This window comes from Rhodoferax sp. OV413 (assembly GCF_900104385.1).
GTDB lineage: Bacteria > Pseudomonadota > Gammaproteobacteria > Burkholderiales > Burkholderiaceae_C > Rhodoferax_B.
Genome location: NZ_FNJA01000005.1, coordinates 167,645 through 280,428, shown reverse-complemented (window position 1 = coordinate 280,428; position 112,784 = coordinate 167,645). Strand labels below are relative to the sequence as shown.

Annotated in this window: 104 protein-coding genes and 1 tRNA gene (2 of these 105 running past the window's edge); 60 read left to right on the top strand and 45 right to left on the bottom strand. The window is 63.0% G+C overall.

The annotated features are described in order from the left end of the window. Nucleotides 1–1,976 carry the 5' portion of a penicillin-binding protein 1A gene (locus tag BLT66_RS18095; protein WP_092759679.1) on the bottom strand. It extends 415 nt beyond the left edge of the window, so 1,976 of the gene's 2,391 nt are visible here — the first part of the coding sequence; its start codon is at nt 1,974–1,976; its stop codon lies off the left edge, out of view. Between the two features lie 268 nt (nt 1,977–2,244). On the opposite strand from BLT66_RS18095, the gene BLT66_RS18090 reads away from it, so the two are divergent. The 12 genes from BLT66_RS18090 to BLT66_RS18035 all read left to right on the top strand — a co-directional run bounded on the left by BLT66_RS18090 (nt 2,245) and on the right by BLT66_RS18035 (nt 13,873). Continuing rightward, nucleotides 2,245–3,324: a pilus assembly protein PilM gene (locus BLT66_RS18090; RefSeq protein WP_092759677.1), complete on the top strand. Its 1,080-nt coding sequence runs from the start codon at nt 2,245–2,247 to the stop codon at nt 3,322–3,324. Then, nucleotides 3,321–3,935 carry a PilN domain-containing protein gene (locus BLT66_RS18085; RefSeq protein ID WP_092759675.1) on the top strand — a complete coding sequence of 205 codons (615 nt, stop codon included), beginning with the start codon at nt 3,321–3,323 and terminating at the stop codon, nt 3,933–3,935. Before BLT66_RS18090 ends, BLT66_RS18085 begins: the two co-directional genes overlap by 4 nt. 10 nt (nt 3,936–3,945) lie before the next feature. After that, a complete protein-coding gene (locus tag BLT66_RS18080) occupies nt 3,946–4,605 on the top strand; it encodes a type IV pilus inner membrane component PilO (RefSeq protein WP_092759927.1) in 660 nt (219 codons plus the stop codon). Beyond that, on the top strand, nt 4,602–5,144 hold the full coding sequence (locus tag BLT66_RS18075; protein WP_092759673.1) for a pilus assembly protein PilP: 543 nt from the start codon (nt 4,602–4,604) through the stop codon (nt 5,142–5,144). Before BLT66_RS18080 ends, BLT66_RS18075 begins: the two co-directional genes overlap by 4 nt. Beyond that, nucleotides 5,141–7,282 carry a type IV pilus secretin PilQ gene (gene pilQ / locus BLT66_RS18070; RefSeq protein ID WP_092759671.1) on the top strand — a complete coding sequence of 714 codons (2,142 nt, stop codon included), beginning with the start codon at nt 5,141–5,143 and terminating at the stop codon, nt 7,280–7,282. The genes BLT66_RS18075 and pilQ overlap by 4 nt, the downstream gene beginning before the upstream one ends. A gap of 156 nt (nt 7,283–7,438) precedes the next feature. Then, entirely contained in the window at nt 7,439–8,845 is a 1,407-nt protein-coding gene (locus BLT66_RS26510) for an Ig-like domain-containing protein (RefSeq protein WP_176955089.1), read from the top strand. A 2-nt stretch (nt 8,846–8,847) separates the two neighbouring features. Then, nucleotides 8,848–9,387, top strand: a complete 540-nt coding sequence (locus tag BLT66_RS27225; RefSeq protein ID WP_092759667.1) for a shikimate kinase — start codon at nt 8,848–8,850, stop codon at nt 9,385–9,387. A gap of 45 nt (nt 9,388–9,432) precedes the next feature. Further along, on the top strand, nt 9,433–10,530 hold the full coding sequence (gene aroB / locus BLT66_RS18055) for a 3-dehydroquinate synthase (protein ID WP_092759665.1): 1,098 nt from the start codon (nt 9,433–9,435) through the stop codon (nt 10,528–10,530). A gap of 80 nt (nt 10,531–10,610) precedes the next feature. Next, entirely contained in the window at nt 10,611–11,765 is a 1,155-nt protein-coding gene (locus BLT66_RS18050; protein ID WP_092759663.1) for a deoxyguanosinetriphosphate triphosphohydrolase, read from the top strand. Between the two features lie 21 nt (nt 11,766–11,786). Next, on the top strand, nt 11,787–12,437 hold the full coding sequence (locus tag BLT66_RS18045; protein WP_092759661.1) for a hypothetical protein: 651 nt from the start codon (nt 11,787–11,789) through the stop codon (nt 12,435–12,437). A gap of 4 nt (nt 12,438–12,441) precedes the next feature. After that, entirely contained in the window at nt 12,442–13,014 is a 573-nt protein-coding gene (locus BLT66_RS18040; RefSeq protein ID WP_092759659.1) for a DUF1415 domain-containing protein, read from the top strand. Beyond that, nucleotides 12,995–13,873, top strand: coding sequence for a class I SAM-dependent methyltransferase (locus BLT66_RS18035; RefSeq protein WP_092759657.1), 879 nt, complete (start codon nt 12,995–12,997; stop codon nt 13,871–13,873). The genes BLT66_RS18040 and BLT66_RS18035 overlap by 20 nt, the downstream gene beginning before the upstream one ends. Before the next feature lie 16 nt (nt 13,874–13,889). On the opposite strand, the gene BLT66_RS18030 is transcribed toward BLT66_RS18035, so the two are convergent. Together BLT66_RS18030 and BLT66_RS18025 are read right to left on the bottom strand one after the other, a co-directional pair. Continuing rightward, nucleotides 13,890–14,102, bottom strand: coding sequence for a DUF1059 domain-containing protein (locus tag BLT66_RS18030; RefSeq protein WP_092759655.1), 213 nt, complete (start codon nt 14,100–14,102; stop codon nt 13,890–13,892). A 26-nt stretch (nt 14,103–14,128) separates the two neighbouring features. Continuing rightward, nucleotides 14,129–15,184, bottom strand: coding sequence for a class I SAM-dependent methyltransferase (locus BLT66_RS18025; protein WP_092759653.1), 1,056 nt, complete (start codon nt 15,182–15,184; stop codon nt 14,129–14,131). A 212-nt stretch (nt 15,185–15,396) separates the two neighbouring features. Here BLT66_RS18025 and BLT66_RS18020 point away from each other — a divergent pair, with 212 nt between their 5' ends. The 16 genes from BLT66_RS18020 to hisD all read left to right on the top strand — a co-directional run bounded on the left by BLT66_RS18020 (nt 15,397) and on the right by hisD (nt 33,273). After that, nucleotides 15,397–16,092, top strand: coding sequence for a transposase (locus BLT66_RS18020; protein ID WP_092759925.1), 696 nt, complete (start codon nt 15,397–15,399; stop codon nt 16,090–16,092). Between the two features lie 182 nt (nt 16,093–16,274). Further along, nucleotides 16,275–21,005 carry a glutamate synthase-related protein gene (locus tag BLT66_RS18015; protein ID WP_092759651.1) on the top strand — a complete coding sequence of 1,577 codons (4,731 nt, stop codon included), beginning with the start codon at nt 16,275–16,277 and terminating at the stop codon, nt 21,003–21,005. A gap of 17 nt (nt 21,006–21,022) precedes the next feature. Continuing rightward, nucleotides 21,023–22,501, top strand: coding sequence for a glutamate synthase subunit beta (locus tag BLT66_RS18010; protein WP_092759649.1), 1,479 nt, complete (start codon nt 21,023–21,025; stop codon nt 22,499–22,501). A gap of 102 nt (nt 22,502–22,603) precedes the next feature. After that, nucleotides 22,604–23,446, top strand: coding sequence for an ABC transporter ATP-binding protein (locus BLT66_RS18005; RefSeq protein WP_176955088.1), 843 nt, complete (start codon nt 22,604–22,606; stop codon nt 23,444–23,446). Next, nucleotides 23,443–24,225, top strand: a complete 783-nt coding sequence (mlaE, locus tag BLT66_RS18000; protein WP_092759645.1) for a lipid asymmetry maintenance ABC transporter permease subunit MlaE — start codon at nt 23,443–23,445, stop codon at nt 24,223–24,225. The genes BLT66_RS18005 and mlaE overlap by 4 nt, the downstream gene beginning before the upstream one ends. A 9-nt stretch (nt 24,226–24,234) precedes the next feature. Next, entirely contained in the window at nt 24,235–24,741 is a 507-nt protein-coding gene (gene mlaD, locus BLT66_RS17995; RefSeq protein WP_092759643.1) for an outer membrane lipid asymmetry maintenance protein MlaD, read from the top strand. Between the two features lie 27 nt (nt 24,742–24,768). Beyond that, the gene (locus BLT66_RS17990) at nt 24,769–25,491 is read left to right on the top strand and encodes an MlaA family lipoprotein (protein ID WP_092759641.1); all 723 of its coding nucleotides are present in this window, start codon (nt 24,769–24,771) and stop codon (nt 25,489–25,491) included. Between the two features lie 115 nt (nt 25,492–25,606). Further along, nucleotides 25,607–26,248, top strand: coding sequence for an MlaC/ttg2D family ABC transporter substrate-binding protein (locus BLT66_RS17985; RefSeq protein ID WP_092759639.1), 642 nt, complete (start codon nt 25,607–25,609; stop codon nt 26,246–26,248). 3 nt (nt 26,249–26,251) lie between these two features. After that, nucleotides 26,252–26,524, top strand: coding sequence for an STAS domain-containing protein (locus BLT66_RS17980; protein ID WP_092759637.1), 273 nt, complete (start codon nt 26,252–26,254; stop codon nt 26,522–26,524). Nucleotides 26,525–26,598: 74 nt separating this feature from the next. Next, on the top strand, nt 26,599–27,723 hold the full coding sequence (locus BLT66_RS17975) for an aminotransferase class V-fold PLP-dependent enzyme (protein WP_092759635.1): 1,125 nt from the start codon (nt 26,599–26,601) through the stop codon (nt 27,721–27,723). A gap of 325 nt (nt 27,724–28,048) precedes the next feature. Continuing rightward, nucleotides 28,049–28,987: an ABC transporter ATP-binding protein gene (locus BLT66_RS17970; protein WP_092759633.1), complete on the top strand. Its 939-nt coding sequence runs from the start codon at nt 28,049–28,051 to the stop codon at nt 28,985–28,987. Next, nucleotides 28,984–29,739, top strand: a complete 756-nt coding sequence (locus BLT66_RS17965) for an ABC transporter permease (protein WP_092759631.1) — start codon at nt 28,984–28,986, stop codon at nt 29,737–29,739. Before BLT66_RS17970 ends, BLT66_RS17965 begins: the two co-directional genes overlap by 4 nt. A 16-nt stretch (nt 29,740–29,755) precedes the next feature. Continuing rightward, nucleotides 29,756–29,998, top strand: coding sequence for a BolA family protein (locus BLT66_RS17960; protein WP_092759629.1), 243 nt, complete (start codon nt 29,756–29,758; stop codon nt 29,996–29,998). Between the two features lie 19 nt (nt 29,999–30,017). Further along, entirely contained in the window at nt 30,018–31,298 is a 1,281-nt protein-coding gene (gene murA, locus BLT66_RS17955) for a UDP-N-acetylglucosamine 1-carboxyvinyltransferase (protein ID WP_092759627.1), read from the top strand. Next, nucleotides 31,295–31,945 carry an ATP phosphoribosyltransferase gene (hisG, locus tag BLT66_RS17950; RefSeq protein WP_092759625.1) on the top strand — a complete coding sequence of 217 codons (651 nt, stop codon included), beginning with the start codon at nt 31,295–31,297 and terminating at the stop codon, nt 31,943–31,945. The genes murA and hisG overlap by 4 nt, the downstream gene beginning before the upstream one ends. A 5-nt stretch (nt 31,946–31,950) precedes the next feature. Beyond that, nucleotides 31,951–33,273, top strand: a complete 1,323-nt coding sequence (gene hisD / locus BLT66_RS17945; protein ID WP_092759623.1) for a histidinol dehydrogenase — start codon at nt 31,951–31,953, stop codon at nt 33,271–33,273. A 118-nt stretch (nt 33,274–33,391) separates the two neighbouring features. On the opposite strand, the gene BLT66_RS17940 is transcribed toward hisD, so the two are convergent. Then, nucleotides 33,392–35,080 carry an asparagine synthetase B family protein gene (locus BLT66_RS17940; RefSeq protein WP_092759923.1) on the bottom strand — a complete coding sequence of 563 codons (1,689 nt, stop codon included), beginning with the start codon at nt 35,078–35,080 and terminating at the stop codon, nt 33,392–33,394. Nucleotides 35,081–35,125: 45 nt separating this feature from the next. Next, nucleotides 35,126–36,301: a right-handed parallel beta-helix repeat-containing protein gene (locus BLT66_RS17935; RefSeq protein WP_092759621.1), complete on the bottom strand. Its 1,176-nt coding sequence runs from the start codon at nt 36,299–36,301 to the stop codon at nt 35,126–35,128. A gap of 79 nt (nt 36,302–36,380) precedes the next feature. On the opposite strand from BLT66_RS17935, the gene BLT66_RS17930 reads away from it, so the two are divergent. Together BLT66_RS17930 and BLT66_RS17925 are read left to right on the top strand one after the other, a co-directional pair. Continuing rightward, nucleotides 36,381–37,625: a glycosyltransferase gene (locus BLT66_RS17930; RefSeq protein ID WP_255406981.1), complete on the top strand. Its 1,245-nt coding sequence runs from the start codon at nt 36,381–36,383 to the stop codon at nt 37,623–37,625. 135 nt (nt 37,626–37,760) lie between these two features. Beyond that, a complete protein-coding gene (locus BLT66_RS17925; protein ID WP_176955087.1) occupies nt 37,761–38,555 on the top strand; it encodes a class I SAM-dependent methyltransferase in 795 nt (264 codons plus the stop codon). A gap of 3 nt (nt 38,556–38,558) precedes the next feature. Here the strand turns inward: BLT66_RS17925 and BLT66_RS17920 are convergent, their stop codons facing one another. The 4 genes from BLT66_RS17920 to argH form a co-directional block, all read right to left on the bottom strand. Beyond that, nucleotides 38,559–39,866, bottom strand: coding sequence for an ATP-binding protein (locus BLT66_RS17920; RefSeq protein ID WP_092759615.1), 1,308 nt, complete (start codon nt 39,864–39,866; stop codon nt 38,559–38,561). Next, nucleotides 39,863–40,522, bottom strand: a complete 660-nt coding sequence (locus BLT66_RS17915) for a response regulator (RefSeq protein ID WP_092759613.1) — start codon at nt 40,520–40,522, stop codon at nt 39,863–39,865. Before BLT66_RS17915 ends, BLT66_RS17920 begins: the two co-directional genes overlap by 4 nt. Nucleotides 40,523–40,594: 72 nt before the next feature. Next, nucleotides 40,595–41,032: a universal stress protein gene (locus BLT66_RS17910; protein WP_092759611.1), complete on the bottom strand. Its 438-nt coding sequence runs from the start codon at nt 41,030–41,032 to the stop codon at nt 40,595–40,597. A 194-nt stretch (nt 41,033–41,226) separates the two neighbouring features. Further along, on the bottom strand, nt 41,227–42,630 hold the full coding sequence (gene argH / locus BLT66_RS17905) for an argininosuccinate lyase (protein ID WP_092759921.1): 1,404 nt from the start codon (nt 42,628–42,630) through the stop codon (nt 41,227–41,229). 67 nt (nt 42,631–42,697) lie between these two features. Between argH and BLT66_RS17900 the strand changes: the two genes are divergently transcribed. Genes BLT66_RS17900 through BLT66_RS17885 form a run of 4 tightly spaced genes read left to right on the top strand, consistent with a single transcriptional unit; the run spans nt 42,698 to nt 45,421 of the window. Continuing rightward, nucleotides 42,698–43,732, top strand: coding sequence for a sensor histidine kinase (locus BLT66_RS17900; protein WP_092759609.1), 1,035 nt, complete (start codon nt 42,698–42,700; stop codon nt 43,730–43,732). A gap of 5 nt (nt 43,733–43,737) precedes the next feature. Further along, nucleotides 43,738–44,472: a LytR/AlgR family response regulator transcription factor gene (locus BLT66_RS17895; protein WP_092759919.1), complete on the top strand. Its 735-nt coding sequence runs from the start codon at nt 43,738–43,740 to the stop codon at nt 44,470–44,472. An 11-nt stretch (nt 44,473–44,483) separates the two neighbouring features. Next, nucleotides 44,484–44,876 carry an SMU1112c/YaeR family gloxylase I-like metalloprotein gene (locus tag BLT66_RS17890; protein ID WP_092759607.1) on the top strand — a complete coding sequence of 131 codons (393 nt, stop codon included), beginning with the start codon at nt 44,484–44,486 and terminating at the stop codon, nt 44,874–44,876. A 5-nt stretch (nt 44,877–44,881) separates the two neighbouring features. Then, complete coding sequence (locus BLT66_RS17885) at nt 44,882–45,421, top strand: NYN domain-containing protein (RefSeq protein ID WP_092759605.1); 540 nt, start codon at nt 44,882–44,884, stop codon at nt 45,419–45,421. A 57-nt stretch (nt 45,422–45,478) separates the two neighbouring features. Here the strand turns inward: BLT66_RS17885 and BLT66_RS17880 are convergent, their stop codons facing one another. Further along, nucleotides 45,479–45,964, bottom strand: a complete 486-nt coding sequence (locus BLT66_RS17880) for an acyl-CoA thioesterase (RefSeq protein WP_092759603.1) — start codon at nt 45,962–45,964, stop codon at nt 45,479–45,481. Between the two features lie 30 nt (nt 45,965–45,994). Further along, a complete protein-coding gene (norR, locus tag BLT66_RS17875; protein WP_218922626.1) occupies nt 45,995–47,554 on the bottom strand; it encodes a nitric oxide reductase transcriptional regulator NorR in 1,560 nt (519 codons plus the stop codon). 126 nt (nt 47,555–47,680) lie between these two features. On the opposite strand from norR, the gene hmpA reads away from it, so the two are divergent. The 3 genes from hmpA to BLT66_RS17860 all read left to right on the top strand — a co-directional run bounded on the left by hmpA (nt 47,681) and on the right by BLT66_RS17860 (nt 52,173). After that, the gene (gene hmpA / locus BLT66_RS17870; protein ID WP_092759599.1) at nt 47,681–48,862 is read left to right on the top strand and encodes an NO-inducible flavohemoprotein; all 1,182 of its coding nucleotides are present in this window, start codon (nt 47,681–47,683) and stop codon (nt 48,860–48,862) included. Nucleotides 48,863–48,897: 35 nt separating this feature from the next. Then, on the top strand, nt 48,898–50,232 hold the full coding sequence (locus BLT66_RS17865; RefSeq protein WP_092759598.1) for an NAD(P)/FAD-dependent oxidoreductase: 1,335 nt from the start codon (nt 48,898–48,900) through the stop codon (nt 50,230–50,232). Nucleotides 50,233–50,358: 126 nt separating this feature from the next. After that, nucleotides 50,359–52,173 (top strand): methyl-accepting chemotaxis protein, encoded by a 1,815-nt coding sequence (locus BLT66_RS17860; RefSeq protein ID WP_092759596.1) that lies wholly within the window; start codon nt 50,359–50,361, stop codon nt 52,171–52,173. A 132-nt stretch (nt 52,174–52,305) separates the two neighbouring features. Here BLT66_RS17860 and rfbC read toward each other — a convergent pair whose 3' ends face one another. The 4 genes from rfbC to rfbB are packed head-to-tail and all read right to left on the bottom strand — an operon-like array spanning nt 52,306 to nt 55,710. Then, nucleotides 52,306–52,854: a dTDP-4-dehydrorhamnose 3,5-epimerase gene (rfbC, locus tag BLT66_RS17855; RefSeq protein WP_092759594.1), complete on the bottom strand. Its 549-nt coding sequence runs from the start codon at nt 52,852–52,854 to the stop codon at nt 52,306–52,308. After that, complete coding sequence (gene rfbA, locus BLT66_RS17850; RefSeq protein WP_092759592.1) at nt 52,851–53,738, bottom strand: glucose-1-phosphate thymidylyltransferase RfbA; 888 nt, start codon at nt 53,736–53,738, stop codon at nt 52,851–52,853. Before rfbA ends, rfbC begins: the two co-directional genes overlap by 4 nt. Then, nucleotides 53,735–54,634, bottom strand: a complete 900-nt coding sequence (gene rfbD / locus BLT66_RS17845) for a dTDP-4-dehydrorhamnose reductase (protein WP_092759590.1) — start codon at nt 54,632–54,634, stop codon at nt 53,735–53,737. Before rfbD ends, rfbA begins: the two co-directional genes overlap by 4 nt. 8 nt (nt 54,635–54,642) lie before the next feature. After that, entirely contained in the window at nt 54,643–55,710 is a 1,068-nt protein-coding gene (rfbB, locus tag BLT66_RS17840; RefSeq protein ID WP_092759588.1) for a dTDP-glucose 4,6-dehydratase, read from the bottom strand. Between the two features lie 231 nt (nt 55,711–55,941). Here rfbB and BLT66_RS17835 point away from each other — a divergent pair, with 231 nt between their 5' ends. The 3 genes from BLT66_RS17835 to BLT66_RS17825 all read left to right on the top strand — a co-directional run bounded on the left by BLT66_RS17835 (nt 55,942) and on the right by BLT66_RS17825 (nt 57,986). Then, the gene (locus BLT66_RS17835) at nt 55,942–56,409 is read left to right on the top strand and encodes a phasin family protein (RefSeq protein WP_092759586.1); all 468 of its coding nucleotides are present in this window, start codon (nt 55,942–55,944) and stop codon (nt 56,407–56,409) included. A 99-nt stretch (nt 56,410–56,508) separates the two neighbouring features. Continuing rightward, nucleotides 56,509–57,183 (top strand): TetR/AcrR family transcriptional regulator, encoded by a 675-nt coding sequence (locus tag BLT66_RS17830; protein ID WP_092759584.1) that lies wholly within the window; start codon nt 56,509–56,511, stop codon nt 57,181–57,183. Between the two features lie 29 nt (nt 57,184–57,212). Continuing rightward, nucleotides 57,213–57,986 (top strand): tetratricopeptide repeat protein, encoded by a 774-nt coding sequence (locus BLT66_RS17825; protein ID WP_092759582.1) that lies wholly within the window; start codon nt 57,213–57,215, stop codon nt 57,984–57,986. Here the strand turns inward: BLT66_RS17825 and miaB are convergent. From miaB to BLT66_RS17795, 6 genes are all read right to left on the bottom strand, one after another. After that, nucleotides 57,983–59,335: a tRNA (N6-isopentenyl adenosine(37)-C2)-methylthiotransferase MiaB gene (gene miaB / locus BLT66_RS17820; protein WP_092759580.1), complete on the bottom strand. Its 1,353-nt coding sequence runs from the start codon at nt 59,333–59,335 to the stop codon at nt 57,983–57,985. The genes BLT66_RS17825 and miaB overlap by 4 nt on opposite strands. Before the next feature lie 41 nt (nt 59,336–59,376). Beyond that, nucleotides 59,377–59,613 (bottom strand): hypothetical protein, encoded by a 237-nt coding sequence (locus BLT66_RS17815; protein ID WP_255406979.1) that lies wholly within the window; start codon nt 59,611–59,613, stop codon nt 59,377–59,379. A gap of 195 nt (nt 59,614–59,808) precedes the next feature. Further along, complete coding sequence (locus tag BLT66_RS17810) at nt 59,809–60,717, bottom strand: DUF6999 family protein (RefSeq protein ID WP_092759578.1); 909 nt, start codon at nt 60,715–60,717, stop codon at nt 59,809–59,811. A 3-nt stretch (nt 60,718–60,720) separates the two neighbouring features. Further along, the gene (locus BLT66_RS17805) at nt 60,721–62,613 is read right to left on the bottom strand and encodes a StlD/DarB family beta-ketosynthase (RefSeq protein ID WP_092759576.1); all 1,893 of its coding nucleotides are present in this window, start codon (nt 62,611–62,613) and stop codon (nt 60,721–60,723) included. Further along, on the bottom strand, nt 62,613–63,470 hold the full coding sequence (locus BLT66_RS17800) for a fatty acid desaturase (RefSeq protein WP_092759574.1): 858 nt from the start codon (nt 63,468–63,470) through the stop codon (nt 62,613–62,615). The genes BLT66_RS17805 and BLT66_RS17800 overlap by 1 nt, the downstream gene beginning before the upstream one ends. 2 nt (nt 63,471–63,472) lie before the next feature. Beyond that, entirely contained in the window at nt 63,473–64,234 is a 762-nt protein-coding gene (locus BLT66_RS17795) for a sterol desaturase family protein (protein WP_092759572.1), read from the bottom strand. A gap of 397 nt (nt 64,235–64,631) precedes the next feature. Here BLT66_RS17795 and BLT66_RS17790 point away from each other — a divergent pair, with 397 nt between their 5' ends. The 5 genes from BLT66_RS17790 to BLT66_RS17770 all read left to right on the top strand — a co-directional run bounded on the left by BLT66_RS17790 (nt 64,632) and on the right by BLT66_RS17770 (nt 69,805). Then, on the top strand, nt 64,632–65,738 hold the full coding sequence (locus tag BLT66_RS17790) for an ABC transporter substrate-binding protein (protein ID WP_092759570.1): 1,107 nt from the start codon (nt 64,632–64,634) through the stop codon (nt 65,736–65,738). Nucleotides 65,739–65,847: 109 nt separating this feature from the next. Continuing rightward, on the top strand, nt 65,848–66,732 hold the full coding sequence (locus BLT66_RS17785) for an ABC transporter permease (RefSeq protein ID WP_255406978.1): 885 nt from the start codon (nt 65,848–65,850) through the stop codon (nt 66,730–66,732). Next, nucleotides 66,729–67,514 carry an ABC transporter permease gene (locus BLT66_RS17780; protein ID WP_092759568.1) on the top strand — a complete coding sequence of 262 codons (786 nt, stop codon included), beginning with the start codon at nt 66,729–66,731 and terminating at the stop codon, nt 67,512–67,514. The genes BLT66_RS17785 and BLT66_RS17780 overlap by 4 nt, the downstream gene beginning before the upstream one ends. Nucleotides 67,515–67,538: 24 nt before the next feature. Next, entirely contained in the window at nt 67,539–68,606 is a 1,068-nt protein-coding gene (locus BLT66_RS17775; protein WP_092759566.1) for an ABC transporter ATP-binding protein, read from the top strand. Nucleotides 68,607–68,608: 2 nt separating this feature from the next. Next, nucleotides 68,609–69,805: a haloacid dehalogenase-like hydrolase gene (locus BLT66_RS17770; RefSeq protein ID WP_092759564.1), complete on the top strand. Its 1,197-nt coding sequence runs from the start codon at nt 68,609–68,611 to the stop codon at nt 69,803–69,805. A gap of 2 nt (nt 69,806–69,807) precedes the next feature. On the opposite strand, the gene BLT66_RS17765 is transcribed toward BLT66_RS17770, so the two are convergent. The 7 genes from BLT66_RS17765 to BLT66_RS17735 all read right to left on the bottom strand — a co-directional run bounded on the left by BLT66_RS17765 (nt 69,808) and on the right by BLT66_RS17735 (nt 76,322). Further along, a complete protein-coding gene (locus BLT66_RS17765; RefSeq protein ID WP_092759562.1) occupies nt 69,808–71,016 on the bottom strand; it encodes a multidrug effflux MFS transporter in 1,209 nt (402 codons plus the stop codon). Between the two features lie 75 nt (nt 71,017–71,091). Further along, nucleotides 71,092–71,168 (bottom strand) — tRNA-Met (locus BLT66_RS17760). Between the two features lie 38 nt (nt 71,169–71,206). Continuing rightward, complete coding sequence (locus BLT66_RS17755; RefSeq protein WP_092759560.1) at nt 71,207–71,986, bottom strand: enoyl-CoA hydratase; 780 nt, start codon at nt 71,984–71,986, stop codon at nt 71,207–71,209. A 92-nt stretch (nt 71,987–72,078) separates the two neighbouring features. Further along, nucleotides 72,079–73,884, bottom strand: coding sequence for a M61 family metallopeptidase (locus BLT66_RS17750; protein WP_092759558.1), 1,806 nt, complete (start codon nt 73,882–73,884; stop codon nt 72,079–72,081). A gap of 41 nt (nt 73,885–73,925) precedes the next feature. Then, complete coding sequence (locus tag BLT66_RS17745; protein WP_092759556.1) at nt 73,926–74,360, bottom strand: DUF3429 domain-containing protein; 435 nt, start codon at nt 74,358–74,360, stop codon at nt 73,926–73,928. Between the two features lie 98 nt (nt 74,361–74,458). After that, entirely contained in the window at nt 74,459–75,178 is a 720-nt protein-coding gene (locus tag BLT66_RS17740; protein ID WP_092759554.1) for a DsbC family protein, read from the bottom strand. A gap of 19 nt (nt 75,179–75,197) precedes the next feature. Then, nucleotides 75,198–76,322 carry an FAD-dependent monooxygenase gene (locus BLT66_RS17735; protein ID WP_092759552.1) on the bottom strand — a complete coding sequence of 375 codons (1,125 nt, stop codon included), beginning with the start codon at nt 76,320–76,322 and terminating at the stop codon, nt 75,198–75,200. 103 nt (nt 76,323–76,425) lie between these two features. Between BLT66_RS17735 and BLT66_RS17730 the strand changes: the two genes are divergently transcribed. The 3 genes from BLT66_RS17730 (at nt 76,426) to BLT66_RS17720 (ending at nt 79,321) form a co-directional block, all read left to right on the top strand. Further along, complete coding sequence (locus tag BLT66_RS17730) at nt 76,426–77,277, top strand: MOSC domain-containing protein (RefSeq protein ID WP_092759550.1); 852 nt, start codon at nt 76,426–76,428, stop codon at nt 77,275–77,277. A gap of 120 nt (nt 77,278–77,397) precedes the next feature. Next, a complete protein-coding gene (gene ychF / locus BLT66_RS17725) occupies nt 77,398–78,489 on the top strand; it encodes a redox-regulated ATPase YchF (RefSeq protein WP_092759548.1) in 1,092 nt (363 codons plus the stop codon). Between the two features lie 73 nt (nt 78,490–78,562). Further along, on the top strand, nt 78,563–79,321 hold the full coding sequence (locus BLT66_RS17720; protein ID WP_092759546.1) for an RNA pseudouridine synthase: 759 nt from the start codon (nt 78,563–78,565) through the stop codon (nt 79,319–79,321). Between the two features lie 9 nt (nt 79,322–79,330). Here the strand turns inward: BLT66_RS17720 and BLT66_RS17715 are convergent, their stop codons facing one another. Next, the gene (locus BLT66_RS17715; RefSeq protein ID WP_092759544.1) at nt 79,331–79,795 is read right to left on the bottom strand and encodes a YqaA family protein; all 465 of its coding nucleotides are present in this window, start codon (nt 79,793–79,795) and stop codon (nt 79,331–79,333) included. A 307-nt stretch (nt 79,796–80,102) separates the two neighbouring features. Between BLT66_RS17715 and aceA the strand changes: the two genes are divergently transcribed. Then, nucleotides 80,103–81,422 (top strand): isocitrate lyase, encoded by a 1,320-nt coding sequence (gene aceA / locus BLT66_RS17710; RefSeq protein ID WP_092759542.1) that lies wholly within the window; start codon nt 80,103–80,105, stop codon nt 81,420–81,422. A 94-nt stretch (nt 81,423–81,516) separates the two neighbouring features. Here aceA and BLT66_RS17705 read toward each other — a convergent pair whose 3' ends face one another. Beyond that, nucleotides 81,517–82,023 (bottom strand): septal ring lytic transglycosylase RlpA family protein, encoded by a 507-nt coding sequence (locus BLT66_RS17705; protein ID WP_092759540.1) that lies wholly within the window; start codon nt 82,021–82,023, stop codon nt 81,517–81,519. 145 nt (nt 82,024–82,168) lie between these two features. Between BLT66_RS17705 and dusB the strand changes: the two genes are divergently transcribed. From dusB to BLT66_RS17680, 5 genes are read left to right on the top strand one after another with little or no spacing between them, the layout of a single operon-like run. Then, nucleotides 82,169–83,218 (top strand): tRNA dihydrouridine synthase DusB, encoded by a 1,050-nt coding sequence (gene dusB / locus BLT66_RS17700; protein WP_092759538.1) that lies wholly within the window; start codon nt 82,169–82,171, stop codon nt 83,216–83,218. After that, on the top strand, nt 83,215–83,451 hold the full coding sequence (locus BLT66_RS17695; protein WP_092759536.1) for a helix-turn-helix domain-containing protein: 237 nt from the start codon (nt 83,215–83,217) through the stop codon (nt 83,449–83,451). Before dusB ends, BLT66_RS17695 begins: the two co-directional genes overlap by 4 nt. A 49-nt stretch (nt 83,452–83,500) precedes the next feature. Then, entirely contained in the window at nt 83,501–85,072 is a 1,572-nt protein-coding gene (purH, locus tag BLT66_RS17690; protein ID WP_092759534.1) for a bifunctional phosphoribosylaminoimidazolecarboxamide formyltransferase/IMP cyclohydrolase, read from the top strand. 22 nt (nt 85,073–85,094) lie between these two features. Beyond that, nucleotides 85,095–85,391, top strand: coding sequence for a c-type cytochrome (locus tag BLT66_RS17685; protein WP_255406977.1), 297 nt, complete (start codon nt 85,095–85,097; stop codon nt 85,389–85,391). Nucleotides 85,392–85,429: 38 nt separating this feature from the next. Next, complete coding sequence (locus BLT66_RS17680; protein ID WP_092759530.1) at nt 85,430–85,720, top strand: putative quinol monooxygenase; 291 nt, start codon at nt 85,430–85,432, stop codon at nt 85,718–85,720. Between the two features lie 115 nt (nt 85,721–85,835). Here the strand turns inward: BLT66_RS17680 and BLT66_RS17675 are convergent, their stop codons facing one another. The 3 genes from BLT66_RS17675 to BLT66_RS17665 all read right to left on the bottom strand — a co-directional run bounded on the left by BLT66_RS17675 (nt 85,836) and on the right by BLT66_RS17665 (nt 88,900). Further along, a complete protein-coding gene (locus BLT66_RS17675; RefSeq protein WP_092759529.1) occupies nt 85,836–86,492 on the bottom strand; it encodes a glycine zipper 2TM domain-containing protein in 657 nt (218 codons plus the stop codon). A 121-nt stretch (nt 86,493–86,613) separates the two neighbouring features. Further along, on the bottom strand, nt 86,614–87,927 hold the full coding sequence (gene hemL / locus BLT66_RS17670) for a glutamate-1-semialdehyde 2,1-aminomutase (protein ID WP_092759527.1): 1,314 nt from the start codon (nt 87,925–87,927) through the stop codon (nt 86,614–86,616). Continuing rightward, nucleotides 87,911–88,900, bottom strand: a complete 990-nt coding sequence (locus BLT66_RS17665) for a bifunctional hydroxymethylpyrimidine kinase/phosphomethylpyrimidine kinase (RefSeq protein ID WP_092759525.1) — start codon at nt 88,898–88,900, stop codon at nt 87,911–87,913. Before BLT66_RS17665 ends, hemL begins: the two co-directional genes overlap by 17 nt. Before the next feature lie 94 nt (nt 88,901–88,994). On the opposite strand from BLT66_RS17665, the gene BLT66_RS17660 reads away from it, so the two are divergent. The 6 genes from BLT66_RS17660 to BLT66_RS17635 are packed head-to-tail and all read left to right on the top strand — an operon-like array spanning nt 88,995 to nt 98,650. After that, the gene (locus BLT66_RS17660) at nt 88,995–89,168 is read left to right on the top strand and encodes a rubredoxin (protein WP_092759523.1); all 174 of its coding nucleotides are present in this window, start codon (nt 88,995–88,997) and stop codon (nt 89,166–89,168) included. Nucleotides 89,169–89,217: 49 nt separating this feature from the next. Then, nucleotides 89,218–89,619, top strand: coding sequence for a response regulator (locus tag BLT66_RS17655; RefSeq protein WP_092759521.1), 402 nt, complete (start codon nt 89,218–89,220; stop codon nt 89,617–89,619). Then, on the top strand, nt 89,616–89,981 hold the full coding sequence (locus BLT66_RS17650; RefSeq protein ID WP_092759519.1) for a response regulator: 366 nt from the start codon (nt 89,616–89,618) through the stop codon (nt 89,979–89,981). The genes BLT66_RS17655 and BLT66_RS17650 overlap by 4 nt, the downstream gene beginning before the upstream one ends. A gap of 13 nt (nt 89,982–89,994) precedes the next feature. Next, nucleotides 89,995–90,525, top strand: coding sequence for a chemotaxis protein CheW (locus BLT66_RS17645; protein WP_092759517.1), 531 nt, complete (start codon nt 89,995–89,997; stop codon nt 90,523–90,525). 58 nt (nt 90,526–90,583) lie between these two features. Next, nucleotides 90,584–92,782: a methyl-accepting chemotaxis protein gene (locus tag BLT66_RS17640; protein ID WP_092759515.1), complete on the top strand. Its 2,199-nt coding sequence runs from the start codon at nt 90,584–90,586 to the stop codon at nt 92,780–92,782. Nucleotides 92,783–92,824: 42 nt separating this feature from the next. Further along, nucleotides 92,825–98,650, top strand: a complete 5,826-nt coding sequence (locus BLT66_RS17635) for a hybrid sensor histidine kinase/response regulator (protein ID WP_092759913.1) — start codon at nt 92,825–92,827, stop codon at nt 98,648–98,650. Nucleotides 98,651–98,691: 41 nt separating this feature from the next. Here the strand turns inward: BLT66_RS17635 and BLT66_RS17630 are convergent, their stop codons facing one another. The 12 genes from BLT66_RS17630 to BLT66_RS17575 all read right to left on the bottom strand — a co-directional run. Further along, complete coding sequence (locus BLT66_RS17630; RefSeq protein ID WP_092759513.1) at nt 98,692–100,188, bottom strand: cryptochrome/photolyase family protein; 1,497 nt, start codon at nt 100,186–100,188, stop codon at nt 98,692–98,694. Continuing rightward, the gene (locus BLT66_RS17625) at nt 100,182–101,573 is read right to left on the bottom strand and encodes an L-serine ammonia-lyase (protein WP_092759511.1); all 1,392 of its coding nucleotides are present in this window, start codon (nt 101,571–101,573) and stop codon (nt 100,182–100,184) included. The genes BLT66_RS17630 and BLT66_RS17625 overlap by 7 nt, the downstream gene beginning before the upstream one ends. Nucleotides 101,574–101,592: 19 nt before the next feature. Beyond that, complete coding sequence (gene betA, locus BLT66_RS17620) at nt 101,593–103,263, bottom strand: choline dehydrogenase (protein WP_092759509.1); 1,671 nt, start codon at nt 103,261–103,263, stop codon at nt 101,593–101,595. Nucleotides 103,264–103,266: 3 nt separating this feature from the next. Continuing rightward, nucleotides 103,267–104,727: a betaine-aldehyde dehydrogenase gene (gene betB, locus BLT66_RS17615; protein WP_092759507.1), complete on the bottom strand. Its 1,461-nt coding sequence runs from the start codon at nt 104,725–104,727 to the stop codon at nt 103,267–103,269. 25 nt (nt 104,728–104,752) lie between these two features. Further along, nucleotides 104,753–105,613 carry a formyltetrahydrofolate deformylase gene (gene purU, locus BLT66_RS17610; RefSeq protein ID WP_092759505.1) on the bottom strand — a complete coding sequence of 287 codons (861 nt, stop codon included), beginning with the start codon at nt 105,611–105,613 and terminating at the stop codon, nt 104,753–104,755. A gap of 91 nt (nt 105,614–105,704) precedes the next feature. Next, nucleotides 105,705–106,649, bottom strand: coding sequence for a choline ABC transporter substrate-binding protein (locus BLT66_RS17605; RefSeq protein ID WP_092759503.1), 945 nt, complete (start codon nt 106,647–106,649; stop codon nt 105,705–105,707). A gap of 259 nt (nt 106,650–106,908) precedes the next feature. Continuing rightward, nucleotides 106,909–108,015 (bottom strand): GlxA family transcriptional regulator, encoded by a 1,107-nt coding sequence (locus BLT66_RS17600; RefSeq protein ID WP_255406975.1) that lies wholly within the window; start codon nt 108,013–108,015, stop codon nt 106,909–106,911. Nucleotides 108,016–108,044: 29 nt separating this feature from the next. Beyond that, nucleotides 108,045–108,875, bottom strand: a complete 831-nt coding sequence (locus tag BLT66_RS17595) for an ABC transporter permease (RefSeq protein ID WP_369821616.1) — start codon at nt 108,873–108,875, stop codon at nt 108,045–108,047. 34 nt (nt 108,876–108,909) lie between these two features. Beyond that, nucleotides 108,910–109,947 (bottom strand): quaternary amine ABC transporter ATP-binding protein, encoded by a 1,038-nt coding sequence (locus BLT66_RS17590; protein WP_092759499.1) that lies wholly within the window; start codon nt 109,945–109,947, stop codon nt 108,910–108,912. Nucleotides 109,948–110,164: 217 nt separating this feature from the next. Then, nucleotides 110,165–111,271 carry an FAD-binding oxidoreductase gene (locus BLT66_RS17585; RefSeq protein ID WP_092759497.1) on the bottom strand — a complete coding sequence of 369 codons (1,107 nt, stop codon included), beginning with the start codon at nt 111,269–111,271 and terminating at the stop codon, nt 110,165–110,167. 43 nt (nt 111,272–111,314) lie between these two features. Next, the gene (locus BLT66_RS17580) at nt 111,315–112,571 is read right to left on the bottom strand and encodes an aromatic ring-hydroxylating oxygenase subunit alpha (protein WP_092759495.1); all 1,257 of its coding nucleotides are present in this window, start codon (nt 112,569–112,571) and stop codon (nt 111,315–111,317) included. Between the two features lie 20 nt (nt 112,572–112,591). Continuing rightward, a protein-coding gene (locus BLT66_RS17575; RefSeq protein ID WP_092759493.1) for an adenine nucleotide alpha hydrolase family protein crosses the window boundary here: on the bottom strand, nt 112,592–112,784 show its 3' portion. It continues 560 nt past the right edge of the window; the window shows 193 of its 753 coding nt (coding positions 561–753); its start codon lies beyond the right edge, outside the window; its stop codon occupies nt 112,592–112,594.

Here is a 112,784-nt window from a genome sequence, read left to right as displayed (position 1 = left end):
GCTGCCGTGCCGCGCAAAGTAACTTCGCCCAGTAGGTTGGTCATCATGAAGGCGTTGCGGGCGCTGATGGTGCGCATCGATTCGTCCAGCACCGGCACCTTGGTTTCGACCAGCACCCGGCCCTTTTGGTCGGTGACTTTGGACACCAGCCAGGGGTTGACGCGGTAGCCACCATTGGCGAAGACCGAATAGGCCGAGGCCATCTGCATCGGCGTTACCGAGCCTGCGCCCAGAGCCATGGTGAGGTAGGCCGGATGCTTTTCGGCCTCGAAGCCGAAGTGGGTGATCCACTCCTGGGCTTTTTGCGGCCCGACTGCCTGCAGCAGGCGGATGGAGACCATGTTCTTGGATTTGGCCAGCGCGGTGCGCATGGTCATCGGGCCTTCGAATTTGCCGTCGTAGTTTTTCGGTTCCCAGGGTTGGCCGCCGGTGACCCCCGCATCAAAGAATAGGGGGGCGTCGTTGACGATGGTGGCCGGGGTGAAGCCATGCTCCAGCGCGGCAGAATAAATGAATGGCTTGAAGCTGGAGCCCGGCTGGCGCCAGGCTTGGGTCACGTGGTTGAACTTGTTCTTTTGGAAGTCGAAGCCGCCCACCAGGGCCTTGATGGCGCCGTCGCGCGGGTCTAGCGCCACAAAAGCGCCTTCCACCTCGGGCAGCTGGGTGATTTCCCAGGTGTTCTTGGGCGTCTTGGTGACGCGGATGATGGCGCCGCGCCGAATCTTGATGTTGGGCGGGGCCTTTTCTGCCAGACCCGATTGTGCTGGCTTCAGGCCGTCGCCAATGATCTCCACCGGGTCGCCATTGCCGCGAACGGCGGTGATCTTCTTCGGGTTGGCATCCAGCACCACGGCCGACATGACATCGCCGTTGTCGGGGTGGTCGACCAGGGCGTCGTCAATCGCGTCGTCGAGTTCAGCCGCTTCCTTGGGCAGGGTGACGAACTTCTCGGGGCCGCGGTAGATCTGGCGCCGTTCAAAGTCCATTAGCCCTTTGCGCAGGGCTTTGTAGGCAGCGTCCTGGTCGTCGGCCTTGAGGGTGGTGTAGACGTTCAAACCCCGGGTATAGGTTTCTTCGCCGTACTGGGCGAACATCAGTTGGCGTACGGTTTCGGTCACGTATTCGGCGTGAACGCGGCTATTGCTGGCGCCCGAACGCACTTTGAGTTCTTCCTTGCGCGCGGCGGTGGCCTGGTCTTCGGTGATGAAGCCGTTCTCTTCCATGCGGGTAATGATGTACAGCTGGCGTACCCGGGCACGCGTGGGGTTGGTGATCGGGTTATAGGCCGATGGCGCTTTGGGTAGGCCGGCCAGCATGGCGGCTTCGGCAATGCTGATGTTTTTCAGCGGCTTGCCAAAATAGGTTTCCGCGGCTGCCGCAAAACCATAGGCGCGGTTGCCCAGGAAAATCTGGTTCATATAGATTTCCAGAATCTGGTCTTTGCTCAGCGCGTGTTCCAGCTTAAAGGTCAGCAGGATTTCATAGATCTTGCGGGTATAGCTTTTTTCTGCCGACAGATAGACATTGCGCGCGACCTGCATGGTGATGGTAGATGCGCCCTGGCTCTTCATGCGGCCCAGGTTGGCCAGTGCGGCACGCACCATGCCTTTGTAGTCCACCCCACCGTGCTGGTAGAAGCGCGAGTCTTCGATCGCCAGCACCGCATCTTTCATGACCTGCGGGATTTGTTTGATGGGTGTGAGGCTGCGGCGTTCCTCGCCGAACTCGCCCAGCAGTATTCCTTCTGCCGAGAAAACCCGGAGTGGCAACTTGGGGCGGTAATCGGAGAGTTCGGAGATATCGGGCAGGTTCGGATACGCCACCGCCAGTGCCAGTCCGATGACGAGTGCCAGTGCGAGCGCTCCAGCCAGAGCCAAACCAGCACACCAGGTCAGCAAACGAAGTAACCAGGCGAGCGGGCCGGTGCGCGGCTTCTCGGCGGCTTTAGGGGCGGTGGAAGAAGGTTTTGAAGACATAGAAAACAGCGAACCCGTTGGCAAATAAGTGGGGGAAGGCAAATGCGTTGGCCCATTTTGCCTTTACGCTACGCGCTATCGGTGAACTCGGGCTCGCAGTGGCTCAACGGGTACGATAGTTCGCTATGTGATTGCTGCCGCGTGTACTTTTGGCAACGGTCTGTAGATTTACCGATGGAAATATGCTTTGCTGGGGGGTAGTCTTGCTGATAGCATGCCCAGGAATTGTTAAATTTTGTAGCATCTTGCTCAGCACCGGGAGAAAGATTTGGTCTCATTGGGATCGTTGTTCAGTCGTAAACCCCAGCCTTTGTTGGGTTTAGACATCAGCTCATCCAGTCTCAAGTTGGTAGAGCTCGACCATGACGCCATCGGAAACCTGGTGCTCAAACGCTGTGCTATTGAGCCTTTGGAGCGCGGGTGGATCACCGACGGAAACATTGAAAAGTTCGATGAAGTCGCGGAAGCTATGCGCCGTCTGGTTAAGAAGAGCGGTACCCGTACCAAGAATGTCGCCATGGCCTTGCCGCCTTCTGCGGTCATTACCAAGCGAATCATTTTGCCGGGTGGACTCTCGGATATGGAGTTGGAGGTGCAGGTCGAATCCGAAGCCAACCAGTACATCCCTTTTTCTTTGGACGAAGTGAGCCTGGATTTTTGCGTAGTCGGGCCCAGCGCCAGTTCGGCTGGCGATGTAGAAGTTCTGATTGCCGCTTCGCGCAAAGAAAAAGTACAAGACCGGCAAGGCTTGGCCGAAGCAGCAGGGTTGCATCCCGTGATTCTGGATATTGAGTCCTACTCGTCCCGTTTGGCGACCTCTCGCTTGATTGAGCGCATGCCCAACAAAGGCGTGGACACCATGGTTGCGTTGTTCGAGGTCGGTGCATTAGCTACCAGCATGCAGGTCATTTGCAATGACGAAGTGCTGTATGAGCGCGACCAGGCTTTTGGCGGCGCCCAACTGACCCAGCTGATCGTGCGGCAGTATGGTTTTTCTGCCGAAGAGGCTGAATCCAAAAAGCGCAGTGGCGAGTTGCCGGAAGACTATGGCTCCACGGTGCTTCAGCCGTTTGTGGAGAGCCTGGCCCAGGAGATCGGCCGGGCATTGCAGTTTTTCTTTACGAGTACCCCGCACAACAAGGTGGATCAGGTCATGCTGGCCGGCGGATCTGCCGCGCTGCCAGGTTTGACCGAAGCCGTGACCCAGCATTCGTCTTTTACCTGTAGCTTGGCCAATCCATTTGATGGCATGGAGATGGGCGATGACGTCCGTTTGAAAAAAATGATGCGTGAAGCGCCTTCGTATCTGACCTCGTGCGGATTGGCGATGCGGAGGTTTCTGCAGTGATTCTTATCAATCTATTGCCGCACCGAGAGGCGGCCCGAGCCCGGCGGCGAGAGACTTTCAATGTCATGCTTGCGGCCTCCGCTTTGCTTGGCGGGGTTTTGATTGGCGTTGGCTTTCTTTGGTACGAGGCGCAAATCTCCGGGCAGCAGGAACGCAACGCGTTCTTGAACAAAGAGATCGCTGTGCTGGATGGGCAAATTAAGGAAATTGCGAACATCGAGGCTGAAATCAAAGCTTTGACAGAGCGGCAGAAAGCCGTAGAAGACTTGCAAGCTGACCGCAATTTGCCGGTTCATTTGTTGAATGAACTGGTGAAACAGCTGCCAGATGGAACTTACATCACCAGCCTGAAGCAGGAAAATCAAAGCGTAACTATCCAGGGTGTGGCCCAGTCGAATGAGCGCGTATCTGAGTTGTTGCGAAATTTGGCGAACAACACGCCTTGGCTGTCGCGGCCCGATCTGGTTGAAATTGTGGCCAGTACCGTCAGCCTCAGTCCCCGAGACCAGCGGCGGGTGGCGAAGTTTAATTTGCGGGTACGTCTAATGCGTTCTAGCGAAGTGCAAAAAGCGGGTGAAGCTGCGGCAACTGCTGCAGTCGCCACTCCATAGCAAGAGTGTCATGGCAAAAAAACCTTCAATAGATATTGATTTCAAGGGCTTGCAGGACAGCCTCCAGAGGCAGTTCCGTGACTTGAATCCCAACGATCCATCGGTGTGGCCGGTGGTGCCTCGTTCTCTGCTGTTTTTTGTGGTCGTAGTCGCCGTGGTGGCGGGTCTTTGGTATGCGTGGTTAAGCAGTTACGAAGACGAACTGATTGTTGAGCAAACCAAGGAAGTTGAACTGCGTGAGGCCTATAAGACTCGCTTGGTCAAAGCAGTGAATCTGGATGCACTGAAGAAGCAGCGTGAGCAAGTGCAGCAATATGTCACGCAGCTTGAAAAGCAGTTGCCAAGCAAAGCCGAGATGGCCGCACTTTTGTCCGACGTAAATCAAGCAGGTTTGGGACGTAGCTTGCAGTTTGAGTTGTTTCGTCCAGGCCAAGTGGTGGTTAAAGATTACTACGCAGAGTTGCCCATCTCTGTGCGGGTAACTGGCCGTTACCATGATATTGGTGCGTTTGCTTCCGATGTCGCTAATTTGTCCCGGATCGTGACTTTGAATAATTTGTCTATTAATCCGGCTCAGGACGGAAATCTTTCCATGGAAGTCACAGCAAGAACCTTCCGCTATTTGGATGCAGATGAAATTGCCGCTCAGAAGCCGGGGGCTAAAAAATGAAATGGCTTCCTTTATGTGTATCTTGCATTTTGGGTTTTGCATTGGTTGGCTGTAGCGTTTCCGGTGAAGATGAGTTGCGTCAATGGATGAGTGAGCAACGCAGCCAGGTACACCCCAAAGTCATGCCCTTGGTTGAGCCTAAGAAGTTCTTGCCCCAAGCCTATACCCAAGAAGCCGCTGTGGATCCTTTCAGCTTGCAAAAACTAACGCAGGCGCTTAAGCGCGATTCGACACAGAGCGTTGCTAATACAGCATTAATTGCTCCTGAGCTGGCTCGGCGCAAAGAGGCTTTGGAGGCTTACCCGGTGGACTCCATGGCGATGGTTGGTAGCCTGCGCAAGGCAGGTCAGCCAGTAGCTCTGCTGCGTATTGACAATCTGCTCTACCAAGTGCGGGTGGGAAATTACCTTGGCTTGAACTACGGTCGAGTCACCAAGATTGACGAATCTGAGTTGACCCTGCGTGAAATTGTCCAAGATTCGACGGGAGACTGGGTTGAACGGTCCGCTAGTTTGGTGCTACAAGAGGGAGCGAAATGAATAAGCAGAATCAAATGGGGTGGCACATGCTAGACCGATTAGCCGGAGCTTTGGTACTGGTCTTGGCATCCGTAGCCGCGCAGGCGCAAACTGCGATTGAATCCGTGACGGGCTCAATCCAAAGCGGCTCCGAAGTAATTCGTATCGATCTGAGTGATGCATTGGCAGCATTGCCATCGGGGGTCTCTATCCAATCCCCGGCACGGATTGCATTGGATTTTCCGGGTGTATCCAGCAATGTGGGGCGTTCGGCTATCGAAGTGAATCAAGGTAATCTGCGTTCAGTCAATGTCGTGCAGGTGGGCGACCGTTCGCGCGTGGTTTTGAATTTGAAACAAGCCACTTCTTACAAGGCGGAGCTCAAAGGCAAATCGATTTTGGTGGTGCTGGACGCGGTAGCTGTTGCAGCGCCAGCAGTAGGTGCTGCGCCGACTTTTGCCGATGCGGGCAGCCGTGATAAAGCGCCTCTCAAAGACATAGATTTCCGCCGTGGTGACGACAATGTTGGGCGAATCATTGTGTCCCTCAAGAATAGCCAGGTCGGCGTGGATGTTCGCCAACAAGGTCAGAATCTAGTTGTTGAGTTCTTGAATTCCACCTTGCCAGAAGGCTTGCGTCGTCGCCTGGACGTTGCTGATTTCGGCACCCCTGTGCAAACGGTAACCACCACGCAGTTGGGTGACAGAGTGCGTATGGTGGTTGAACCCAAAGGTGCATGGGACCACAGTGCCTACCAAAGTGACGGGCAGTTCGTCGTTGAGGTGCGTCAGCAGAAAGTGGATGCGACCAAGCTGGTTCAAGGGCCAGGCTATTCTGGTGAGAAGCTGTCTCTAAACTTCCAAAACATTGAAGTGCGTGCCCTGTTGCAAGTGATCGCTGATTTCACGAACTTCAACGTGGTGACTTCGGACTCGGTAACGGGTTCCGTTACCTTGCGTTTGAAGGATGTGCCTTGGGACCAGGCACTGCAAATCATCATGGATGCCAAGGGCCTGGGTATGCGCAAGTCCGGTTCGGTGTTGTGGATTGCACCCAAAGACGAGATTGACGCGCGTACTCGGAAAGATCTTGAGTCAGCTGCATCTATGCAGGCCTTGGAGCCGCTGCAGACTCAATCTTTTCAGTTGAATTACGCCAAGGCATCGGATATCGTTACCCAACTGGGAGGCTCAGCGATAGGTACTGCGAACAGCGGACCCCGTTTCCTCAGTTCGCGGGGTACAGCGATTTCCGAACCGCGCACCAATCAGATTTTTGTGAATGACATCCCCAGTCGTCTTGCGGCAGTGCAGGATCTCATCAAGAAGCTTGACATTGCGGTTCGCCAAGTACTGATCGAAGCGCGCATCGTGGAGGCGTCGGACACTTTTGGTAAATCTTTGGGGGTCAAGCTGGGGTCCACTGCCGGTAGTTCGACGACAGCAGGTGTTGCTGCAGGCAGTGTTGGTTTGACGGGTAATACACGTTTTACGGTAGGCACCAGCTACAGCAATGTCACTGCCAGCAACGGCTCGAGTGGTTCTGCGGTGGATACGAGCAGTAACTTCGTCAACATGCCGGCAGTCGGGCAAGGTGGCTATGACGCGGCATCTTTTGCCCTGTCGATATTCAGCAGTGCGGCAAACCGGTTCTTGAACCTCGAAATATCGGCTCTGGAAAACGACGGAAAAGGCAAGTTGGTATCTAGCCCACGAATTGTCACGGCGGATCAGACCAAGGCTTTGATCGAGCAGGGTACAGAGTTTCCTTACCAACAAGCAACTTCTAGCGGAGCTACTTCAGTTGCTTTCCGTAAAGCGAATTTGAAGCTGGAAGTTACGCCTCAAATCACGCCTGAGGGTAATATCATCCTGGATCTGGATATCAATAAAGATAGTCGTGGTGAAACTACTTCGGCTGGTATCGCCATCGATACCAAACACATAAAAACCCAGGTTTTAGTAGAAAACGGCGGTACAGTGGTAATTGGTGGGATCTTCACTTTAGATGAGACCGATAGCATAACTAAGGTGCCGGTGTTGGGTGATATTCCTTATCTAGGTAATTTGTTTAAGTCCAAATCGCAAGCCAGTACCAAAAAGGAAATGTTGGTTTTTATTACGCCGAAAATGATTGTTGAACGTTCTGCTGCGCGTTAATTGGTGCTAAGTCTGAAATCAGGGAAGATATCTATGCGTTATTTGAAGCTGTGGGTTATGTTGTGGTTTTTTGCCTTATTGGCTGCATGCGGAGGGGGGGGGAATCCTAGCGGCACGTCTTCCAGTGGAGGCGGGAGCGGTTCAACTGCATCGCAAATGACATTGGCTGTGCTGAATGGCTCAGGAGTTAGTTCGACAAATATTTCCACTGCTGAGATTGCTACAGCGAAAGTAACGCTGCTGAATTCAAGTGGTGCGCCTATACAAGGCGTAATTGTGAATTTTACAGGCGGAGGGCTGCTTACTTTGGCGCCAACTTCTGCGACCGCTTTGACCGACGCAAACGGGCAAGCGTCAGTAGAGATTCGAGCCTCCTCATCAACATCCACCGGTGCAACATTGGTGAGTGCTTCCGCAGCTGTAATCGTTTCAAGTACATCGACAACGGTAACTGCTCAAAAGGCAATATCCATCTCAAGCGCACCTTCAAGTGGAGCTTCCGATCCGCAACTGTTGGCAAACGCTTTGAATTTTCTGGATACCAATCCCTCGGATAAATCCATCGTTTTAAAGGGCTCTGGTGGCAATGGACGGTCTGAGTCTGCTACTTTACGCTTCCGTGTAGTGGATACCAATAATGCTCCTGTAAAAGGCACGATTGTTGATTTTTCGGTTAATCCAAGTTCGGTTGTGACTTTGAATATTGCATCGGCAACGAGTGACACGGACGGAGTTGTGGTTGCTACTGTTTCATCTGGCACTGTTGCAACCTCTGTAGTTGTCACCGCAACAGTTCGTGGTCGGTCTATTGCGTCGCAATCAGATCAATTGCTGGTTACTACCGGTTCGGCAATTGCTGCAGGCTTTGACTTGTCTGCATCTAAATTTAATTTGAACGCTAGTTTGTCGGGTGATTCCTCTACCATAACGGTACGTATCAGAGATGCTAATGGCAACCCTGTTGCTGATGGAGTTCCTGTGGTGTTTACAACAGATTTCGGTGGAGTCGGCTCATCGGCACAGGGTGGTTGCTTGACGAGTAATGGATTGTGCACAGTAACTTACACAGTGCAGGATCCCCGTCCTGCTGATGGGCAACTTGTGACGGTGGTTTCGTCTACGCAGGTGGGATCGACGGGGGTTATCAGCAAGTCAATTAATCTTTCTGCCGTATCTCCGGGGGCTCTTGGTATATATAGCGCGAAGGTTTCTGGTACCAAAGTGACTGCATTGAATTTGGGCACTGTATGTAGCGCAGTCTTCTCCTATTACGTTGGAACTCCTCTTAATTTTGCGGCGGCAGCAGGGACAACTGTTGGCATGACAGGACAGGTTGCTGGATTAAGTGGCTCCGTCAGCATTGGCTCGCCAATTCTGGATGCTTTAACTTTTGGGGAGCGTACTGCTATTTCATTCACGGTGACTGCTCCTTCTACTGCCGGTGCTGTGCCTGCTTGCGTTGCTGGGGGCAGTAGTAGCCAGACGGTGAATTTGTTAGTCACGTTTACTTCTCCTGGCACGACACCGGTGCAGCAAACGATGCCAGTGACGTATCCTTTTTAGCGATGGAAGGTCGATTCGGCCTGATATCTCTCGTAGGTCTCCCAGGCTCCGGTAAATCTACTGTAGGTCGCCAGCTCGCCCGGCGCCTACAAGTGCCCTTCATCGACTCAGACCACGTGATCGAGCAGCGCATAGGCTGCTCGATCCGCGAGTTCTTTGAGCGCGAGGGGGAGGCGCGTTTCCGTGATGTGGAGGAAGAGGTCATAGACACCCTGACGCAGAATGGTCCAGGCGTACTGGCCACTGGCGGAGGAACCGTTTTACGGCCTACCAACCGCCAGGCGCTGCGTTCGCGGGGCCAGGTGGTGTATTTGCGCTCGACACCCGAGGAGGTGTTCCGCCGTCTCCGCCACGACGTCAATCGCCCACTGCTGCAGGTGGCCGACCCTTTGACCCGGTTGCGCGATCTGTTCGCTATCCGCGATCCCCTGTACCGTGAAACCGCGCACTTTGTGATCGAGACCGGGCGACCCTCGGTGTCGTCGCTGGTCAATATGATCATGATGCAGCTGGAGTTGGGTGGCACGGCACCGGCATCTTGACGGGCGAGGGCTTTAAACTTGGTGGCTATGCATTCCACTCCGACCATGGCCACCCAGACTGTCCACATTAGCTTAGGCGAGCGCAGCTATCCGATTGCCATTGGCACGCAGCTGTTAGACAACCCGGCCACCTGGGCCGATCTGCCGCGCGCGGCGGCCGCGCTGATCGTCACCAACACCACCGTCGGCCCGCTGTATGCGCAGCGCCTGCAGACTGCGCTGCAAAGCCGTTACGCCGCCATCCACACCGTGGTGCTGCCGGATGGCGAGGCCTATAAGACCTGGGAAACCCTGAACCTGATCTTTGATGCCCTGCTCGGGCATGGCTGCGACCGCAAAACCGTGCTGTTCGCCCTGGGCGGCGGCGTGGTGGGCGACATGACGGGCTTTGCCGCCGCCAGCTATATGCGCGGCGTGCCGTTTGTGCAAGTGCCGACCACCTTGCTGGCCCAGGTGGACTCGTCGGTGGGCGGCAAAACCGCCATCAACCACCCGCTGGGCAAGAACATGGTGGGCGCGTTTTACCAGCCCTGCAAAGTGGTGTGTGATCTGGACACTCTGGCTACATTGCCCCCGCGCGAGCTCAGCGCCGGCCTGGCCGAGGTCATCAAGTACGGCCCGATTGCCGACATGTCTTTGCTAGACTGGCTGGAGGTGAAAATGGATGCGCTGCGCGCCGGCGATCCGTTGGCGCTGGCCCATGCGGTCAAGCGCAGCTGCGAAATCAAGGCCCATGTGGTCGGTCAAGACGAGCGTGAAGCCGGTTTGCGGGCGATTCTGAATTTTGGCCACACCTTCGGCCACGCGATCGAAGCCGGCATGGGCTATGGCGCCTGGTTGCACGGCGAAGGCGTGGGCAGCGGCATGGTGATGGCCGCGCATTTGTCGCAGCGTCTGGGCCTGATCGACATGGCCTTGGTCGAGCGCCTGACCCGCCTGATTGCGCGTGCCGGCCTGCCGACCCGCGGCGCGGTGCTGGATGCAACCGACAACGCCGGCCGCTATCTGCAGCTGATGCGGGTAGACAAGAAGGCCGAGGCCGGCGAGATCAAGTTTGTGCTGATCGACCCACCCGGCAGCGCCGCGGTGCGGGGCGCACCGGACGCCCTGGTGCGCTCGGTGGTGGATGCCTGCTGCCTGTAAGCGTTTGAGATGCATGCTATTTTTAACATAGCTGCTAGCGCAATACCCATAAGCGCTAGAGGCACTTTTTACCTATAAACATGCCTTTGGCCGACTACGCCTGCAACCCGGCCCAGAGCCGGGGCCGCCGCTTCCCCGAGGTGGCTGCGCCCACCCGCACCGAATACCAACGCGACCGGGACCGCATCGTGCATTCCACCGCGTTTCGGCGCCTGGTTTACAAGACCCAGGTGTTTCTGAACCACGAGGGCGACCTGTTCCGCACCCGTCTCACCCATTCGCTGGAGGTGGCCCAACTGGGCCGCTCGATTGCACGGGCACTGGAGCTGAATGAAGACCTGGTCGAGGCCATCGCCCTGGCCCACGACCTGGGCCACACGCCGTTTGGCCATGCCGGGCAGGACGCGCTGAATGCCTGTATGGCCGACCACGGCGGCTTCGAGCACAACCTGCAAAGCCTGCGCGTGGTCGATGCGCTGGAAGAGCGCTACCCGCTGTTCGACGGCCTGAACCTCAGCTTCGAGACCCGCGAAGGCATCCTCAAACATTGCTCGCGCGCCAACGCCGAAAAGCTCGAAGCCGTTGGCCCGCCGCACCTGGACGGCCGCGGCGATGTGGGCCGGCGCTTTCTCGCGCACACCCAGCCCAGCCTGGAGGCCCAGCTGTGCAACCTGGCCGACGAGATCGCCTACAACGCGCACGACATCGACGATGGCGTGCGCTCGGGCTTGATTAGCCTGGAGCAGCTGCAGGACGTGCCGCTGGTCGCGCATTTCTACCAGCAAACCCTGGCCGAACACCCCCAGCTCACCGGCCGCCGGGTGCTTTACGAGTCCATCCGCCGCATGCTCAGCGCCCAGGTGTACGACGTGATTGCCGCCACGCAGGCCGCGCTGCAAACCGCCCAGCCGGCGAGTGCCGACGCCGCCCGGCAGTGCGCGCCCCTGCTGTGCTTCAGCCCGGCGATGCGTGTGCAGTCGCAGGAGCTGAAGCGCTTTTTGATGAAAAACCTGTACCGCCATGCCCAGGTGATGGACATGACCGGGCTGGCCAAGACCGTGGTGCACGAGCTGTTCGACGCCTACTTGGCCGCCCCGCAGGAAATGGCCCCCGGCTTTGCCGCCCGCGCCGCTGCGGGTGCGCCGCGGGCCGTGGCCGACTATCTGGCCGGCATGACCGACCGCTTTGCGGCGCGCGAGCACCAGCGTTTGACCGGCCAAAAATTACTGGGCTGAAGACCCCGACCAGGAGACGCCTTGAGCTTCCTCAACCAACTCAAAAACCAAGCCCATGCGCTGCGCAACCAGCAGAACGCCGTACAGCACAGCCTGGAAGCCCGTGCGGCCCAGACCGAGGCCGCCTGCCAGACGGTGGCCGCCTATCTGGCCGACCTGGCCCAGCAGCTGAACGTGATCGCGCCACCGGCCCCCGCGCTGTCGCTGGACGGCAAAACCCCGTGGCCGGCGATGAAGCTGGTCGACTTTCGCTGCGACCAGCGCAAGAAGCGCGCACGTGGTGTGGACCTAGTGGACTACATCGGCATGGGCTGGCGCATCACGCCGCAGGACGGCCCACCGGTCAAGGGCGCGGTCAGCGTGAACTTTCCGCCCGATCTGGAGCGGGTCGAGTCGCGTTTGGCCCTGGGCCACCTGCAGCACGAGCGCCAGGAGCAGCGCCATCCAGACACCAACAAGCTGCTGTCCATTCGCTTCGAGTACCTGACAGCGCTGATGGGCAGCGTGCGCATCACCCCCGACCACGAACAGGCCAGCCTGGCGTTTCGCATCAGCAATGCCACCGGCTTCGAGGTGCTGACCACGCAATGGGCCGCCAGCGATACCACGCCCGCTATGCTGGACGAGCTGGCCCGCCTGGTAGTGGGCCAGCCGAACCGTTTCATCCGCTGAAGCCATGACCGCTGCCGACACCACCGTACTGAACGACATGCGCCGCTGGCTGGAGCGCGCGGTGATCGGCCTGAACCTGTGCCCGTTCGCCAAGGCCGTGCACACCAAGGGCCAGATCCACTACGCGGTCAGCCAGGCGACCGACACCGAGGCACTGCGCCAGGACCTGGTTTATGAGCTAAAAGAGCTGCTGGCGCAGGACCCATCTGCGCGAGACACTACGCTTTTGATAGCGCCGCAGGTGCTGGCCGATTTTCTGGACTACAACGATTTTCTGGACGTTGCCGATCGGCTGCTGCGCAAGATGAAGCTGGATGGCGTGGTGCAGATCGCCAGCTTCCACCCGCAGTTCCAGTTCGGCGGTACGGATGCGGACGACATCACCAACTACACGAATCGCGCGCCGTATCCTTGCCTGCACCTGCTGCGCGAGGCCAGCATTGATCGCGCGGTGGCGGCCTTCCCCGAGGCCGAAGCCATCTTCGAACGCAACATGCAAACCCTGGAGACTCTGGGGCAGGGCGGCTGGGATGCGCTTGGCGTGGGAAAATCGGGTGATGAAGACCCCCAAAAGTAAGCCTCTCGCCACGCCCGCGCTGCCTCCTGAAATCGACCCCGCCCAGTCCGTCGAGCTGCTCAAAGAGCTGCACATCCTGACCCGCGACGGCAAGCTGAACCAGGACTCGCGGCGCAAGCTCAAGCAGGTCTACCACCTGTTCCAGTTCATAGCAAAGCTGCTCGGCGAGCTGCCGGCCAGCGCCCAGGGGCTGACCCTGGCCGACCACGGGGCGGGCAAGTCCTACCTGGGCTTCATCGTCTACGACCTGTTTTTCAAGGCCTTGGGCGCCGGCCATATCTATGGCATCGAAACCCGGCCCGAGCTGGTCGCCAAGTCGCAGGAACTGGCGGCGCGGCTCGGCTTTGAGCGCATGTCGTTCCTGAATCTCAGCGTGGCCGAGTCCACCCAGTCGGACCTGCTGCCCGCGCGCATCGACGTGGTCACCGCGCTACATGCCTGCGATACCGCCACCGACGATGCGATTGCCTTTGGCCTGCAAAAGAACGCCCGGGCCATGGTGCTGGTGCCTTGCTGCCAGGCCGAGGTGGCCGCCTGCCTGCGCCAGAACAAGGCGTTGAACGGCACCAAGACGCCGCTGGCCGAACTCTGGCGGCACCCGTTGCACACCCGTGAAATCGGCAGCCAGCTCACCAATGTGTTGCGCTGCCTGTACCTCGAAGCCTGGGGCTACCAGGTGACGGTGACCGAACTGGTAGGCTGGGAGCACAGCATGAAGAACGAGCTCATCATCGCCAAATATACCGGCCATAAAAAGCGCGCCGCAGCCGAGCGCCTGGCCAGCCTGCTGGCCGAGTTCGGCCTGGGCAGCCTGCTGGCCACCCGGTTCCAGTTGCCGCAGGACAGCGTCGCCGCCTGAGCCCGCGGCGGCGACTTCACATCTTGATCGGCGGCGTCAGCGGGGGCGTGCCGGTCTTGAACAGCGAGGTGATCTGCTGGCGCAGCTCGGCCGTGTCCTGGTGGCCGTGCACCGCCACGGCGTGCTGTACAGCCACCTCCAGCAGTTCCTTCTCGTCGTCGGCGCACATGGCCACCGTGCAATGGGTTTCGCTCGGGTATTCGCGGCAGTCTATGTATTTGCGGGTCATGGTGTTCTCCTTCTCTGGGGCCAGAGCTATGGGCGCGCCTCAAAGACCAGGTTGAACGGGGTCTGTGCAGCACGGCGGAAGTGGCTGAAGCCGCTGCCGGTGACGATGTCGCGTATGCGCGCTTCGCCGGCTTGGGCGCCCAGGCAGGTACCTACCTCCTGCGACCGCGAGGCCGGCGTGCAGATGAAGGTGGATGCCGAATAGAACACCCGGCCCACGGGGTTCAGGTTGTCTTCCAGCCGGTCGCCGGCAAACGGTTCAACGATCATCCACGCGCCATCGGGGGCTAGCGTGCTGCGCACATGGGCGCTGGCGCCGGCCGGGTCGCCCATGTCGTGCAGGCAGTCGAACATCGTAACCAGTGCATAGTCGCGGCCGCGGAAATCCTTGGCCTGGGCGACTTCGAAGCGTGTGCGGTCGGCCACGCCGGCCTTCTTGGCTGTCTCGCGCGCAATCTCGATCGACGGGCCGTGGTAGTCGAAGCCGATGAAGCTCGACTGTGGATAGGCCTGCGCCATAAGGATGGTGGAGGAGCCATGGCCGCAGCCTACATCGGCCACGCTGGCACCGCGCTTCAGCTGGGCCTCCATGCCTTCCAGCGCGGGTATCCAGCTCTGCACCAGATTCGCCGCATAGCCGGGGCGGAAGAAACGCTCGGTACCGTGGAATAGCGAGGGGTCGTGCTCATGCCAGCCCAGGCCAAGGCCGGTGCGCAAGGCGCTGGCCATCTTGGGAATCGCCTTGAACTGTGCGACGGCGATCTGAAATGCGCCGGGAATGAAGGCCGGGCTGCCTTCTTCGGCCAAGGCCATGGCTTGCTCTTCGCTCAGGCTGAACAGCTGGGTCGCTGGGTCGTAGTCGACATAACCGCTGGCCGCCTGGGCGCTCAGCCATTCCAGCAGATAGCGCTTGTCGGTTTCGGTGCGCTTGGCGAGTGCCGCGACGTCCGTAGGCCCTTTGGCGAGGGCCTTGTACAGGCCGAGTTGGTCGCCGACGACGATGGTGGCGGCGTGCATCACAGCCCCAATGTCGTTCACAAAATTGCCCATAAAGGCATTCAGCTTCGCTTCGTTGATGGCCATGGCGGTGCTCCTGTAGAGACTTGTTTTTGCGCTTAACCATGAAACTATAGGAAGCGCTCGGCGGCTTTCAACTGCTGGATGGCCCTGGGAGTTACACACTGCCGGGCGCCGTGACTGGACTGTTACCGCAGCAACAATGGCTTACCAACGGGACCCGAAAAAATAGGGGTCAGATTCCAATTATCATGCGGCCAAACTACCCACTGACCGCCATGGCCCGGCTTCCCCGACTCACGCTTCCCGGTGTTCCGCACCACGTCATCCAGCGCGGCAACAACCGCCAGCCCATCTTTGCCTGCGCGGCCGACCATACGTTGCTGCTCGGCCTGCTGGCCGACAACGCCAAGAAGTTCGATGTGCTGGTCCACGCCTATGTGCTCATGGACAACCACTTCCACCTGCTGGTGACGCCGCAGACGCAGGACGGCCTGCCGCAGATGATGCAGGCCGTGGGCCGCAGCTATGTGCGTTACTTCAACGACAACCAGGGCCGCAGCGGCACGCTATGGGAAGGGCGTTACAAATCCACCCTGGTGCAAACCGAACGCTATCTGCTGGCCTGCATGGCCTATATCGACCTGAACCCGGTGCGCGCCGGCCTGGTGGTCGATCCGCGCGACTACCCCTGGTCCAGCTACGGCCATTACACCGGTGTGCGCAACGACAAGCTGCTGACCCCGCACCCGCTGTGGTGGGCGCTGGGCAACACGCCGTTTGCGCGCGAAGTGGCTTATGCCGATTTGGTGCATACAGGCATCACGCTGGAGCAGCAGCAGCGTCTCACCCAGTCGGTGCTGCGCGGCTGGGCTTTGGGCGATGCGGATTTTGTGGCGGATTTACAAAAGCGTACTGAGCGCCGGGTCAGCAAAGCGGTGGCGGGCCGGCCAGTTTCGACTCCAAAACCTTAATAAAAATGGCCATTGGTGCATATAAATACTGCGCAAGCTGCTACATTTTTTAATGTGTCCCTATTTAATTTCTTATTGATTTAGTCAACAAATAATTGGAATCTGACCCCAATTGTTCTGCTTGGCATTGTTGTTGCTGTGCCTTATGCTTCGAGTCCCCGCGAAACATATAGGAGAGCGCCATGACAACGGCTGCCGAGATCCAGTATCTCAAAGACCACGGTTTGTATTCCTCCAGCAACGAGCATGACGCTTGCGGCCTGGGTTTTGTGGCCCATATCAAGGGCGAAAAGCGCCACGATATCGTCACCCAGGCACTCAAGATCCTGGAGAACATCGACCACCGTGGCGCCGTCGGTGCCGACAAGCTGATGGGCGATGGTGCGGGCATTCTGATCCAGATCCCCGACGCGCTGTACCGCGAAGAAATGGCCAAGCAGGGCGTGACCCTGCCGGCTGCCGGTGAATACGGCGTTGGCATGATCTTCCTGCCCAAGGAGCATGCCTCGCGCCAGGCCTGCGAACAAGAAATGGAACGCGCCATCAAGGCCGAAGGCCAGGTGCTGCTGGGCTGGCGTGATGTGCCGGTGGACCGCGACATGCCGATGTCGCCCACGGTGCGCAAGACCGAGCCCTTGCTCAAACAGGTGTTCATCGGCCGCGGCGACGACGTGATCGTGCAGGACGCGCTGGAGCGCAAGCTGTACGTGATCCGCAAGACCGCCAGCGCCAACATCCAAAAGCTCAAGCTCAAGCACAGCAAAGAGTATTACGTGCCCAGCATGTCCAGCCGCACGGTGATCTACAAGGGCCTGCTGCTGGCCGACCAAGTGGGCGTGTACTACCTGGACCTGTCCGACGAGCGCTGCATCTCGGCCATCGGCCTGGTGCACCAACGCTTCTCCACCAACACCTTCCCCGAGTGGCCGCTGGCCCACCCGTACCGCTACGTGGCGCACAACGGCGAGATCAACACCGTCAAGGGCAACTACAACTGGATGAAGGCCCGCGAAGGCGTGATGGCCTCGCCGGTGCTGGCTGCCGACCTAGCCAAGCTGTACCCGATCAGCTTCGCCAACCAGTCCGACACCGCGACTTTCGACAACTGCCTGGAACTGCTGACCATGGCCGGCTACCCCATCAGCCAGGCCGTGATGATGATGATCCCCGAGCCCTGGGAGCAGCACACCAATATGGATGAGCGCCGCCGCGCCTTCTATGAATACCACGCCGCCATGATGGAGCCCTGGGACGGCCCTGCCTCCATCGTCTTCACCGACGGCCGCCAGATCGGCGCCACGCTGGACCGCAATGGCCTGCGCCCCTCGCGCTACTGCGTCACCGACGACGACCTGGTCATCATGGCTTCGGAATCCGGCGTGTTGCCCGTGCCCGAGAACAAGATCGTTCGCAAATGGCGTCTGCAGCCCGGCAAGATGTTCCTGATCGACCTGGAACAGGGCCGCATGATCGACGACGACGAGCTGAAAGCCAACATCGTCAACACCAAGCCCTACAAGCAGTGGATCGACAACCTGCGCATCAAGCTCGACAGCGTGCCGGCCGACGCGGCCCAGCCCGCTGCCAGCGGCACTGGCTTGCTGGACCGCCAGCAGGCCTTCGGCTACACCCAGGAAGACATCAAGTTCCTGTTGTCCCCCATGGCCCAGGCCGGGGAAGAGGGCATTGGCTCCATGGGCAACGACAGCCCGCTGGCCGTGCTCAGCGACAAGAACAAGCCGCTGTACAACTACTTCCGCCAGATGTTCGCCCAGGTGACGAACCCGCCGATCGACCCGATCCGCGAAGCCATCGTCATGTCGCTGGTGTCCTTCATCGGCCCCAAGCCGAACCTGCTGGACATCAACCAGGTGAACCCGCCAATGCGCCTGGAAGTGGCCCAGCCCATCCTCGACTTCGAGGACATGGCCAAGCTGCGCGACATCGAGCGCCATACCCATGGCAAGTTCAAGAGCGCCACGCTCGACATCACCTATCCCGCAGCCTGGGGCCGTGAGGGCGTGGAAGCTAAGCTGGCCTCGCTGTGCGCCGAAGCGGTGGACGCGATCAAGGGTGGCAAGAACATCTTGATCGTCAGCGACCGCGCCGTCAGCGCTACGCAAATCGCCATCCCCGCCCTGCTGGCCAGCAGCGCCATCCACCAGCACCTGGTGACCAATGGCCTGCGCACCACCACTGGCCTGGTGGTCGAAACTGGTACCGCCCGCGAAGTGCACCACTTCGGCGTGCTGGCCGGCTATGGCGCCGAAGCCATCCACCCCTACCTGGCGATGGAAACCCTGGCCGACCTGCACAAGGATCTGCCTGGCGACCTGTCGCCCGAGAAAGCCATCTACAACTACGTCAAGGCCATCGGCAAAGGCTTGTCGAAGATCATGTCGAAGATGGGCGTGTCCACCTACATGAGCTACTGCGGTGCGCAGCTGTTCGAGGTGATCGGCCTGAACCAGGACACCGTGTCCAAGTACTTCACCGGCACCTCCAGCCGCGTCGAAGGCATCGGCGTGTTCGAGATCGCCGAAGAAGCCCTGCGCATGCACAAGGCCGCGTTCGGCGACGACCCGGTGCTGGCCAGCATGCTGGACGCCGGCGGTGAATACGCCTGGCGCGCCCGCGGCGAAGAGCATATGTGGACGCCCGACGCCATTGCAAAGCTGCAGCACAGCGCGCGTTCCAACAACTGGAACACCTACAAGGAATACGCCCAGCTGATCAACGACCAGAGCCGCCGCCACATGACGCTGCGCGGCCTGTTCGAGTTCAAGATCGATCCGGCCAAGGCGATTCCGGTGGAAGAAGTCGAACCGGCGAAAGAAATCGTCAAGCGCTTCGCCACCGGTGCCATGTCCATGGGCTCGATCTCCACCGAGGCCCACACCACGCTGGCCGTGGCGATGAACCGCATCGGCGGCAAGAGCAATACCGGCGAAGGCGGCGAAGACCCGGCCCGCTACCGTCAAGAGCTGAAGGGCATCCCGATCAAGCAAGGCCAGACCCTGCGCGAGATCATCGGCCCTGAGGTGGTGGAAGCCACCAACTACCCGCTGCAAGACGGCGATTCGCTGCGTTCGCGCATCAAGCAGGTGGCTTCGGGCCGCTTCGGTGTGACCGCCGAATACCTGGTCTCCAGCGACCAGATCCAGATCAAGATGGCCCAGGGCGCGAAGCCGGGCGAGGGCGGCCAGCTGCCCGGCGGCAAGGTGTCCGAATACATCGGCAAGCTGCGCCACTCGGTGCCCGGCGTGGGCCTGATTTCGCCCCCGCCGCACCACGACATCTATTCGATCGAAGATCTGGCCCAGCTGATCCACGATCTGAAGAACGTGGCGCCGCATGCTTCCATCAGCACCAAGCTGGTGTCGGAAGTCGGCGTTGGCACCATCGCCGCAGGCGTGACCAAGTGCAAGAGCGACCACATCGTGATCGCCGGCCACGACGGCGGTACCGGTGCATCGCCCTGGTCGTCGATCAAGCATGCAGGTGGTCCGTGGGAAATCGGCCTGGCCGAAACCCAGCAGACCCTGGTGCTGAACCGCCTGCGCGGCCGTGTCCGCGTGCAGGCCGACGGCCAGATGAAGACCGGCCGCGACGTCGCCATCGGCGCGCTGCTGGGCGCCGATGAATTCGGCTTCGCCACCGCACCGCTGGTGGTCGAGGGCTGCATCATGATGCGCAAATGCCATCTGAACACCTGCCCGGTGGGTGTGGCCACGCAAGACCCGGTGTTGCGCAAGAAATTCCAGGGCCGGCCCGAGCATGTGGTGAACTTCTTCTTCTTCATCGCCGAAGAAGTGCGCCAGATCATGGCCCAGCTGGGTATCCGCAAGTTCGACGACCTGATTGGCCGTGCCGACCTGCTGGACACCCGCAAGGGCATCGCCCACTGGAAGGCCAGCGGCCTGGACTTCAACCGCCTGTTCGCCCAGCCGAATGTGCCGGCCGATGTGCCGCGCTACCACGTGCAAGACCAGGAACACGGCCTGGAGAAGTCGCTGGACAACGTGCTGATCGAGAAATCGCAGCCCGCCATCCTGCGTGGCGAGAAGGTCAAGTTCATGGAAGTGGCGCGCAACGTGAACCGTTCGCTGGGCGCCATGCTGTCCGGTGCGCTGACCAAGGTGCGGCCTGAAGGTCTGCCCGACGACACCATCCGCATCCAGCTCGAAGGCACGGGCGGCCAGTCGTTCGGCGCCTTCCTGGCCAACGGCATCACGCTGTACCTGATTGGCGACGCCAATGACTACACCGGCAAGGGCCTGAGCGGCGGCCGCATCGTCGTGCGCCCCAGCATCGACTTCCGCGGCGTGGCCACGCAGAATACCATCGTTGGCAACACCGTGATGTACGGAGCGACCAGCGGCGAATCCTTCTTCAGCGGCGTGGCCGGTGAGCGTTTCGCGGTGCGTCTGTCGGGTGCCACCACGGTGGTCGAAGGCACGGGCGACCACGGTTGCGAATACATGACCGGCGGCACTGCGCTGATCCTGGGCAAGACCGGCCGCAACTTCGCTGCCGGCATGAGCGGCGGCGTGGCTTACGTGTACGACGAAGACGGCCAGTTCGCCAAGCGCTGCAATATGTCCATGGTGTCGCTTGAAAAAGTGCTGCCTTCGGGCGAACAGCAGGGCCTGGGTGTGGCCGACCAATGGCACAACGGCCAGACCGACGAAGCCCAGCTGAAGAAGCTGCTGGAAGACCACAACCGCTGGACCGGCAGCAAGCGCGCCCGCGACCTGCTGGACAACTGGACCGAAGCCCGTGGCAAGTTCATCAAGGTGTTCCCGCTGGAGTACCAGCGCGCCCTGGGTGAATTGCATGCAAAAAAAGTGGCTCTAGCGCAGGCGGCATCTGCGCAGGCAGCTATTAAAAATGAAGCAGTGCCGGCTAAGTAAAGAACAAGGATTCAATCATGGGAAAAGTCACAGGCTTCATGGAATACGGCCGGCTGGAAGAGGGCTACAAGCCACCAGTCGAGCGTTTGAAACACTACAAGGAATTCGTCGTCGGCCTCGACGAATCGCAGGCCAAGATCCAGGGCGCGCGCTGCATGGACTGCGGCATTCCGTTCTGCAACAACGGCTGCCCGGTCAACAACATCATTCCCGACTTCAATGATCTGGTGTACCGCGGTGACTGGCAGAACGCCATCGAGGTGCTGCACAGCACCAACAACTTCCCCGAGTTCACCGGCCGCATCTGCCCCGCACCCTGCGAGGCGGCCTGCACGCTGAACGTCAGCGATCTGCCGGTGGGCATCAAGTCCATCGAGCACGCCATCATCGACCGCGCCTGGGACGAGGGCTGGGTGAAACCGCGCGTCGCCAAGCACAAGACCGGCAAGAAGGTGGCGGTGGTTGGCTCCGGCCCCGCCGGTCTCGCCGCGGCCCAGCAGCTGGCGCGCGCCGGCCATGACGTGACCTTGTTCGAGAAGAACGACCGCGTCGGCGGCCTGCTGCGCTACGGCATCCCCGACTTCAAGATGGAGAAGAGCCATATCGACCGCCGGGTCGAGCAGATGACCGCCGAGGGTGTGACTTTCCGCACCGGCGTGATGGTCGGCGCGGCCAAAGACCCGCTGGGCAAGGGCTCCAAGGTCACCAACTGGGCCAAGGACACCGTCACTCCCGAGCAGTTGCAAAAAGACTTCGACGCCGTGGTGCTGACCGGTGGTGCCGAGCAATCGCGCGACCTGCCAGTGCCCGGCCGCGATCTGGACGGCATCCATTTCGCGATGGAATTCCTGCCCCAGCAGAACAAGGTCAACGCCGGCGACAAGGTCAAGGGCCAGCTGCGTGCCGATGGCAAGAAGGTCATCGTCATCGGCGGTGGCGACACCGGCTCCGACTGCGTGGGCACCAGCAACCGCCACGGCGCGGTCAGCGTGACCCAGTTCGAAGTGATGCCCCAGCCGCCGGAAGAAGAAAATCGCCCCATGACCTGGCCTTACTGGCCGATCAAGCTGCGCACCAGCTCCAGCCATGAGGAAGGCTGCGAGCGCGAATTCGCCATTTCGACCAAGGAATTCATCGGCGAAAAAGGCAAGGTTACCGGCCTGAAGACCGTGCGCGTCGAGTTCAAGGACGGCAAGCTGGTCGAAATCCCGGGTACTGAAGTCGTGATGCAGGCCGATCTGGTGCTGCTGGCCATGGGCTTTGTGAGCCCGGTGGCGAATGTGCTGGACGCGTTTGGCATCGACAAGGACGCGCGTGGCAACGCCAAGGCGTCGACCGACTTTACCGGCGGTTACGCGACCAATGTGCCCAAGGTGTTTGCGGCTGGCGACATCCGCCGCGGCCAGAGCCTGGTGGTGTGGGCCATCCGCGAGGGCCGCCAGGCGGCGCGCGCAGTGGACGAGTTCCTGATGGGTTACAGCGACCTGCCACGCTGAGAGCCCTGGCCTTGTAACAGGTCCGGTAAGTCTTGGTAAGTGTAAGTACTAGGACAATCCCTTATCATGCAAAAGCCGGAAACGTTCCGGCTTTTGTTTTTTATGACCCCAAGCCCTTCTGACAACCTCGTTGAAATCCGCCAGCTGACCTTCGGGTACGGCGCGCGTCCGGTGCTGGACGGCATCACGCTGTCCGTTCCGCGCGGCAAGGTCACAGCGCTGATGGGTGCCTCTGGCGGCGGCAAAACCACGGTGCTGCGCCTGATCGGCGGCCAGATCAAGGCCCAGAAAGGCGAGCTGCTGCTCGACGGTGCCGATGTGGCCGGCTTTGACCAGGCGGCCTGGTACGCGGCCCGGCGCCGCATGGGCATGCTGTTCCAGTTCGGCGCCTTGTTCACCGATATGTCGGTGTTCGACAACGTGGCGTTTCCGCTGCGCGAGCACACTGATTTGTCGGAAACCCTGGTGCGCGACATCGTGCTGATGAAGCTGGGTGCGGTTGGCCTGCGCGGCGCGCGCGACCTGATGCCCAGCGAGGTCTCGGGCGGTATGGCACGCCGGGTGGCGCTGGCCCGCACAATTGCGCTGGATCCCGATCTGGTGATGTACGACGAGCCGTTTGCCGGGCTGGACCCGATTTCCCTGGGTACGGCGGCGCGGCTGATCCGCGATTTGAACGACACCATGGGCCTGACCAGCATCATCGTGTCGCACGACCTGGACGAAACCTTCCGCATCGCCGACAAGGTGGTGGTGCTCGCCAACGGCAAGATCGTGGCCCAGGGCACACCCGACGAGGTGCGCAACAGCACCGACCCGCTGGTGCACCAGTTCATCCACGCCTTGCCCGACGGCCCGGTGCGCTTCCATTACCCCGGCCCCAGCGTGGAGCAGGATTTTGGTGCCGGCTTGCAGCCCGTGCCACCGACCGGAGCCCCGCGATGAGCTGGTACAAGCCCTCCGACGTAGGTTTTGCGCTGCGCTGCAAGCTCGGCGATATCGGCCATGCCACCCGCCTGTTCGTGCGCCTGCTGGCCCTGGTGGGGCCGACCTTGCGGCGCTTCAGTCTGGTGCGCGACCAGATCCATTTCCTGGGCAATTACTCGCTGGCGCTGATTGGCGTGTCCGGCCTGTTCGTCGGCTTTGTGCTGGGCCTGCAGGGCTACTACACCTTGCAACGCTATGGCTCCAGCGAGGCGCTGGGCCTGCTGGTGGCGCTGAGCCTGGTGCGCGAACTTGGGCCGGTGGTCACCGCCTTGCTGTTTGCCGGGCGCGCGGGTACCTCGTTGACCGCCGGTATCGGCCTGATGAAGGCTGGCGAGCAGCTGAGCGCCATGGAGCTGATGGCGGTGGACCCGGTGCGCCGCATCCTAGCGCCGCGCTTCTGGGCCGGCGTGATCACCATGCCCTTGCTGGCGGCGCTGTTCAGCGCGGTCGGCATCCTGGGTGGCTGGGTGGTTGGCGTGCTGATGATCGGTGTGGATTCGGGCGCGTTCTGGAGCCAGATGCAGGGCGGTGTCGATGTCTGGCGCGATGTCGGCAACGGTGTGATCAAAAGCGTGGTGTTTGGCTTCACGGTAAGCTTTGTCGCGTTGCTGCAAGGCTATGAAGCCCGGCCCACGCCCGAGGGTGTGGCCCGGGCCACGACGCGTACGGTGGTGGTGGCCTCGCTGGCGGTGCTGGCCTTGGACTTCTTGCTGACCGCCACCATGTTCTCTATTTAAGGTCTAGTTATGCAACGCTCTAAAAACGATATCTGGGTAGGTTTGTTTGTACTGCTGGGAGCGGCTGCGCTGCTGTTTCTGGCGCTGCAGTCGGCGAACCTGCTGTCGCTGAGCTTCCAGACCGGCTACAGCGTGAGCGCCAAGTTCGACAATATCGGCGGGCTCAAGCCCAAGGCGGCGGTCAAGAGCGCCGGCGTGGTGGTCGGCCGTGTCGAGGGCATCACTTTTGATGACAAAAGCTTCCAGGCGCGGGTGACATTGGCCATGGACCCGCACTATGCTTTCCCCAAAGACAGCTCGCTGAAGATTCTGACCAGCGGCCTGCTGGGCGAGCAGTACATCGGCATTGAAGCCGGTGCGGACGCCAAGAATCTGGTTGCCGGCGACACCATTTCCACCACCCAGTCGGCCGTGGTGCTGGAGAACCTGATCAGCCAGTTCCTGTACAGCAAGGCGGCCGACGGCCCGGAAACTCCGGCTGCGCCCGCTGCACCTGCCCCCGCAGTTAAAAAATAAGAGCGGATACCCATCCCCATATTCACTATGAAAAAAATAGCTAAACACGCAAAGCTTGTCTGCGCTAGCGGCATATTTCTTGTAATTTCTGGTTGTGCCACCGGCCCCCAGGCGAACCCACGCGATCCGCTGGAGCCGCTGAACCGCACGGTTTTTGGCTTCAATGAAGTGGTCGACAACGCCGTGTTCAAACCCGTGGCCACGGTCTACACCAAGGTCACACCTGCGCTGGTGCGCACCGGCGTGACCAACTTCTTCTCCAATCTGACCGAGGTCTGGAGCATTGCCAACAACGCCTTGCAGCTCAAGGGCCGCGATGCCGCAGAGAGCTGGATGCGCTTCAGCATCAACACCGTGTTCGGCCTGGGCGGTATTTTTGACTTGGCCACCGACATGGGCCTGGAGCGGCACAAGGAAGACTTTGGCCAGACCCTCGGCAGCTGGGGCGTGCCCTCGGGCCCGTATCTGGTCCTGCCTTTGCTGGGTTCGTCCACCGTGCGCGACACGGCTGCCTTGCCGCTGGACATGCAGGGCAATGCGCTGAATGCGGTGCCGCATTCGGGCGACCGGGACCGCCTGACCGGGCTGAACCTGGTCAACACCCGGGCCAATCTGCTGCGCGCCAGCGCTGTGCTGGATGACGCGGCGCTGGATAAATACACGTTCAGCCGCGACTTCTATCTGCAGGCGCGGCGCAGCGAGGTCTACGACGGCAACCCCCCGGAACCGGCCGCCGAGCCGGCCAAGTAAGGCCCCCCACTGTGTAACCGGGGCGCAAAGTAGGGCCGCGCAATCGGCCTGGTGTCAACCCCGGGGTTTACATTGGCATTATTGAAACGCGGGTTGTCCCGCACAGAAGGATTGTATGAAGCGTCGTTTTTTAGGTTCCCTGTTGGCCGGTATGGTGTTTGCGGTGGCGGCGACCACCTCCATGGGGGCTGCGGCCGCCGATGAAGCACCCGATGTGCTGGTCAAGCGCATTTCCACCGAAGTGTTGGACACCATCAAGGCCGACAAGACCCTGCAGCAGGGCAATATCGCCAAGATCATGCTGCTGGTGGACTCCAAGATCATGCCGAACGTCAACTTCCAGCGCATGACCGCCTCGGCCGTCGGCCCAGGCTGGCGCCAGGCCACGCCCGAGCAGCAAAAGCGCCTGCAGGAAGAATTCAAGATTCTGCTGGTGCGCACCTATTCGGGCGCGCTGGCCCAGGTCAGCGACCAGGAAATCAGCATGAAGCCGTTCCGGGCCGCAGCCGACGAAAAAGAGGTTGTGGTGCGTACCGAGGTTAAGGGCCGCGGCGACCCGGTGCAGCTGGACTACCGCCTGGAAAAAACCCCTGGCGACGGCGCCGGCTGGAAGATCTTCAACCTGAACGTGCTGGGCGTGTGGCTGGTCGAAACCTACCGCAGCCAGTTCGCCAGCGAGATCAACGCCAAGGGTATTGATGGTCTGATCACCACCTTGACCACGCGCAACCAGGCCAACGCAGCCAAAAAAGGCTGATCCATGCTGGTCTTGCCCGCTGAGTTGACCCACGCGCAGGCGACTGCCTCGCTGCGCATGCTGGTGCAAGGCCTGCGTTCGCAGCCGGCCGCGCCGGTGGTGCTGGATGCCACGGCGCTGGCCCGGTTCGACTCGTCGGCGCTGGCCGTGATGCTGGAATGCCGGCGCGAAAGCATGGCCATGGGCCGGGCCTTCGCGGTGCGCGGCCTGCCGGCGCGGCTGGCGGCGCTGGCCGGCTTGTACGGCGTGGCCGAGCTGCTGCCGGCCGCCGTTTGAAGCCGTTCCAAGGGTAATTACCCAAAGCCTGCGCGCTAAACTGGTCGGCTATTCCTAGCCGATTGGAGCGCACCATGCCTGGACTCTTGCCCCATGTAGACCCCGAGGGTCTGCTTGAATACTCGGTGGTCTATACCGACCGCGCCCTGAACCACATGTCGCAGAGCTTCCAGGGCGTGATGCGCGGGATCTCGGGGGTGCTCAAACAGGTCTACCAGGCCCGGTCGGCCATCGTGGTGCCCGGCAGCGGTACCTTTGGCATGGAAGCCGTGGCCCGGCAATTCGCGACCGACCAGAAGGTGCTTGTCATCCGCAATGGCTGGTTCAGCTACCGCTGGACGCAAATTTTCGACATGGGCAAGATTCCGGCTGCCTCTACCGTGCTCAAGGCTCGGCGCCAGGGCGAGGGCAAGCAGGCGCCGTTCGCGCCCGTGCCGATCGCCGAAGTGGTGGCCACCATCCAGGCCGAAAAGCCCGCTGTGGTGTTCGCCCCGCATGTGGAAACCGCCAGCGGCATGATCCTGCCCGATGCCTATCTGCGCGCCGTGGCCGACGCGGTGCACGCCGTGGGCGGCTTGCTGGTGCTGGACTGCATTGCCTCGGGCGCCATCTGGGTCGATATGCAGGCCACCGGTGTGGATGTGCTGGTGAGCGCGCCGCAAAAAGGCTGGAGCGGCTCGCCTTGCTGCGCGCTGGTCATGCTCAGCGCTCTGGCCCGCGAGCGCATCGAGTCGACTACCAGCAGCAGCTTTGCCTGCGACCTGCGCAAATGGCTGCAGATCATGGAAGCCTATGAAAACGGCGGCCATGCCTACCACGCGACCCTGCCTACCGATGCGCTGGCCCGGCTGTACACCGTGATGCAAGAAATGCAGGCCTATGGTTTTGACAAGGTGCGCGCCGAGCAGCAGGCGCTGGGCGAGCAGGTGCGCGCGCTGCTGGTCCGCAAGGGATTCCCCAGCGTGGCGGCGCCGGGCTTCCAGGCGCCGGGCGTGGTGGTCAGCTACACCACCGACGCCGAGATCCAGTCGGGCAAGAAGTTTCTCGGCCAGGGCCTGCAGACGGCGGCTGGCGTGCCCTTGCAGTGCGACGAGGGGCCAGACTTCCAGAGCTTCCGCATCGGCCTGTTCGGCCTGGAGAAGCTGCACAACGTGGAGCGCACGGTGCAGAACTTGGAGCGGGCGCTCGCGCAAATCTAGTCCTGAGAACGTGTCTACGGTCTATTTGGGGCCGCGTTGGGGAGCAATCGGGATGAGTTGGCTGTCAGCACCTGCAGCATGGGCTCCCTGCCCATGCAAAGGGGATGGCGGACAAATCGCCCGATTTCTCCCCAACCCGCAGGGCAGCTGCCTTTTCGGGCGGTCTGGGGTGTTGCACCGCTTGCCAATAGCCGGGCTATTGGCTGTACGCTGCGCCTACCAGCCCATCCCGAAAAGGCAGCTGCGCGGCCCCAAATAGACCGTAGACACGTTCTAATGCCCACACCCGGCGACATGGCCCCCCAGCCGTTAAAATCGTCGGCCCATGCCAGCCATCTCCTTCCAGCAGGTCTCCAAGACCTACGCCAGCCCCCGCGGCGCTAAAAATCCCCCCCTCACCGCCCTCGACAGCGTCAGCTTCGACATCGCCCAGGGGGAATTTTTTGGCCTGCTCGGGCCGAATGGCGCGGGCAAGACCACGCTGATCAGTATCCTGGCGGGCCTGAACCGTGCCACCGGTGGCAAAGTGCTGGTGCACGGCCACGACGTGGTGCGCGACTATGCCAACGCGCGGCGCCAGCTGGGCGTGGTGCCGCAGGAGCTGGTGTTCGACCCGTTCTTCAACGTGCGCGAGGCGCTGCGCATCCAGTCGGGCTACTTCGGCGTGAAGAACAACGACGCCTGGATCGATGAGTTGCTGGAAAGCCTGGGCCTGACCGACAAGGCCAACGCCAATATGCGCCAGCTGTCCGGCGGCATGAAGCGCCGCGTGCTGGTAGCCCAGGCCCTGGTGCACAAGCCGCCGGTGATCGTGCTGGATGAGCCCACCGCTGGTGTGGACGTGGAGCTGCGCCAGACCCTGTGGCAATTCATCGCCAAGCTGAACAAGCAAGGCCATACCGTGCTGCTGACCACCCATTACCTGGAAGAAGCAGAGGCCCTGTGTTCGCGCATCGCCATGCTCAAGCAGGGCAGGGTGGTGGCGTTGGACCGCACCAGCGAACTGTTGAAAAATGCCTCCAGCAATGTGCTTCGCTTCAAAGTGGATAGCGAACTCCCCAGCGCCCTGGCGCAGCAGGCCCGGATTACCGGTCGCATCGTGCAGTTTCCCGCGCACAACGCGGCGGAGATTGAACGCTATCTGGCAGCGGTGCGCGAAGCCGGGCTGACAGCCGAGGACGTGGAGATCCGCAAGGCCGACCTGGAAGATGTGTTTTTGGATGTGATGACGAACGGCTACGTGGCCAACGGAGTGGCGGTATGACCGGCTGGCAAACCCTTTTATATAAAGAATCGCTGCGCTTCTGGAAGGTCGGCTTCCAGACCGTGGGCGCACCCGTGCTGACCGCCGTGCTGTACCTGCTGATCTTCGGCCATGTGCTCGAAGGCAAGGCCTTGGTCTACGGCACGATCAACTACACCGCCTTCCTGGTGCCTGGCTTGGTGATGATGAGCGTGCTGCAAAACGCCTTTGCCAACAGCTCCTCCTCGCTGATCCAGAGCAAGATCATGGGCAGCCTGGTGTTCGTGCTGCTGACCCCGTTGTCGCACTGGGGCTGGTTCTGGGCCTATACCGGCTCGGCCGTGGCGCGCGGTCTGCTGGTCGGTGCCGGGGTGTTTGCCGTGACCGCCATCTTCACCGGCGCCAGCTTTGTGGCCCCGCTGTGGATCATCGTGTTCGCGGTGCTGGGCGCGGCGCTGCTGGGTACGCTGGGCATCATCGCCGGCTTGTGGGCCGAGAAGTTCGACCAGATGGCAGCGTTCCAGAACTTCGTCATCATGCCCATGACCTTTTTGAGTGGCGTGTTTTATTCCATCCATTCGCTGCCACCTTTCTGGCAGACCGTCAGCCACCTGAACCCGTTCTTCTACATGATCGACGGCTTCCGCTACGGCTTCTTTGGCGTCAGCGACGTATCGCCCTGGATCAGCCTGGGCATCGTCGGCACAGCCTTGCTGGTGGTCAGCGCCATCACCGTGAACCTGCTGCGCATCGGCTACAAGATCCGCGGCTAATCCAAAAAATACTCCCATGACTGCTGAAGAACTGCAAAACCTCATCGCCTCGCACCTGCCCTGCGAGCACATCGAACTCGAAGGCGATGGCCGCCACTGGTACGCCACCATCGTCTCGGCCGAGTTCGAGGGCCGCCGCGCCATCCAGCGCCACCAGCGGGTCTACGCCACGCTGGGCGCCAAAATGCATACCGACGAAGTGCACGCGCTGTCGATGAAGACCTACACGCCTGCCGAGTGGGCCGCCTTGCCCCGCTAAACCCTACTGATCGCATTCCATGGACAAATTAATCATCCGCGGTGGCCGCAGCCTGCAAGGCCAGGTCCGCATCTCCGGCGCCAAGAACGCCGCTCTGCCCGAGCTGTGCGCCGCGCTGCTGACGGCCGAGCCCGTCACCCTGACCAATGTGCCGCGCCTGCAGGACGTGGCCACCATGCTGACCCTGATCCGCAACATGGGTGTGACCGCAGATCGTTCTGAAGATGGCACGGTAAGCATCAACGCTGGCGCCTTGTCGTCCCCCGAAGCCCCGTACGAGCTGGTGAAGACCATGCGCGCCTCGGTGCTGGCGCTGGGCCCGTTGCTGGCGCGTTTCGGCGAGGCTACGGTGTCCCTGCCCGGCGGCTGCGCCATTGGTTCGCGCCCGGTGGACCAGCACATCAAGGGTTTGCAGGCCATGGGCGCCGAGATCGTGGTCGAGCACGGCTACATGATCGCCAAGCTGCCCAAGGGCTGGACCCGCCTCAAGGGCTGCCACATCACCACCGACATGGTGACCGTCACCGGCACCGAGAACTTCCTGATGGCCGCAGCCCTGGCCGAAGGCGAGACGGTTCTGGAAAACGCTGCGCAAGAGCCTGAAATCAGCGATCTGGCCGAGATGCTGATCAAGATGGGCGCGAAGATCGAAGGCCATGGCACGCACCGCATCCGCATCCAGGGCGTGGACAAGCTGCACGGCTGCAGCCACCAGGTGGTGGCCGACCGCATCGAGACCGGTACCTTCCTGTGCGCCGTGGCCGCCACCGGTGGCGACGTGCTGCTGCAGCACGGCCGCGCCGACCATCTGGACGCGGTGATCGACAAGCTGCGTACTGCAGGTGTGACGGTCACGCCCGAAGCCGACGGCATCCGCGTGCAGTCCGCCGGTCCGGCGCATGCGCACCTGAAGGCGCAGAGCTTCCGCACCACCGAATACCCGGGTTTCCCCACCGACATGCAGGCCCAGTTCATGGTGCTGAACTGCGTGGCCCAGGGCCCGAGCAAGGTCACCGAGACGATTTTTGAAAACCGCTTCATGCATGTCAACGAGCTGGTGCGCCTGGGCGCGCACATCCAGATCGACGGCAAGGTGGCCGTGACCGAGGGCGTGGCCAAGCTGTCGGGCGCCACCGTGATGGCCACCGACCTGCGCGCGTCTGCCAGCCTGGTGATCGCCGGCCTGGTGGCCGAAGGCGAGACCGTGGTGGACCGCATCTACCACCTGGACCGCGGCTACGACCAGATGGAAGCCAAGCTGCGCGGCATAGGCGCAGACATCGAGCGAGTGAAAGCATGATTACCTTAGCCCTCTCCAAAGGCCGCATCTTTGACGACACGCTGCCGCTGCTGCGCGCCGCCAACATCGAGGTGCTGGACAACCCCGAAACCTCGCGCAAGCTGATCCTGGACACCAACCAGCCCGGCGTGCGGGTGGTGCTGGTGCGCGCCTCCGACGTGCCCACCTATGTGGAAAACGGCGGCGCCGATTTGGGCATCACCGGCAAGGACACCTTGATCGAACACGGCGGCCAGGGCATGTACCAGCCGCTGGACCTGCAGATCGCCAAATGCCGCATCAGCGTGGCGGTGCGTGCCGACTTTGACTACGAACGGGCTGTAAAGCAGGGTTCGCGGCTGCGGGTAGCTACTAAATATGTAGCGATTGCGCGCGAGTTCTTTGCCGCCAAGGGCGTGCACGTGGATTTGATCAAGCTCTACGGCAGCATGGAGCTGGCGCCGCTGACCGGCCTGGCCGATGCCATCGTGGACCTGGTGTCCACTGGCAACACGCTCAAAGCCAACCACCTGGTGGAAGTCGAGCGCATCATGGACATCAGCTCGCGCCTGGTGGTGAACCAGGCCTCGCTGAAGCTCAAGCAAGCCCCTATCCGCGCGCTGATCGACGCCTTCGCCAAGGCAGTTGCCGAACGTTCTACCTCCTGATTGCTATGACATTTGTAGCTGCTCCCGCACATCTATTCACCACTAGCGGCACTTTTGAGGCTGAATTCAAGGCGCGCCTGCATTGGTCGGCCGAGGCTGATACGGCGATCGAAAAAACCGTCGCCGACATCCTGGCCGATGTGCAGCTGCGCGGCGACGCGGCGGTGCTGGAGTACACCAACCGCTTTGACGGCTTGAGCGCGAGTTCGCTGGCGGAGCTGGAGCTGACCCAGGCCGAACTCAGAGCCGCGTTCGACACCATTCCTACCGCCCAGCGTGAAGCCCTGCAAGCTGCCGCCGCCCGCGTGCGTACCTACCACGAGGCGCAGAAAAAGGCTTCGGGTGAGAGCTGGAGCTACCGCGATGCGGACGGCACGCTACTGGGCCAAAAGGTCACGCCACTGGATCGCGTGGGTATCTATGTGCCCGGCGGCAAGGCAGCCTACCCGAGCAGCGTACTGATGAACGCCATCCCCGCCCATGTGGCCGGTGTGGCCGAGATCATCATGGTCGTGCCCACACCGCGCGGTGAGAAGAACGCCTTGGTGCTGGCCGCCGCCTACGTGGCCGGCGTCACCCGCGCCTACACCATCGGCGGCGCCCAGGCCGTGGCCGCGCTGGCCTATGGCACGGCGACCATTCCGAACGTGCATAAGATCACCGGCCCCGGCAACGCCTATGTGGCCGCCGCCAAGCGCCGCGTCTTCGGCACCGTGGGCATTGACATGATTGCCGGCCCCAGCGAAATCCTGGTGCTGGCCGACGGCACGACGCCGCCGGATTGGGTGGCGATGGACCTGTTCAGCCAGGCCGAGCACGACGAGCTGGCGCAAAGCATTCTGCTGTGTCCCGATGCCGGCTACATAGCCCAGGTGCAGGCTTCCATCGACCGCCTGCTGAATGAGATGCCACGCGCCGAAATCATCGCCAAGAGCCTCACCGGCCGCGGCGCGCTGATCCATACGCGCAGCATGGAAGAGGCCTGCGAGATCAGCAACCGCATCGCACCCGAGCACTTGGAAGTCAGCAGCAACGACCCGCACCGCTGGGAGCCGCTGCTGAAACACGCCGGTGCGATCTTTCTAGGCGCCTACACCAGCGAAAGCCTGGGCGACTACTGCGCCGGCCCGAACCACGTGCTGCCGACCTCCGGCACCGCACGTTTCTCCAGCCCGCTGGGTGTCTACGACTTCCAGAAGCGTTCCAGCATCATCGAGGTCAGCCAGGCCGGCGCGCAGCAGTTGGGCACGATTGCCGCCGAGCTGGCCTATGGCGAGGGCCTGCAGGCCCACGCGCGCGCCGCCGAGATGCGGTTGGACAAAGCCTGACTGGGTTTTAAAAATAGCCCGTTTTTAGGGCATAAAAATAGCTGCCAGCGCAATCAAATCATGCGCTGGTAGCTATTTTTTTGATACTAAAAAAGATAGCAGATATCGGGCGGCAGGTTTAGCGTTCCAATTTGAACTGGGGCGCTTGGGCTTGCAGCCACTGCTCCAGCATCATCAGAATCCAGACCATTTCGCCGTAGTAGCCGGGGTGTTCCTGCAGGCGCTCTGCCAGCAGGCTACGGATGAATTCCGGGCGCACGATGTTGCGCGTGGCCAGGCTGTTCAGGGAGTCGGTGGCAACTTGTTTCAGGCCGTCGTGGCGGGTGGCCCAGACGCCGAAGGGCAGGCCGAAGCCCTGTTTCTTCTTGGTCAGGATCTCGTCCGGCAGGAAGCCGCGCAGCGCCTCTTTGAAGAACCAGCGCAGCTTCAGGCCCTTGAGCTTGTACTCGGTGGGCAGCTTGAGCGAGAAGTCCAGAAGGGCTTCGTTCAGCATCGGGAAACCCACGCCCAGGCCGGCCAGGCGGGTCGTGCCGCAGACCTTGGGCAGATCGCTTTCGGCCAGGGTGTAGCGCCAGTCGAAGGCCAGCATGCGGTTCACCTGGCTGGCGGACTTGGCTTCGGCCCAGACACCGCGCTGCTGCACGGTCGGGCCCTGGATGTCGACCTGGGCGAGGAAATCGGGCGTCAGCACGTCATTCACACCCAGGCGCAGCAGCAGGTTGTACATCTGCAGCCGGTCCGGCATCGGCACCTTGGCTTGTTCCACATAGCTGGAGGCCTTGCGCAACAGCGCGATGCTGCTGTCGGCCGACTTGTCCAGCAGCGGCTCCATGAGGCCGCTGCGCAGGGCCGAGGGCACGACGCCATACCAGCCGAACACGCGCTGCTTGGCATAGCGGGCGTTGCCGCCGAACAGTTCATCGCCGCCGTCGCCGGCCAGGATTTTGGTCACGCCGTCGTCTTTGGCGACGCGTGAGCAGTAGTACGAGGGCAGGGCGGACGAGTTGCCAAACGGCTGGTCGTAGGAGCGGGCCACGTCGGCAATGCTGCGTACCAGGTCGTCGGGGGTGACGTAGTACTCGTGGTGCTCGGTCTTGAAATGGCGTGCGGCCAGGCGCGCGTATTCCATCTCGTCGTAGCCCTCGGCGTCGAAGCCGATGGAGTAGGTGGCGGCTTTTTGGTCACTGATGTCGCTGAGCATGCCGGCCACCGTTGAGCTGTCGGTGCCGCCGCTCAAAAAGCAGGCGGCTTTGCCGCCGTCCAGCTGGGCGGCTACCGCGTTGCGCACCAGGCCGCGGAACTCGTCGCGCAGGGCGTCGAAGGACACATTACCTTGTTCGGCAAACGTCGGCACCCAGTAGGGTGCGACCGTCAGTTGGCCGTTGTCGAACAGCGCGTAGTGGCCGGGCGGCAGGCGGAACACGTCTTTGAAGATGGTGCGCGGCGAGGGAATCGCGTGGAAGTACAGGTAGTCGAAGATGGCCTGCGGGTCGATCTGAGCACCATCCGTTCCTTGGGCCAGCGCATCGGCGCGTTCGGCAAAGCGCAGCTGGCCATCGACCACGCGGTAGCAGAGGCTGCGGATGGCAAAGCGGTCCACCGCCAGAAAGGTCCGGCCGGAGGGCTGCTGCAAACCCACCGCAAAGTCCCCGGTGGCCTGCAGCGCGGCCTTGGCCGCATCCTGGGCGCAAGCGGCCTGCCAGGCAGCGATGGCGCCGTCGGTGCGGGCCAGTTCTGCCAAGCGCGGATCTGCAAAGCGGGGGCTACCAAGTGCCAGAGAGGGGGAGGTCAGGGACATGGAGGACATGGGATAAGGCGGTAAAAAAGAGGGGCCAAACCACAGCAAGCCGGCTCAGGGCGCGGGCGCTTTCAGCTGCTGCATCGCTCCGGGATTATGCGGGGCAATGTCCAGCGCCCTGGTTTGGGCGCTGTGAATATATTCGCGCTGCGGCCGCAAATCGTGGCCATTGCTGCTGCCCAGGTCCAGGGCCTTGCCCAGCACGGCGGCCTTGGCCCGCAGCCGGTAGCTGCCATCGGGCTGAAAGGCGCTGCGGTCCACGTTGAAGTTGTTGCGGAAATCGCCCGGGGTACTGGCTTGCAGGCGCGCCGGGCCGACCAGCAGGTTGTTGGCCGCCAGCACGCTGTCGGCGCCGGGCCGGACGCGCAGCCAGCTGCCGCCGCTGGGCAGTTCGTCCACCAGGGTGTTGTTCACCAGGTACAGCTGGTTGCTAGGCCACACATAGCCTTCGGCGCCAAAGGAGATGACGGCCGGGTTCTCGGTCAGCGGGCCTTGCTGGACGATGTTGCCCAGCACCACGGCCACGCCGCCGTTGGGGAACTCCAGCTCGTAGCTGGCGCTGCCGCCGTCGTCCGTCAGCCGGTTGTACAGGATGTGGCTGAGCGCGGCCCGGCTTTTCAGCAGGTGGCCGGTCTGCGCATGGTGGAAGTAGCTGCCGGTCACCGTGGCATGGGCGATGCGGCCTATGTACAGATTGTGGTTGTGGCCGTCGGGGCGGTTGTTGTGGGCGAACTCGCTGTTCTCCACTTCCAGCACGGCCTGGCCATCGTTGTTGGTCAGCAAGCCCATCTCGTTGTAGGTAAATGAGCAGTCGCGCACCAGCAGCCGGCCTGATTCAAAGCGTATGCCCGCGCCGTTGCGGCCCGGAACCCGCGCGTCCGAAAAGTCGAAGCCCTCGACGCTGAACTGGGCCGAGCGCACTACCCAGATGCCCTTGCCCTCGGCAGCCTGGCCGTCAGCGCGCAAACGCACCCGGCCGCCCACGGCGCGCAGGCGGATATTGGCCTGGGTCCATACCGCCACGTCGCCCACGTAGTCGCCCGCATCTACGTCAATAATGGTGTTGTCGCCCGCCAGTTTTGCGGCAGAAGCTATTGTTTTGATAGTGCGCAGCGGTCCGACCTGCAGCGTCTTGAAGCCCTCGTCGGCGCTGGTAGCGCTGCACAGCAGCAGGCCTATAACAATCAGGCCAAGGCGGCGAAGAAGGCGGGCAGGTACAGGCAGTGGCATAAATACCGGGCATTCTGCCGCAAGCCCTGGCCTGCTTCCCCCGTATGATCCTGCAGCCAAGAACAACCCAGGGTTCCGTGTGAAAACAGTTTTGATGATCGCCTACCACTTCCCGCCGCTGGCGGGTAGCAGTGGCATACAGCGCACCTTGCGGTTTGTGCAGCACTTGCCGGCCCTGGGTTGGCGCCCCATCGTGCTGACCGCCGACCCGCGCGCCTACGAGCGCACCAGCCCCGACCTGCTGGACGACGTGCCCGCGGCCACGGTGGTGCGCCGGGCTTTTGCGCTGGACACCGCGCGGCATTTGAACATCCAGGGCCGCTACATGGGCTGGATGGCCCGGCCGGACCGCTGGATCAGCTGGCGCTTCGACGCCGTGCGCCAGGGCATGCAGCTGGTCAAGGAGTTCAAGCCCGATGCCATCTGGTCGACCTACCCGATTGCCACTGCGCATGTGATCGGCCAGCAGCTGCACAAGAAAACCGGACTGCCCTGGGTGGCCGACTTCCGCGACCCGATGGCGCAAGACGGCTACCCGGCCGACCCCGACACCTGGCGCAGCTACCAGCGCATCGAGCAGGAAGCGGTGGAAGACGCCAGCCGCAGCGTCTTCACCACTCCCGGTGCCGCGCAGATGTACCGCGAACGCTATCCCCAGGCCGCCAGCCGCATCACCGTGCTGGAGAACGGCTATGACGAGGAAAGCTTTGCGAACGCCGTCGCCGCGCCGGCCAGTCCGCTGGCCGGCGACCAGCCGGTGGTCCTGCTGCACAGCGGCATCGTCTACCCGTCGGAGCGCGACCCGACCCAGTTGTTTGCCGCGCTGCAGCGCCTGCGCGCCGCCGGCGACTTGCAGCCTGCGCAGTTGCGCATCCGCTTCCGCGCCTCGGCGCACGACGATTTGCTGGCCGGTCTGGCCAGCCAGTACGGCGTGCAGGACTTCATCGAGCTGTGCCCCTCCGTGCCCTACCGAGAAGCCCTGGCCGAGATGCTGTCGGTCGATGCCTTGCTGGTCATGCAGGCCAGTAACTGCAACGCACAAATCCCCGCAAAGATTTACGAATACCTGCGCGCCGGCAGGCCGATACTCGGGCTGACCGATCCGCTGGGCGACACTGCGGGTGTATTGCGCGGCGCCGGCCTGGACGCGATGGCGCGCATCGATTCGGTGGACGAGATCGCCGCGCTGCTACCCCGCTTTGTGGCCGCTGTGCGAGCCCAAGCGGTCCGGCAACCTGACCCGGCGGCTGTGAGGAACGCCTCGCGCCAGGGCCGTTCCAAGGCGTTTGCCGATTTGCTGGCCGAGGTGGTCGGCAGCCACTGAGGCTGCGGCTACGTTTCGGGAGGATGGGAGAGAGACAAGAACGAGCTTGCTTGTGCCAGGGGGCTGATTTTTCGGGGCCGTTTCCCTATGCGTTCAAAAAATACCTGTTTGGTGTGCGGTAAAGCCAGTGCGCCCTTGTTTGAAAACCTGATCCTGGGCCGCTACCAGGTGGGGTATTTCCAGTGCCAGAGCTGCGGGCTGGTGCATACCGAGCATCCTTACTGGCTGGACGAGGCCTATGGCGCGGCCATTTCCTCGCTGGATGTGGGCATGGTCGGGCGCAATATCTTTTTAGCCAACAAGGCAGCGCAGACGATTGCCGCGGTGTTCGACCCCGGCGCGCGCTTTCTCGACTACGCCGGCGGCTACGGCCTGTTTGTGCGCATGATGCGCGACAAGGGCTTTGACTTCTACCGGCAGGACCGCTACTGCAGCAACATCTTTGCCCAGCATCTGGACCTGAAGGACCTGGAGCCGCATGCGCGCTTCGAGCTGGTCACGGCCTTCGAGGTGTTTGAGCACCTGGTGGACCCGGTGGCCGAGGTCCGGCAGCTGTTGGACTATGCGGACTCGGTGCTGTTCTCCACCGTACTGGTTCCCGAGGGAGACCCGGTTCAAAAAGACTGGTGGTACCTGGTGCCCGAAACCGGGCAGCACATCGTGTTTTTTACAGTCCGCTCGTTGGAGCTGCTGGCGCAGCAGCTGGGCTGCCGGTTTTTCTCCAACCACGCCGATCTGCACCTGTTCACCCGGCGCGACATGGTCGACCCGTTTACCGAGAAAAAGAAGCCGATCTCGGTGCGGGTGGCCGAGAAATACCTGCGCTGGGCTATGCCTGCGGACCCGCAGGGCAAGAGCCTGCTGGCGCAGGATTTCGAGGCCGCACGGCAGCGCGCCAGCCAGCGGGCTGCGCCGTCCGAGCGGCGCTGAACTTCAGCCCACAGTCCCCGGAAACTCCAGCGTCACCCGCAGCCCGCCCAGCTTGGCGGATGACCCCAGCCGCAGCTGGGCGCCATGGCGCTGGGCAATCGCCTGGGCGATGGCCAGGCCCAGGCCGCTGCCGCTGGCGGTCGCACTGGCGCTGCGGAAGAAGCGGTCGAACACCCGTCCCATGTCTTCCTCGGCAATGCCTGGGCCAGAGTCGTCCACGCTAAGCACCGGGGCGCCCTTTTCCAGCGCGATGGCGACATCGACCCGACCGTGCTCCGGCGTGTACTTCAGCGCGTTGTCCAGCAGGTTGCGCAGCAGGATGCGCAGTGCGTCGGCGTGGCCTTGCACCCATATCGGTTCGCTGGGCGCGACGCCGATGTCCTGCTGCCGTTCCTGGGCCTGCGGCAGCATTTCTTCGACCGCCAGGCGCACCAGGTCTTGCAGCTGGATGCGTTCGGGCGGGGTCTCGCTGGCCGATTCCTGGCGCGCCAGCACCAGCAGCTGGTTCATCAAGCGGATCGCGCGGTCTATGCCCTGGTGCAGCCGGGCCACGGCGACGCTGCGGGTGGGCGCATCGGCCGCGCGGTCGAGTGCCTGGGCTTGCAGCTTCAGCGCGGTCAGCGGCGAGCGCAGCTCGTGGGCGGCATTGGCGACAAAGGACTGCTGGGCGTGGAAGGCGGTGTGCACGCGGTCGAACAGCAGGTTCAGCTCGTGCACCAGCGGCCGTACTTCGTCGGGCAGGCCGTCCTCGGCCAGCGGCGACAGGTCGTCGGCAGCGCGGCTGGCCACCTGCTGGCGGGTGCGTTCCAGCGGTTTCAGAGCGTGGCGGATGGTCCACCACAGGGCCAGCATCAGCAGCGGCGCCATCCAGGCCATGGGCAGCATGGCGCGGGCGGCCAGGGCCCGGGCGCGGGCCTGGCGGGCGCTCAAGTCCTGGGCGATCTGGATGGTCTGGGCGGTGGTCTGTATCGAGTAGACGCGGTAGCGCGTGCCGTTTTGCTCCACGTCCGAAAAGCCCAGCACGGCTTGGGCGGGCAACCGGTTGTGGTGCGACTGGAACAGCTGCACGCCGTTGGCGCTCCATATCTGCACCTCGTAGTCGGCCTCCAGCTCGGATTCGGTCGGCTCCAGCTGGCTGGGTGCGCCATTGCGCAGCGCATAGGCCATTTGCTGCAGGTGGTAGTCGAACATTTCGTCGGCCTGTTGCAGTGCTCCGCGGTAGGCCGACGCGGCTTGGAACAGCGCGGCCACCAGGATGGCCGTCATCACCGAGCCCAGCAAGCGGCGGCGTAGTGAATGCGTGCCGCTCATGGCTTCGGCATCACGTAGCCCAGGCCGCGCACGTTCTGGATCAGCTCGGCTCCGAGCTTCTTGCGCAGGCCGTGGATGTAGACCTCGACGGCATTGCTGCTCACGTCGTCCTTCCAGCTGTAGAGCTTTTCTTCCAGCTGGGCGCGCGAGAACACCACGCCGGGCCGGGCCATCAAAGCCTCCAGCACCGCCCATTCGCGGGCCGACAGCACGATGGCCTGGCCGTCGCGCGTGGCTTCGTGGGTGGCGGGGTTCAGGCGCAGGCCGTGCACTTCCAGTACCGGGTCGGCGCGGCCGGCGCTGCGCCGGGTCAGCGCGCGGATGCGGGCCAGCAGCTCGTCGATGTCATAGGGTTTGAGCACATAGTCGTCGGCCCCGGCGTCCAGGCCCTTGATGCGGTCGGCCACCGCGTCGCGGGCGGTGGCGACCAGCACCGGCGTCGCGTCCTTGCGCTGGCGCAGGGCTTTCAGTACCTCCAGCCCGTCCAGCTTGGGCAGGCCCAGGTCGAGCAGCACCAGGTCGTAGTGTTCGCTGCGCAGTGCGGTGTCGGCCATGGCGCCGTCTTTTACCCAGTCCACGGCGAAGTGCTCGGCGCGCAGCACGTCGAGCACGGTTTCGCCGATCATCGCGTCGTCTTCTACCAGCAGCAATCGCATGGAGATCCTGTGTTTCCTGTATGCGCTGCGAGTATGCCCGGCCGGGCTTAGGCCAGGCTTAAAACGGGCGTTTCAGCGGGCGACCAACACCGGTAGCGTGGATTCGGCCAGCACCTTGGTGGTGATGCTGCCCAGCATCAGCTTGGCGATGCCGGTGCGGCCGTGCGAGCCAATGACGATCATGTCCGCGCCTTCGCTGTGGGCGTTTTCGACGATGGCTTTCGACACGGCCCGGTCTTCCACCACGATGGTCTGCAAGACCACCGTGCTGCCCTGGTTGCACAGGGCCTGCACTTTGGCATGCGCCGCAGCAGCTTCCTGCTGCGCGGCGGCCATGTAGTACTGGACGCCTTCGGTGCTCATTTCGCCCACCGCCAGGTAGGGGTAGGGGTCTACCGCGTACAGCGAGGTCAGTTTGGCGCCCATGCTCCGGGCCAGGTCCACGGCCAGGGCCGCAGCGTGGTCCGAGGCGGTGGAGCCATCGGTAGCCAGCAGGATGTGTTTCAGCATAGAGACTCCTTGCGCACAAGGCTTGTGCTGACCCCATTGTGCGACCGATGCGCACGCCGCAGCCTTGACTTGCGTCAAGGATGCAAGCCTTTGGTTTTATTTATATAAAAAAGGCCGTTAGCGAAGTATTCACCAGCACAGACAGCTATCTATTAAATAGCATTCCTGCACTGGCTACAGGGCCATATAGGTTCTTAGGCCAGACGCGCCCGGTGCCGTGCGATCTGCGCGCTGACCTGTGCCGGCGCGGTGCCGCCCAGGGTGTTGCGGGCGTTCATCGAGCCGCGCAGGCTCAGCACGTCGTACACGTCTTTTTCGATCTTCGGGTTGAACTGCTGCAGCACCGACAGCGGCAGCTCGGACAGGTCCACGTTATGCGAGATCGCGGCCTTGACCGCATGGGCCACGGCCTCGTGCGCGTCGCGGAACGGCAGGCCCTTCTTCACCATGTAGTCGGCCAGGTCGGTGGCGGTGGCGTAGCCGCGCAGCGCGGCGCGCTCCATGGCTTCGGGCTTGACGGTGATGCCGCCGACCATCTCGGCAAAGATGCGCAGCGTGTCTTTGAGCGTGTCGACGGTGTCGAACAGCGGCTCCTTGTCTTCCTGGTTGTCCTTGTTGTAGGCCAGCGGCTGGCCCTTCATCAGGGTGATCAGGCCCATCAGGTGGCCGACCACGCGGCCGGTCTTGCCGCGCGCCAGCTCGGGCACGTCGGGGTTCTTCTTCTGCGGCATGATGCTGGAGCCGGTGCAGAAGCGGTCGGCAATGTCGATGAAGCCAAAGCTCTGGCTGATCCACAGCACCAGCTCTTCGCTGAGCCGGCTGATGTGCACCATAGCGATGCTGGCGGCGGCGGTGAACTCAATCGCAAAGTCGCGGTCGCTCACAGCGTCCAGGCTGTTCTGGCACACGCCTTCCATACCTAGCGTCTTGGCTACGCGCTCGCGGTCCAGCGGGTAGCTCGTGCCGGCCAGCGCGGCCGAGCCCAGCGGCAGGCGGTTCACGCGCTTGCGCACGTCCAGCATGCGCTCGGCGTCGCGGGCAAACATTTCCACATAGGCCAGCATGTGGTGGCCAAAGCTCACCGGCTGGGCCACCTGCAGGTGGGTGAAGCCGGGCATCACCACGTCGACGTTCTTCTCGGCGATGCTGACCAGGGCCAGCTGCAGGTCGGTCAGCAGGCCGTTGATCAGGTCCATCTCGCTGCGCAGCCACAGGCGCACGTCGGTGGCCACCTGGTCGTTGCGGCTGCGGCCGGTGTGCAGGCGCTTGCCGGCGTCACCCACCAGCTGGGTCAGGCGGGCTTCGATGTTCAGGTGCACGTCTTCCAGGTCCAGCTTCCATTCGAAGTTGCCGGATTCGATGTCGGCGCTGATCTGCGCCAGGCCGCGCTGGATGTCGGCGTGGTCTTGTGCGGCAATGATGTTTTGCGCGGCCAGCATCTCGGCATGGGCCAGGCTGCCGGCGATGTCGGCCTGCCACAGGCGCTTGTCAAAAAACACGCTGGAGGTGTAGCGCTTGACCAGGTCGCTCATGGGTTCGGAGAACAGCGCCGACCAGGCTTCGGATTTTTTGTCGAGTTGGTTTGGGGAAGAAGACATGCGGGGCACCAATGGGAAATGGAATGGCGTACCAATGAAGATGAACTTCCCCAATAATCGGGCTGGTATGCAAGAGACCCAAATTTTATCGGGCTTCCAGCCCGTGGCCGCCGAGCCGTCCGCGTCTGCCCGGGCGGCGCTGGTGTTCGACGCCTGCCAGGCCGGCGTGATCCTGCGTGCCGTGCTGTTTGTGGAGGTGGCGGTGGCCGTGGCCGCGCTGTTTGGCGCGCAGGACAGCTGGGACTGGCTGACCAAGCTGGCGCTGTGGACCGGTGGCGCCCTGCCCGCGGTGCTGGTCTGGCTGCTGGCCGCCTGCAGCCTGAAGCGCAGCCTGGCGCGGCTGCGCCAGCGCTGGCAGAACGCCGCCGGCGTGGCGCTGGGTGCGCTGGCCGGTCTGTATGGCTGCGGCATGCTGGCGCTGATCGGCGTGGTCGAACCCGCGCCCTGGCTGGCCAGCGCGGCCGCCGGTGCCTGGCTGTCGGCGCTGATCGTGGCCGGCCTGGTGCTGCGCGCCCGGGCCCGCACGCCGGCGGCCACCACCGCCCGGCTGGGCGAGCTGCAGGCGCGCATCCGGCCGCATTTCTTGTTCAACACGCTCAACAGCGCGATCGCCCTGGTGCGCGCCGAGCCGGCCCGGGCCGAGGCCTTGCTGGAAGACCTGAGCGACCTGTTCCGCCACGCGCTGGTTGACCAGGGCGAGTCCGTCACCCTGGAGCAGGAGACCACGCTGGCCGAGCGCTATCTGTCGATCGAGCAGGTGCGCTTTGGGGAGCGCCTGCGCGTGCAATGGTCGCTAGACCCGCGCGCCGCGGGTGCTGAGCTGCCGCCGCTGCTGCTGCAGCCGCTGGTGGAGAACGCGGTCAAGCACGGCGTCGAGCCCAGCGCCAGCGGGGCCGACCTGCACATTTCTACCGAGCGGCGTGGCAGCACCGTGGTCATCAAGATCAGCAATACCGTGCCCGGCGGCCAGGGCGCGCCCGGCCATGGCCTGGCGCTGGACAATGTGCGCGACCGCCTGAACCTGCTGCACGATGTGCACAGCCAGTTCCAGGCTGGCTTGAAAGACGGCGTCTACCTAGTGCGCATGGAGTTGCCGCTATGAACAGCCTGCGCGTCTTGCTGGTGGACGACGAAGCCCTGGCGCGCTCCCGGCTGCGCACCCTGCTGGGCGACTGCACTGCGCCGCGGGCCCAGGTGTGCGGCGAGGCGGCGCATGCCGAGCAAGCGCTGGCGCTGCTGTCCAGCCAGACTTTCGACCTGCTGCTGCTCGACATCCACATGCCCGGCATGGACGGCGTGCAGCTCGCGCAGCGCCTGCAGGCGCTGCCCCAGCCGCCGGCCGTGGTGTTCGTCACCGCCCACGCTGGCCATGCGCTGCAGGCCTTCGAGGTAGCGGCGGTGGACTACCTGACCAAGCCGGTGCGGCTGGAGCGGCTCCAGCAGGCGCTACAAAAAGTGGAGCGTATTGCGCAGGTAAATAAAGCGCTAGAGCCTGATTTGACCGAGGACGTGCTGGTGATACACGACCGCGGCCGCACCGAACGCGTGCCCATGGCCAGCGTGCTGTACCTGAAGGCTGAGCTGAAGTACATCACCGTGCGCACCGCCAGCAAAAACTACATCCTCGATGGCTCCCTGAGCGAGCTGGAGGCGCGGCATGCCAGTGTGTTTATCCGCATCCACCGCAACGCGCTGGTGTCCAAGCGCGCCTTGCGGGCCCTGGAAAAGCATTTCGACCCCGAGGAGGGCGAGGGCTGGGCGGTGCGCCTGCAAGGCCTGGCCGAGCCGCTGATGGTGTCGCGCCGCCAGCTGGCCGCGGTGCGCGAGGCCATGGCGGGTTAAGCTCGAAGCCTATGGAATTAGCCAGCCTGCACCACGCCGCCATCATCTGCTCGGACTACGCACGCTCCAAAGACTTCTACACCCGCATACTTGGCCTGCGCACCGTGGCCGAGAACCTGCGCGCCGAGCGCCAGTCGTACAAGCTGGACCTGGCCTTGGCCGATGGTTCGCAGATCGAGCTGTTTTCCTTTCCGTCCCCGCCGCCGCGCCCCTCGCGGCCCGAGGCCTGCGGCTTGCGCCACCTGGCGTTTGCGGTGGCCGACCTGGATGCGAATATCGCCAGCCTGCAAGCCCATGGCGTGGCCGTCGAGCCAGTGCGGGTGGATGAATTCACCGGCCGGCGCTTCACCTTTTTTGCCGACCCCGACGGCCTGCCTTTAGAACTATACGAAGTGACTCCGTGAGCCCCATGAAAACTGTCTGGATCGTAGATGCCGCGTATTTGTACAACTTCGGCCGCTCGCGACCGAACAGCTTTGACTACCTGAAGCTGAAGAACGAGCTGGTCAAGGCCAATGGCGGCCCGCTGTATGAGAGCTACTACATCAACTCCACCGGCGATCCGCACGCCGAGGCGCAGAACGCCTTCCACACCTGGATCAAGTCCGCGCCGCCCAAGGGGCCGCAGATGCGGGTGCAGCTGTACAAGCTGAAGGAGCAGCACAACCAGTGCCCGTCGTGCAAAACCCACTTCGACCGCACGGTGCAAAAAGGCGTGGACGTGGCCATTGCCACCCTGATGATCAAGCTGGCCGCCCAGGGCATTTACGACCGGGTGATCCTGTCGGCCGGCGACGGCGATTTTGAGGATGCGATCTCCTACCTGAAGTCGGACCTGCACAAAGAGGTCTGGCTGAACGGCGCCCAGGCCACCTTGTCGGCCGACCTGCAGTGCTATGCCGACCGGGTGCTCTGGCTGGACGACATGGGCGCCAGCATTGATAAATAGGGTTGCTACTTAATTTATAGCTACTGGCGCAGGTAGATTCTGCGCTAGAAGCTCTTTTTATTCAGAAACTTCTTTGATGGAAGCAAAGCGGGCGGCCAGTTCCTGGCGTACCTTTTTGCGCATGATGGACTGTTCGAAGCGGCGCTTTTCGTCGTCCGTGCTGGGCACCAGCGCCGGTACGGGCGCGGGCTTGCGGGCCTCGTCCACGGCGACCATGGTGAAGAAGCAGCTGTTCACATGGCGCACGCTACGGGTGCGGATCTCTTCGGCCACCACCTTGATGCCGACCTCCATCGACGAGGTGCCGGTGTGGTTGATGCTGGCCAGAAAGGTCACCAGCTCGCCCACGTGGATGGGCTGCAGGAACATCACCTGGTCCACGCTCACGGTGACCACATAGCGGCCGGCATAGCGGCTGGCGCAGGCGTAGGCCACCTGGTCGAGCAGCTTGAGCACGGCGCCGCCGTGCACATTGCCCGAAAAGTTCGCCATATCCGGGGTCATCAAGACCGTCATGCTCAGTTGGTGTGCGGGGAGTTCCATCGCGGGCTTTCGTAGTTCTTGGGGCGATTATTACTTGTTGCGCAAACCCAATCGGCCCGCCAACCGGACCAGATTGGCCCGGTGCAGCCCCAGTTCGCGGGCTACCGAGGCCCAGTTGCCCTGGTGGCGCTGCAGGCTGTCGGCGATGCGTTGGCGCTGGTGGTCGTCCAGGGACGTACGCAAGTCGACCGGCGGGGCTGCATCGTTCTGCGCGGCGGCCGGGGCAAGTTGCGCACCCAGGTCCAGGTGCGCCGCCGTCAGGCTGACGATGCGCGCCCGGGGCGCCGCTCCCTGCATGGCTTTGAGCGCGCTGCGGGCGATCAGGTGCTCCAGCTCGCGCACATTGCCGGGCCAGCTATGAGCCAGCAGCGCGGCCTGGGCGTCGGCATCCAGCCGCAGGCTGCCCAGGCCGAGCCGGGATCGGTTTAGCTCCAAAAAATGCCCGGCCAGTAGCAGCACGTCATGCCCGCGCTCGCGCAGCGGCGGCACCGGCAGCGGGTAGACGCTGAGCCGATGGTAGAAGTCGGCGCGGTAGCGGCCGGCGCGCACCTCCTGCGCCAGGTCGCGGTTGGTGGCGGCAATCACCCGCACATCGACGCGGTGCTCGCGGTCCGAGCCCAGGCGCTGCAGCTGGCCGTTTTGCAGCACGCGCAGCAGCTTGGCCTGCACGCTCAGCGACAGCTCGCCCACCTCGTCCAGGAACAGGGTGCCGCCATCCGCCAGTTCGAACTTGCCGCGCCGGTCGCCCACCGCACCCGAGAACGCGCCGCGCACATGGCCGAACAGCTCGCTTTCCACCAGCGACTCGGGCAGGGCCGCGCAGTTCAGGCTGATCAGCGGCCGGGCTGCGCGCGGCGATGCCGCATGCAGGGCTTGCGCCACCAGCTCCTTGCCGACCCCGGTTTCGCCGGTGATCAGCACCGTCAGGTCGCTATTGCCCACGGTGGCGATGTCGGCCAGCAGGCGCTGGTGCGCGGGGCTCTGGCCGATCAGCGTGGGGGCAGGGTGCTCTTCGGCCAGCGCGCGGTAGCTTTCGGCGCGCGCGTGCTCGGCCTCGAACTGCTGCGCCAGCCCGGCTATGCGCTGCACCACGCTGACGGTGGCCGCCGCCAGGCTGGCAAAGGCCTGCAGGTCGCCCAGGTCAACGCTGGAAAACCGCTCCTTGTCCAGCGCGTCCAGGGTCAGCACGCCCCAGGGGGTGTCGCCCAGCAGCACCGGGCAGCCCATGCAGTCGTGCACCTCCAGCTGCACGCCTTCGATCAGGCCGTCGTAGGGGTCGGGCAGGGGGCTGTCGGGCGGGAAGCGGGTCGGGCCGGGGGCTTCCAGCAGCTGCTGCAGGCGCGGGTGCTCGCTGACCTTGAAGCGGCGCCCCAGCGTGTCGTGGCTCAGGCCATCCACCGCCAGCGGCAGCAGCCAGCCGCCGTCCAGACGCAAGAGCGCGGCCGCATCGCAGGGCAGCAGGGCGCGCACGGCCTCCAGCAGGCGGCGGTAACGCTCGCCGTCGGGCAGTTCGCGCGCCAGGTCGTCTACCAGGGGTACCAGGGTCTGGAGTAGGTTTTTTGTAATCAAAATGATTCCTTGGTGAGTCATTATGACTGCATCAAAAAGATAGTGTGATCGACTAAGTGGTTGATTTATATGGACTGCAGGGCGGGCATGGAACTTGAGTTACTAGCTGCAGCCGGGCGCCGCCCTGCATCCGATTGAAAGCCACACATGCTGACCCCTGAACAACGCGCCATCGTCAAATCCACCGTGCCCCTGCTGGAAAGTGGCGGCGAGGCATTGACCACGCACTTCTACAAAATCATGCTGGCCGAGCACCCCGAAGTGCGGCCCTTCTTCAACCAGGCGCACCAGGCCAATGGCGACCAGCCGCGCGCCCTGGCCAATGGCGTGCTGATGTATGCCCGGCATATCGACAAGCTGGAGCAGCTGGGCGGCCTGGTGTCGCAGATCATCAACAAGCATGTGTCGCTGCAGATCGAGGCCGCACACTACCCTATCGTCGGCGCCTGCCTGCTGCGTGCCATCCGCGAGGTGCTGGGCGCCGAGATCGCCACCGATGCCGTCATCGCAGCCTGGGGCGCTGCCTACGGCCAGCTGGCCGACATCCTGATCGGCGCGGAAGAAAAAATCTACGCCGATGTGGCGGCCGCCCCTGGTGGCTGGCGCGGCGCGCGGGCATTCCGTGTGGCACGCAAGGAAGTGGAGAGCAGCGAGATCACATCCTTCTACCTGCAGCCGCAAGACGGCGGCGCGTTGATCGACTTCCAGCCCGGCCAGTACATCGGCCTGCGCCTGGTGGTGAACGGCAACGAGATCCGCCGCAACTACTCGCTGTCGGCAGCGCCGAATGGCGTGGACTACCGCATCAGCGTCAAGCGCGAGGCCGGTGGCGTGGCGTCCAACTACCTGCACGACCAGGTGCAGCCGGGCGATGTGCTGGATCTGTTTCCGCCGGCCGGCGACTTCGTGCTGGCCGCCAGCGACAAGCCGCTGGTGCTGATCAGCGGCGGCGTCGGCATCACGCCGACCCTGGCCATGCTGGACGCGGCGCTGCAGGGCAGGCGGCCGGTGCACTTCATCCACTGCGCGCGCAACCGCCATGTGCATGCCTTTCGCCATGCGATCGACGCGCGTCTGGCCAAGCACCCGCAGCTAAAGCGCTTCTACGCCTACGACGAACACAGCGGCCCCGAAGACGTGCCGCACGCCGTCGGCCGGCTGAGCCCGCTGCAGCTGGCCCAGTGGCTGCCGGCTTCGCGCGACGTGGATGCGTACTTTCTGGGCCCCAAGCCCTTCATGCGTGAGGTCAAGCAGCAGCTGCGCGACCTGGGCGTGCCCGAGGCGCAAACACGCTATGAATTCTTCGGCCCGGCCAGCGCCCTGGAATAGTCGATAAAGGTGTGGGGGCATCGTAGAATTTCTCGATGCGCACACCTATTCGTTCCAGCACCCCGGCCCACCGCATCGTCATCGTCGGTGGAGGCGCCGCGGGGCTGGAGCTGGCGACCAGCTTGGGTAATACGCTGGGGCGCAAGGGCCAAGCCGACATCACCCTGATCGACAGGGCCCGCACCCATATCTGGAAGCCCAAGCTGCACGAGATTGCCGCCGGCAGCATGGACGTGGGCCGGCATGAGCTGAACTACCTGGCCCAGGCCCACTGGCACCACTTCCACTACCGCCTGGGCGAGATGAATGGCCTGGACCGCGCCAACAAGCTGGTGCACGTGGCGCCTTTCATCGACGAAGATGGCGTGGCAGTGACCACCCAGCAGTCCTTTGCCTACGACACTCTGGTGATGGCCGTGGGCAGCCGCAGTAACGACTTTGGCACGCCCGGCGTGGACCAGCATGCGCTGAAGCTGGAAACCCTGGCCGATGCCGAGCGCTTCCACCGCCGCATGCTCGACGCCTGCATCCGCGCCCATGCGCAGACAGCGCCGCTGAGTCCGTCGCAGCTGCATGTGGCGGTGATCGGCGCCGGCGCCACCGGTGTGGAGCTGGTGGCCCAGCTGCACCGCACCACCCGCGAGGTGGTGGCCTTTGGCCTGGACCGCATCGACCCCGAGCGCGACATCCAGCTGCATTTGATCGAAGCCGCGGATCGCATCCTGCCTGCGCTGTCGCCGCGCATTTCCGCCGGCGCGCTGGACCTGCTGAACGGCCTGGGCATCAAGGTACACACCTCGGCCCGGGTCTCGGGCGTGGCCGCTGACAGCGTGCAGCTGGCCAGCGGCGAGGTGATTCCGGCCGAGCTGCTGGTCTGGGCGGCCGGCATCAAGGCGCCGGGCTTTTTGAAAGACATCGACGGCCTGGAAACCAACCGCATCAACCAGCTGGCGGTGCACCAGACCCTGGTGACCACCCGCGACGAAAACATTTTCGCCATGGGCGACTGCGCAGCCTGCCCCTGGCCCGAGAAGAACGGCTTTGTGCCGCCACGCGCCCAGGCTGCGCACCAGCAGGCATCGCACCTGGCCAAGCAGATCAAGCTTCGCATGGCTGGCAAGCCGCTCGAGCCCTACCACTACCGCGATTTCGGCTCGCTGGTGTCGCTGGGCGACTACAGCGCCGTTGGCAGCCTGATGGGCGGGCTCATGGCGGGCAGCCTGTTCATCGACGGCCTGGTGGCGCGCGTGATGTACACCTCGCTGTACAAGATGCACGAACTGGCGCTGCACGGCTTCACCAAGGTGGCGCTGGAAACCCTGACCCGCGCCATCACCCGGCGTACCGAGTCGCACGTCAAGCTGCACTGACCGGGGAGCAGGGCGGGTTAATCCGGCCAAATCATCCTCTCTGTATCGGGTCTTTCGATGTAGCATCCGGTTACTTTTTGGGTCCGGTGCAATCGCTGGTTTCGAATATCTACAAAGAGGCAATCCATGAAATTCAACGATTTGCGCGTCGCGACCAAGCTGTGGGCCGTCATTCTGGGCCTGCTGGTCGCCATGCTGGTGGTGTCGGTGGCAACCCAGCGCTACGGCGCCAGTGCCAATGCCGCGGCCCAGGCCGCCATCGAAAAGGCGCAGAACCGAATCGTCCAGGCCACGCGCTGGCGCGGCAATGTGGAAACTGCGGTCACTATGTCGGTCGGCAGCGCCATCACTACCGACGCTGCCCTGGCCACCCTGTTCGACGGCAAGGTCCAGGGGCTCAGCGCCGGCATGACCAAGCTGGCCGGTGAAATCAAAGCCGACTCCACCGACGAGGCCGACAAACAGGCGCTCGACAAGATCGCCGCCGCCCGCGCCCCCGTATTGGCATCGCTGGGCAAAGCCAAGGAGCTGAAGGCAGCGGGCGATCCGGCGGCCGTCCAGGCCCATGTGGACCAGGTATTTTTGCCGGCCATTGCCCAGTACCTGAGTGGCCTCGATGATTTTGTGAAGCTGCAGGAGCAGCACCGCAGCGATGCCGTGGCCCAGGCCGCGGCGGCGCAGAGCGCAGCCGAGATGTGGGCGCTGCTCAGCGATGCACTGCTGCTGGCTTTGGGTGTGGTGCTGGCCATCGCGCTGGTGCGTTCTATCACTGTACCGCTGCAGCGCGCCGTGTCGGCCGCCGACGCGATTGCCGGAGGCGATCTGACGCTGGACCTGCAAGACAGCCGCAAAGATGAATTCGGCAATCTGCTGCGTTCGTTGTCGGGCATGGCCAGCAAGCTGCGCGGCGTGGTGGCCGAGGTGCGCACCGGCGTGGAATCGGTGTCCACCGCATCCAACGAGATCGCCACCGGCAACCATGATCTGTCCGAGCGTACCGAGCAGACCGCCTCGAACCTGCAGCAGACCGCGGCCAGCATGGAAGAGCTGACCAGCACCGTCACCCAGTCGGCCGACACCGCGCGCCAGGCCAACCAATTGGCATCCACCGCCGCCCAGGCCGCGATCCGCGGCGGCGAAGTGGTGGCCCAGGTGGTCACCAGCATGCAGAACATCAGCGATGCCTCGCGCAAGATCTCCGACATCATCGGCACCATCGACGGCATCGCCTTCCAGACCAACATCCTGGCGCTGAATGCGGCGGTCGAAGCCGCGCGCGCTGGCGAGCAAGGCCGTGGCTTTGCCGTGGTGGCCTCCGAAGTGCGCAGCCTGGCCCAGCGTTCGGCCCAGGCCGCCAAAGAGATCAAGACCCTGATCGGCGCCTCGGCGCAGACGGTAGAGTCCGGCACCCAGCAGGTGGCCCAGGCCGGCGAGACCATGGGCGAGATCGTCAGCAGCGTGCGCCGCGTCAGCGATTTGATTGGCGAAATCAGCGCCTCGTCCACCGAGCAGCGTGACGGCATTGCCCAGGTTAACCAGGCGGTCAATAACCTGGACCAGATGACGCAGCAGAATGCCGCGCTGGTCGAGCAATCTGCGGCGGCCGCGTCCGGCCTGCGCGAGCAGTCGCAGCGCCTGTCGGAAGTGGTGTCGGTGTTCAACGTCGGCAGCCACGCGGTGCAGCTGGCCCGGCCGGTGCCGCGCCCGGTCGCCATGCGCCCGGCGGCAGCGCCCAAGCTGCCAGCCAAACCCGTAGTCAAGGCTTTGGCCGGCAAGGCTGCTATGCCAGCGGCCGTACGTGCACCGATGAAAGCCTTGTCCACCGCCAAGCCTGCGCCGCCAGCCAAGCCACGGGCCCCAGCGCCACGCCGCCCGGTGGCCATCACCGCCAGCAAGCCGTCGATCGCCAAAGGTGGCGAGGGCGACTGGGAAAGCTTTTAAAACCGGTTTGCTATTGAATGCATAGCTTTTGGCGCTGATGGAATAGGCGCTTTGGCCCTAAAAATAAAGAGGTCGCCGATGCTGTTCGTATAAGCGCTAGCAGCTATTCTTTATATAGCGTTTGCAGCCAGTTCAGCTGGTAAACACTTCGGCGTCTTGCAGTGCAGCGCCGACTGCATCCTTGGCCGACAGCAGCGGCGTGATGCCCGCAGGCCACTCTATGCCAATCGCCGGGTCGTTCCAGGCGATGCAGCGCTCGTGTGCGGGAGCGTAGTAGTCGGTGGTCTTGTACAAGAAGTCCGCCGATGGGCTGAGCACTAGAAAGCCATGGGCGAAGCCGGGTGGCACCCACATCTGGAGGTGGTTTTCTTCCGACAGTTCCACACCCACCCATTGGCCGAACGTGGGCGAGCTGCGGCGAATGTCTACAGCCACATCAAACACCGCACCGCGCACCACGCGCACCAGCTTGCCCTGCGGGTTCTGTACCTGGTAGTGCAGACCGCGCAACACGCCTTGGGCCGAGCGCGAATGGTTGTCCTGCACAAAGGTTACGTCCAGGCCAGTGGCCTGGGCAAACGCCTGCTGGTTGAAGCTCTCGTAAAAGAAACCGCGCGCGTCGCCAAACACCTTGGGCTCGATGATCAGCACATCGGGGATGCGGGTCGGCGTGGCTTTCATTTGCGCAGTTCCTCTTTGAGCATGCGCAGCAGGTACTGGCCGTAACCGTTCTTGGCCAGTGGCTGGGCCAGGCGTTCGACCTGCTCGCTGCTGATGAAGCCGTTGCGCCAGGAGATTTCTTCCGGGCAGGCGATCTTTAGGCCTTGGCGGCGCTCCAGCGTGGCTATGAACTGGCCGGCTTCCAACAGGCTGTCGAAGGTGCCGGTATCCAGCCAGGCATAGCCGCGTTGCATGATCTGCACGTCTAGCGTGCCCCGGTCCAGGTAGGCCTGGTTGACAGCGGTGATCTCCAGCTCGCCGCGGGTGCTGGGCTTGACGGCCTTGGCAATCTCCACCACCTGGTTGTCGTAGAAGTACAGGCCGGTAACGGCGTAATTGCTCTGCGGCTGGGCAGGCTTTTCTTCGATGCTGGTGGCCTTGCCCTGGGCATTGAACGCCACCACGCCATAGCGCTCAGGGTCATGCACATGGTAGGCAAATACCGAGGCGCCCGCAGTTTTGGCATCGGCCCTGCCCAGCAGCTGGGCAAAGTCGTGGCCATAGAAGATGTTGTCGCCCAGCACCAAGGCACTCGGGTTATTGCCGATGAAGTCTTCGCCGATCAGGAAGGCCTGGGCCAGGCCGTCGGGGCTGGGCTGTACCGCGTACTGCAGGTTCAGGCCCCACTGCGAGCCGTCGCCCAGCAGCTGGGTGAAGCGCGGCGTGTCTTGCGGCGTGCTGATGATCAGGATGTCGCGGATCCCGGCCAGCATCAGCGTGCTCAGCGGGTAGTAAATCATCGGCTTGTCGTAGACCGGCAGCAGCTGTTTGCTGATGGCGAGGGTGGCGGGGTGCAGGCGGGTGCCAGAGCCGCCGGCGAGGATGATGCCTTTGCGTTGGGTCATGGGGTGGGCAGGGTCTCGTTAAGCATGCGCGCTACGCCGTCCTGCCAGTCGGGCAGGGTCAGGCCAAAGGCGGCTTGCAGTTTGTAGGTGTCCAGGCGGCTGTTGTGCGGCCGCTTGGCGGGAGTCGGGAAGGCTGTGGTGGGCACGGCTTGGACGGCATCGGGGCCGGCCTTCAGGGCGACGCCGGCGTGCTGGGCCTGGGCCAGCACATAGCGGGCATAGCCGTGCCAAGAGGTCTGGCCGGACGCCGCCAGGTGGTAGATGCCCGCCAAAGCGGGTGTGGCCATAGCCGAACGCAGGGCCAGCGCCGTCACATCGGCCAGCAGCTCGGCCCCGGTAGGGGCACCGATCTGGTCGTCGATCACGGTGAGTTGTGTGCGTTCCCGGGCCAGGTGCAGCATGGTTTTGGCAAAGTTGCCACCACGCGCTGCATAAACCCAGCTAGTACGGAAGATCAGGTGTTTGCTGCAGGCGGCCTGGATGCGCTGTTCGCCTTCCAGCTTGCTGCGGCCATAGACACTCAGTGGGGCCGGGGTATCGGTCTCCTGCCAGGGCCGGCTGCCGCTGCCGTCGAACACATAGTCGGTCGAATAATGCACCAGCCAGGCGTCGAGCTTTTCGGCTTCGGTTGCCAGTACGCCGGGGGCGAGGGCGTTCAAGGTGTGGGCCAGCTCGGGCTCGCTCTCGGCCCGGTCTACGGCGGTATGGGCTGCGGCATTGACGATGACATCGGGCTGCAGGCGGCGCACGGTCTCGGCCAGACTGTCCAGCTTACTGAGGTCGCCGCAGTAGTCGCTGCTGTGGCGGTCCAACGCGGTCAAGTGCCCCAGAGTCGCCAAGCTGCGCTGCAGTTCCCAGCCGACCTGGCCGTTCTTACCCAGCAGCAGGATTTTCAACGCAGGTTTCATGCGGCGCGGGCTGCGTAGTTGGTCTGCACCCAGTCGCGGTAGGCACCGCTTTGCACGCGGGCCACCCATTCGGGGTTGGCCAGGTACCACTCTATGGTTTTGCGGATGCCGGTGGCGAAGGTTTCGGCCGGCTTCCAGCCGAGTTCGCGCTCGATCTTGCTGGCATCGATGGCGTAGCGACGGTCGTGGCCGGGGCGGTCGGTCACATAGGTGATCTGGGTGGCATAGCTCTGGCCGTCAGCGCGCGGACGCAGGCTGTCGAGCAGGCCGCAGACGGTGTGGACGATGTCCAGGTTCGGCATCTCGTTCCAGCCGCCGACATTATAGGTTTCGCCCAGGCGGCCGGCTTCGAGCACGCGGCGGATAGCGCTGCAATGGTCTTTGACATACAGCCAGTCGCGCACCTGTTGGCCGTCGCCGTAGATCGGCAAAGGCTTGCCTGCCAGCGCATTCACCACCATCAGCGGGATCAGTTTTTCCGGGAAGTGGTAGGGGCCGTAGTTGTTGCTGCAGTTGGTGGTCAGCACCGGCAGGCCATAGGTGTGGTGGTAGGCACGTACCAAGTGGTCGCTGGCAGCCTTGCTGGCCGAATACGGGCTGTTCGGCTCGTAGGGGTGGGATTCGGTAAACGCTGGGTCGGTGGCGGCCAGCGAACCATAGACTTCGTCGGTGGACACATGTAGGAAGCGGAATCCGGCTTTGGCCTCGCCTTCCAGGCCACCCCAGTAGGTGCGCACGGCTTCCAGCAGCTGGAAAGTTCCCACTACATTGGTCTGGATGAAGGCTTCGGGGCTGTGGATGGAGCGGTCTACATGCGACTCGGCCGCGAAGTTGATGACGGCGCGGGGCTGGTGCTCGGCCAGCAAACGGGTGACCAGTGGGTTGTCGCCAATATCGCCTTGCACGAAGATGTGGCGGCTGTCGGCCTGCACGCTGGCCAGGTTTTCGATATTGCCGGCGTAGGTGAGCTTGTCGAGGTTGACTACCGGTTCGCCCTGCTGCGCCACCCAGTCCAACACAAAGTTGGCGCCAATAAAGCCGGCGCCGCCGGTGACGAGAATCATAATTTTCCTTGTAGAACATGGCGCTGGCACTCCTGTGCAACTCAGCGCTTTAGCGCATAAAGTTTATCCCACTGGAATGGAGTCAATTCGCTGCATAGTCTTAGAGCGGTCGCTCTAGCTATTTAGGATGCTGTACCTACACCCGGCGTATGACACTGCGTACAGTGCTTGCCATGCACCGCAGTCCCTCCGGACTGTGGCTAACCAACCACCCCACTTTGCGAGACCCCCATGGACAAGCAACAACAAAACCCCGCCGGCGACAACCCTTCCGACGTACCCCCCAAGCCCAGCGTCAAGGATTCGGCCCAGCAAATCTGGCTGGCAGGGCTGGGTGCTTTTGCCAAGGCGCAGGAAGAGGGCAGCAAAGTTTTTGAAGCCTTGGTGAAAGACGGCATCGGCATGCAGACCAAGTCGCAGGCCATGGCCGAAGAAAAGCTCGCCGAAGCGGCCAACAAGATGAGCAGCATGGCCCAGGGTATTTCTGAACGCGCCACCGGCCAGTGGGACAAGCTGGAGAATATTTTCGAGGACCGGGTGGCCAAGGCCTTGAAGAAGCTGGGCGTGCCATCCGCCCGCGATGTCGAGGTGTTGACGGCCCGGATTGAAGAATTGAGCCAGCTGGTGCAAACCCTGGTGGCCCAGCAAGAGTCCACCGCCAAGGCCAAACCCGCCCGCGCGGCCAAGCCGGACGCCTGATTTCTTCCTTGGGTTTGTGGATGCACTAGCGCGATCCCTAGTGCCACTATCGGAATGCCTGGGGTAGAGTGCAGTCTTCCATAACGGGGGAAGACATCCATGGCGAAAAAAGCGCCGCGCCGCACCGCAGAACGCATTCTGGAGGTCACGCTGGATCTGTTCAACCGGTTCGGCGAGCCCAATGTCTCCACCACCCTGATCTCGGCCGAGCTGTCCATCAGCCCCGGCAACCTGTACTACCACTACCCCGCCAAAGAAGAGCTGATCAACGCGCTGTTCGACCGCTACGAGAGCGGCCTGACCGAGCTGCTCAGCGCCAGCGACGGCGTGCGCGACGTGGAAGACGCCTGGTTCTTCATGCACACCTTGTTCGAGCTGATCTGGCAGTACCGCTTCCTGTACCGCGATCTCAACGACCTGCTGAGCAACAACCGGCACCTGGAGACCCATTTCCAGGGTGTGCTGAAGCACAAGACCCGCGCCTTGCAAACCCTGCTCGACGGCATGGCCCAGGCCGGTGCCTTGCAGATAGACGCGCGCGAGGCCGAGGCCACGGCGACCAGCATGGTGGTCATGCTCACCTACTGGCTGAGCTTTGAGTATGTGCGCGACCCGCGCCATGCGCTGGAGGCCGAAAGCGCCCAGCAGGCCTTGCTGCGCGGTGCCCACCATGTGCTGAACCTGTTGCTGCCTTACCTGGAGCCCAGCCAGCGCCAGCATTTGCGGACCCTTGTGTCTGCTTACGCCAGCCCGGCCGCCCAAACCGCGACCTGAACCCCGTCCATTCACCCAGGAGACACGCCATGGCCCAATGGACTACTTTCCCCCACCCGGGCGAATATGCGTTTGATGCGGCCAGCACCGCCAAGAGCTGGGAACGGCTGCACCGCGGCGACTCCGAACCGCTGCCCACCGATGCGCCGCTGCTGGAGGCCTGGGCCCTGTTCCACAACGGCGAGTTCGAGAAGGCGGCCGATGCCGGGCTGCAGATCGGGGGCCCGGGCTATACCGTGGCCAACAAGGCCATCAGCATCTACGCCACCTATCTGGAGCCGCATGAAAAGACCCGGCTGGACCTGTTCATGGACGTTGCCGAGCGCGCCCAAGCCCAGGCGCAGGCCGATCCCCAGAATGCCAATGCCTGGTACTGGCACGCCTATGCACTGGGCCGTTACAGCCAAGGCATCAGTGTGGCCAAAGCGCTGGCGCGGGGTCTGGGCGGCAAGGTCAAGGATTCGCTGGAGAAAACCATCCGCCTGCAGCCGCACCATGTGGGTGCCCACATCGCTCTGGGCGCCTTCCATGCCGAGGTAATCGACAAGGTCGGCCCCCTGATTGGTAGCATGACCTATGGCGTACGCAAGGACGTGGGCTTGAAGCTGCTGCAGGAAGCCTTGCGCCTGAACCCCGGCTCGGCGATTGCGATGGTTGAATACGCGAATGCCCTGGTGATGCTGGACGGCGAGCCGCGCATGGCCGAGGCCACCCGGCTTTATGAGCAGGCCGCCGCCGCCGCGCCGCTGGATGCCATGGAGCACCTGGACGCCGACATGGCGCGCGCCGAACTCGACAGTTAGACCGCCGCCGCGGTTTCCTGCACCAGGATCTCGCCGCGCAGCGAGAACGACATCGCTTCAGTCACCCGTACATCGACCATCTGGCCGACCAGGCGCTGCTGGCCCTGGAAGTTGACCACGCGGTTGCATTCCGTGCGGCCCATCAGCTCCAGCCCCTCAGCGCTAGGGCGTTTCGACGGGCCTTCGACCAGAATCCGCTGCACCGTGCCGACGCGGCTGGCGGCAATGGAGCGCACGCTGTCGTTCAGCACCGTCTGCAGGTGCTGCAGCCGCGCCAGCTTGACGGCGTGCGGCGTGTCGTCGGCCAGATTCGCCGCTGGCGTGCCGGGGCGCGGGCTGAAGATGAAGCTGAAGCTGTTGTCGTAGCCCACGTCGTGCACCAGCTTCATCATCTTCTGGAAGTCTTCCTCGGTCTCACCCGGGAAGCCGACGATGAAGTCGCTGCTCATTGCCATATCGGGGCGGATGGCGCGCAGCTTGCGCACCGTGCTCTTGTATTCCATAGCGGTGTAGCCACGCTTCATGGCCATCAGGATGCGGTCCGAGCCGTGCTGCACCGGCAGGTGCAGGTGGCTGACCAGCTTGGGCAGCTTGTCATAGGCGTCGATCAACCGCTGGGTGAATTCATTCGGGTGGCTGGTGGTGTAGCGGATGCGCTCGATGCCGGGGATGTCGGACACATATTCCAGCAACAGCGCGAAGTCGGCGATCTCGGCCGTGCCGCCCATGGTGCCGCGGTAGGCATTCACGTTCTGGCCCAGCAGCGTCACTTCTTTCACGCCCTGGTCGGCCAGGCCGGCGACTTCCACCAGCACGTCTTCAAACGGCCGCGACACTTCTTCGCCGCGGGTATACGGCACCACGCAGTAGCTGCAGTACTTGGAGCAGCCTTCCATGATGCTGACGAAGGCGGAGGCGCCTTCGACCCGGGCCGGCGGCAGGTGGTCGAACTTTTCGATCTCGGGGAAGCTGATGTCGACCTGCGGGCGGCTTTGCAGCGCGCGCTGGTTCAGCATTTCGGGCAGGCGGTGCAGGGTTTGCGGGCCGAATACCACGTCTACATAAGGCGCGCGGGCGATGATGGCCGCGCCCTCCTGGCTGGCCACGCAGCCGCCTACGCCGATCTGCACACCCTTTTTCTTCAGGTGCTTGATGCGGCCCAGGTCGCTGAACACCTTCTCCTGCGCCTTCTCGCGCACCGAGCAGGTGTTGAACAGGATCAGGTCGGCTTCGTCTACGTTCTGCGTGGCCTCGTAGCCCTGGGCGGCATGCAGCACATCGACCATCTTGTCCGAGTCGTACTCGTTCATTTGGCAGCCGAAGGTTTTGATAAAGACTTTTTTGGACATGGGAAACTCACAGTGCGCAGGGCCGACCAGCGGCCCAGGCTTTAATCGAAAAAGGTAAAGAAGCGAGAGGGATTGGCGGTAGGCCGTTTAACCGCAGCCTCGGCCTCGGTCAGCACCCACACCTCGGAGAGTGCGCCGTTGATTTCCCGGATGTAATTCACTTTGACCTTCTGGCCCACCAGGCTGCCCGACAGCAGCAGCATGTTGTTGGTGCCATGGATACGGGCGCCAGGCGACAGCTGGTCGACTTTGCCATCGAGCACAACCTGTGGTGGCACCGTCACTTCCAGCGAGCCGCGCAAGGCAGCGGCCGGGAACTCCCGGGCCTGAGCCCAGGAATTTAAAGAAAATAAGGCGCTAGCGCAGGAAAGTACTGCGCAAGTAGCTATATTTTTAATAGCTGATGGGGTTGGGGCTGGGATAGTCATGCAGCGGTTCGTGGTGTACATCCAGAGGCTGGTGGAGGGCGGATTTTACCGTGAGGGGCTGGAATCGGCTGCTGGCGGCGCCTCGGCGGCCTGCGCGGCCTTCATCTGCATCAGCAGCGCATGCAGCATCTCGGTCGACAGGCCATGGACCACCAGGCGGTGGCCGGCCCGCAGGGTGCTGAGCGGCACCAGTGGGTGCTTGTTGTTGAGCAGGATCAGGTGCTGCGGCGTGTTCAGAATGGTGGCCACGTAGATGCCCACGGTTTCGTCCAACTGCAGCGAATTGGCGGCGCGCCAGAAGTCGTTGTCCGTCAGGAACAGCTGGTAGATCGGCGTGAAGCACTCGATGGCGGTTTGCAGGTCTATCTTGTTCAATCGGCCATGGGGGAAATCCGCCAGCGCCATCGGCGGCTCCTGCACCATGCTGAAGTCCGGCTGCGCCACCGGCTGCAGCTGCTGGCCGGCCGCGCGCAAGGCCTGGTTCAGCCGGATCACGAAGTTGAACAGGTTCAGGTCGTGCTTCAGAAAGAAGTCGTCTTTCAGATCGTCCAGGCGCAGCGGCTGCAGCGGTGCGGTGGCTACGGGCGTGGGGGCGTTCTTGGCGATGAACTCCAGAATTTGCCCGCCCAGGTGGAAGTGGCGCATCACCAGCCAGTTGGCCTCGGGCGATACCAGCCGCTTCAGGCCTTCGGCCAGCAGCCAGTGCAGCAGGCGCGATGCCGCCCAGCGCCGCGGCAGAAAGGCTTTGACCACCTGGATCAACACAATGCAGGTACGCGCCAGCGGCCGCACAAAGGGCAGCAGAAACTGCCGCGACACCGAGCATGAGTCGGCCAGCCAGGCCTGCTTCACATGGCCGGGCAGCGGCGTGCTCTGGTCCAGGTACAGCGCCAGCCAGGGGTTGGGGTCCAGCGGGTCGTGGGCTTGGGTCAGGAAGTCGGGCGGGTTTTTCATGGCTTAGGCGATGTGCTCAAACTGCATCAGGTACAGCTGGGCGGTATGGCGGGCGGTTTGCAGAATCGCTTCTGCGGCCGACGGGTCCAGCGCCAGGGTGATTTCCACCGCGGCCAGCCAGCGGGCCAGGTGGTTTTCGTCGTTGGCGCCGTGGTATTCGAGGAAGCGGAAAGCGCTGGGCGGCAGCGGCAGCTGTTGGCGCAGCAGCGGCAGCAGGGCGGGCACGATGCGCTGGCCCGTGCCCTCGATGATGTAGATGGCACCCAGCAAGCCCAGCGGATTCTCGGTGGCGGCCAGGGCGTGCAGGTAGCTGTTCAACGCCTCGCCGCCGGGGTTGCGGCGCAGGCCGTCCAGCGGCAGGCTGCCGCCCGCCGCCAGGTAGTCTCGGTACAGGATCTGGAAGTCGTCCTGCTCGTCGCTGGCATGGGTTTCGATCAGCGCGCCGAGCTCGGCAAATGGCCCGGTCAGCGCGGAAACGGCCTCGCGCATCCAGCGGCTGCCTTCGCGCACCTGGGGCACCCACTGGGCCGTCCAGTTGCGGTAGTCGGCGGTGCTGAATTGCCCGGCCACCAGCTTGTGGATCACCGGGCTGCGCCATACCTGGGAGCGGTAGCCATGCCAGATGCCGGCCAGGGCTGTGAGCAGTGGCTGCAGCGGGGCCGGCGCGTGCTGCGGGTCGTGTGGCGCAGCGATGGAGTCGACCGGGCGGGCGACGGGCTCGGGCGCGGAGCGGGTGACCGGGGCATTGGCGGCCTCGACTTCCAGCAGCATGTAGGCGGCGCTGATGCGGCCGGATTCGGGAATGAAGCAGAGGATTTTTTCACCCGGCTTCAGGCTATGCGTGTCGATGAACTCGGCCAGCATGATGAAGATCGACGCCGCCCCGGTATTGCCGCGGCTGCGCAGATTGTTGTACCAGCGCTCCCGTGGAATCTCCAGCCCGGCCTTGGCCAGCAGGTCGGCGACGACCGGGATGAATTTCTCGGACGAGTAATGGCACAGAAAGTGGTCGACCTCGCTGGATTGCACCCAGCCCGCATTCACCAGTTTGACGTATTCGTGGATGGACACATCGAACAAATGCGGCAGCAGGCGGATGTCCTGGCGCAGCGACAGAGCGCCCGCAGCCTCGGCCTCGCTGGCGCTGGGGTAGTCGAGGAACGAGGTGCTGCGGTCTTCGCTCAGGCCCAGCTGCATGCAGACCGGGTAGTCGCCGGCAAAGCTCTGTTGGTGGATCCAATTCAGCTTGAGCCGCACCCCGGAGCGTCCGGCCGCACCATTGGCGCCGTGCAGCCCCAGCGGGCGATCGCCCAGCAGCAGGGCGCCGGCGCCGTCCGACAGCATCCAGCGCAGGAAATGCGCGTCGAAATCGCTCTGGTAGCCGCGCGGACCAAACCGGCTGCGCTTGAACATGCGTGAGGGCATTTCTGCGGAGACCGCCAGGGCTTGGTGGTGGGCGCCCAGCTCAATCCCTTGGGCCGCGTGCAGCAAGGCGCTGACGCCGGCCGCGCAAACGCCTTGGCTGGACAGGGTCGCCATCGGCGGTGCGCCCATCTCGCCCTGCACCATGTTGGCAAAGCCTGGCATCAGCGCGTCGCCACCCGATGAACCGACGCTGAGCAACGAAATATCGGCCATACGGGCCCCGGCGCGCGCCAGGCAGTCCTGTGCTGCTGCGGCCGCCATTTGGGCGTGGGAGATGACGGTTTTGCCTTCTGCGTCGATCGCGTAGTGGCGCGACTGGATGCCGTTCTCGGCCAGGATGCGCGCCTTGATGCGGCCGGAGATGCGGTTGATCGGCGCAATGAAGGCTTCCATCTCCGCATTGCTGACCGGTGCGCCAGGCAGAAAGTAGCCGGCGGATTCGATATAGACGCGTTCAAAACGGGTGGGCATCAAGAAGTCTCGGTGGTTTGCATCAGGGACTGGCTGCGCCAACGCGGCAGCAGCGGGCCCAGCACAAAGGTGGTGAACATATACGGAACCAGTCCGCCGCAGTTCAGCCTTGGGTGAATCTGGCCGCGGTAGCGTGCGTGCAGGATCGGCAAGCTGGACCAGTGTGCGCGTGCATGCAGGTGGTGGGCGGTGTGCAGGCCGATGTTGAACAGCAGCGGATTCAGCCAACCCTCGAAGTTGCGGGCGAAATCCATGCGTGAACCACCGTCTGCATGCGCATGCTGCAGGTAGTTGGTGGCTAGCAGCCAGTGCAGTCCGTGCAGCTGTGGAGTCCAGATGAACAGCAGCCACTTCTGCCAGTCGAGATAGGCCAAGCCGGCCCACAAGCCGCCCACCAGCAGGTATTGCAGCAGGCAATACCGAAATGCTCCCGGCGACCGGCGCTGCAAGCGGGCCAGCCAGCGAAAGAACAGCGGATACAGCGCGGCCGTAGCCTGAAACGGGTGGAGCAGATAGCCGACCAGGTGGTTGGTGTCGCCCCCAAACCGGTAGGTACGGGCCGCGTCGCGTGGCCCATGGCGGTAGCGGTGGTGGTTGGCGTTGTGGGTCGCGTGGAATACGAAACCGGGGTGGCCTTGCAGCAGGCTCAGCCAGATGTCGGTCACACGGTTCAGCGGGCGGCTGCGCCACATCTTCAGATGTGCGTGGTTGTGGTGGACCACGCTGATGCCCAGCGTCAAGAACAGCATGGGCAGGTATACCCACCAGGTAAAGCCATAACGCCATTGCCAGGCCGCCAGCGCAGGCAGTAGCAGCAGGTACAGCACAGACTGCCAGTCACGCGGAGAGTGCAGCATGTTCAGGGCTTGCGCCCATGGCGGGCGATCTGCGCCTGGGCCGCATCGGGTGGCAGCGCGGTGCCGAACAATCGGTCCATGAACGGAAACATGAAGCCAAAGTTGCCGTGGTAGCACGCATGGTGCAGGTGGTGGCGGCGGGCGCCGTTGAGCCACCAACGGTCACGGTCGGCATCCGGCAAGAAGTCGAAGTTCGAATGGCCGATGTTGTTGAAGACGATGCTGAACACCGGCACGCTTAGCAGCGCCCACACACTGAAGTCGTGCATAAGCATGGGCAACAACAGCACATTGCCCAGCATCAGGGTTTCCACCGGATGGAAGCAGTAGGTGGACCACGGCGTCACCACCACCGAGCGGTGGTGCAGCAGGTGGAAGCGGCGCAACCACCGGGTGTGCAGCAGCCAGTGGTTGGCATAGAAATGCACTTCATTCCATACCACCAATACCCCAATCTCCAGTGCTATCTGCCATCCGCTGGGGTTGACTGCCAGCCCGGCCCAGCCCCATTGCAGAAAGCTCCAAGGCACGACGCTGCCCAACCCAAACAGCAGTACGCTGCGGGCAGATTGGGTTTGCTCCCGCGCGCGCTGGCCGGGGCTTAGCGGACGCGGGTCCAGCGTGCGGCCATGGCCCAAGGTGGGCATCAGATGGTGGGTAATCAGTTGGTTGAGTGCGCCCATGCCCCAGTACAGGCTGCCAAAGAAGATGCAGCCCCACAGCATGATCTGGTACCAGCTAAGGCCAAGCAAGGTGTCGCGCATCGGATCTCTGTTGTTTTTTGTAGGACGAATTTAGAAAGTGGCGGCCCCGGATATTGCTCGCCGTTTGGCCCGGTTGCAGCTCGGGAGCAGCATAGTAACGCAGCACTTTTGGCGCATGAAATCCCCTGGTTTTCTGGCCCACATATTGCTTGATGTCACGGAATGGTCGCGGATTGGTCATAAACCGCCACTAGGATTGCGCAAGCTCAGGGGGGCTATTAGTATGCAATCGGGGTAAGCAGAACTTACATTTTGCGACCACATCGCCAGCCTAGGCTGGGTGTTTGCGAATGCTGTTGCCGAGGGTGCTGGCTTTGCCGTCACGCCGAGGTCGTTCGCGGGGCCCTGATCTTTCACCGTCAAATGTGTTTCTAACGGATAACCAAAAGGAAGTGATATGCCGCGTCAAATGTTCAAAGTTCTTGCTGTATCAGCAGCCGCAGCCGTAGCACTGGGTGGCGCACAAAGCGCATCAGCCCAGTCGGCCCAACTCATCGCTGCGGCCAAAGCCGAGGGCGAGTTGACGGTGATCGCCTTGGCGCGTTCCTGGTGTGGCTACGGCAAGATGATCGATGCCTTCAAGGCCAAGTACGGTATCAAGGTGAATGAGCTGAATCCAGACGCCGGCTCAGGCGATGAGCTGGAAGCCATCAAGGCCAATAAGGACAACAAGGGCCCACAGGCGCCCGACACCATCGACGTTGGTTTGTCATTTGGTCCGCAGGCCAAGGCGGCCGGTTTGCTGCAACCCTATAAGGTGGCAAACTGGGCCACCATCCCCGATTCGTCCAAGGACCCAGAAGGCTACTGGTACGGTGACTACTACGGCGTACTGGCCTTCCAGGTCAACACCGACCTGGTCAGCAAGGTGCCAACCGATTGGAGTGATTTGCTGAAGGCTGATTACAAGAATGCCGTGGCATTGGCAGGCGATCCGCGTTCCGCCAACCAGGCTATCCAGGGTGTGTTTGCCGCAGGTATATCCACTGGTGGTGGTGACCCCGCCAAAGCCGCCAATGCCGGCCTGAAGTACTTCTCCGACATGAACAAGGCCGGCAACTTTGTGCCGGTGATCGGCAAAGCCGCATCGCTAGCGCAAGGCACGACCCCGATCATCATCCGCTGGGATTACAACGCCCTGGCCGACCGCGATGCACTCAAGGGCAATCCCAAGGTGCAGGTAGTGGTGCCGAAGACCGGCGTGGTTGCAGGTGTCTACGTGCAGGCCATCAGCGCCTACGCTCCCCACCCCAATGCGGCCAAGCTGTGGATGGAATACCTGTATTCCGACGAAGGCCAGATCGCCTGGCTGGACGGCTACTGCCACCCCATCCGCTTCAACGACCTGGTAGCCAAGAACAAGCTGCCCAAAGCCATGTTGGACAAACTGCCACCGGCCGAAGGCTACGCCAAGGCGCTGTTCCCCACGCTGGACCAGCAGAACGCAGCCAAGGAAGTGATCACCAAGCAATGGGATACGGTGGTTGGCGCTGCTGTGAAGTAAGCGCCGAACGCCTGGTGCGTTCATAGCGCGGGTGCGGCCGAAGCGGCTGCACCCGCTCCCTGGTGGGTTTGGTGCTTGGCTGAAAGGCGCAGCGTACGTGACTACTTCTTTGACTTCTGGGCCCGCTGCTGCGCCGCCCAAGCCCGGTGGCGGGCTGAATTGGCATTGGTTGGGCGTGTTGCCGTTCTTGGTGTTCGCCACCTTGTTTCTGATTTTGCCAACCGCCTACCTGATGGTCGGCGCGTTCCAGAACGAAGCCGGCCACTTCACGTTGGCCAATATCCGCGGCCTGGCGGACGACAACGTTCTCAACGCCTACTGGATCAGCTTCCGCATCAGTGCTGCCTCGGCTTTGGGCGGCGGCATCATCGGCTTTCTGCTGGCCTGGGCTGCGGTGCAAGGCAAGCTGCCCGAATGGATACGGCCTACGCTGATGACCTTCTCCGGCGTGGCTTCCAATTTTGCCGGCGTACCCCTGGCTTTTGCCTTCCTGGCCACCTTGGGTCGGGTCGGTTTGGTCACCGCGTTGATGCGCAAGTACCTGGGGTTCGATCTGTACTCCACCGGCTTCAGCATCCTCAGCTTTACCGGGCTGACGCTGACCTATCTGTACTTCCAGATTCCCCTGATGGTGCTGATCGTTTCGCCTGCCCTTGAAGGGCTGAAACGCGAGTGGCGCGAGGCCTGCGACTGCCTGGGCGGCTCGGCTTACCACTACTGGCGCTATGTGGCGCTGCCGGTGCTGTGGCCCAGCATCATGGGCGCCATGCTGTTGCTGTTTGCGAATGCTTTTGGTGCGGTGGCCACGGCCTATGCACTGACCGGCAGCTCCTTGAACATCGTGCCGATTCTGCTGTTCGCGCAGATCCGTGGCGACGTGCTGCACAACCCGAACCTGGGCTACGCGCTGGCTCTGGGCATGGTGGTGATCACCGGTATTTCCAATGCGGGCTATATCTGGCTGCGCAGCAAATCGGAAAAGGGGCGCACATGAAACCTACTTCTCGGTTGGGTGCCTGGATCGCCATAGGCGTCGGTGCCAGCTACTTCCTGATTCCGCTGATCGCCACTTTTGAGTTCAGCCTGCGCATGCTACGTGGCGAGTACAGCTTCGAGGCCTACCGCGTGGTGTTTGGCGACCCGCAGTTCCAGGCCACGTTCGGCTATTCGATCGTGATGGCGCTGGTGACCATTGTGGTTGGTGTGCTGCTGGTGGTGCCCACCGCTTACTGGGTGCAGTTGCGTCTGCCCAAGCTGCGGCCGCTGGTCGAGTTCATCACCTTGCTGCCGCTGGTGATTCCGGCCATCGTCATCGTGTTTGGCTACCTGCGTATTTTTGGCAGCAACTCGTGGATACCGCTGACCGGCAATGAGCGGGCGACCGACTTTCTGCTGGTCTGCAGCTATGTCACCTTGTCCCTACCGTACATGTACCGCTCCATCGATACCGGCTTGCGGACTATCGATGTGCGTACCCTGACCGAGGCAGCCGAGGTGCTGGGCGCCGGCACTTTCACCATCCTGTTCAAGGTGATCTTCCCGAATGTGCGCTCGGCGATCTTGTCGGGCTCGTTCCTCACTTTCGCGGTGGTGATTGGCGAGTTCACCATGGCCAGCCTGCTGAACCGTCCGGCCTTTGGCCCGTATCTGCAGCTGGTGGGTGCCAACAAGGCGTATGAGCCATCGGCGCTGGCCATTATGGCCTTCTTGATCACCTGGGCTTCCATGGGCCTGATCCAAGTGTTCGGGCGCAATGCCAAGAACGCCAAGCAATAAATTCCGTCTACAGAAAAGCAGCGCATGGCCTTCCTTGAAATCTCCCATCTGAAAAAAGTCTTCGGCAACCAAACGGCGGTGCACGACTTCACCATGGACATCGAACGCGGTGAGTTCATTACCTTTCTCGGCCCTTCGGGTTGCGGTAAGACCACCATCCTGCGCATGCTGGCGGGGTTCGAGGGGCCGTCCGGCGGGGTCATCAAGTTCGATGGCAAGGATGTCACCCACACGCCGACCAGCCAGCGCAACATCGGCATGGTGTTCCAGTCGTATGCGCTGTTCCCCAATATGACCGTGGCCGAGAACATTGGCTTTGGCCTCAAGGTGGCTAAGATGCCGGTGGAGCAGATCCACGTGCGTGTGACCGAGATGCTCAAGCTCATCGGCCTGGCGGCCCTGGGTGCGCGTTACCCCTGGCAGCTGTCCGGCGGCCAGCAGCAGCGCGTGGCCTTGGCCCGTGCGCTGGCTGGCAAGCCGCAGGTGCTGCTGCTGGACGAACCTTTGTCGGCCCTGGACGCCAAGATCCGTGTCTCGCTGCGCGAGGAAATCCGGGCCGTGCAGCGCGAGCTGGGCATCACCTCGGTGTTCGTCACCCACGACCAGGAAGAGGCCTTGTCGATCTCCGACCGCATTGTGGTGCTGAGCGAAGGCCGGGTCGAGCAGATCGGCACGCCCAGCGAGGTCTACAATTTTCCGCGCACCCGTTTCGTGGCCTCGTTTGTCGGCACCCTCAATCTGCTGTCGGGTGTGGTGGTGGATGCCGCGGCCGGCCAGATATCGGTCAATGGCCAGCCATTGGTGACTTCGAATTCCATACAAGGTGCCGTGACCGGGCAAACCCGGGCGCTGGCAATCCGCCCCGAAGCCATCGCGCTGGAGGGGCCCACGCCGGGTCGCAATTCGCTGGCGGCGACGGTGGAGGAGGTCAACTTCCTGGGCGCCGTGGTGCGTATCCGGGTGCGCATGGACACGGTAGTGATCTCGCTGGACGTGTTCAACGACCCCCACCGTACGCTGCCGCAGCGCGGTGAGAACATCACCCTCGGCTTCTCTTTCGACAACCTCCTCGTACTGGAAGAAGTAGTCTGAGTATGGCGATCGATACCTCTGTTTTGCCCGACCAGCCCGCGGGCTGGTCGGCGGCCAACCGCCGTGCCATCAACCAGCTGCTGCAGACTGTAGGCAACAGCAGCCCAGACTACAACCCGGCTCGCAAACCCTATGCGGTGTTCGACTGGGACAACACCTGCATCATGAACGACACCGAGGAGTCCTTGCTGCTGTACCAGGCCGAAAACCTGCTGTTTAAGCTGACGCCTGCAGAGTTTGCCGAGGTGCTGCGCCAAGGCGTGCCCGACGGCATGTTCCACCCTGACTACACCAACCTCGACGGCCAGCCGGTGGCAATGGCCGACTTGGCTGCCGACATCGACGAAGCCTATGCCTGGCTGTACGCGCACTGCGCAGCGCTGGGCGGCACGCAGCCCTTGGCCGCGCTGCGCGAAACCCCGCAGTTCCAGAATTTCCGCGCCAAGTTCTACTACCTGTATGGCGCCCTGTGCGACACCTACCCGATGGAGGTGGGCTACAAGTGGATCATTTACTTTTATAAGAACTTCACGCCCGCCGAGCTGCAGGCGATGGTGGCCGATTCAATTACCTACAACCTGGCCGAGAGCTTGCACCAGGCCGCGATTCCCAGCAGCGAGCAGCAGCCGGGCCGTGCCGGCCGTGTGGCCCCGGTGCATTTCTACGGCATGCGGGTACATGCGGAAATTGTGGCCTTGATGGCTGCGCTGCGCGCCAATGGCATCGATGTCCATGTTTCCACCGCATCGATTGACGATGTGGTGCGGGTGTTTGCGAGCAACCCTGTCTATGGCTACAACATCCCGGCCGAAAACGTGCTCGGCCTGAAACTGGAAATGGCCAATGGCAAATACACCAATGTGTATAAAAAAGACTGGCATTTCAACTGGGGTCCAGGCAAAACCATCGGCATCCAGAATGTTTTTGTGGCCCAGAAAGGCTATGGCCCGGCCCTGGTGTTTGGCGACAGCGATGGCGATGCCTGGATGATGAAAGACTTTGCCGATACCAGGCTGGGCGTGATCATCAACCGCCTGCAAGCCGGCGTGATCGGCCAGAACAGCCAGCAGGCCGCCGCCACTTTAGGCCTGCCGGATGCGCGCTTTCTGCTGCAAGGCCGCGACGAGCACACTGGCTGTTTCAACGCCGATGAACGGACGCTGAAATACGGCGAGACCGAGGCCCGGTTACTGGCCTGATGTCAGGCCGAAGGTGTGGCCGCGGGCACGGCACGGTGCCCGCCCAGGGTGCTGCGCGTCAATACAAACGCCACCAATGCCGAGCCGGCGATGCCCGCGATCATCGGCCGGGCGCTGCCGTCGACAAACAGCCCGACCAAGGCCATCACTACCGCCCCGGTGACGAACTGCAGCGTGCCCATCAACGCCGATGCGGTGCCGGCAATCGCGCCATGCTCTTCGAGTGCGAGTACGGCTGTGGTCGGCACCACCAGGCCGAGAAAGCCGTAGCCAATGAACAGCAGCACCATCATCACTTCCAGTTGGTCGATGCCGGCCAGGTTCAGCGCCAGCAGCAAGGCCATCAGCGCCGCATAGCCGATCACCGCCACCTTGACCACCGGCACCAGGCCAAAGCGCAGGCTCAACTTGCCGGTGAATTGCGAGGCTCCGATGAAGGAGGCTGCGTTGGCCGCAAATGCCATGCTGTACTGGCGCGGCGTCAGCCCGTAGTGGTCGATCAGCACAAAGGACGAGTTGGCCAGGTAGGCAAAAAAGCTGGAGATGCCGAACGCGCCTATGAACACCAGGCCCAGGAAATGCCGGTCGCGCAGCAGCACGCCGTAGGCGGCGAGAGCGCTGCGCACCGTGCTGTCCACCCGTTCGGACTGCGGCCGGGTTTCGGGCAGGCTGGTCGCCAGCAGCACCAAGCCCAGGCCGGCGGCTACGGTCACTGCCCAGAACACGCTGCGCCAGCCAAACCACTCGATCAGAAAGCTGCCAGCCAGCGGCGCCAGGATGGGCGATACGCTGAACACCAGCATCAGCAGCGACATCAGCCGTGCGGCATCGTGCCCGGTGTGCAGGTCGCGTACCACGGCGCGCGGCACCACCATGCCGGCGCAGGCGCCTAGGCCCTGGATAAAGCGCAGCACCACCAGGGTGTGGATGTCGGGCGCCAGTGCGCAGCCCACGCTGCCGACAGCAAACAGCACCAGCCCGAAATACAACGGCGCCTTGCGACCCACCATGTCGGACACTGGCCCGTAGATCAGCTGCCCTATGCCCAGCGAGATGAAGAAGGCCATCAGGCTGGCCTGCACCGCACCGATGGACGCGTTCAGGCTCTGGCCGATGGACGGCAGCGCCGGCAGATACATGTCGATGGCGAAGGGGCCAATCGCGGACAGCAGGCCGAGTACGAGCGCGGCGCGGAAGAAGTTCGATTTCATGGGGGTGCTGGGTAAAACGGAGCCCGAAACGGAAAAAACCCGCAGAACGGTAGCTCTGCGGGTTTTAAGTGTTTTTGGTGGTGATAGGTGGACTTGAACCACCGACATCAGCATTATGAATGCTGCGCTCTAACCAACTGAGCTATATCACCAACAGCCCGAAATTATATACCGGTTTTTAGGCGGCTGTTCAGCTGTGGGTAAAAACTGCTTTGCGCTTGCCGATGAAGGCATCCATGCCTTCCTTTTGGTCGGCGGTGGAGAACAGCGCGTGGAACAGGCGGCGCTCGAACATGATGCCGTCGCTCAGGCCGCCCTCGAACGCGCGGTTCACCGCCTCCTTGGCGGCCATCACGGCCAGCTGGCCGTAGTCGCAGATCATCAGCGCCGCGCCCAGGGTTTCGGTCATCAACTGGTCCAGCGGCACGACGCGGCTGACCAGGCCGCTGCGCTCGGCCTCGGTGGCGTCCATCATGCGGCCGGTCAAGGCCATGTCCATGGCTTTGGACTTGCCCACGGCGCGCGGCAGGCGCTGGGTGCCGCCGGCGCCGGGGATCACACCGATCTTGATTTCGGGCTGGCCGAACTTGGCGTTGTCGGCGGCGATGATGAAGTCGCAGGCCATGGCCAGCTCGCAACCGCCGCCCAGGGCAAAGCCGCTGACGGCGGCGATCACCGGTTTGCGCACGCTGCGGATGGTTTCCCAGTTGCTGGAAACGAAGTCGGTTTTATAGGCCTCGGCAAAGCTCAGGCTGGCAATGGTGGCGATGTCGGCGCCCGCGGCAAACGCTTTTTCGCTGCCAGTGACGATGATGCAGCCAATGTTTTCGTCGGCGTCGAAAGTCTTGAGCGCATGGCCCAGCTCGTCCATCAGCTGGTCGTTCAGCGCGTTCAGCTGCTTGGGCCGGTTCAGGGTGACGATGCCAACCTTGTCGGCTTCGGTACGTACGGTGATGGTTGTGTAGTCCATGGGGCGCCTCGGTTCAAAAGAAAACGGTTTGCTATATTAAAAATAGCTGCTGGCGCTAGTGGAGTCTGCGCCAGAGCCTGTTTTTGTATAAATTATTCGGGGCTGGACTCCAGCCAGGCGGTGATGCTGCGCGGGGTTTCTGCGGCCAGGCGCCAGGTGGTGGTGCTGGCCACCGAGGGCAGGGTCAACGGCAGGCGCAGCAGGCGCTTGTCGCGCGCCACCAGGGCCGTGACTTGCCGGGCCGGGCCTGCATACAGCAGCAGGTCGTCCAGCTTGGACATGCGCCAGCCACTGCCGTCGGCCAGCTCCACGGCCAACCATTCGTCGCCTGCTGCCATGCCGGCTTGTTCGGCTGCACCGCCGCGCATGACGACCTTGACCTGTACGCCCTGGCTTTCGCCCACGCGCAGGCCCAGGCGCTGGGCCAGTTGGGCTGGATCTTCGAACACCGCCACGCCGTGGCCGGCCAACAGGTCTTTCAAGGGCAGGTCGGCCGTGCCGTGCACCCAGGCCTGGATTTCGGCGTCGAAGCTGCGGCCGCCCAGCGCGGCCAGCACCTCGGCAAAGTCGGTTTCGCGCATCGGCCCGCCCTGGCAGCGGGTCCACAGCGTGCGCATCACCTCGTCCAGTGTGGTCTGGCCTTCGCCGCGCAGGGTCAGGTCGAAGCACAGGGCCACCAACGCGCCCTTGGTGTAGTAGCTGACGGTGGCATTGGGTGTGTTCTCGTCCTGCCGGTAGTACTTGACCCAGGCGTCCATGCTGGCCTGGGTGACGGACTGCAGCAGCCGGCCCGGGGTTTGCTGCACCTGGTTGATGGTCTTGTTCAGCAGCTTTAGGTAGCCCGCGTTGTCCAGCAGGCCGGCGCGGCGCAGCAGCAGATCATCAAAATAGCTGGTGAAGCCTTCGAAGAACCACAGCAGCCGGGTGTACTGCTCGGCGTCGTACTGGTAGCGCGCAAATTCGGCGGGCCGCAGGCGCTTGACGTTCCAGGTGTGGAAGTACTCGTGGCTGATCAGGCCCAACAGGGTGGTGTAGCCCTCGCCGCGCTTGGGCGGCATGGCGGGCTTTTTGCCATCGGCTTCTGTAGTGCGCGGCAGGTCGCGGCGATTGCAGACCAGCACGGTGGAGTTGCAGTGTTCCAGTCCACCGTAGCCGTCGTCCACTGCGTTGAGCATGAAGACGTAGTTTTTGTGCGGGGCTTTGCTGCCACGCTGCTTGCCGTGCCAGAAGCGGATCTCTTCCTCGCAGATGGCCTTGGTGTCGGCCAGCAGCCGCGTGCCGTCGAACGAGGGCGGGGCGCCCGCCACCACAAAGCGGTGCGGCACGCCGCCGGCCTTGAATTCGCCGCTCCAGAAGCTGCCCAGCTCGAACGGGCAGTCGACCAGCTCGTCGTAGTTGTTGGCCTGGTAGTGGCCGAAGCCGGCGCTGTCGACATCGGTGGCTGCCAGGCCGGTGGCCACCGACCAATGGGCGATGGGCTTGGACGCTACCAGCTCCAGGCTGTGCGCGGCGTCGTCCTGGCCGTGCACCCGCAGGAACAGGCTGGTGCCGTTGAAGAAGCCGCGGGTTGCGTCCAGCCAGGCGGTTCGCACCGAGGTATCAAAGGCGTAGACCTCACATACCAGCACCAGCGGCTTGGCGGGGTTGGCCGTGACCTCCCAGCTGTTCTTGTCCAGCTGCTGCAGTGGCACGGCGCGCTTGCCCTGGCGGGCTTGCAGGTGCTGCAGGTTCTTGGAGAACTCGCGTACCAGGTAGCTGCCCGGAATCCACACCGGCAGTGACACGCGCTGGACGGCTGCGGGCTGGGCGATGGTCAGCGTGACGCGGAACAGATGGGCGTGCAGGTCGGCAAGCTCCACGCGGTAATGGACAGGGCAGGGCGCTGAGGATGTAGGCATGGGGCTAAGAATACCCCACGGCCCATACCTGTCTTTGCCTGTTAGGTGCCGGCGGCGCCCAGCAGGCAGCTCAGCACCGCCACCACCGTGGTGTGCAGGCGCATCGGCAGCCAGGCGGACAGCTCGGCGCCGGGCCAGGTCTTGTGGTCGACCACGCAGCAAACCGTCAGCAGCAGGCCTAGCAGTGGCAGGCCGGCGTAGGCGGGCATGACCACGGCGACCCAGGCAACCAACATCACCACACCACCCCAGCCCACATGCCAGCGCGGCGTCGGCGCAGCCAGGCGCAGGCCTATGCCCCAGTGGATGCCGCCCAGAAACGCGGCGTTGACGGCGGCGTAGCCGACCAGTGCGATGGCGATGAAGGGGTGCAGGTCGGCCGGCACCATCCACACCAGCGCTGCCAGCAGCACATAGGGCAGCAGGCCCAGGTAGGCCAGGCGCTGCACCAGAATCTCGGTAGTTGTTTTTTGCATGGGCGCGATTCTCAAGGCTTTTACAAGCCTTGCGCGCCAGCGGCTAGCGACTGTGTTGAAAACGCCACGCCGTCCCGTGGGGGAGGGTGGCCAGCCGCTTAGTTCTTGAGTTTGGCCAGGTGCTCTTCGACCTGCTCGGACGGAATCGCGCCAGGGATGCGCGAGCCGTCGGCAAAAATCAGCGTCGGCGTGCCGGTGATGCGGTACTTTTTGCCAAATTCGACGTTGCGGGCAAGCGCTGGCGCGTCGCAGTTGGCCGCCGCCTGGGTCGGCGTCTGGTTGCGCAGCATCCAGTCGGTCCAGGCCTTGGCCTTGTCTTTGGAGCACCAGATATTGCGCGATTTGTCGGTGGAGTCGGCGCTGAGGATGGGGTACAGGTACAGCGAGATCGTCACGTTGTCGATCTTCTGCATGTCTTTTTCGAAGCGTTTGCAGTAGCCGCAGTTCGGGTCTTCGAACACTGCGATCTTGCGCTTGCCGTTGCCGCGCACGATGGTGAATGCGTCCTTGCTGGGCAGGGCGTCGAAGTCCACGGCGCTGAGCTTTTCGACCCGCTCTTCGGTCAGATTGCGGCGCAGCTTGGTGTCGATCAGGTTGCCCTGGATCAGGAAGTTGCCTTCGGCGTCGGTGTACATGATGTCGCTGCCGTTGACCCGTAGCTCGTACAGGCCGGCCATCGGGCTCTTGCTGACCTCATCGATCTTGGGCATTTGCGGAATCCGCTCGGCCAGGTTCTTGCGGATGGTGGCCTCTTGGGCCTGGGCGCCCAGGCAGGCCAGGGCGATGGCCGTGGCCGCTGCGAATTTCAAGAATGTCATATGCGTTCTACCTAAGCTCTTAGCCGAGCGTTTTTAATCCCATGGCCTGCCGCGCGACCCAGGATTTCACCCCGCCGCTGCGCTCAAACCCCCTCATGCCCCAATTGCGCAGGCCTTGCGTCGTGGCGTCGCCGCGCGCAAACAACTGCTGCAAACCATCGGTCGCGCCGCCTACCGCCAGCAGCGCGGTTTTGCGCGCCCGCTCGTACTGCCGCAGCAGCCGGGTGTCGGCTACGCTGCGCCAGTAGTCCCGTTCGTGCAGTACCTGCGCCAGCAGGGCGGCGTCGCCCAGGCCCAGGTTCAGACCCTGGCCGGCCAGCGGATGCACGGTGTGGGCCGCATCGCCGGCCAGCACCCAAGCGCTCTTGCCTTGGCTGCCAATCCAGCGGGTGGCTTGCGCCTTGTGTAGTGGCCAGGCGCCCCGCGGGCCGTCCAGCGTCAGATGGCCCAGGGTGCCATGGCTGGCGGTTTGCAGGGCTTGCGCAAATTCTTCGGGCGGCAGCGCTAGCAGCGCCGCTGCCCGGTCCTCCTGCACAGACCACACCACGGCCACAGAGTTCCCGGCTTCGCCTTGCAGGGGTAAAAAAGCCAGAATTTCGCCGTTGTCGAACCACTGCCGGGCGATCTGGCCGTGCCCGTGTTCGCAGGTCAGCCGGGTGGCAATCGCTTGCTGGTGGTAGGGCATGGTGTCGAATTCCACGCCCAGCTCAGTGCGGGTGGCGCTGGCCTTGCCTTCGCAAACCACCGTCAGCGTGGCGGAGACCGGCGCGGCAACCACCTCGATCATGGGCTGGTAGCGCACGGCTTCCCCCAGGCGGGCCTCCAGCGCGGGCACGTCGACGATCCAGGCCAGGGCCGCAGCGCCCTGGGTGGCAGCGTCGAACTGGACCTCGCCGCCTTTGTCTCCCCAGATATGCATCTGCTGCACCGTGGTGGCGTGGGCGGCGTCGGGCCAGCAGCGCAGCGATTCGAGCAGGCTGTGCGATGCGGCATTCAGCGCGTAGGCGCGCACGTCGTCGGCTGCGGCGGCGTGCGCGGGGTCGGCTACCAGGGCCACCCTCAGCCGGTCGCGCGCCAGCAGCAGCGCCAAGGTGCGGCCGACGATGCCGGCGCCGCGGATACAAATGTCAAAGGGTTGGGCCATATAAATAAGTCTGGGTGGACGGGGCTCCCGGCGGGTGCCAAGTCCAGTCCTGGGATTGTAGGAGGCGGGCACAATGTTGGAATTTGCCCCAAGGATTCGCCCCATGGACGTAAGCGCCACCATCACCCGCCTGTTTGTCTACCCCATCAAATCCTGCGCCGGGGTGGAGCTGCCCCAGGCCACGCTGACGGAAACCGGGCTGGAGTTCGACCGCGCCTGGATGGTGGTGGACGCGCAGGGCGTGTTTGTGACCCAGCGCGAACTGCCGCGCATGGCCCTGGTCCAGCCCGAGTTGAAGACTTTTGAGATGGTTTTACGGGCTCCCGGCATGCTGGCTCTGCACATCGCGCTAGATAAAGTAGAGCAACCCGTGCAGGCGACGGTATGGAAAGACACCGTGGCCGCGTATGACATGGGCGATGTCGCCGCGCAGTGGTTCAGCGACTTTTTGGGTAAAAGCCTGCGGCTGGTGCGCTTCAACCCCGACCACCGTCGGCTGTCCAGCGCGCAGTGGACGGGCGATGCCGAGGGTTTGAACCAGTTTTCCGACGGCTACGCAGTGCTGGTCATCAGCGAGGCTTCGTTGGACGGGCTGAACCAGCGCCTGGCCGCGGCCGGCGAAGCCGAGGTCGGCATGCAGCGCTTCCGCCCGAATATCGTGCTGTCCGGCATCGACGCGCACGACGAAGACCGCTTGGACGAGTTGCTGGTGACCACCGCCCAGGGCGAAGCCCGGCTGCGCATGGTCAAACCCTGCCCGCGTTGCCCGATCCCGAATATCGACCCCCGTACTGCCATCAGCACACCCACGGTGGGCGACATGCTGCAAACCTACCGCCAGACCGCGGTGGTGGGCGGTGCCGTGGCCTTCGGCATGAACGCCATCGTGCTGGACGGCGTGGACTTTGAATTGCGCACCGGCCAAGCCGCTGCTGCGGACTACAAGTTCGACTAACCCCCGTCGCATACACTAGACGGTTGTTTACGCCACCCCTGGCGAGTAATAAACGCCCCCTGCAAGGGGGTTGGCGGCCACACGCAGTGGGCAAGACCGGGGGTGTTCCAAAGGATTTTTATGAGCTTGAAGTGCGGCATTGTCGGCCTGCCCAACGTCGGTAAATCGACCCTGTTTAACGCGTTGACCAAGGCGGGCATCGCCGCGGAAAACTACCCCTTCTGCACCATCGAGCCGAATGTCGGCATTGTGGAAGTGCCCGATCCGCGCATGGCCCAGCTGGCCGAGATCGTCCAACCCGAGCGCATCGTGCCGGCGGTTGTTGAGTTTGTGGACATCGCCGGCCTGGTGGCCGGCGCCAGCACCGGCGAAGGCCTGGGCAACAAGTTCCTGGCCCACATCCGCGAAACCGACGCCACCATCAATGTGGTGCGCTGCTTTGAAGACGACAACGTGATCCACGTGGCCGGCAAGGTTGACCCGATCTCTGACATCGAAGTCATCCAGACCGAGCTCTGCCTGGCCGATCTGGCGGCGGCCGAAAAAGCCCTGCACCGCGTGACCAAGACCGCGCGCTCCGGCGACAAGGAGTCGATCAAGCTGGTCGCCATTCTGGAGAAATGCCAGGCCGCGCTGAACGAAGCCAAGCCGGTGCGCACGCTGGACTTCAGCAAGGAAGAGCTGCCGCTGTTGCAGCAGTTTTTCTTCATCACCGCCAAGCCGGCGATGTTTGTGGCCAACGTGGCCGAAGACGGTTTCACGAACAACCCCATGCTGGACCGCCTGACCGCCTATGCCACCGCGCAAAACGCACCCGTGGTCGCCATCAGCGCCAAGCTGGAAGCCGAAATGTCGGAGATGGGCGACGAGGACCGCCAGATGTTCCTGGAAGAACTGGGTCAGACCGAGCCCGGCTTGAACCGCCTGATCCGCTCTGCTTACAAGCTGCTGGGCCTGCAAACCTATTTCACCGCCGGCGTGAAGGAAGTCCGCGCCTGGACCATCCACGTGGGCGATACCGGCCCGCAGGCGGCCGGCGTGATCCACACCGACTTTGAGAAGGGCTACATCCGCGCCCAGACCATTGCGTTTGACGACTATATTGCCCACAAGGGCGAACAGGGCGCCAAGGACGCGGGCAAGATGCGCGCCGAAGGCAAGGAATACGTGGTCAAGGATGGCGACGTGATGAACTTCCTGTTCAGCTCGTAAGCTTTAAGCTTTTTAGGCCGCTAGCGCTTATTCCACCTGCGTGAGCAGCTATTAATTCTGTAGTAAGCCCTCCATGACCGAACCGGTTCGTCTTGCCAAACGCCTTGCTGAACAGCTGGCCTGCTCCCGCCGTGAGGCCGAGCAGTACATCGAAGGCGGCTGGGTGCGGGTGGATGGGCAGCTGGTCGAGGAGCCGATGTTCCGCGTCACCACGCAGAAGATCGAGGTCGACCCGGACGCCACCTTGCTGGCGCCGCCGACAGTGACCCTGCTGCTGCACAAGCCCGTGGGTTTTACCGCGGGGCTGGATGCCGGCCCGGGCCCCAAAGCACAGGCCGCGCTGGCGCTGCTGACGCGCGAAAACCATACGCCGGACGACCGTTCCGGCATCCGCACCCTGAAGAAACACTTCGCCCAGTTGCGCCTGGCCACGCCCATGGACAGCCGGGCCAGCGGCCTGGTGGTCTACACCCAGGACGGCCGTGTCGTGCGCAAGCTGGAAGAAGATGCGGACCTGATCGAGCACGAGGTGATCGTCGAGGTGGCGGGCGAAGTCACCCCCGGCATGCTGCGCAAGCTGGCCGACCCGGTGCAGTACCACGAGCGCTTGCTGGCGCCCGCCAAGGTCAGCGTCAGCAGCCAGAACGAGGACGCAACCGAGACCAAACTGCGCTTTGCCTTGAAAGGTGAGCGCCCCGGCCAGATCGACTACCTGTGCGAAAGCGCCGGGCTGCAGATCCGCTCGGTCAAGCGCATCCGTGTCGGCCGTGTGCCGATGACGGCTTTGGCGCCCGGCCAGTGGCGTTACTTGGCCGAACACGAACGCTTCTAAAGCCGTTCGCTAGAACGCCCAGACCAGCGATCCGGTCATCAGCACGTAGCGGATGAACTTGCCTATCGCCATATAGCCCAGGCAGGGCCAGAACGGCAGCTTGAGCCAGCCCGCCACCGCGCACAGCGGGTCGCCGACCAGCGGCAGCCAGGCCAGCAAGCAGGCTTTGGGCCCCAATCTTTCCAGCCAGCCGAGCACCCGCACATGGTGCTTGGAGTGGGTGTATTTGTCGGCCACCTTGTGGGCGCCAAAGCCCATCCACCAGTCGACCGCACCGCCCAGGGTATTGCCGGCGGTGGCCACCAGGATGGCGGGCCAGAACAGTTCCGGATTCAGCTTGACAAGGCCGAAGACCACCGGCTCCGAGCCCATGGGCAGCAGCGTGGCGGAGATGAAGGACACCACAAAGACCGTGCTGAGTCCGAATTGCGGCAGGGCCAACAGGGTCAAAAGGTGCTCTATCCAGGCTTGCATCGGCGCAGTATAGGGGCGCGCCTGGGGCGGAATTTCTGCCCCATTCGTTCATTTCACGATGCGAAAAATGAAAACCGCTCTGCGAAACCGTCAATTGCTGCACTGCCGCATTTTCTTTCGGGAAGCGGAAATTCTTTTCGTAATGCGATAAATATCCATAAGCTGTTGATTTTATTGGGTGAAATATTTAATCTTATATAAGACATAAGAGTATTTAAAGTCTTGTAGAAGACTTAAAATTTTTCCACAGGCACCGCGGAACCCGCCGCAGATGCAGACCCTGTTTCAACCACCTCTGGAGCTTTTTATGCCGCAATCCATCACCGAACAACTCAGCCGTGAACAACAAGCCGCCGCTCTGCAAAAAGACTGGGACACCAATCCCCGTTGGAAGGGCATCAAACGTGGCTACACCGCGGCCGAAGTCGTGCGTCTGCGCGGCTCCTTTCCCATCGAGCACACATTGGCCCGCCGCGGCGCTGAAAAGCTCTGGGACTTGCTGCACACCGAAGCCTATGTGAACTGCCTGGGCGCATTGACCGGTGGCCAGGCCATGCAGCAGGTGAAGGCCGGCGTGAAGGCCATTTACCTGTCCGGCTGGCAAGTGGCTGCCGACAACAACGGCTACGCCGCCATGTACCCCGACCAGTCGCTGTACCCCGTGGATTCGGTGCCGAAAGTGGTTGAGCGCATCAACAACACGTTTCGCCGTGCCGACGAGATCCAGCACTCCAAGGGCATCGACGCTGGCGACGCAGGCTACATCGACAACTTCGCGCCCATCGTGGCCGATGCCGAAGCCGGTTTCGGCGGTGTGCTGAACGCGTTCGAGCTGATGAAGGCCATGATCAACTCCGGCGCTGCCGGCGTGCACTGGGAAGACCAGTTGGCATCGGTGAAAAAATGCGGCCACATGGGCGGCAAGGTGTTGGTGCCTACTGCCGAAGCCGTACAAAAGCTGATCGCCGCCCGCATGGCCGCCGACGTCTGCGGCGTGCCGACCTTGGTGATTGCCCGTACCGATGCCGAAGCCGCCGACCTGCTGACCAGCGACTACGACGAGAACGACAAGCCCTTCATCACCGGCGAGCGCACCTCCGAAGGTTTCTACAAGACCAAGAAGGGCATCGACCAGGCCATCAGCCGCGCGATTGCCTACGCCCATTACGCCGACCTGGTGTGGTGCGAAACCGGCACGCCCGATCTGGCCTTCGCCAAGAAGTTTGCCGACGCCGTGCACAAGGTGCACCCCGGCAAGATGCTGGCCTACAACTGCTCGCCATCGTTCAACTGGAAGAAGAACCTGGACGACGCGACCATCGCCAAGTTCCAGCGCGAACTCGGCGCAATGGGCTACAAGTACCAGTTCATCACGCTGGCCGGCATCCACTCGATGTGGTTCAACATGTTCGACCTGGCGCAGGACTATGTGAAGCGCGGCATGTCGGCCTATGTGGAGAAGGTGCAAGAGCCCGAGTTCGCTGCCCGCGACCGTGGCTACACCTTTGTGTCGCACCAGCAGGAAGTGGGCACGGGTTACTTCGACGAAGTGACCACGGTGATCCAGGGTGGCAAGTCCAGTGTGACAGCCTTGACCGGCTCGACCGAAGAAGAGCAGTTTCACTGAAATGCCATCTCCGGGGCGGCGGCGTTTTCGCTGCTGCCTGAATTGAGTTCATAACCAAACAGCCTGCCAGCGTGCAGGCTGTTTGCGTATGCAGCTATTTTTTCGATAGCGAAGGCGGGTCGCCAACGTCGCGCGCCACCACCCGCTCCACCAGCACGTCGCCCGTGCCCATGGACAGCAAGCCCAGTTCGGCCGCTGCCGCCTGGCTCAGGTCGATGATGCGGTGGGTGAGGATGTGCGGGCCCCGGTCGTTGATGCGCACGATGACGCTTTTGCCGTTGCTCAGCAAGGTCACTTTGGCGTAGCTCAGCAAGGGCAGGGTGCGGTGGGCCGCCGTCAGCTCCGACATTTTGAAGACTTCGCCCGAGGCCGTGCGCCGGCCGTGGAAGCGCTTGCCGTACCAGCTGGCTTTGCCGCGCTGAGCCGTACCTGCGCCCAGGTCGGTGGCCCAGAAGTCGGATGGATTGGTGGCCAATGGGGCGGTTTCAGGGGCTTCGGTGCTGGGTTCTTCCACCGCCAAAGGCTGGGCACGCAGCGTGGTCGAACACCCGGGCAAGAAGGACAACAGTAGCAGCCAGACGATCAATCGCTTTTCAAACATGCGCGCATATTAGTGCCTGCGGGCCGGCTGTCGCCGAAGTTCCGCCATGGGGTAGCGCATTTCAATTGCTGAAATTTTGAGCAGTTAGAATGCGTCTCCCCCCAAAAATACCCTTTGCGCCCTGCCGGCGCTTGTTCCTATTCCCATGCACATCGGCCCGTACGCTTTAGCGAACCGTTTGTTTGTCGCGCCCATGGCTGGCGTGACGGATCGGCCGTTCCGGCGCCTGTGTAAAACCCTGGGTGCGGGCTATGCGGTCAGCGAAATGGTGACCTCGCGGCGTGATTTGTGGAACACGCTGAAGACATCGCGCCGCGCCAACCACGACGGCGAAGTGGCACCCATTGCCGTGCAGATCGCCGGCACCGATGCGGCCATGATGGCCGAGGCTGCAGCCTATAACGTGGCCAACGGCGCGCAGATCATCGACATCAACATGGGCTGCCCGGCCAAGAAGGTGTGCAACAAATGGGCAGGTTCGGCGCTGATGCAGGACGAACCCCTGGCCCTGGCCATCGTTGAGGCCGTGGTTGCTGCTTGCGCCCCGCACGGCGTGCCCGTCACCCTGAAGATGCGTACCGGCTGGAGCCAGGACAACAAGAACGCGGTGGCGCTGGCGCGCCAGTTCGAGCAGGCCGGCGTGCAGATGCTGACCGTGCACGGTCGCACCCGCGAGCAGGGCTACAAGGGCCAGGCCGAATACGACACCATCGCTGCCGTGAAGGCCGCGGTGCGCGTGCCGGTAGTGGCCAATGGCGACCTGACCAGCCCCGAGAAAGTCCGCGATGTGCTGGCCTATACCGGTGCCGACGCCGTCATGATCGGCCGCGCCGCCCAGGGCCGGCCCTGGATCTTCCGCGAGGTCGCGCATTTTCTGGACACCGGCACGCACCTGGCGCCCCCGCTGGTGGCCGAGGTGCGTCGTCTGCTGTTGGACCACCTGGAAGACCATTACAGCCTGTACGGCGAATTCAGCGGCGTGCGCACCGCGCGCAAGCACATCGGCTGGTACGTCAAAAACCTGCCCGGCGGCGAGGACTTCCGCGCCCGCATGAACCTGCTGGAAGACCCGCAGCTGCAACTGGCCGCCGTGGACGATTTTTTTACCGAATTGGCGACCGCCATGGACCGCATGCCGGTCGCCCACAGCATGAATGAGCAAGAACAAGAATCCGATCTGGAGAGCGCAGCGTGAGCCAAAAAAGTATTGATGAGTGTGTGCGCCTGAGTCTGGCGAGCTACTTCAAAGACCTGGACGGCATCGAACCCGCAGGCATGTACGAAATGATGGTGCGGGTGGTCGAGAAGCCGCTGCTCGAAGTGGTGATGGCCCAGGCCGACCAGAACCAGTCGCGCGCCGCCGCCTGGCTGGGGCTGAACCGCAACACCTTGCGCAAGAAACTGCTGGACCACCGGCTGATGGAATAAGCCCCGCGCCTGCCCCTTTTTATTTTGACTCCCTGACCTTTAGAACCCCATGAACGCACTTCTCTCCGTCTCTGACAAAACCGGTGTCCTGGAACTCGCCCGCGCACTGCACGCCCTGGGCGTTGGCCTGCTGTCCACCGGCGGCACCGCCAAGTTGCTGGCCGACAACGGCCTGCCCGTGACCGAGGTGGCCGACCACACCGGCTTCCCCGAGATGCTTGACGGCCGGGTCAAGACCCTGCACCCCAAGGTCCACGGCGGCCTGCTGGCGCGCCGCGACTTCCCCGAGCACATGGCTGCTTTGAAAACCCACGGCATCGACACCATCGACCTGCTGGTGGTCAACCTGTACCCGTTTGAAGCGACGGTGGCCAAGCCCGGCTGCACGCTGGAAGACGCGATCGAGAACATCGACATTGGTGGCCCTGCCATGGTGCGCAGCGCCGCCAAGAACTGGAAAGACGTGGCCGTGCTGACCGACGCCAGCCAGTACGCCACGGTGCTGGCCGAGCTGCAAGCTACCGGCAGCGTCAGCCAGAAGACCAAGTTCGCCCTGTCGGTGGCCGCGTTCAACCGCATCAGCCAGTACGACGGTGCGATCAGCGACTACCTGTCCGCCATCCAGGAAGACGGCAGCCACTCTCAGTTCCCCGCGCAAACCAATGGCCGCTTCGTCAAGCTGCAGGACCTGCGCTACGGCGAGAACCCGCACCAGCAGGCTGCGTTCTACCGCGACCTGTATCCCGCGCCCGGCTCGCTGGTCACCGCCAAGCAGCTGCAGGGCAAGGAACTCAGCTACAACAACATCGCCGACGCCGATGCCGCCTGGGAATGCGTGAAGAGCTTCGACGTGCCGGCCTGCGTGATCGTCAAGCATGCGAATCCCTGCGGCGTGGCTGTCGGCGCGAATGGCCTGGAAGCCTATAGCAAGGCCTTCCAGACCGACCCGACCTCGGCTTTTGGCGGCATTATTGCCCTGAACCGCACATTGGATAAGGACGCTGCGCTACAGATTTCGAAGCAGTTCGTTGAAGTGCTGATGGCCCCCGGCTATACCGCCGAAGCGCTGGAAGTATTCAAGACCAAGGTGAATGTCCGCATCCTGGAAATCGCCTTGCCACCGGGCGGCGCGACCGCTTGGGACAAGGGCCAGAACGCCATGGACATCAAGCGCATCGGCTCGGGCCTGCTGATGCAGACCGCCGACAACCACGAACTGGCGCTGGCCGACCTGAAGGTCGTCACCACGCTGCAGCCCACGCCGCAGCAACTGCAAGACCTGCTGTTCGCCTGGAAGGTGGCCAAGTTCGTCAAGAGCAATGCCATCGTCTTCTGCAAGGACGGCATGACCATGGGCGTGGGCGCCGGCCAGATGAGCCGCCTGGACTCGGCACGCATCGCCAGCATCAAGGCCGGCCATGCCAACCTGACCCTGGCTGGTACGGCTGTCGCCAGCGATGCTTTCTTCCCGTTCCGCGACGGCCTGGACGTGGTGATCGACGCGGGTGCGACCTGCGTGATCCAGCCCGGTGGCTCGATGCGCGACGATGAAGTAGTCAAAGCCGCCAACGAGCGCGGCGTGGTGATGGTGCTGACCGGCGTGCGCCACTTCCGCCACTAAAAAGATGCTGCGGCTGGGCGCCATGGCCGCTTTGCTCCTGTGGACGGGGCTGGCCGTAGCCGCCTCGCCGCCCGAGCTGGCCCAGGACTACGGCTGCATGTCTTGTCACGGCCTGGTGCGCAAGCAGGTCGGCCCGGGCTTCGCCCAGGTGGCGGCCCGCTACCGGGGTGATGCCGAGGCGCCGCAACGCCTGGCTGGCAAGATCCGCAGCGGCGGCGTCGGCACCTGGGGGCGCCTCAGCATGCCGCGCCAGCCCCATGTGTCCGAAGCCGACGCCCAGGCGCTGGCGCGCTGGGTGCTGTCCCAGCCGGCGCCGTAACATCGCGCCCTTATCTACTTTTTCCCCAGGAATTCTCCATGTCCGATCTCGTCATCATCGTCCGCGTGCAAGCCAAGCCGGGCCTGGAAGCCGCTCTGGTGGCTGCGCAAACCGCACTCGTGCCCTTGTCGCGCCAGCAACCGGGCTGCATCGCCTATGAGTTGCACGAAGACCTGAACCAGCCGGGCAAGGTGGTGTTTTATGAACGGTGGCAAGACCGTGCGTCGTGGGAAAAGCATCTGGCCGGCCCGCACAGCGCGGCGTTCCGGGCCCAGGCCGGCGACTGGATCGCCGACTTGGAGATGCTGGAGATGCGCCAAGTCGCTTGATTTATATGCTAAATCGACTTCTGGTGCAGATAGATGCTGCGCAGGCAGCTATATAAGTTATAGCAATAAAAAAGACCGCGGCTGCGGTCTTTTTTATTGGGTGAGCGCCGGGTTCTCAGCGCCAGTGGCCGTAGCCGCGGCTGTAGCCGAAGTTCAACTCCACGCCAATTGGGATGGCGGGGCGGTAGTAGGGCGCGGGCTGCACCACCACTGGCGTGGCATAGGTGGGCTCGGCATAGGCCGGCTGGGGTTGGTAGTAGTCACCGGAAATGGTCTGCACCGGAGCGCGCACCGGGGGCATGCTGTTACCACCCATGGGGCTGACCTGCAGCGGGATGGTTGGGCCGGGGTCGTTCGCCATGGTGGTGGTGTACTGCTTGCCGGCGAATTCGTAGACCACGTTGTAGCCCGCAGTGCGGTTTTCAAAGAAGGTCTGGGTGTTGCAGCTCTGCACATTGCGCAATTGGGTCGGGCCGGGGCTTTCGATCCGGTCGCCCAGGATCGCGCCGCCCACAATGCCCAGCATGGTGGCTGCGGCCCGGCCGCTACCGCCACCCACGGCATTACCCATGGCACCGCCGGCGATACCGCCCATCAGGGCGCCGGCGCCGGAGCGTTGTGGCTCGACCGCTACTTGCTGGTTACTGCACACCTGGCGCGGAACAGCTACCTGCTGGATGATGGGTGTCGACGACAAGACACGCCCGGTTTCCTGGGCGGCTGCAAGGCCTGACGCCAAGGTCAGTGCGCTGAGGATGAGAATGTTTTTCATGATGGTGATTAAACGCCTGAACCCGCCCCTAGGTTTCAGGCTTTACCGCGCATTTTCAATTTTCCATTGAAAATTTAGGCGTCAAATCGACCTCTAGCGCAGGTACTACCTACGCAGGCAGCTATGCTTTTGATAGTTCTTTGAAAACCGCGCGCGCGGCCTCAATCGTCGTCGCAATATCGTCTGGCGTGTGCGCCGAGCTGACGAAACCGGCCTCGTACAGTGCCGGTGCGATGTACACGCCGCGGTCCAGCAGGCCGTGGAACAGCTGGTTGAAACGCGGGCCGCTGGTCTTCATCACCTGGGGGTAGTTCTGTGGCAGCTGGTCCAGCAGGAAGAAGCCGAACATGCCACCCTCGCTATCGCTGCAGAAGGCCATGCCCTCTGCATCGGCCGCTGCCTGCAGGCCGCTGACCAGCGACTGGGTGGATTGCGCCAGCGCCTCGTAGAAGCCGGGTTTGCGGATCTCGCGCAAGGTTGCCAAACCGCAAGCGGTAGCCACCGGATTACCCGACAGCGTGCCGGCCTGGTAGACCGCACCCATGGGCGCCAGGTGTTCCATCACCGCGCGCGAGCCGCCAAAGGCCGCCAGCGGCATGCCGCCGCCAATCACCTTGCCCAGCACCGTCATATCGGGTGCAAAGCCGGGAATGTGCTTGGCATAAACGCTTTGTGCGCTGCCCAGCGCCACGCGGAAGCCGGTCATCACCTCGTCCAGCACCAGTAGGGCGCCGTACTGGGTGCAGAGTTCGCGGCAGCGGCGCATGAAGGGCACGCTGGCGCGCACGAAGTTCATATTGCCGGCGATGGGTTCGATCATCAGGCAGGCGATGTCCTTGCCGTGCAGCGCAAAAGCTTCTTCCAGCTGGGCGATGTGGTTGTATTCGAGCACCAGGGTGTGCTGCACCACCTCGGGCGGTACGCCGGCGCTGGTGGCGCTGCCAAAGGTGGCCAGGCCGGAGCCGGCTTTCACCAGCAGCGCGTCGGCATGGCCGTGGTAGCAGCCTTCGAACTTGATGATCTTGTTGCGGCCGGTGGCGCCGCGCGCCAGGCGGATGGTGCTCATGGCCGCTTCGGTGCCGGAGCTGACCAGGCGCAGCATTTCCATCGACGGCACCAGGGACAGGATTTCCTCGGCCAGCTCGACCTCGCGCTCGGTCGGAGCGCCGAAGGAGAAGCCTTCGAGCAAGGCTTTTTGCACCGCGTCGACCACTGCCGGATGGCCGTGGCCCAGGATCATCGGACCCCAGGAGCCGATGTAGTCGGTATAGCGCTGGCCGTTGGCGTCCCAGAAATAGGCGCCCTGGGCGCGCTGCACAAAGCGCGGCGTGCCGCCGACCGCCTTGAAGGCGCGCACAGGGGAATTCACGCCGCCGGGGATGATCTTCAGCGCGCGTTCAAACAGTTGTTGGTTTTTATCAGTGGCGGTGGTCATGGGGCGGGGCTTCCAGTGCGGCGATGGCGCGCAGGGTTTCTTCGTCGAGGGTTTGGTCGGGGTCGGAGCCATCGTCTGCCGCGTCGTCCTCGGGCTGGGCCCAGAACATGCGGTCGGGCAGGATGTGGCCCATGCCGGGGCGGAAACCGCCATCCAGGCAGCGGTCCAGGTAGCTCATGGCTTCATTGGTGGCTTCGGCCAGATCGCTGCCGCTGGCCAGCAGGGCGGCCAAGGCGGCGGACAGGGTTTCGCCCGCGCCGGTGAAAACGGCTTCGAACAGCTCGAACTTTTCGCTCACCAGCACCGCTTGGGGGCTGGTCAGCACGTTTTCTACATGCTGCTCGGGCAAGGGGATGCCGGTGACCAGGGTGTAGGGCACGCCCATGGTGGCGGCGGCCTTGGCGATGTCGCGCGGCGTGGGGTTGCGCTCGCTATCCCAGTCGGGCAGCAGCCAGCGGCGCAGCGTACTGTGGTTTCCAACCAACACCGTGGTTTGCGGCAGCAGTAGCTCACGGAATGCGTCCAGATACTCGTCGATCTTGTCTTCGTCCCACCACGAAAGGTTGGGCATATAGGCGACAACCGGCACTTCGGCGTAGTCGGAGGTGATTTCGGCGATGGCGCTGATGTTCTCCGGGCTGCCGACGAAGCCGACCTTGAAGACCTGCACTTCCACGTCTTCCAGCACGGCGCGGGCCTGCTCGGTGACCGCTTCTTCGTCGAAGCAGAAGTGCTCAAAGATCTCGCCGGTGTCGCGGGCATAGGCGCCGGTGACGACGGGCAGGGCATGCGCGCCGACCGAGGCGATGGCCGTGGTGTCGGCTGCCAGGCCGGCTGCGCCGCTGGGATCGCTGGCGTTGAAGACCATGACGCAGGCCGGTCCGGCGAGGTCTTCATCGGCGGCTTCGGGCTCATGGACCTCGTCGAGCGGGTCGTTGGTGGCGGGCTTTTTTGGGGATTTGGGGGAGTTCATGGGCCTAATTCGGCAGGGGGCGCGAGCAAATTGGCGAGGCCGTCAAACTGCGTCTATACAATCCGTTGCATTCTATTCGAAGGCCCTTTAAGCTGTGACTGACCCTAAAACTTGGATGTGTTTGATTTGCGGGTGGATTTATGACGAAGCTACGGGTTCGCCCGAGCATGGCATTGCCGCTGGAACCGCGTGGGCTTTGGTGCCCATGAACTGGACTTGCCCCGAATGCGGGGCTCGTAAAGAAGATTTCGAGATGGTTCAACTTTGATGCGCGGCGACCGTCCGCGTTGTCCAGTCCTAATGAGGAGCGGTGCCACGTGAGTACGACAGCCACGACCTTCAAAGTCCTTGTGGTGGACGACAGCAATACGATACGTCGTAGTGCCGAGATATTCCTGAAACAAGGCGGGCACGAGGTGTTGTTGGCCGAAGATGGCTTTGACGCCTTGTCCAAGATCAACGACCACCTGCCGCAGCTGATTTTTTGCGACATCCTGATGCCCAAGCTGGACGGCTACCAAACCTGCGCCATCATCAAGCGCAACCCCAAGTTTGCGTCCATCCCGGTGGTCATGTTGTCGTCCAAAGACGGTGTTTTCGACAAGGCGCGTGGCCGCATGGTGGGCTCGCAAGACTATTTAACCAAACCGTTTACCAAAGACCAGCTGCTCCAGGCCGTACAGCAGTTTGGTGCCGTGGTGCAAGGATCTGACGAATGACTATCCACAACGTACTGATCGTGGACGATTCCAAAACAGAATTGTTGTACCTCACCGAGCTGCTGCAAAAAGAGGGCATGTCGGTGCGCACGGCGGAGAACGCCGAAGAGGCTTTTCGTCGACTGGCCGAGCAAAAACCCGACCTGATCCTGATGGACGTGGTGATGCCTGGGCAGAACGGCTTTCAGCTGACGCGCACCATCAGCCGCAACCCCGACTTTGCGGATGTGCCCATCATCATGTGCACCAGCAAGAACCAGGAAACCGATCGGGTCTGGGGCATGCGCCAGGGAGCGCGCGACTACATCACCAAACCGGTGAACGCCGCCGAGCTGAAGGCCAAGATCAGCGCCTTGGGCTAAGGCGACTGCACCCATGGCGAATCGTGAAGCACTCCGAGAACTGCAAACCCGGCTAGCCTCCCGGCTGCAAGCCGCCCGCAACGAAGGCTTGTCGGTGCGCTGGCTGGCCATCTATGTGGGGACGGGGCGCTACTTGTTTCCCCTGGCCCAATGCGGCGAAATTTTTCCGTGGACTTCGGTGCAGCCGGCCGCCTATACCCAACCCTGGTTTCTGGGTGTGGCGAATCTGCGCGGCGGTCTGTGCGGCGTGGTGGACCTGCTGCGCTTCATGGCACCGGATGCACCAAGTACACGCGCTGAGTCGGATTTGCCGGACTGCAGTCTGCTGTCATTCAATGGCGCCATGGATGTGAATTGCGCCTTGCTGGTCGACCAGCTCAGCGGCCTGCGCGGTAACGATTCATTTGCCTCCTCTGCCCCACCCGAAGACGGGGCGCCCACCTACTTCGGCCGCACATACAGCGATGCGGCCGGTGTTTCATGGCAGGAAATCAACCTGCTGACCTTGTCCCAACTTCCTTCTTTTCTGAGCATCAGTGCTTAGGGCCCATCCAGAAAGCTGCACCATGCCCGCTGTTGAGAACCTGAATTCGTCGCTCACCATGTCTTCGGTTGAAACCGACCTGGATACCGTGGCAGGTCTGCCGGAGGCGGCCCCTGAAGCGCCGGCTCCCGTACCCCCGGCGCCTGACTTTGCGGAAAGCCGTTTGGTCGGCTCCAGTGGGGCAGCTTCGGTGGACGAATGGGTGACGCTGCCCTTGCTGGGCAAGCGCCGTATCAACACCCACCAGCGCATTCTGGTAACGGTACTGGCGTTGGCGGTACTGGTGCTGGTGCTGGTGGCAGCCTATACCTTGAACCGGTCTGACAAAGTGGCGCAGCAACTGGCGGCCACCGGCCAGGCCTTGATGCAGTCGCAGCGGCTGGCCAAGTCGGTGTCCCAGGCCCTGGTGGGCAGCACTTCGGCCTTTCCCGACGTGGCCGAAAGCGCCGACGTGTTGGCCAAGAACGTGCGCGGCCTGCAGGCCGGTGACGAGCGCCTGTCGCCCGTGAGTTCTGATGACCAGGCCGATATCGCCAAAATTGTTCCGTTGACCGACCGGGCCGAGAAGAATGCGGCCACCGTGATGGGCCAGCAGAAGATTCTGACCCAAGTGGGGGCCGCGCTGCGCACCATCAACCGCCAATCCTCAGACTTGCTGGAGATCGCCGAAACCGTTGCTTCCTTCAAGTTGCAGCAGGCGGCTTCGCCCACCGAGATTTCCGCGGCCGGCCAGCTGGTGATGCTGACCCAACGCATCGGCAAGTCAGCCAATGAATTCCAGACCATGGAAGGCGTGAGCCCCGAGGCCGTGTTCCTGCTGGGCAAGGATTTGAATTCGTTCAAGGAAATCACCCAGGGTCTGCTGGAAGGCAGTGCCGAGCTGCGCCTGACGGCTGCCAAAGACCCGGCTACACGCGAGCAACTGGGCGCCTTGCTCAAGCTGTACGACGAAACCCGTACCCAAGCGGGCGCGATTTTGGGTAATTTGCAGGGCCTGGTATCGGCCCGCGAAGCCCAGACTGCGGTGGTGGCCGATAGCGAGCCGCTGCGCCGTCAGCTTGAAGAACTGCAAGACAAGCTGTCGTCGCAAAGCGGCCTGGGTGTCGTAGCGGTGGCGGTGCTGGTGTTGTCTGCACTGCTGGCCCTGGCTTGCGCGTTTGGCCTGGCCCGCGTACAGCTGCTTGGTAGCCGCAAACGGCAGACCACGGCCGAAGTGCAGCGGGTCGAGGCTGAGTTGTCTCAACAAGGTACCAAGCGCGTAAATGACGCGAACCAGGCGGCTATTTTGCGGTTGATGAACGAGCTGCAAGCCGTGGCCGAAGGCGATTTGACGCAACAGGCGACGGTGACCGAAGACATTACCGGCGCGATTGCCGACTCGGTGAACTACACGGTGGAAGAGTTGCGCGCACTGGTGGGCAGCGTGCAGAACACGGCCACCCAGGTGGCCCAGACGACTTCGCAGGTGGACAACACCTCGACCGAGCTGCTGGCCGCGTCGACCGAACAGCTGCGCGAGATCCGCGAAACCGGACGCTCGGTGCTGGACATGGCGTCGCGCATCAATGAGGTGTCTACCCAGGCGCAAGAGTCGGCTACTGTGGCGCGCCAGTCACTGGAAGCTGCCGACACCGGTTTGCAGGCGGTGCAGAACGCGATTGGCGGCATGAATTCGATCCGCGACCAGATCCAGGAAACCTCCAAGCGCATCAAGCGCTTGGGCGAGTCGTCGCAGGAGATTGGTGAAATCACCGAACTGATTTCCGACATTACCGAGCAAACCAACGTGCTGGCGCTGAATGCCGCCATCCAGGCTGCGTCCGCCGGCGAAGCCGGTCGCGGCTTCTCGGTGGTGGCGGAAGAAGTGCAGCGGCTGGCCGAGCGTTCTGCCGATGCGACGCGCCAGATTGCGACCCTGGTGAAGGCGATCCAGACCGACACCCAGGATGCCGTGGCCGCTATGGAGCGTTCCACCCAGGGTGTGGTGGCCGGTGCCCGGCTGTCGGACAGTGCGGGTACTGCCTTGTCTGAAATTGACCGTGTGTCTCGCCGTCTGGCCGAGCTGATTGAACAGATCTCGCAAGCCACTTCGCGCGAAGCGGAAAAAGCCAACGTGGTGGCGGACAACATCCAGCACATTTTTGCGGTGACCGAGCAAACAGGAGAGGGTACGCGTACCACCGCTGCCCAGGTGCGCGAGCTGTCCCAGATGGCCGAAGAATTGCGCCAGTCGGTTGCACGGTTCAAAATCAAGTAAGCGCGAATGCCGTTGTTGCCATTCGCCGCCAGGGACGCATCCATGCAAACCACCGAATCTACGGCTGCTGAGTTGCCCGAGCAAGACCTCGGCCCGCTGGCCTGGGTGCTTGACGAGCTGCGCAAGACGCTGGATACCGCGGTCAAAGCCCTCAAGCGCTTTGTGCGCGAATCTGATGCCGCCCAGGGCGCAGGTTTTGCTGTGCCGGATACCAGCCACCTGCGCACCGCCTCGCAGCAGTTGCACCTGACCGTAGGTGCGCTGGAAATGGTCGGCATGACAGCGCCCTCGCTGGTGCTGCGCGCCATGGAGGCTGCCGTCAACAAGTTTGTCGATAACCCCAGCCTGTGTGTAGAAGAGTCGGTAGGCAAGATTGAGCGTGCCAGTTTTGCGCTGGTCGACTATCTGGAAGGCGTGCTGGCCAGCAAGCCGGTATCGTCGGTCGGGTTGTTTCCGCAGTACCGCGAGGCACAGCTGCTGGCGGGCGTGAGCCAGATCCATCCGGCCGATCTGTGGCCGATGGAAGTGCGCTGGCGCGAGGTGGCGGCCGCTGTACCCGTGGCTCCGCTGGCCTATGCGCCGGCGTTGCGTGCGCGTCTGGACCAGTGCGTGCTCAAGGTCGTCAAGACCGGTGATCCGGTGGCGTCCCAGGAGCTGGTGGCGACCTGTCTGGGGTTTGCCGCCGGCCAGCAGCGCCAGCCCGAGCGGGCGTTCTGGACCATTGCAGCAGCCTATTTTGAAGCCCTGTCTATGGGGCTGTTCCCGCCGGACGTGTATTCCAAGCGCATTGCGTCACGGGTGCTGACCCAGTACGCGACGCTGGCCAAGGGTGACCCTACGGTGGCCACCCGCTTGGCGCAGGACATGCTGTTCTTCTGTGCCCAGGCCGTGCCCACACAGTTTGCGGACGCGCCGACTTTGGCCGCGGTGCGCCAGGCTTATGGCTTGCAGCGGCATGCGCCCATCGATTACGAGGTGCGCCAGTTTGGCCGCTTTGACCCGGCGCTGCTGGCGCAGGCCCGCAAGCGCCTGGCAGCGGCCGCCGAGACCTGGTCGGCGCTGGCTGGCGGTGATACCCACCGTTTCAAACCGGCACTCGACCAGTTCAACATGGTCGGCGAATCGCTGACCAAATTGCATTCCGGCAGTGCCGTATTGGCGCAGGCCTTGTGCGAAGCGGTGGAAAGCACAGTGCGTTCCAAAGCCCCACCGTCGGCAGCACTAGGCATGGAGGTGGCTACCTCGGTGCTCTACCTGGAGGCCGCGTTTGAAGAGCTGGACCAGGCCGATGCCCAACTGGAAGAGCGGGCCAAGTTGTTGGCCGAGCGTTTGATCGGTGTGGAGCGTGGCGGTCAGCCCGAGCCGCTGGCTCCCTGGATGGAGGAGCTGTACCACCGCGTGAGCGACCGCCAAACCATGGGCAGTGTGGTCGATGAGCTGCGCAGCACCTTGGGCGAGGTCGAGCAGTCGCTGGACCAGTTCTTCCGCACGCCGCGTGAGAAAGTGCCCTTGGCCAAGGTGACCAACCAGCTGTCGCAAATGCGTGGCGTGCTGTCGGTGCTGGGTCTGGACCAGGCGTCCTATGCGGTCATGCGCATGCGCGAAACCGTCGATGGCTATATGTCCGATGACTTGGCCGATGAGGCAGAGCGCGCCGCCAGTTTCGACCGGCTGGGCAACAGCCTGGGAGCACTAGGCTTCATGATCGACATGCTGGGTTACCAGCGGGCTTTGGCCAAAAAACTGTTTATCTACGACGAAGACGCTGGCGAGTTCAAGCTGGTGATGGGCCGCAGCACAGTCCCGGTGCAGGATTCGGTCCAGGCACCGTTCCTGGATTCGCTGGTCGAGCGCGCGATGCAGGAATCGGCCACCGTGCCGATGCCCTTGCCGGAAGCCCTCTCAGAACCATTTCCCTCGCTGGATCTGCCCTTGGCAGTGGATTTCGAGCCCGAAACGGCCCTGCTGCCCGAGTCGGATTTTGCCGCCGAGCTGCCGTCGCTGGATCTGCCCGAATCTTTGCCCGAACCCGAGCCGGTCGTGGTCGACGATCTGGCGCCCTTGTCGGTGATGGTCGCGCCCGAGCCTTTGCCCGAGCTCACCATGTCGGTGGATGAACCGGGCCTGGGCCATATCACCGAAGTCACCGGTGAAGCGCTGGATGAAGCCGAATTGGCCAAACTGCTCGATGTGGTGCCTGCCCCGACAGTAGCCGCGGCCGAAGCTGCCGCAGAGGACGATGACGCCGAGTTGCGCGACATCTTCCTCGATGAAGCGCGCGAAGTCGTGCAGAGTGGCCTGGAAGCCGTTGGCGATTTGCGCGTCACCCCTGCAGACATGGGCCCGCAAACCACATTGCGCCGGGCTTTCCACACCCTCAAGGGCAGCTCCCGCATGGTTGGCTTGTCGGAATTTGGCGAAGCCAGCTGGGCTATGGAGCAGTTGGTCAATGGCTGGTTGGCCGAGCAGGTACCGGCCAGCTCGGAGTTGCTGGACCTGTCTACCGATGCCTTGCAGGCTTTTGGCCGTTGGGTTGAAGACATTGCCGCGGGTAGCGCCGACAGCTGGCGCGCCCAGCCGTTCCGCGCTTCGGCCGATGCCTTGCGTTTGGAGTTGCGCAGTGAGCCTTTGCGGTTGGTTCCAGATCAGCCCGAATTGCTGGATGTGCAACCTGCACCCGTTGAAGTTGAACCCGAGCCTATCGCTTTGCTGGATGCGGAAGTGGTCGCTCCGGAGCTGCTTGCTGTTCCAGAAGAGATTGAACCGCTGCCCGAGCCATTCGAGTCCATAGACTTGCCTGAGGTGCCTGAGGTGCCTGAGGTGCCTGAGGTGCCTGAGGTGCCTGAGCCAGTGCAAGCCGAGTTGTCGCCCGAGCCATCGTTGGACACCCCGGAGTCGCCAGAGGCTGCAGCGCCGGCCGTTTTGCCCGTGCCCGAAACCGACGACACTACCAAGGTGATCGGTACGCTGCGCATGGGTATACCGCTGTACAACGTCTACCTCAACGAAGCCGACGAATGGTCGCGGCGCCTGCTGACCGAGATCAGCGAGTGGTCGCTGGAGCTGCACCAGCCGCTGCCGGACTCCACCGTCGCGCTCGCGCATTCGCTGTCGGGTAGCTCGGCCACGGTCGGCTTCCAGGCCTTGTCGCAAATGGCGCGGGCCCTGGAAACCGCGCTTGAACATGTGCAGCTGCTCAGCCATGGCACGGCACAGCATGCGCAAATCTTCACCGATGCGGCCGAAGACATCCGCCGCCTGCTGCACCAGTTTGCGGCTGGTTTCCTGAAGGACGCCAACCCGGTGGTGCTGCAGGCCCTGCGCGACCTGCTGGAAGCCGAACCTGCTGCGCCGCTGCCGGCAGTGGAAGAAGAGCCTGCGGCCGAGCTGGACGATGCCGCCGCGCTTGCTTTCTTCGATGCGCCCGAACCAGAAGTACCCGCCGAGCTGGATGTGCAAGTCGCCGAACCCGTCGCGGCTCCAGAGCCAGTGGCTGCGGTGGCCGAGGAAGTGATTCCGGCGCTGCACACGGCCATGCCGCCGCCGTCGGACTTCGACGATGAAATGGATGTCGTGGACGTGATCGATGCCGATCTGTTCCCGATTTTTGAAGAAGAAGCCGCCGAGCTGCTGCCCCAGTTGGGCGGAGCGTTGCGCCAGTGGTGGGCCCGTCCCGACAATATGGGCGCCCGCAACGAGGTGCTGCGCGCGCTGCACACACTCAAAGGCAGTGCCCGTTTGGCCGGTGCATTGCGCCTGGGCGAGCTGGCCCACCGGCTGGAAACCGAGATCGAACATCTGGGTTCCGAGTCATTGCAGTCGGCCCAGATCGAGCCGCTGCTGTCGCATTTCGATGCTTTGCAGGCCGATCTTGATGGCCTGCGACATGCCCATGTGCGGGCTCCGAACGAGGTTGTCGCTCTGCCGGTACCGGCCAAGCCCGAAGCTAAGTCCGATTCCGGCACGGTCGTGCCATTGCCTACGCCGTCTGTGCCCGAGACTCCAGCCATGCCGGCGCCGCGCCAGCTGACCCAGCAATCTGTGCGCGTGCGCTCCCAACTGCTCGACCGGCTGGTCAACCAGGCGGGCGAGGTGATCATCACACGTACCCGGCTGGAAGCGCGGCTGAACCAGCTGCGCAGTTCGCTCGGGGATTTGACCGGCAACCTGGAACGTATGCGCACCCATTTGCGCGACATCGAGGTGCAGGCCGAATCGCAGATGCAATCCCGTCTGGCCCTGGTCAAGGACACGGCGCAAGGCTTCGACCCGCTGGAATTTGACCGCTTCACCCGTGTCCAGGAACTGACCCGCATGATGGCCGAGTCGGTCAACGACGTGGCCACCGTGCAGCGCAATCTGCAGCGCACGATTGAAGGTACCGAAGACGACCTGGTCAACCAGGCGCGCCAGGCGCGCGAGCTGCAGCGTGACCTGCTGCGCACCCGTATGGTCGAGTTCGAGGGCATTGCCGAGCGCTTGTACGCGGTGGTGCGCCAGGCTTCCAAAGACACGGGTAAACAGATCAAGCTGGACATCATCGGTGGATCCATCGAAATGGACCGCGGCGTGCTGGACCGCATGGCTCCGGCCTTTGAGCACTTGCTGCGCAATGCCGTGGCCCACGGCATCGAGGTGTCGGCCGTGCGTACCGCTGCCGGCAAGCCCGCGGCGGGCACGATCACGGTGGAACTGCACCACGAAGGCAATGACATCTCGGTGCGCTTTGCCGACGACGGTGCAGGCCTGGACATGGGCCGTATCCGCCAGAAGGCGGTCGCCCAGGGCCTGGTGTCGGCCGACCAAGAGATGGATGCGTCGACGGTGGCCGAGCTGATCTTTCTGCCTGGGTTCTCCACGGCAGCCCAGGTGACCGAGCTGGCCGGTCGCGGTATCGGCATGGATGTGGTGCGCGCCGAAGTGCTGGCGCTCGGCGGGCGGATCGAAACCTCCAGCCAGCCCGGCCAGGGCACGCAGTTCAAGCTGGTGCTGCCGCTGACCACCGCGGTGACCCAGGTGGTGATGCTGCGTGCCGGGGCCTTGTCCATCGGCGTACCCGCCAACGTGATCGAAGTAGTGCGCCGCATGCCGCAGGCCGAACTGGCACAGGCCTACAAGAGCCATGTGGTCGAGTTCGACGGCGAATCGGTGCCGTTTTTCTGGTCGGGGGCTTTGCTGCAGGTATCGCAGCGCAGCACCGAGCCAGCATCCAAGAACAGCGCGGTGGTGATCTTCCGCAGCGCGGCGCAGCGCCTGGCCTTGCATGTGGACGAGGTGCTGGGTAACCAGGAAGTGGTGGTCAAGAACCTCGGGCCGCAGCTGTCGCGCCTGCCCGGTTTGTCCGGCATGTCGGTGCTGGCATCGGGTGCGGTGGTGTTGATCTACAACCCGGTGGCCTTGTCGTCGGTGTACGGTGTGCAGGCCCGGCAATGGCAGGATGGCACCGGCAACGTGGCTCCCCTGGTCGCGGCCGCGCAGCAAACCCCGCTGGTGCTGGTGGTCGACGATTCGATCACCGTGCGCCGCGTCACCCAGCGCCTGCTGCAGCGCGAAGGCTACCGCGTGACCCTGGCCAACGACGGCCTGCAAGCACTGGAACGGCTGCGCGACGAGACGCCGGCGCTGGTGCTGTCGGACATCGAAATGCCGCGCATGGACGGCTTCGACCTGGCGCGCAATATCCGCAGCGATGCGGTGTTCAAGGACTTGCCGATCATCATGATCACCTCGCGCATGGCCGAGAAACACCGTGAACACGCGCAGGCACTGGGCGTGAACCACTATCTGGGTAAGCCTTATCCGGAAGAAGAGCTGCTCAGCCTGGTGCGCCGTTACACCGCCAAAACTGAGGATATTTTAGGTCTCTAGCGCAGTATCTACCAGTGCTGGCAGCTATTTAATTAATAGCACTAAGCGTCGGGTAGTGCATGGGGCTTTTTGACCACGGCGTAGCGCAGCAGGGTGCGTGTGCGTGCCGCGTCGTGCGCCACTATGGGCTGCGGATAGGTTTTGCCCAGCACCACTTCGGCCGCCTGCAATTCCATCGGTTTGGCGGTCCAGGGCGCGTGGATGGCGGCATTCGACAGCTTGGCCAGCTGCGGCAGGTAGCGGCGGATGAACTTGCCCTCGGGGTCGAACTTCTCGCTCTGGCTGGTCGGGTTGAAGATGCGGAAGTAGGGCTGGGCATCGCAGCCGCTGGAGCTGGCCCACTGCCAGCCGCCGTTGTTCGATGCCAGGTCAAAGTCGTTCAGGTGCTCGGCAAAATAAGCCTCTCCCCAGCGCCAGTCCAGCCCCAAGTCCTTCACCAGAAAGCTCGCTACTACCATGCGCAGGCGGTTGTGCATGTAGCCGGTCTGGTTGATCTGGGCCATGGCTGCATCCACCAGCGGGTAGCCGGTCTGGCCCTGGCACCACGCCTCAAACAAGGCCTTGGCCGGCTTCCCATGCTGCCAGGCAATCTGGTCGTATTCGGGCTTGAAAGCGCCCTGGGCTACATGCGGGAAGTTGCTCAGGATCTGCACATAGAAGTCGCGCCACACCAGCTCGCTGAGCCAGACGCTGGCGCCCTGGAAGCCCTGCAGGTGCAGCGGGTAGGCCATGGCCGCCAGTTGGCGGATCGACACCGTGCCAAAGCGCAGGTGCACGCCCAGGTAGCTCGGCCCCTTGATGCCGGGGAAATCGCGGGTCGCGTGGTAGTGCTCTATGCGCTCAAAGAACTCTTCCACCAGCTGCTGGCCGCCGCTGGCGCCGGCGGGCAGCTTCAGGCTGGCCAGGTTGGTGGTTTCAAAGCCCAGGTCTTGCAGGCTGGGTACCGGCTGGCGTTCGCACGGTGCGAGGTGGGTAGCGTAGGCAGCTACGGGATAGGACTTCAGGTAGAAGTCGTCCAGCTTTTTCAGCCAGGCGTTTTTGTAGGGGGTGAACACCCCGTAGGGCTTGCCCTGCTGCGTCAGTACTTCCTTGCGCTCGAAGATCACATGGTCTTTGTAGGTGCGCAGCGCCACGCCCATGTGCGCGAGCGCGCCACGTACCACGGCGTCGCGGGCCAGGGCCTGGGGTTCGTCGTCGTGGCTGGCGAACACTGCCTGGGCGTGCAGCGTCTTGGCCAGTGCCGGAATCGCCTGGGCTGCAACCGCGTGCAGCGTGACCAGGCCGGCCGAGGGCTGCAGTGCGCGCAGGGCTGCGTCCAGCTCGACCACCGAGGCCTGGATGAATTCGACCCGGCGGTCGGCGCGCGGCAAGTGGTCCAGAATCTCTTTGTCGAAGACAAAGACGCAATGCACCTGCCGGCAGGTTTTGAGTGCGTGGTACAGCGCCGCGTGGTCGAAGCTGCGCAGGTCGCGCCGGAACCAGACGATGCCGGTGGTGAATTCTGTGTCGGAGGTTTTTGGGGTGGCGCGCGCTAGCATTCCACGATGTTAACGGCCAGCCCGCCGCGCGCGGTTTCCTTGTACTTGGTCATCATGTCGGCGCCGGTTTCGCGCATGGTTTTGATGACTTTGTCCAGGCTCACGAAGTGGCTGCCGTCGCCGTGCAGCGCCATGCGGGCGGCGTTGATGGCCTTTACCGACGCGATGGCGTTGCGCTCTATGCAGGGGATCTGCACCAGGCCGCCCACCGGGTCGCAGGTCAGGCCCAGGTGGTGTTCCATGCCGATCTCGGCGGCGTTCTCCACCTGCTCTGGCGTGCCGCCCATCACTGCGCACAGGGCTGCCGCGGCCATCGAGCAGGCCACGCCGACCTCGCCCTGGCAGCCGACTTCGGCGCCCGAGATGGAGGCGTTTTCCTTGTACAGCATGCCGATGGCGGCAGCGGTCAGCAGGAAGTCAATCACGCCGCTGGGCGTGGCGGTGGCCACAAAGCGCACGTAGTAGTGCAGCACGGCGGGCACGATGCCGGCGGCGCCGTTGGTAGGCGCGGTGACGACCCGGCCACCGGCGGCGTTTTCCTCGTTCACTGCCAGTGCGTAGAGGTTCACCCAGTCCAGCACCTGCAGCGGGTCACGCAGGGCCAGTTCGGGGTTGGCGCAGAGTTTGGTGTACAGGTCGGCCGCCCGGCGTTTGACCTTGAAGCCACCGGGCAGCACGCCCTGGGTGCGGCAGCCGCGCACCACGCAGGCTTGCATCACGGCCCAGATTTTTTGTAGGCCGGCGTCGATTTCGGCATCGCTGCGCCAATGCTGTTCGTTGCGGCGCATCAGTTCGGCAATCGACAGGCCCGCCGTCTTGCACTGCTGCAGCAGTTCGTCACCGCTGTGGAAGGGGTAGGGCAGCACCGTGGTATCGGGCGCCAGCACCTTCTGCTTTTGGCCGTCGGCGGCCACTTCGTCGCTCACCACAAAACCGCCGCCGACCGAGTAGTAGCAGCGGTTTTGCAGCTCGGTGCCGTCTGCATCGAAGGCGATGCAGCGCATGCCGTTCGAATGGAAGGGCAGGGTTTCGCGCCGGTACATGGCCAGGTGGTCTTTTTCCTTGAAGCTGATCGTGTGCTGGCCGCCCAGGCGCAGCTGGCCGCTGCTGCGGATGGCGTCCAGCATGGCGGGGATGGCTTCTACGTCCACGCTCTCGGGGTCGTGGCCTTCCAGGCCCAGCAACACGGCTTTGTCGGTACCGTGGCCCTTGCCGGTGGCTCCTAGGGAGCCATAGAGTTTGACTTCGACCCGCGTGCACCGGCTCAGCAGGCCTTGGTGCGCCAGCCGCTCGGTGAACAGGCGGGCGGCCCGCATCGGGCCTACGGTATGCGAGCTGCTGGGGCCGATACCAATCTTGAAGATGTCGAAAACACTGACGGCCATGGTGGTTGTCTCTTTATTTTTAGCGCTGGGCGGTTTGGTAGTCGGGATGCACGAAGAACGGGGCGTCCGAGCGGGGCAGCGGCGTCTTGCCGCGGATCGCATCGGCCATCTTCTCGGCCAGCATGATGGTAGGCGCATTCAGGTTGCCGCTGATGACATCCGGCATGATGGACGCGTCCACCACCCGCAGGCCCGTCACGCCATGGACCCGGCCGCTGCCGTCGGTCACAGCCATCTCGTCCGTGCCCATGCGGCAGGTGCAGGACGGGTGCAGCGCGCTCTCGCCATGTTCGCGGATATGGGCGTCGATCTCGGCATCGGTCTGCACATGATCCTTGGGCGACACGGCTTCGCCACGGAAGCGGTCAAAGGCTTTTTGCGCAAAGATCTCGCGCGTCAGGCGGATGCCAGCGCGCATTTCTTTGCGGTCCTGCTCGGTCGCCATGTAGTTGAACAGGATGCGCGGCGCCTCCTTGGGGTCGGCGCTCTTCAGCGTCACCGTGCCTCGGCTGGTGGGCCGCATCGGCCCCACATGGGCCTGGAAGCCGTGGAAGCTGGCGGGTGCGCTGCCGTCGTACTGGATTGCCATCGGGAGGAAGTGGTACTGCAGGTCCGGATGCTTGACACCGGCCTCGCTGCGGATGAAGCCGCCCGATTCGAAGTGGTTGGTAGCGCCCAGGCCCGTGCCCTTGAGCATCCATTCCGCGCCTATCTTAACCTTGGCCACCGGGTTCATCGCGCTGTACAAGGTGATCGGTTCCTTGCACTGGTACTGCACATAGGTTTCCAGATGGTCCTGCAGATTCGCGCCCACGCCGCGCAGTGGCGCCACCACGCGTATGCCCAGCTTGCGCAGGTCATCGGGGTTGCCCACGCCGGAGAGTTGCAGCAGCTGCGGCGAGTTGATGGCGCCGCCGCAGAGTATGACTTCACGCTGGGCGCGGATCAGATCGGTGCGGTGGCCGTTGACCACCTCCACCCCGACTGCGCGCGGCGGGCTGGACTCGGGCTCGAACGCCACCCGGGCCACCAGCGCGCGGGTACGCACCTGCAGATTCGGCCGCTTTAGCGCCGGGCGCAAGTAGGCCATGGCCGTGCTCCAGCGTCGGCCCTTGTGCACCGTCATGTCCATAGGCCCCAGGCCCTCCTGGCGGTAGCCGTTCATGTCTTCGGTGCGTGCATAGCCGGCTTGCTGGCCGGCCTCGATGAAGGCGTTGTACAGCGGGTTGATGCAGGCGCCGGTGGAGACGTTCAGCGGGCCGCTGTCGCCGCGGTAGGCGTCGCCGCCCTTGGCCCGGGTTTCGGCCTTGCGGAAGTAGGGCAGGCAGTCGGCATACGACCAGTTTTCCAGACCTTTGTAGCTGGACCAGTTTTCGTAATCCAGCGCATGGCCGCGGATATAGACCATGCCGTTGATCGACGAGGAGCCGCCCAGCACCCGGCCGCGCGGGCAGTACATGGCGCGGTTGTCCATGTAGGGCTCGGGCTCGGAATGGTAGAACCAGTTGTACTTGTCGTTGGCCAGCGGGTAGGCAAAGGCCGAGGGCATGTGGATGAAGATGCTGCGGTCGCCAGGGCCGGCTTCCAGCAGCAGCACGCGCACCTCCGGGTCTTCGGTCAGGCGGTTGGCTAGCACGCAGCCGGCCGAGCCGGCGCCGACGATGATGTAGTCGAAGTTTTCGGTGCCCATGGTTCAGCGGTATCCACAGGCGACTTCGCCCAGTTCCACATACACGGTCTTCAGTTGGGTGTAGTGCTCCAGCGCCACCATGCTGTTCTCATGGCCGATGCCGGACTCGCCCGCGCCGCCAAAGGGGATCTCGATGGGGGTGATGTTGTAGTTGTTGATCCAGCAGATACCGGCCTTGAGCTTGGCGGCCACGCGGTGGCCGCGCGCACCGTCGCGGGTGAACACGCCGGCAGCCAGGCCAAAGCGGGTGGCGTTGGCGCGCTGCACCACTTCGGCCTCGTCGTCGAACACCAGCAGCGCCAATACCGGGCCAAAAATTTCTTCCTGCACGATGGTCATGCCGTCGGTGCAGCCGGCAAAGATGGTGGGTGCGACGAAGTTGCCGTTCTCTCCGCCCGGTACGCTGACCGGCGTGCCGCCGCAGACCAGGGTGGCGCCATCGGCCACGCCGCTGGCCACATAGCCGAGCACCTTGTCGCGGTGAGCAGCTGAGATCAGCGCGCCAACTTCGGTGTCCGGGTCGGTCGGGTCGCCGACGCGCAGCAGCAGGGTGCGTTCCTTGAGCCGGGCCAGGAACTTGTCGGCAATGCCGCGCTGCACAAAGACCCGGGTGCCGTTGGTACAGATCTCGCCCTGGGTGTAGAAGTTGGCCATCATCGCGGCGGTCACCGCCTGCTCGAAGTCGGCGTCGTCGAAGACGATCAGCGGCGACTTGCCGCCGAGTTCCATGGTCACGCGTTTCAGCGTGCCGGCGGCGCTGGCCATGACCCGCTTGCCGGTGGGGATGGAGCCGGTGACCGACACCTTGGCCACGCCCGGATGGGCGGCTAGCAGCGCGCCGGTGGTGCCGCGGCCTTGCAGAACATTGAACACGCCCGGCGGTACGCCGGCTTCCAGGTAGATCTCCGCCAGTTTCACGGCGGTCATCGGCGTGAGTTCCGATGGTTTAAAAATCATAGCGTTCCCCGCAGCAAGGGCGGGCGCAGACTTCCAACACGCTATCTGAACGGGATAGTTCCACGCGCCTATGCCCACGCACACGCCCAGCGGCTCGCGCCGGGTATAGGCAAAGGCGTTTTTCAGCGGGTACTGGGCGCCGGCCAGGGTGGCGGCGGCGCCGGCAAAGTATTCGATGCAGTCGGCACCGCTGGCCACGTCGACCACGCAGGCTTCCTGCCACGGCTTGCCGGTGTCTTGCACCTCGATGGCAGCCAGCTCGTCGTTGCGCTCGCGCAGCAGCTGGGCCGCGCGGTGCAGGATGCGGCCGCGCTCGGTGCCCGTCATGGCCGACCAGATGGCAAAGCCGCGCTCGGCTGCGGCCACGGCGGCGTTGACGTCGGCCTCGGCAGAGTCGTGTACGCCGGCGATGACGGCGCCGGTGGCGGGGTTCAGCGTGGTGAAGCGTTCGCCGCTGCCTTGCACGGGCAGGCCATCGACGAAGCTGGGGATCAGGTGTTCGGTCATAGTTTTTCTTTTAAAGGGCTCGGAGTCAGCGTAGCACCACGGTTTTCATGCCGTTGATGAAGACGCGCCGGTCCAGCACAAAGCGCAGCGCGCGCGACAGTACCAGGCTCTCCACCAGGCGGCCGGCCTGGGACAGGTTTTGCGGCGTATCGGCATGGTCGACGCGCTCGACCGACTGTTCGATGATCGGGCCTTCGTCCAGGTCGGTGGTGGCAAAGTGGGCGGTGGCGCCGATCAGCTTGACGCCACGGTCGTGCGCTTGCTGGTAGGGCTTGCCGCCCTTGAAGCCGGGCAGGAAGGAGTGGTGGATATTGATCACCCGGCCATGCAGTTCATGGCACAGGGTTTCGCTCAGCACTTGCATGTAGCGCGCCAGCACGATGAATTCGGCGTCGGTATCGGCGATCAGCTGCTTGAGCTTGGCTTCCTGTGCAGGCTTGGTGTCGGCCGTGATTGGAATATGGTGAAAGGGAATGCCCTCGGCCTCGGCCAGCGGGGCCAGGTCGGGGTGGTTGGAGACGATGGCCACGATGTCCATCTTCAGTTCGCCACGCCGCCACTGGGCGATCAGCTCGCGCAGGCAGTGGTCGAACTTGGACACCATGACCAGCACCCGGGTCGGCTCCGCCAGGTCGTGCACCTTCCATTGCGCCTGCGGAAAGCCCACGGCTAGCTCGGCAAACGCGCTGCGCAGGGCCTGCACCGAACTGCTGAGGCTGAACACGCTACGCACATAGAAGCGCTCGGTCGTGTGGTCGTCGAACACCGAGAACTGTTCTATGTAGGCGCCGTGCTGGTTCAGCAGGGCGGAGACGGCGGCGACCTGGCCCTGGTCGCTGCCGCAGGCCAGGTTCAGGCAGTAATGGGTGGCTTGGTCTGCAGTCATGGGGGATAAACGCAAAAGTGGGGTAGGGCTGCGCCGCCGCGCAGCTGGGGCGGCTCACCCAGCACCAGGCTGGGCAAGGGCGGAAGTCAGCTTACTTGAGGGCGGCGGTCACGGCGGGCAGGCCTTCTTGGCCGGCAAAGGTTTTCACGCCTTTGAGCCAGCCGTCCAGCACGCCGGGGTTCTTCTTCAGGTAGGCCTTGGCCGCATCGTTGGGCTTGGCCTTGTCCAGAATGGCCAGCATCACGGTGTTTTCGATCTCGGTGGTGAACTGCAGGTTCTTCAGCAGCGCTGCGACGTTGGGGCAGCGGGCTTCGTAGCTGGGGGGCACGGCGGTGAAGACCTTGGCTTCACCCAGATTGGGGCCGAACACCGCGTCGCCACCTTCCAGGTACTTCATCTTCACTTGCACGTTCATGGGATGTGGTTCCCAGCCCAGGAAGACGATGGCCTTGTTGCCACGGGCCGCGCGCTGCACTTCGGCCAGCATGCCGGCTTCCGACGATTCGACCATCTTGAAGTCCTTGAGGCCGAACTCGTTCTTGTCGATCATGCCCTTGATCAGCGCATTGCCGTCGTTGCCGGGCTCGATTCCGTAGAGCTTGCCGTCCAGCTCTTTCTGGAACTTGGCAATGTCGTTGAAGGTTTTCAGGCCCTTGTCGTACAGGTAGGCGGGCACGGCCAGGGTGTACTTGGCGCCGACCAGATTCGGTTGGTCCAGCACCTTGATCTGGCCAGCCTTGACGAAGGGTTCGATGATGGGCGTCATGCTGGGGTTCCAGTAGCCCAGGAAGGCGTCGATCTGCTTGGACTTGATGCCGGCAAAGGTGATGGGCACCGAGGCGATGGTCACTGTGGGCTTGTAGCCCAGGCCTTCGAGCACCACCGAGGCCAGGCCGGTGGTGGCGGCAATGTCGCTCCAGCCCACGTCGGCAAAGCGCACGGTTTTACAGCTGGCCGGCTCGGCAGCCTGGGCGACGGGAGCGCAGACGGATACCAGGGCGGAGGCGAGACCGAGGAAAGCAAGTTTCAATTTCATGACCAGATCCTTGAAGAGAGGAGATTGCACCGAGCTAAGACACCCTCGCACTTTCACAGGTTGACGCGCCGGAACTTGGCTAAGAACGACGCGGAGTTGTCCCAGGGCGGCAGTGTTGCAGGCAGGGTAAAAAATACAGTGTCCAATAGGCCGCCCGCGCATATTCCGTAAGCGCAAGCAGCTATATTTTGAGTAGCTAACAATGGCGTGAATGCTGGGGCTGCTATGTGAGCGCCAGCCGCGCCGCGGGAAACCCTGCTCAGGCTGCCCGCATCACCGGGCCGGTGTGTTCCTGCCAGGCTGGGGCCGGCACAGGCGCGCGCGGCTTGGCGGTGCCTGCATGGCGCCGGCGTTCCTCGCTGGGCGAGTGGCCAAACAGGCTGCGGTAGGCCTTGCAGAAATGCGACGACGACTGGAAGCCGCAGGCCACGGTGACCTGCATGATGGGCATGCTGCTGTGGGTCAGCAGCTCCTGGGCTCGGCGCAGGCGCAGGTTCATGTAGTACTGCGCGGGGTTCATGCTGAAGTAGCGGTGGAACAGGCGCTCCAGCTGGCGCAGCGACAGGGCAATCGCGTTCGCCAGCTCGGCCAGCGGCAGCGGCTCCTCGATGTTGGCGGCCATGATTTCGGCGGCCTCGGTCAGATGCTGGTAGCCCGGGCCTATGCATTCGGGCTGGGGGATGCGCTGGCGGTCGTTGCTGGCGCGCAGCCGCTCGACGATGAACTGCTCCGAGATATCCATCACCAGTTTGGCGCCAAAGCGGGCCCGGATCAGGTGCAGCATCAGGTGCAGCGGCGCGGTGCCGCCCGAGCAGGTGATGCGGTCACGGTCGAGGATGAAGACCTCGGTGGAGAACTTCACCTTGGGGAATTCTTCGCTGATGGCGGCCAGGTTTTCCCAGTGGATGGCGCAGCGGTAGCCGTCGAGCAGGCCGGCGCTGGCCAGTGCAAAAGAGCCGGTGCACAGCGCGCCGATGGTGGCGCCCGCGGCGGCGCACTGGCGCAGCAGCTGGCGCACCGCGTCGTCGGTGTTGTTGCGGATGTTGACGCCACCGCAGACGAAGACCGTGTCGCAGTCCGCCAGGCTGGCTGCGTCGCCGGTGGAACCTACGGCCAGGCCGTTGCTGGCCCTGATTGCGGTCTGGTCGGGGCTGACGACGGTCCAGCGGTACAGCGGCTGGCGGCTGATGTAGTTGGCCATGCGCAGTGTTTCCACGGCGTTGGCAAAGGCGATCATCGAGTAGTCGGGCAGCAGGATGAAGCCGATGTGGGTCGTGCCCGTCTTGCCCGAGGCGTCGTTTGCACCATAGGCTGCGGCCGGGGCAGAGGCTGCAGACGGGGGTGATGCAAGTGGGGTGCGTGGCACGTGGGGCGCTCCTAAGTCTCGGCTTTTGTTCAGCTTTCGCGGCTCTTACGCGCCACGCCAAAGCTCTCTGTCAGGCGGTCCAAGATGATAGCCAGCAAGACCACGGCCAGACCACTCTCAAACCCTAGGCCGATGTCCAGGCGCTGGATGCTGGCCAACACATCGTTGCCCAGCCCACCCGCGCCCACCATGGACGCGATGATGACCATGGACAGCGCCATCATGATGGTCTGGTTGACCCCGGCCATGATGGTTGGCATGGCGATGGGCAGCTGGACCTTGAACAGCAGCTGGGTCGAGGTGCAGCCAAAGGCGTTGCCGGCTTCCACCTGTTCGGAGCTGACCTGGCGGATGCCCAGGCTGGTCAGGCGTACCACCGGTGGCATGGCGAAGATGACGGTCGCAATCGTGCCGGGCACGCGGCCCAGACCAAACAGCATGGCTGCCGGGATCAGGTACACAAAAGCGGGCATGGTTTGCATGAAGTCGAGTACGGGCCGCACACTGGCGTTGATATGGTTGTTGCGGGCACACCAGATGCCCAGGGGGATGCCAAAAATCAGGCTGATGATGGTGGCTGACAAGGTCAGTGCCAGGGTCACCATGGTTTGCGGCCAGAATCCTGTCACCACAATCAGCATCAGAGCCAAAGCAACAAACACGCCAAAGCCCCAGCTGAGCCGGCGGATCCCCACCACGGTAGCGACCAGGATCACCAGCCAGAACGGTATGGCCAGCATGCCTTGTTCGATGGACTGGGCGAACCCTTCCACCACCACGCCGATGGAGTCGAACACAGTGGCGCCGTTGTCCAGCAGGCTTTTGACCCCGGCGTTGACCCACTTGCCCAAGGGCAGCATATTGCGGGAGGCTTCGGTGACTTGGGTGAGCAGATCAGACATGGCGGGCTTCCTGGGACATTTTGGCAAGCAGGCTGCGGGCAGAGATACAGCCAAGGCATTGGTCGGTAGCGTCGAACACGCCGACCGGCTGGTCTATGCCCAGCACGATCTTCATGGCTTCGGGCAGGGTGGTGGACCAGGGCAGGCGCGGGCCGCCGTTGTAGGAGTGGCCGTTCAGCCCCGGATCCAGCAGGTCGGCCGCCGTGAGGTAGCGCGAGGTGTCCACCCCTTCAAAGAAGCGGCGCACATAGTCGTTGGCGGGCTGGGTGATGATCTGGTGCGCCGTGCCCTCCTGCACCAGGTTGCCGCCTTCCATGATGGCGATGCGGGTGCCGATGCGCAGGGCTTCTTCGAGGTCGTGCGAGACAAACAGTACGGTGCGCTGCTGCTCGCGCTGCAGGTCCAGCATCAGGCCCTGCATTTCCACGCGCTTCAGCGGATCTAACGCCGAAAAGGCTTCATCCATCAGCAAAATGTCGGGATCTACCGCCAAAGCCCGGGCTAGACCCACGCGCTGCTGCATGCCGCCCGACAGCTGAGATGGGTATTTGGCAGCATAGGTCTGCAGGCCGACCTGGCGGAGCACCTCCATGGCGCGGTCTTCGCGTGCTTTGCGCGGTGTTCCTGCCATTTCGAGGCCGAAGGCTGCGTTATCCAGCACGTTGCGGTGCGGCATGAGGGCGAACGACTGGAACACCATGGCTACCCGCTTGCGCCGCCACTTGACCAGTTCGGGCTGGGGCAGCTTGGCGATGTCTTCGCCATCGATGTTGATAGAGCCAGAGGAGGGCTCCACCAGGCGGTTGATCAGGCGGATCAAGGTGGACTTGCCCGAGCCGGACAAGCCCATCAGCACATAGATTTCACCCGCGGCTACGTCGAAGCTCACCTTGTTGACCCCGACCACATGGCCGGTTTTGGCAAAAACCTCGTCTTTGCTGCGGCCTTCAGACAGCATTTTGAGGGCGGGATCGATATTGCTGCCGAATATCTTGTACAGATTTCTGACGCTGATTTTGGGATTGGTCATCGCGGGTCTCCGGGAATATGGAATCAACAACTGCACGCAGTGGTATTTATTATTAGCAAGCGGCGTGCCATTATTTTCTGGTGTATTTTGATTTAAACCATAGGGTCAATCCATAGGTTTTGATTGAAATTTTTATGGTTGCACCAGAATGGCGCTGTATATTAAAAATAAGCCGCCTGGAATATCTTTGCAATCTTGAAAATGCACGCTTTTGGCCTTAGCGCTCCATCACAATGTCGCTCAAAGGCTTGCTGCAGCAAGGTAAAAACCAGCCTTGGTCGATTTCGCGCTGGCGAATGCCGCCTGCATGTTTCATTTCAACCTGGCCAGATATTTTTTTGGTTTTGCAGGTGCCACACGCGCCGCTACTGCAAGACGATGGCAGGCGTATACCGGCTGCGATAGCTGATTTCAAAATGGTTTGGTCTGTAGGGCAAGTAAATGCCTTGCCCATTTTTTGTAATTGAATGTTAAATGCGGGAATAGTATCGCTATTGGATGAATTCGTATTATCTGATTCGACTACTTCTTGGGTCGCCAGCGATTCAAAAGAGAAACTTTCTTCGCGGTAGCGCTGCATCTCAAACCCGGCGCCAGACAGCAAGCCCCGCACTGCGCCCATGAACGGTGCCGGGCCGCAGGTGTAGACATCGCGCTGCAGAAAATCGGGAGCGATATGCGCGAGGCGGGCGGCGTCGAGTCGACCCAGGTGGCCGGCGTAGGCGCTGCCCGGTGTGTGCTGTTCGCACACCATGGCCAGCCGCAGGTTTGCCATATTGCGCGCCATCATGGTGAGTTCTTCGGGGAACAGCACGTCGGCAGGGGTGCGCGCGCAGTGCACGAACACGATGTCTGCGTCGCTGCCCAGGTCGTGCAGCGCGCGGGTCATGGACATCAGTGGCGTCACGCCGCTGCCACCCGACAGGAACAGGTAGCGCTGGGCCGGCGCCTTGAAGCAGCTAAACTCGCCCGACGGCCCCATCGCGCCCAATTCCATGCCGACGCGCACGTTATCGTGCAGCCAGTTGGACACCACGCCACCCGGCACCCGCTTGACGGTGATGCTCACCAGGTCGGGGCGGGTCGGTGTGCTGGAGAGGGTGTAGCAGCGGTTGATCTTCTTGTCGCCAATCTCCAGCTCCAGGGTGATGAACTGGCCCGGCAGGTAGCGGAAGTTGCGCGGACCGTTGGCCGCCAGCACGAAGGTTTTGACATCGTGGGTTTCCTGGCGGATATGCACGCAGCGCAGGGTTTCATCCTGGTCGGCCGACCAGGGGGGCGACACCGGGGCTGCGAAGTCGGGAGCGTAGAAGGAGGTAGACATGGGCAGGTGCGCAGCGGGCAGATTACGGGTGGTTGGTAGGCGCTTACTTGGTCAGTTCGCTCAGGCGGTTCACGTACCAGTTGCAAAACTTCTCCACCAGGCCTTCGGTGAACGGCGAGTACGGGCCTGGCTCGTAGGCGCCGGTGGCGATGCCGATCTGCGACTCTTCGACCAGGCGGCGGTCCTGGTCGTTGGTGGCGTTCCACACGGCGGTCAGGTTTTCCTTGGTGTAGTCCACGCCCTCGACCGCGTCCTTGTGCACGCACCAGGTGGTGCGCACCAGGGTCTTGGTGGCCGAGATCGGCAGCACGGTGAAGCTGACAATGTGGTCGCTCATGAAGTGGTGCCAGGAGTTCGGTTGGGTCCAGAAAGACAGTCCGCCGAGCGCCGGATCTACGAAGTCTGCTAGCAATTTCTTGGAAGCCACCTCGGCATTCATGGTTTGCGACTGGCCCGAGCGGTCGATCGGCAGGCGCTGGGTGCGGAAGCCGGTGATGCGGTCGTCCAGGGTGTCGATCTCGGCCGAGGGCAGGCCCATGCCTTCCCAGCGCTCGTGGTTGGCGGCCATGATGTCCTGGAAGCGCTGCAGTTCGTCCTTGTTGTGCTCGTCGGGCTGGTAGCCGAAGCCGTATTCGTACAGCGAGATGGTCAGCTCGGGATGGTTGCTCACGCAGTGGTAGCACTCGCGGTTGTTCTCCATGGTGAGCTTCCAGTTGCAGTCTTCGACGATGTCGATCTGGGCCGCCACCTTGCAGTCTTGCAGCCGGTGCGGGGCCAGGTAGGGCGTCATCTCGGTCACCATTTGCTCGAAATCTTCGGGCGGGTTCTTGGCCAGGCAGATGAAGATCAGGCCGGCCAGGCTGCGCACGTGCACCGGTTTCAGGCCCAGACCTTTGGGGTTGAAGTCGTCGCCCATGTGTTTGGCATGGATCAACTGGCCGCTCAGGTCGTAGGTCCACTGGTGGTAAGGGCAGACGATGTTGCCCACCACGCCTTGCTGGGTGGCGCACAGGCGCGAACCGCGGTGCCGGCAGACGTTGTGGAAGGCCTTGATCTGCATGTCGTCGTCGCGCACGATCAGGATCGAGTTCTTGCCGAAGTCCACGGTGATGTAGTCGCCGGCTTCGGGCACTTGCGGCTCTACCGCAACGAAGATCCAGTGCTTGCCGAAGATGTGTTCCATATCGGCCTGCAGCAAGGTGTCGCTGAGGTAGAACGGTGCCTCCAGGCTGTAGCCGGGGCGGCGGCGCGCCAGCAACTCACGGGTTAGCAGGGTCTGCGCAGAAATGGGGTTGGTCATGGTGGCGTCTCCTTCAATGCTTAAAAACTCACAAGAGAATGGCTACGCAGGTAGTCCAGAACTGCCTGGGCCTTGGAATCGGGTGTGCCGGTCTGGATCACGGTGCCGCCGGTGGACGGCGATTCGATCGCTCCCAGCATGCGCGCATGGCCACTCTGCACGGTCTTGGCTTCCAGCAGCTTGCGGCGCTTGCTGGTTGGTACCAGCTGGCCG

Coding starts and splice junctions, on each gene's coding strand:
- BLT66_RS18080 (WP_092759927.1), top strand. CDS start 3,946: ATGGCAAAAAAACCTTCAATAGATATTGATTTCAAGGGCTTGCAGGAC.
- BLT66_RS18075 (WP_092759673.1), top strand. CDS start 4,602: ATGAAATGGCTTCCTTTATGTGTATCTTGCATTTTGGGTTTTGCATTG.
- pilQ (WP_092759671.1), top strand. CDS start 5,141: ATGAATAAGCAGAATCAAATGGGGTGGCACATGCTAGACCGATTAGCC.
- BLT66_RS26510 (WP_176955089.1), top strand. CDS start 7,439: ATGACATTGGCTGTGCTGAATGGCTCAGGAGTTAGTTCGACAAATATT.
- BLT66_RS27225 (WP_092759667.1), top strand. CDS start 8,848: ATGGAAGGTCGATTCGGCCTGATATCTCTCGTAGGTCTCCCAGGCTCC.
- aroB (WP_092759665.1), top strand. CDS start 9,433: ATGGCCACCCAGACTGTCCACATTAGCTTAGGCGAGCGCAGCTATCCG.
- BLT66_RS18050 (WP_092759663.1), top strand. CDS start 10,611: ATGCCTTTGGCCGACTACGCCTGCAACCCGGCCCAGAGCCGGGGCCGC.
- BLT66_RS18040 (WP_092759659.1), top strand. CDS start 12,442: ATGACCGCTGCCGACACCACCGTACTGAACGACATGCGCCGCTGGCTG.
- BLT66_RS18035 (WP_092759657.1), top strand. CDS start 12,995: ATGAAGACCCCCAAAAGTAAGCCTCTCGCCACGCCCGCGCTGCCTCCT.
- BLT66_RS18030 (WP_092759655.1), bottom strand. CDS start 14,102: ATGACCCGCAAATACATAGACTGCCGCGAATACCCGAGCGAAACCCAT.
- BLT66_RS18025 (WP_092759653.1), bottom strand. CDS start 15,184: ATGGCCATCAACGAAGCGAAGCTGAATGCCTTTATGGGCAATTTTGTG.
- BLT66_RS18020 (WP_092759925.1), top strand. CDS start 15,397: ATGGCCCGGCTTCCCCGACTCACGCTTCCCGGTGTTCCGCACCACGTC.
- BLT66_RS18015 (WP_092759651.1), top strand. CDS start 16,275: ATGACAACGGCTGCCGAGATCCAGTATCTCAAAGACCACGGTTTGTAT.
- BLT66_RS18010 (WP_092759649.1), top strand. CDS start 21,023: ATGGGAAAAGTCACAGGCTTCATGGAATACGGCCGGCTGGAAGAGGGC.
- BLT66_RS18005 (WP_176955088.1), top strand. CDS start 22,604: ATGACCCCAAGCCCTTCTGACAACCTCGTTGAAATCCGCCAGCTGACC.
- mlaE (WP_092759645.1), top strand. CDS start 23,443: ATGAGCTGGTACAAGCCCTCCGACGTAGGTTTTGCGCTGCGCTGCAAG.
- mlaD (WP_092759643.1), top strand. CDS start 24,235: ATGCAACGCTCTAAAAACGATATCTGGGTAGGTTTGTTTGTACTGCTG.
- BLT66_RS17990 (WP_092759641.1), top strand. CDS start 24,769: ATGAAAAAAATAGCTAAACACGCAAAGCTTGTCTGCGCTAGCGGCATA.
- BLT66_RS17985 (WP_092759639.1), top strand. CDS start 25,607: ATGAAGCGTCGTTTTTTAGGTTCCCTGTTGGCCGGTATGGTGTTTGCG.
- BLT66_RS17980 (WP_092759637.1), top strand. CDS start 26,252: ATGCTGGTCTTGCCCGCTGAGTTGACCCACGCGCAGGCGACTGCCTCG.
- BLT66_RS17975 (WP_092759635.1), top strand. CDS start 26,599: ATGCCTGGACTCTTGCCCCATGTAGACCCCGAGGGTCTGCTTGAATAC.
- BLT66_RS17970 (WP_092759633.1), top strand. CDS start 28,049: ATGCCAGCCATCTCCTTCCAGCAGGTCTCCAAGACCTACGCCAGCCCC.
- BLT66_RS17965 (WP_092759631.1), top strand. CDS start 28,984: ATGACCGGCTGGCAAACCCTTTTATATAAAGAATCGCTGCGCTTCTGG.
- BLT66_RS17960 (WP_092759629.1), top strand. CDS start 29,756: ATGACTGCTGAAGAACTGCAAAACCTCATCGCCTCGCACCTGCCCTGC.
- murA (WP_092759627.1), top strand. CDS start 30,018: ATGGACAAATTAATCATCCGCGGTGGCCGCAGCCTGCAAGGCCAGGTC.
- hisG (WP_092759625.1), top strand. CDS start 31,295: ATGATTACCTTAGCCCTCTCCAAAGGCCGCATCTTTGACGACACGCTG.
- hisD (WP_092759623.1), top strand. CDS start 31,951: ATGACATTTGTAGCTGCTCCCGCACATCTATTCACCACTAGCGGCACT.
- BLT66_RS17940 (WP_092759923.1), bottom strand. CDS start 35,080: ATGTCCTCCATGTCCCTGACCTCCCCCTCTCTGGCACTTGGTAGCCCC.
- BLT66_RS17935 (WP_092759621.1), bottom strand. CDS start 36,301: ATGCCACTGCCTGTACCTGCCCGCCTTCTTCGCCGCCTTGGCCTGATT.
- BLT66_RS17920 (WP_092759615.1), bottom strand. CDS start 39,866: ATGAGCGGCACGCATTCACTACGCCGCCGCTTGCTGGGCTCGGTGATG.
- BLT66_RS17915 (WP_092759613.1), bottom strand. CDS start 40,522: ATGCGATTGCTGCTGGTAGAAGACGACGCGATGATCGGCGAAACCGTG.
- BLT66_RS17910 (WP_092759611.1), bottom strand. CDS start 41,032: ATGCTGAAACACATCCTGCTGGCTACCGATGGCTCCACCGCCTCGGAC.
- argH (WP_092759921.1), bottom strand. CDS start 42,630: ATGTCTTCTTCCCCAAACCAACTCGACAAAAAATCCGAAGCCTGGTCG.
- BLT66_RS17900 (WP_092759609.1), top strand. CDS start 42,698: ATGCAAGAGACCCAAATTTTATCGGGCTTCCAGCCCGTGGCCGCCGAG.
- BLT66_RS17890 (WP_092759607.1), top strand. CDS start 44,484: ATGGAATTAGCCAGCCTGCACCACGCCGCCATCATCTGCTCGGACTAC.
- BLT66_RS17885 (WP_092759605.1), top strand. CDS start 44,882: ATGAAAACTGTCTGGATCGTAGATGCCGCGTATTTGTACAACTTCGGC.
- BLT66_RS17880 (WP_092759603.1), bottom strand. CDS start 45,964: ATGGAACTCCCCGCACACCAACTGAGCATGACGGTCTTGATGACCCCG.
- norR (WP_218922626.1), bottom strand. CDS start 47,554: ATGACTCACCAAGGAATCATTTTGATTACAAAAAACCTACTCCAGACC.
- hmpA (WP_092759599.1), top strand. CDS start 47,681: ATGCTGACCCCTGAACAACGCGCCATCGTCAAATCCACCGTGCCCCTG.
- BLT66_RS17865 (WP_092759598.1), top strand. CDS start 48,898: ATGCGCACACCTATTCGTTCCAGCACCCCGGCCCACCGCATCGTCATC.
- BLT66_RS17860 (WP_092759596.1), top strand. CDS start 50,359: ATGAAATTCAACGATTTGCGCGTCGCGACCAAGCTGTGGGCCGTCATT.
- rfbC (WP_092759594.1), bottom strand. CDS start 52,854: ATGAAAGCCACGCCGACCCGCATCCCCGATGTGCTGATCATCGAGCCC.
- rfbA (WP_092759592.1), bottom strand. CDS start 53,738: ATGACCCAACGCAAAGGCATCATCCTCGCCGGCGGCTCTGGCACCCGC.
- rfbB (WP_092759588.1), bottom strand. CDS start 55,710: ATGATTCTCGTCACCGGCGGCGCCGGCTTTATTGGCGCCAACTTTGTG.
- BLT66_RS17835 (WP_092759586.1), top strand. CDS start 55,942: ATGGACAAGCAACAACAAAACCCCGCCGGCGACAACCCTTCCGACGTA.
- BLT66_RS17830 (WP_092759584.1), top strand. CDS start 56,509: ATGGCGAAAAAAGCGCCGCGCCGCACCGCAGAACGCATTCTGGAGGTC.
- BLT66_RS17825 (WP_092759582.1), top strand. CDS start 57,213: ATGGCCCAATGGACTACTTTCCCCCACCCGGGCGAATATGCGTTTGAT.
- miaB (WP_092759580.1), bottom strand. CDS start 59,335: ATGTCCAAAAAAGTCTTTATCAAAACCTTCGGCTGCCAAATGAACGAG.
- BLT66_RS17810 (WP_092759578.1), bottom strand. CDS start 60,717: ATGAAAAACCCGCCCGACTTCCTGACCCAAGCCCACGACCCGCTGGAC.
- BLT66_RS17805 (WP_092759576.1), bottom strand. CDS start 62,613: ATGCCCACCCGTTTTGAACGCGTCTATATCGAATCCGCCGGCTACTTT.
- BLT66_RS17800 (WP_092759574.1), bottom strand. CDS start 63,470: ATGCTGCACTCTCCGCGTGACTGGCAGTCTGTGCTGTACCTGCTGCTA.
- BLT66_RS17795 (WP_092759572.1), bottom strand. CDS start 64,234: ATGCGCGACACCTTGCTTGGCCTTAGCTGGTACCAGATCATGCTGTGG.
- BLT66_RS17790 (WP_092759570.1), top strand. CDS start 64,632: ATGCCGCGTCAAATGTTCAAAGTTCTTGCTGTATCAGCAGCCGCAGCC.
- BLT66_RS17780 (WP_092759568.1), top strand. CDS start 66,729: ATGAAACCTACTTCTCGGTTGGGTGCCTGGATCGCCATAGGCGTCGGT.
- BLT66_RS17775 (WP_092759566.1), top strand. CDS start 67,539: ATGGCCTTCCTTGAAATCTCCCATCTGAAAAAAGTCTTCGGCAACCAA.
- BLT66_RS17770 (WP_092759564.1), top strand. CDS start 68,609: ATGGCGATCGATACCTCTGTTTTGCCCGACCAGCCCGCGGGCTGGTCG.
- BLT66_RS17765 (WP_092759562.1), bottom strand. CDS start 71,016: ATGAAATCGAACTTCTTCCGCGCCGCGCTCGTACTCGGCCTGCTGTCC.
- BLT66_RS17755 (WP_092759560.1), bottom strand. CDS start 71,986: ATGGACTACACAACCATCACCGTACGTACCGAAGCCGACAAGGTTGGC.
- BLT66_RS17750 (WP_092759558.1), bottom strand. CDS start 73,884: ATGCCTACATCCTCAGCGCCCTGCCCTGTCCATTACCGCGTGGAGCTT.
- BLT66_RS17745 (WP_092759556.1), bottom strand. CDS start 74,360: ATGCAAAAAACAACTACCGAGATTCTGGTGCAGCGCCTGGCCTACCTG.
- BLT66_RS17740 (WP_092759554.1), bottom strand. CDS start 75,178: ATGACATTCTTGAAATTCGCAGCGGCCACGGCCATCGCCCTGGCCTGC.
- BLT66_RS17735 (WP_092759552.1), bottom strand. CDS start 76,322: ATGGCCCAACCCTTTGACATTTGTATCCGCGGCGCCGGCATCGTCGGC.
- BLT66_RS17730 (WP_092759550.1), top strand. CDS start 76,426: ATGGACGTAAGCGCCACCATCACCCGCCTGTTTGTCTACCCCATCAAA.
- ychF (WP_092759548.1), top strand. CDS start 77,398: ATGAGCTTGAAGTGCGGCATTGTCGGCCTGCCCAACGTCGGTAAATCG.
- BLT66_RS17720 (WP_092759546.1), top strand. CDS start 78,563: ATGACCGAACCGGTTCGTCTTGCCAAACGCCTTGCTGAACAGCTGGCC.
- BLT66_RS17715 (WP_092759544.1), bottom strand. CDS start 79,795: ATGCAAGCCTGGATAGAGCACCTTTTGACCCTGTTGGCCCTGCCGCAA.
- aceA (WP_092759542.1), top strand. CDS start 80,103: ATGCCGCAATCCATCACCGAACAACTCAGCCGTGAACAACAAGCCGCC.
- BLT66_RS17705 (WP_092759540.1), bottom strand. CDS start 82,023: ATGTTTGAAAAGCGATTGATCGTCTGGCTGCTACTGTTGTCCTTCTTG.
- dusB (WP_092759538.1), top strand. CDS start 82,169: ATGCACATCGGCCCGTACGCTTTAGCGAACCGTTTGTTTGTCGCGCCC.
- purH (WP_092759534.1), top strand. CDS start 83,501: ATGAACGCACTTCTCTCCGTCTCTGACAAAACCGGTGTCCTGGAACTC.
- BLT66_RS17685 (WP_255406977.1), top strand. CDS start 85,095: ATGGCCGCTTTGCTCCTGTGGACGGGGCTGGCCGTAGCCGCCTCGCCG.
- BLT66_RS17680 (WP_092759530.1), top strand. CDS start 85,430: ATGTCCGATCTCGTCATCATCGTCCGCGTGCAAGCCAAGCCGGGCCTG.
- BLT66_RS17675 (WP_092759529.1), bottom strand. CDS start 86,492: ATGAAAAACATTCTCATCCTCAGCGCACTGACCTTGGCGTCAGGCCTT.
- hemL (WP_092759527.1), bottom strand. CDS start 87,927: ATGACCACCGCCACTGATAAAAACCAACAACTGTTTGAACGCGCGCTG.
- BLT66_RS17665 (WP_092759525.1), bottom strand. CDS start 88,900: ATGAACTCCCCCAAATCCCCAAAAAAGCCCGCCACCAACGACCCGCTC.
- BLT66_RS17650 (WP_092759519.1), top strand. CDS start 89,616: ATGACTATCCACAACGTACTGATCGTGGACGATTCCAAAACAGAATTG.
- BLT66_RS17645 (WP_092759517.1), top strand. CDS start 89,995: ATGGCGAATCGTGAAGCACTCCGAGAACTGCAAACCCGGCTAGCCTCC.
- BLT66_RS17640 (WP_092759515.1), top strand. CDS start 90,584: ATGTCTTCGGTTGAAACCGACCTGGATACCGTGGCAGGTCTGCCGGAG.
- BLT66_RS17635 (WP_092759913.1), top strand. CDS start 92,825: ATGCAAACCACCGAATCTACGGCTGCTGAGTTGCCCGAGCAAGACCTC.
- BLT66_RS17630 (WP_092759513.1), bottom strand. CDS start 100,188: ATGCTAGCGCGCGCCACCCCAAAAACCTCCGACACAGAATTCACCACC.
- BLT66_RS17625 (WP_092759511.1), bottom strand. CDS start 101,573: ATGGCCGTCAGTGTTTTCGACATCTTCAAGATTGGTATCGGCCCCAGC.
- betA (WP_092759509.1), bottom strand. CDS start 103,263: ATGGGCACCGAAAACTTCGACTACATCATCGTCGGCGCCGGCTCGGCC.
- betB (WP_092759507.1), bottom strand. CDS start 104,727: ATGACCGAACACCTGATCCCCAGCTTCGTCGATGGCCTGCCCGTGCAA.
- purU (WP_092759505.1), bottom strand. CDS start 105,613: ATGACTGCAGACCAAGCCACCCATTACTGCCTGAACCTGGCCTGCGGC.
- BLT66_RS17605 (WP_092759503.1), bottom strand. CDS start 106,649: ATGAAATTGAAACTTGCTTTCCTCGGTCTCGCCTCCGCCCTGGTATCC.
- BLT66_RS17595 (WP_369821616.1), bottom strand. CDS start 108,875: ATGCTGCCCTTGGGCAAGTGGGTCAACGCCGGGGTCAAAAGCCTGCTG.
- BLT66_RS17590 (WP_092759499.1), bottom strand. CDS start 109,947: ATGACCAATCCCAAAATCAGCGTCAGAAATCTGTACAAGATATTCGGC.
- BLT66_RS17585 (WP_092759497.1), bottom strand. CDS start 111,271: ATGTCTACCTCCTTCTACGCTCCCGACTTCGCAGCCCCGGTGTCGCCC.
- BLT66_RS17580 (WP_092759495.1), bottom strand. CDS start 112,571: ATGACCAACCCCATTTCTGCGCAGACCCTGCTAACCCGTGAGTTGCTG.